At 72.5% G+C, this 115343-nt stretch carries 91 protein-coding genes and 1 pseudogene (2 of these 92 cut by a window edge); 48 read left to right on the top strand and 44 right to left on the bottom strand.

What is annotated here, in order from left to right:
• Window positions 1-68, top strand: the final stretch of a protein-coding gene (locus ACQPYD_RS20585) for a MarR family winged helix-turn-helix transcriptional regulator (RefSeq protein ID WP_433697229.1). It extends 412 nt beyond the left edge of the window; 68 of the gene's 480 nt are visible here — the last part of the coding sequence; the start codon falls outside the window, past its left edge; the stop codon is at window positions 66-68.
• A 45-nt stretch (window positions 69-113) separates the two neighbouring features.
• Here the strand turns inward: ACQPYD_RS20585 and ACQPYD_RS20580 are convergent, their stop codons facing one another.
• From ACQPYD_RS20580 to ACQPYD_RS20560, 5 genes are all read right to left on the bottom strand, one after another.
• Window positions 114-443 carry a PRC-barrel domain-containing protein gene (locus ACQPYD_RS20580; RefSeq protein WP_433697228.1) on the bottom strand — a complete coding sequence of 110 codons (330 nt, stop codon included), beginning with the start codon at window positions 441-443 and terminating at the stop codon, window positions 114-116.
• Window positions 440-826 (bottom strand): hypothetical protein, encoded by a 387-nt coding sequence (locus tag ACQPYD_RS20575; RefSeq protein WP_433697227.1) that lies wholly within the window; start codon window positions 824-826, stop codon window positions 440-442. Before ACQPYD_RS20575 ends, ACQPYD_RS20580 begins: the two co-directional genes overlap by 4 nt.
• Before the next feature lies 1 nt (window position 827).
• A complete protein-coding gene (locus ACQPYD_RS20570; RefSeq protein ID WP_433697226.1) occupies window positions 828-2057 on the bottom strand; it encodes an NRAMP family divalent metal transporter in 1230 nt (409 codons plus the stop codon).
• A complete protein-coding gene (locus ACQPYD_RS20565) occupies window positions 2054-2557 on the bottom strand; it encodes a hypothetical protein (protein WP_433697225.1) in 504 nt (167 codons plus the stop codon). The genes ACQPYD_RS20570 and ACQPYD_RS20565 overlap by 4 nt, the downstream gene beginning before the upstream one ends.
• A 248-nt stretch (window positions 2558-2805) precedes the next feature.
• Window positions 2806-3810, bottom strand: coding sequence for a MerR family transcriptional regulator (locus ACQPYD_RS20560; RefSeq protein WP_433697224.1), 1005 nt, complete (start codon window positions 3808-3810; stop codon window positions 2806-2808).
• Between the two features lie 315 nt (window positions 3811-4125).
• Here ACQPYD_RS20560 and ACQPYD_RS20555 point away from each other — a divergent pair, with 315 nt between their 5' ends.
• Entirely contained in the window at window positions 4126-4893 is a 768-nt protein-coding gene (locus tag ACQPYD_RS20555; RefSeq protein WP_433697223.1) for a DUF2306 domain-containing protein, read from the top strand.
• A gap of 89 nt (window positions 4894-4982) precedes the next feature.
• Here ACQPYD_RS20555 and ACQPYD_RS20550 read toward each other — a convergent pair whose 3' ends face one another.
• Genes ACQPYD_RS20550 through ACQPYD_RS20540 form a run of 3 tightly spaced genes read right to left on the bottom strand, consistent with a single transcriptional unit; the run spans window position 4983 to window position 9560 of the window.
• Window positions 4983-6809 (bottom strand): alkyl/aryl-sulfatase, encoded by a 1827-nt coding sequence (locus ACQPYD_RS20550; RefSeq protein ID WP_433697222.1) that lies wholly within the window; start codon window positions 6807-6809, stop codon window positions 4983-4985.
• The gene (locus tag ACQPYD_RS20545) at window positions 6806-7996 is read right to left on the bottom strand and encodes an acyl-CoA dehydrogenase family protein (protein ID WP_378554362.1); all 1191 of its coding nucleotides are present in this window, start codon (window positions 7994-7996) and stop codon (window positions 6806-6808) included. The genes ACQPYD_RS20550 and ACQPYD_RS20545 overlap by 4 nt, the downstream gene beginning before the upstream one ends.
• Before the next feature lie 7 nt (window positions 7997-8003).
• The gene (locus ACQPYD_RS20540; RefSeq protein WP_433697221.1) at window positions 8004-9560 is read right to left on the bottom strand and encodes a class I adenylate-forming enzyme family protein; all 1557 of its coding nucleotides are present in this window, start codon (window positions 9558-9560) and stop codon (window positions 8004-8006) included.
• Window positions 9561-9652: 92 nt separating this feature from the next.
• Between ACQPYD_RS20540 and ACQPYD_RS20535 the strand changes: the two genes are divergently transcribed.
• Complete coding sequence (locus tag ACQPYD_RS20535) at window positions 9653-10252, top strand: TetR/AcrR family transcriptional regulator (RefSeq protein WP_433697220.1); 600 nt, start codon at window positions 9653-9655, stop codon at window positions 10250-10252.
• Window positions 10253-10342: 90 nt separating this feature from the next.
• A complete protein-coding gene (locus tag ACQPYD_RS20530; protein ID WP_433697219.1) occupies window positions 10343-11701 on the top strand; it encodes an MFS transporter in 1359 nt (452 codons plus the stop codon).
• A gap of 96 nt (window positions 11702-11797) precedes the next feature.
• On the opposite strand, the gene ACQPYD_RS20525 is transcribed toward ACQPYD_RS20530, so the two are convergent.
• Window positions 11798-12085, bottom strand: a complete 288-nt coding sequence (locus ACQPYD_RS20525; protein ID WP_433697218.1) for a MerR family transcriptional regulator — start codon at window positions 12083-12085, stop codon at window positions 11798-11800.
• Between the two features lie 160 nt (window positions 12086-12245).
• On the opposite strand from ACQPYD_RS20525, the gene ACQPYD_RS20520 reads away from it, so the two are divergent.
• The 3 genes from ACQPYD_RS20520 to ACQPYD_RS20510 all read left to right on the top strand — a co-directional run bounded on the left by ACQPYD_RS20520 (window position 12246) and on the right by ACQPYD_RS20510 (window position 13961).
• Entirely contained in the window at window positions 12246-12674 is a 429-nt protein-coding gene (locus ACQPYD_RS20520; RefSeq protein ID WP_433697217.1) for an Hsp20/alpha crystallin family protein, read from the top strand.
• Between the two features lie 78 nt (window positions 12675-12752).
• Window positions 12753-13076 carry a hypothetical protein gene (locus tag ACQPYD_RS20515; protein ID WP_433697216.1) on the top strand — a complete coding sequence of 108 codons (324 nt, stop codon included), beginning with the start codon at window positions 12753-12755 and terminating at the stop codon, window positions 13074-13076.
• A 612-nt stretch (window positions 13077-13688) separates the two neighbouring features.
• A complete protein-coding gene (locus ACQPYD_RS20510) occupies window positions 13689-13961 on the top strand; it encodes a MerR family transcriptional regulator (protein WP_267950419.1) in 273 nt (90 codons plus the stop codon).
• Window positions 13962-14038: 77 nt separating this feature from the next.
• Here the strand turns inward: ACQPYD_RS20510 and ACQPYD_RS20505 are convergent, their stop codons facing one another.
• Both ACQPYD_RS20505 and ACQPYD_RS20500 read right to left on the bottom strand, forming a co-directional pair.
• Window positions 14039-15439: a GH1 family beta-glucosidase gene (locus ACQPYD_RS20505; RefSeq protein WP_433697215.1), complete on the bottom strand. Its 1401-nt coding sequence runs from the start codon at window positions 15437-15439 to the stop codon at window positions 14039-14041.
• Between the two features lie 66 nt (window positions 15440-15505).
• The gene (locus ACQPYD_RS20500) at window positions 15506-16462 is read right to left on the bottom strand and encodes a D-2-hydroxyacid dehydrogenase (RefSeq protein WP_433697214.1); all 957 of its coding nucleotides are present in this window, start codon (window positions 16460-16462) and stop codon (window positions 15506-15508) included.
• A gap of 79 nt (window positions 16463-16541) precedes the next feature.
• On the opposite strand from ACQPYD_RS20500, the gene ACQPYD_RS20495 reads away from it, so the two are divergent.
• The 8 genes from ACQPYD_RS20495 to ACQPYD_RS20460 all read left to right on the top strand — a co-directional run bounded on the left by ACQPYD_RS20495 (window position 16542) and on the right by ACQPYD_RS20460 (window position 26679).
• The gene (locus ACQPYD_RS20495; protein ID WP_433697213.1) at window positions 16542-17303 is read left to right on the top strand and encodes a FadR/GntR family transcriptional regulator; all 762 of its coding nucleotides are present in this window, start codon (window positions 16542-16544) and stop codon (window positions 17301-17303) included.
• A 103-nt stretch (window positions 17304-17406) separates the two neighbouring features.
• Window positions 17407-18237, top strand: coding sequence for a hydroxypyruvate isomerase family protein (locus ACQPYD_RS20490; protein WP_352985790.1), 831 nt, complete (start codon window positions 17407-17409; stop codon window positions 18235-18237).
• Window positions 18238-18319: 82 nt separating this feature from the next.
• A complete protein-coding gene (locus ACQPYD_RS20485; protein ID WP_433697212.1) occupies window positions 18320-19219 on the top strand; it encodes a 2-hydroxy-3-oxopropionate reductase in 900 nt (299 codons plus the stop codon).
• A 141-nt stretch (window positions 19220-19360) separates the two neighbouring features.
• A complete protein-coding gene (locus ACQPYD_RS20480; RefSeq protein ID WP_433697211.1) occupies window positions 19361-21487 on the top strand; it encodes a family 10 glycosylhydrolase in 2127 nt (708 codons plus the stop codon).
• On the top strand, window positions 21484-23481 hold the full coding sequence (locus tag ACQPYD_RS20475) for an alpha-amylase family protein (protein WP_433697210.1): 1998 nt from the start codon (window positions 21484-21486) through the stop codon (window positions 23479-23481). Before ACQPYD_RS20480 ends, ACQPYD_RS20475 begins: the two co-directional genes overlap by 4 nt.
• A gap of 130 nt (window positions 23482-23611) precedes the next feature.
• Entirely contained in the window at window positions 23612-24895 is a 1284-nt protein-coding gene (locus ACQPYD_RS20470) for an ABC transporter substrate-binding protein (RefSeq protein ID WP_433697209.1), read from the top strand.
• Window positions 24896-24898: 3 nt separating this feature from the next.
• Window positions 24899-25804, top strand: coding sequence for a carbohydrate ABC transporter permease (locus ACQPYD_RS20465; protein ID WP_344180906.1), 906 nt, complete (start codon window positions 24899-24901; stop codon window positions 25802-25804).
• Complete coding sequence (locus ACQPYD_RS20460; RefSeq protein WP_352985780.1) at window positions 25804-26679, top strand: carbohydrate ABC transporter permease; 876 nt, start codon at window positions 25804-25806, stop codon at window positions 26677-26679. The genes ACQPYD_RS20465 and ACQPYD_RS20460 overlap by 1 nt, the downstream gene beginning before the upstream one ends.
• A 51-nt stretch (window positions 26680-26730) precedes the next feature.
• Here the strand turns inward: ACQPYD_RS20460 and ACQPYD_RS20455 are convergent, their stop codons facing one another.
• Complete coding sequence (locus tag ACQPYD_RS20455) at window positions 26731-27429, bottom strand: GntR family transcriptional regulator (protein ID WP_433697208.1); 699 nt, start codon at window positions 27427-27429, stop codon at window positions 26731-26733.
• A 339-nt stretch (window positions 27430-27768) separates the two neighbouring features.
• Here ACQPYD_RS20455 and ACQPYD_RS20450 point away from each other — a divergent pair, with 339 nt between their 5' ends.
• From ACQPYD_RS20450 to ACQPYD_RS20440, 3 genes are all read left to right on the top strand, one after another.
• On the top strand, window positions 27769-28695 hold the full coding sequence (locus tag ACQPYD_RS20450; protein ID WP_433697207.1) for a cation diffusion facilitator family transporter: 927 nt from the start codon (window positions 27769-27771) through the stop codon (window positions 28693-28695).
• 195 nt (window positions 28696-28890) lie between these two features.
• On the top strand, window positions 28891-29673 hold the full coding sequence (locus ACQPYD_RS20445; protein ID WP_433697206.1) for an SDR family NAD(P)-dependent oxidoreductase: 783 nt from the start codon (window positions 28891-28893) through the stop codon (window positions 29671-29673).
• A gap of 126 nt (window positions 29674-29799) precedes the next feature.
• Complete coding sequence (locus tag ACQPYD_RS20440; RefSeq protein WP_433697205.1) at window positions 29800-30810, top strand: STM4015 family protein; 1011 nt, start codon at window positions 29800-29802, stop codon at window positions 30808-30810.
• An 81-nt stretch (window positions 30811-30891) separates the two neighbouring features.
• On the opposite strand, the gene ACQPYD_RS20435 is transcribed toward ACQPYD_RS20440, so the two are convergent.
• Entirely contained in the window at window positions 30892-33711 is a 2820-nt protein-coding gene (locus ACQPYD_RS20435; protein ID WP_433697204.1) for a helix-turn-helix transcriptional regulator, read from the bottom strand.
• A 184-nt stretch (window positions 33712-33895) separates the two neighbouring features.
• On the opposite strand from ACQPYD_RS20435, the gene ACQPYD_RS20430 reads away from it, so the two are divergent.
• The 3 genes from ACQPYD_RS20430 (at window position 33896) to ACQPYD_RS20420 (ending at window position 36806) form a co-directional block, all read left to right on the top strand.
• Window positions 33896-34810 carry an MBL fold metallo-hydrolase gene (locus tag ACQPYD_RS20430; RefSeq protein WP_433697203.1) on the top strand — a complete coding sequence of 305 codons (915 nt, stop codon included), beginning with the start codon at window positions 33896-33898 and terminating at the stop codon, window positions 34808-34810.
• A 21-nt stretch (window positions 34811-34831) separates the two neighbouring features.
• Window positions 34832-36328 carry a carboxylesterase/lipase family protein gene (locus tag ACQPYD_RS20425; protein ID WP_433697202.1) on the top strand — a complete coding sequence of 499 codons (1497 nt, stop codon included), beginning with the start codon at window positions 34832-34834 and terminating at the stop codon, window positions 36326-36328.
• Between the two features lie 274 nt (window positions 36329-36602).
• Complete coding sequence (locus ACQPYD_RS20420; RefSeq protein WP_433697201.1) at window positions 36603-36806, top strand: hypothetical protein; 204 nt, start codon at window positions 36603-36605, stop codon at window positions 36804-36806.
• A gap of 63 nt (window positions 36807-36869) precedes the next feature.
• On the opposite strand, the gene ACQPYD_RS20415 is transcribed toward ACQPYD_RS20420, so the two are convergent.
• The gene (locus tag ACQPYD_RS20415) at window positions 36870-37493 is read right to left on the bottom strand and encodes an isochorismatase family protein (RefSeq protein ID WP_433697200.1); all 624 of its coding nucleotides are present in this window, start codon (window positions 37491-37493) and stop codon (window positions 36870-36872) included.
• Between the two features lie 154 nt (window positions 37494-37647).
• On the opposite strand from ACQPYD_RS20415, the gene ACQPYD_RS20410 reads away from it, so the two are divergent.
• The gene (locus ACQPYD_RS20410; RefSeq protein WP_433697199.1) at window positions 37648-38601 is read left to right on the top strand and encodes a GlxA family transcriptional regulator; all 954 of its coding nucleotides are present in this window, start codon (window positions 37648-37650) and stop codon (window positions 38599-38601) included.
• Window positions 38602-38725: 124 nt separating this feature from the next.
• Complete coding sequence (locus ACQPYD_RS20405) at window positions 38726-39181, top strand: HIT family protein (protein ID WP_433697198.1); 456 nt, start codon at window positions 38726-38728, stop codon at window positions 39179-39181.
• Window positions 39182-39263: 82 nt separating this feature from the next.
• Here the strand turns inward: ACQPYD_RS20405 and ACQPYD_RS20400 are convergent, their stop codons facing one another.
• Both ACQPYD_RS20400 and ACQPYD_RS20395 read right to left on the bottom strand, forming a co-directional pair.
• The gene (locus ACQPYD_RS20400) at window positions 39264-39389 is read right to left on the bottom strand and encodes a hypothetical protein (protein ID WP_433697197.1); all 126 of its coding nucleotides are present in this window, start codon (window positions 39387-39389) and stop codon (window positions 39264-39266) included.
• Between the two features lie 300 nt (window positions 39390-39689).
• The gene (locus ACQPYD_RS20395) at window positions 39690-40397 is read right to left on the bottom strand and encodes an HAD-IA family hydrolase (protein ID WP_433697196.1); all 708 of its coding nucleotides are present in this window, start codon (window positions 40395-40397) and stop codon (window positions 39690-39692) included.
• A gap of 469 nt (window positions 40398-40866) precedes the next feature.
• Here ACQPYD_RS20395 and ACQPYD_RS20390 point away from each other — a divergent pair, with 469 nt between their 5' ends.
• A complete protein-coding gene (locus ACQPYD_RS20390) occupies window positions 40867-42054 on the top strand; it encodes a helix-turn-helix domain-containing protein (protein WP_433697195.1) in 1188 nt (395 codons plus the stop codon).
• Here ACQPYD_RS20390 and ACQPYD_RS20385 read toward each other — a convergent pair.
• The 4 genes from ACQPYD_RS20385 to ACQPYD_RS20370 all read right to left on the bottom strand — a co-directional run bounded on the left by ACQPYD_RS20385 (window position 41991) and on the right by ACQPYD_RS20370 (window position 46144).
• Window positions 41991-42977 (bottom strand): helix-turn-helix domain-containing protein, encoded by a 987-nt coding sequence (locus tag ACQPYD_RS20385; protein WP_433697194.1) that lies wholly within the window; start codon window positions 42975-42977, stop codon window positions 41991-41993. The two genes, ACQPYD_RS20390 and ACQPYD_RS20385, sit on opposite strands and share 64 nt — an antisense overlap.
• A gap of 233 nt (window positions 42978-43210) precedes the next feature.
• A complete protein-coding gene (locus ACQPYD_RS20380) occupies window positions 43211-44119 on the bottom strand; it encodes a hypothetical protein (protein WP_433697193.1) in 909 nt (302 codons plus the stop codon).
• A gap of 74 nt (window positions 44120-44193) precedes the next feature.
• Window positions 44194-44604 carry a peptidase inhibitor family I36 protein gene (locus ACQPYD_RS20375; RefSeq protein ID WP_433697192.1) on the bottom strand — a complete coding sequence of 137 codons (411 nt, stop codon included), beginning with the start codon at window positions 44602-44604 and terminating at the stop codon, window positions 44194-44196.
• Between the two features lie 523 nt (window positions 44605-45127).
• Entirely contained in the window at window positions 45128-46144 is a 1017-nt protein-coding gene (locus ACQPYD_RS20370) for an arabinan endo-1,5-alpha-L-arabinosidase (RefSeq protein ID WP_433697191.1), read from the bottom strand.
• A 623-nt stretch (window positions 46145-46767) separates the two neighbouring features.
• Between ACQPYD_RS20370 and ACQPYD_RS20365 the strand changes: the two genes are divergently transcribed.
• Entirely contained in the window at window positions 46768-47328 is a 561-nt protein-coding gene (locus ACQPYD_RS20365) for an NUDIX hydrolase (protein ID WP_433697190.1), read from the top strand.
• A gap of 58 nt (window positions 47329-47386) precedes the next feature.
• Here ACQPYD_RS20365 and ACQPYD_RS20360 read toward each other — a convergent pair whose 3' ends face one another.
• Complete coding sequence (locus ACQPYD_RS20360) at window positions 47387-48064, bottom strand: NUDIX domain-containing protein (protein ID WP_433697189.1); 678 nt, start codon at window positions 48062-48064, stop codon at window positions 47387-47389.
• A gap of 264 nt (window positions 48065-48328) precedes the next feature.
• Between ACQPYD_RS20360 and ACQPYD_RS20355 the strand changes: the two genes are divergently transcribed.
• The 3 genes from ACQPYD_RS20355 (at window position 48329) to trpD (ending at window position 51029) form a co-directional block, all read left to right on the top strand.
• On the top strand, window positions 48329-49087 hold the full coding sequence (locus tag ACQPYD_RS20355) for a DeoR/GlpR family DNA-binding transcription regulator (protein ID WP_433697188.1): 759 nt from the start codon (window positions 48329-48331) through the stop codon (window positions 49085-49087).
• A 195-nt stretch (window positions 49088-49282) separates the two neighbouring features.
• Window positions 49283-49786, top strand: a complete 504-nt coding sequence (locus tag ACQPYD_RS20350) for an NUDIX hydrolase (protein WP_433697187.1) — start codon at window positions 49283-49285, stop codon at window positions 49784-49786.
• 199 nt (window positions 49787-49985) lie between these two features.
• The gene (gene trpD, locus ACQPYD_RS20345) at window positions 49986-51029 is read left to right on the top strand and encodes an anthranilate phosphoribosyltransferase (protein ID WP_433697186.1); all 1044 of its coding nucleotides are present in this window, start codon (window positions 49986-49988) and stop codon (window positions 51027-51029) included.
• Window positions 51030-51035: 6 nt separating this feature from the next.
• On the opposite strand, the gene ACQPYD_RS20340 is transcribed toward trpD, so the two are convergent.
• On the bottom strand, window positions 51036-52175 hold the full coding sequence (locus tag ACQPYD_RS20340; RefSeq protein WP_433697185.1) for a DNA-binding protein: 1140 nt from the start codon (window positions 52173-52175) through the stop codon (window positions 51036-51038).
• A gap of 161 nt (window positions 52176-52336) precedes the next feature.
• Between ACQPYD_RS20340 and fxlM the strand changes: the two genes are divergently transcribed.
• On the top strand, window positions 52337-53611 hold the full coding sequence (fxlM, locus tag ACQPYD_RS20335) for a methyltransferase, FxLD system (protein WP_433697184.1): 1275 nt from the start codon (window positions 52337-52339) through the stop codon (window positions 53609-53611).
• Between the two features lie 18 nt (window positions 53612-53629).
• On the opposite strand, the gene ACQPYD_RS20330 is transcribed toward fxlM, so the two are convergent.
• The 3 genes and pseudogenes from ACQPYD_RS20330 to ACQPYD_RS20320 all read right to left on the bottom strand — a co-directional run bounded on the left by ACQPYD_RS20330 (window position 53630) and on the right by ACQPYD_RS20320 (window position 55404).
• A complete protein-coding gene (locus ACQPYD_RS20330) occupies window positions 53630-54181 on the bottom strand; it encodes a kinase (RefSeq protein ID WP_433697183.1) in 552 nt (183 codons plus the stop codon).
• Between the two features lie 46 nt (window positions 54182-54227).
• Window positions 54228-54563: pseudogene (locus tag ACQPYD_RS20325) on the bottom strand (RNA polymerase subunit sigma-24); the annotation flags it as partial.
• 85 nt (window positions 54564-54648) lie between these two features.
• On the bottom strand, window positions 54649-55404 hold the full coding sequence (locus ACQPYD_RS20320; RefSeq protein WP_433697182.1) for an ROK family protein: 756 nt from the start codon (window positions 55402-55404) through the stop codon (window positions 54649-54651).
• A gap of 65 nt (window positions 55405-55469) precedes the next feature.
• Between ACQPYD_RS20320 and ACQPYD_RS20315 the strand changes: the two genes are divergently transcribed.
• Both ACQPYD_RS20315 and ACQPYD_RS20310 read left to right on the top strand, forming a co-directional pair.
• On the top strand, window positions 55470-55976 hold the full coding sequence (locus tag ACQPYD_RS20315) for an HAD-IA family hydrolase (protein ID WP_433697181.1): 507 nt from the start codon (window positions 55470-55472) through the stop codon (window positions 55974-55976).
• Window positions 55966-57159, top strand: coding sequence for an MFS transporter (locus ACQPYD_RS20310; RefSeq protein WP_433697180.1), 1194 nt, complete (start codon window positions 55966-55968; stop codon window positions 57157-57159). The genes ACQPYD_RS20315 and ACQPYD_RS20310 overlap by 11 nt, the downstream gene beginning before the upstream one ends.
• Window positions 57160-57201: 42 nt before the next feature.
• Here the strand turns inward: ACQPYD_RS20310 and ACQPYD_RS20305 are convergent, their stop codons facing one another.
• From ACQPYD_RS20305 to ACQPYD_RS20265, 9 genes are all read right to left on the bottom strand, one after another.
• On the bottom strand, window positions 57202-58080 hold the full coding sequence (locus ACQPYD_RS20305) for an alpha/beta fold hydrolase (RefSeq protein WP_433697179.1): 879 nt from the start codon (window positions 58078-58080) through the stop codon (window positions 57202-57204).
• A 42-nt stretch (window positions 58081-58122) separates the two neighbouring features.
• Complete coding sequence (locus tag ACQPYD_RS20300) at window positions 58123-59421, bottom strand: hypothetical protein (RefSeq protein ID WP_433697178.1); 1299 nt, start codon at window positions 59419-59421, stop codon at window positions 58123-58125.
• A gap of 101 nt (window positions 59422-59522) precedes the next feature.
• A complete protein-coding gene (locus ACQPYD_RS20295; RefSeq protein WP_433697177.1) occupies window positions 59523-60101 on the bottom strand; it encodes a TetR/AcrR family transcriptional regulator in 579 nt (192 codons plus the stop codon).
• Window positions 60102-60433: 332 nt separating this feature from the next.
• The gene (locus ACQPYD_RS20290) at window positions 60434-60661 is read right to left on the bottom strand and encodes a hypothetical protein (RefSeq protein ID WP_433697176.1); all 228 of its coding nucleotides are present in this window, start codon (window positions 60659-60661) and stop codon (window positions 60434-60436) included.
• 434 nt (window positions 60662-61095) lie between these two features.
• Window positions 61096-61953 carry a SigB/SigF/SigG family RNA polymerase sigma factor gene (locus ACQPYD_RS20285; RefSeq protein WP_433697175.1) on the bottom strand — a complete coding sequence of 286 codons (858 nt, stop codon included), beginning with the start codon at window positions 61951-61953 and terminating at the stop codon, window positions 61096-61098.
• Window positions 61954-62544: 591 nt separating this feature from the next.
• The gene (locus ACQPYD_RS20280) at window positions 62545-63189 is read right to left on the bottom strand and encodes a vitamin K epoxide reductase family protein (protein ID WP_433697174.1); all 645 of its coding nucleotides are present in this window, start codon (window positions 63187-63189) and stop codon (window positions 62545-62547) included.
• The gene (locus tag ACQPYD_RS20275) at window positions 63186-63875 is read right to left on the bottom strand and encodes a DsbA family protein (RefSeq protein ID WP_433697173.1); all 690 of its coding nucleotides are present in this window, start codon (window positions 63873-63875) and stop codon (window positions 63186-63188) included. Before ACQPYD_RS20275 ends, ACQPYD_RS20280 begins: the two co-directional genes overlap by 4 nt.
• 126 nt (window positions 63876-64001) lie before the next feature.
• On the bottom strand, window positions 64002-64391 hold the full coding sequence (locus tag ACQPYD_RS20270; RefSeq protein WP_433697172.1) for a hypothetical protein: 390 nt from the start codon (window positions 64389-64391) through the stop codon (window positions 64002-64004).
• Window positions 64392-64558: 167 nt separating this feature from the next.
• A complete protein-coding gene (locus ACQPYD_RS20265; RefSeq protein WP_433697171.1) occupies window positions 64559-65608 on the bottom strand; it encodes a zinc-binding dehydrogenase in 1050 nt (349 codons plus the stop codon).
• A gap of 100 nt (window positions 65609-65708) precedes the next feature.
• Between ACQPYD_RS20265 and ACQPYD_RS20260 the strand changes: the two genes are divergently transcribed.
• Window positions 65709-66284 (top strand): TetR/AcrR family transcriptional regulator, encoded by a 576-nt coding sequence (locus ACQPYD_RS20260; RefSeq protein ID WP_433697170.1) that lies wholly within the window; start codon window positions 65709-65711, stop codon window positions 66282-66284.
• 195 nt (window positions 66285-66479) lie between these two features.
• Here ACQPYD_RS20260 and ACQPYD_RS20255 read toward each other — a convergent pair whose 3' ends face one another.
• From ACQPYD_RS20255 to ACQPYD_RS20210, 10 genes are all read right to left on the bottom strand, one after another.
• Entirely contained in the window at window positions 66480-68084 is a 1605-nt protein-coding gene (locus tag ACQPYD_RS20255; protein WP_433697169.1) for a BCCT family transporter, read from the bottom strand.
• 602 nt (window positions 68085-68686) lie between these two features.
• Window positions 68687-69976, bottom strand: coding sequence for a condensation domain-containing protein (locus ACQPYD_RS20250; protein ID WP_433697168.1), 1290 nt, complete (start codon window positions 69974-69976; stop codon window positions 68687-68689).
• The gene (locus ACQPYD_RS20245) at window positions 69973-71046 is read right to left on the bottom strand and encodes a hypothetical protein (protein ID WP_433697167.1); all 1074 of its coding nucleotides are present in this window, start codon (window positions 71044-71046) and stop codon (window positions 69973-69975) included. Before ACQPYD_RS20245 ends, ACQPYD_RS20250 begins: the two co-directional genes overlap by 4 nt.
• Window positions 71043-72056 (bottom strand): phosphotransferase family protein, encoded by a 1014-nt coding sequence (locus ACQPYD_RS20240; protein WP_433697166.1) that lies wholly within the window; start codon window positions 72054-72056, stop codon window positions 71043-71045. The genes ACQPYD_RS20245 and ACQPYD_RS20240 overlap by 4 nt, the downstream gene beginning before the upstream one ends.
• Complete coding sequence (locus ACQPYD_RS20235; RefSeq protein ID WP_433697165.1) at window positions 72053-73054, bottom strand: Gfo/Idh/MocA family protein; 1002 nt, start codon at window positions 73052-73054, stop codon at window positions 72053-72055. The genes ACQPYD_RS20240 and ACQPYD_RS20235 overlap by 4 nt, the downstream gene beginning before the upstream one ends.
• Window positions 73044-74339 (bottom strand): hypothetical protein, encoded by a 1296-nt coding sequence (locus ACQPYD_RS20230; RefSeq protein ID WP_433697164.1) that lies wholly within the window; start codon window positions 74337-74339, stop codon window positions 73044-73046. Before ACQPYD_RS20230 ends, ACQPYD_RS20235 begins: the two co-directional genes overlap by 11 nt.
• Window positions 74336-74596: an acyl carrier protein gene (locus tag ACQPYD_RS20225; RefSeq protein WP_433697163.1), complete on the bottom strand. Its 261-nt coding sequence runs from the start codon at window positions 74594-74596 to the stop codon at window positions 74336-74338. The genes ACQPYD_RS20230 and ACQPYD_RS20225 overlap by 4 nt, the downstream gene beginning before the upstream one ends.
• A 3-nt stretch (window positions 74597-74599) precedes the next feature.
• Window positions 74600-75775, bottom strand: coding sequence for a radical SAM protein (locus ACQPYD_RS20220; protein ID WP_433697162.1), 1176 nt, complete (start codon window positions 75773-75775; stop codon window positions 74600-74602).
• 46 nt (window positions 75776-75821) lie between these two features.
• Entirely contained in the window at window positions 75822-77087 is a 1266-nt protein-coding gene (locus ACQPYD_RS20215) for an MFS transporter (RefSeq protein ID WP_433697161.1), read from the bottom strand.
• Window positions 77088-77188: 101 nt separating this feature from the next.
• Window positions 77189-77581, bottom strand: coding sequence for a peptidase inhibitor family I36 protein (locus tag ACQPYD_RS20210; RefSeq protein ID WP_433697160.1), 393 nt, complete (start codon window positions 77579-77581; stop codon window positions 77189-77191).
• A 730-nt stretch (window positions 77582-78311) separates the two neighbouring features.
• On the opposite strand from ACQPYD_RS20210, the gene ACQPYD_RS20205 reads away from it, so the two are divergent.
• From ACQPYD_RS20205 to ACQPYD_RS20130, 16 genes are all read left to right on the top strand, one after another.
• Window positions 78312-83336 carry an SDR family NAD(P)-dependent oxidoreductase gene (locus ACQPYD_RS20205; protein WP_433697159.1) on the top strand — a complete coding sequence of 1675 codons (5025 nt, stop codon included), beginning with the start codon at window positions 78312-78314 and terminating at the stop codon, window positions 83334-83336.
• Window positions 83333-92365, top strand: a complete 9033-nt coding sequence (locus ACQPYD_RS20200) for an SDR family NAD(P)-dependent oxidoreductase (RefSeq protein WP_433697158.1) — start codon at window positions 83333-83335, stop codon at window positions 92363-92365. The genes ACQPYD_RS20205 and ACQPYD_RS20200 overlap by 4 nt, the downstream gene beginning before the upstream one ends.
• The gene (locus ACQPYD_RS20195) at window positions 92362-96246 is read left to right on the top strand and encodes an SDR family NAD(P)-dependent oxidoreductase (protein WP_433697157.1); all 3885 of its coding nucleotides are present in this window, start codon (window positions 92362-92364) and stop codon (window positions 96244-96246) included. The genes ACQPYD_RS20200 and ACQPYD_RS20195 overlap by 4 nt, the downstream gene beginning before the upstream one ends.
• Before the next feature lie 25 nt (window positions 96247-96271).
• The gene (locus ACQPYD_RS20190) at window positions 96272-97129 is read left to right on the top strand and encodes a 3-hydroxyacyl-CoA dehydrogenase family protein (protein WP_433697156.1); all 858 of its coding nucleotides are present in this window, start codon (window positions 96272-96274) and stop codon (window positions 97127-97129) included.
• A 37-nt stretch (window positions 97130-97166) separates the two neighbouring features.
• Window positions 97167-97412, top strand: a complete 246-nt coding sequence (locus ACQPYD_RS20185; RefSeq protein ID WP_433697155.1) for an acyl carrier protein — start codon at window positions 97167-97169, stop codon at window positions 97410-97412.
• A 9-nt stretch (window positions 97413-97421) separates the two neighbouring features.
• Window positions 97422-98573 carry an acyl-CoA dehydrogenase family protein gene (locus tag ACQPYD_RS20180; protein WP_433697154.1) on the top strand — a complete coding sequence of 384 codons (1152 nt, stop codon included), beginning with the start codon at window positions 97422-97424 and terminating at the stop codon, window positions 98571-98573.
• Entirely contained in the window at window positions 98566-99618 is a 1053-nt protein-coding gene (locus ACQPYD_RS20175) for an HAD-IIIC family phosphatase (protein ID WP_433697153.1), read from the top strand. Before ACQPYD_RS20180 ends, ACQPYD_RS20175 begins: the two co-directional genes overlap by 8 nt.
• A gap of 76 nt (window positions 99619-99694) precedes the next feature.
• Complete coding sequence (locus tag ACQPYD_RS20170; RefSeq protein ID WP_433697152.1) at window positions 99695-100390, top strand: thioesterase II family protein; 696 nt, start codon at window positions 99695-99697, stop codon at window positions 100388-100390.
• Between the two features lie 118 nt (window positions 100391-100508).
• The gene (locus ACQPYD_RS20165; RefSeq protein WP_433697151.1) at window positions 100509-100781 is read left to right on the top strand and encodes a phosphopantetheine-binding protein; all 273 of its coding nucleotides are present in this window, start codon (window positions 100509-100511) and stop codon (window positions 100779-100781) included.
• A gap of 4 nt (window positions 100782-100785) precedes the next feature.
• Window positions 100786-102270, top strand: a complete 1485-nt coding sequence (locus ACQPYD_RS20160) for a class I adenylate-forming enzyme family protein (protein ID WP_433697150.1) — start codon at window positions 100786-100788, stop codon at window positions 102268-102270.
• Between the two features lie 129 nt (window positions 102271-102399).
• Window positions 102400-104181 carry a fatty acyl-AMP ligase gene (locus ACQPYD_RS20155; RefSeq protein ID WP_433697149.1) on the top strand — a complete coding sequence of 594 codons (1782 nt, stop codon included), beginning with the start codon at window positions 102400-102402 and terminating at the stop codon, window positions 104179-104181.
• Between the two features lie 49 nt (window positions 104182-104230).
• Window positions 104231-108979 (top strand): SDR family NAD(P)-dependent oxidoreductase, encoded by a 4749-nt coding sequence (locus tag ACQPYD_RS20150; protein WP_433697148.1) that lies wholly within the window; start codon window positions 104231-104233, stop codon window positions 108977-108979.
• Entirely contained in the window at window positions 108980-110887 is a 1908-nt protein-coding gene (locus ACQPYD_RS20145; RefSeq protein WP_433697147.1) for a condensation domain-containing protein, read from the top strand.
• A gap of 1214 nt (window positions 110888-112101) precedes the next feature.
• Window positions 112102-113391, top strand: coding sequence for an alanine racemase (locus ACQPYD_RS20140; protein ID WP_433697146.1), 1290 nt, complete (start codon window positions 112102-112104; stop codon window positions 113389-113391).
• Window positions 113392-113398: 7 nt separating this feature from the next.
• Complete coding sequence (locus ACQPYD_RS20135) at window positions 113399-114829, top strand: condensation domain-containing protein (RefSeq protein ID WP_433697145.1); 1431 nt, start codon at window positions 113399-113401, stop codon at window positions 114827-114829.
• A gap of 79 nt (window positions 114830-114908) precedes the next feature.
• On the top strand, window positions 114909-115343 hold the 5' portion of the coding sequence (locus tag ACQPYD_RS20130) for an AfsR/SARP family transcriptional regulator (RefSeq protein WP_433697144.1). 339 nt of this gene lie beyond the right edge of the window; the window shows 435 of its 774 coding nt (coding positions 1-435); its start codon is at window positions 114909-114911; the stop codon falls past the right edge of the window.

Here is a 115343-nt window from a genome sequence, read left to right as displayed (position 1 = left end):
GGTTGCTGGCCCGGCTGCTGGAGCACCACGACCGGAGGGGCGGCGCCTCCGGGGAGGCACGGCGCTGACCGGGGCCCGTCCCTCTCCGGAGGAGCGCGGTGCCGCGGCGCCGGTCAGGGCCGGCCGCGCCACCCGCGGGGCAGGGCCCCGCGCTCCACCGCGATCTCGACCCCGTCCTCCTCCACGGCCACGACGTCCTCCCACCGGACGTAGCGCTCGTGGCGCCGCAACCACCCCAGCAGATGCCGCCAGGGGGTGGGCGCCTCCAGGGAGTCCCCGAACCCGAAGCGTCCGGCGAGCGCGGAACGCCCCGCCACCAGTCCCAGGACGGTGTACGCGCCCCCGCTGTGCCGGACGACGATGTCCTGGACCGAACCCGCGTCCTTCCCGTCGCAGTCGACGATCCGCAGCCCCAGGAGCGCGCCCGCGCGCAGCCGCTTCATCGCCGCCCCCCGGGGATGCGGCCGATGAGGTGGCGCGCCACCCACGCCTCCAGGGGGCGCATCCCCGGCGGGGCGTCCGTGGACAGCACCGTGGTGGGGGCGAACTCCTCGACGTCGGTGAGCGGGATCCGGGTGGGCGCCTCCTCCGGCGGGCGCATCCGCTCCAGGACCGCCTCCCAGAACCGGCCGAACCGCCCGGCGATCCGTCCGCCGAGGGAGGCCGCGTCGATGATCAGGGCCGTCATGGCCGGCGCCTCCCCCTCCCGCCAGGTGAACTCCACGTCGTCGACCTTGCCCAGGTTCTCGCCCCCGCGGTCGACCACCTGGCGGTCCAGGACGGTGAACCCGACCCGGAAGATCGTCCCGTCCGCCTCGTCGGACATCTCACTGCCCCGCTTTCGTGTAGAGCATGAGGGGGATGGCGGCCACCGACACCACGCACAGCAGCACCAGGTAGACCGAGGCCAGGACGTTGGTGAAGCGCGAGTTGACCTGGTCGCCGAGGTAGCCGCGGTCGTTGGCGACGACGAGGATCGGCAGGTAGGTCAGGGGCAGGGCCGCGGCCGAGAAGACCAGGCTGTACTCGGTGACGGTGATGGGATCGACCCCGGTGAGGATGAAGAGGGTGCCGCCCAGCAGGCTCACCATGATGACGAGGTGGAAGTAGGGGGCGCTCGCCGGCGGCAGTGTCTTCCCCCAGTGCCAGCCGAAGTACTGGGCGACGCCGTAGCCCGCGGCCAGGCCCGACTCCAGGGCGGCGCCGAAGGTGGCGGCGAAGAACCCGAGGATCACCACGATCAGTCCCAGCCTGCCCAGGGTCGAGACGACGGGGAGCGCGACCTGTCCCAGGTCGGACACCTGGACCCCGGCGGGCATGAGCAGGACGGCGGCGCAGCCCATGATGGCGAGGGACAGCAGCCCTCCCAGGGGGAGGCCGAAGAAGACGTTGAGGCGCGCGGTGGCCAGATCCTCGGAAGTCCACTTCTCCTCGACCCCGCCCGAGGAGAAGAAGAGGACGGTGTACGGGGTCATCGCGGCCCCGAACAGGGTGATGGCGTAGTACCACCACACGGCCGCCCCCTCGTTCGGGGGCGGGGAGAAGGACACCGCCTCCGTGAGGAGGGCCCCCAGGTCCGGGCCCATCCTCCACAGGGCCACACCGAACACGACGAGGGCCAGGCCCAGGAGGCCGTAGGTCTTCTCCATGTACTCGAAGGGCAGCCGCCACAGCACGATCCAGACGAGGAACCCGACGACCGGGACCCACAGCAGGTAGTGGATGCCGCTGGCGAGCTCCAGGGCCAGCGCGATACCCCCCATCTGCGCGGACAGGGTGAGCAGGGTGATGAGGTAGGAGGCCAGGAGGTTGGCGAGGCCGACTCTGGCGCCGAGCCGTTCGCGCACCAGGTCGAAGGTCCCGCGACCGGTGGCGGTGACCACGCGGGCGGACATCTCGGTGAACACCATCAGCCCGACCACGCCGACGGGGACGACCCAGGCCAGGGTCATCCCGAAGCGGGAGCCGACCACGGAGTTGGCGACCAGGTCGCCGATGTCCAGGAAACCGCCGATGGCGGTGAGCAGGCCCAGGGTGAAGGCCGCCAGCCACCTCACGAGAGGGCCTCCTCGAGGTCGGAGAGCCCGGCCGAAACGGTCAGGAGGGTCTGCCCGGCGGCCTCGACCGCGGCGCTGTCGTCCCTGTTCAGGGCGATGCGCAGGTCGGCGAGCGCGTTCACCGCGGTGTCGCAGAGGGGGGAGAGCTCCGCCCGCAGGGCGTCGGACCCGGCGGTGGGCGGCTGGCGCGTCCCGAAGGTGTCGGCGATCGAGCGGGCGGCGTCCTCGGAGTCCTCGGCGGTGGTCTCCGCGTAGGGGGAGAACGCCCTGTCGCCCCGGTGGATCTCGACGAGCAGGACGCCCGTCCCCACGGCCGAGAGGAGGTCCGTGACGGTCTGCTCGGCGGCGTCCCGGTAGGAGCCGGCGGTCGGGGTCGGGGCCGTGCAGCCGGCGGCCAGGGACAGGAGGACCGCCATCAGGGCCAGGACGGGGGCGGTGGGCCGCGCCGGGAACCGGCCGGTGCGACCGGGCTCCTGAGAGGGCGAACGGGGCTGGAGCACTCCACGACCATAGCCATCGGTGACGAGAGAATCACCCAGCGCGATGAGTGGGGCGTGTCGGGGCGGGGGCACGGCGCCCCGGGGCGGTTCCGCTCCCGCGGCCCCCGGCCCTGCGCTCCGGCCGCCCGCCGGGGGGCGCGGACGGGACCGGGGAGGGAGCCGCCGTCCGCGGCCCCGCGCGGGCGGTGTGCCGTTCCCCGGCGCACCGCCCGCGCGTCACCCGTCCGGGGCGGGCGCACGGGGTCCCCTCAGGCGCCGTCGTCCGGGGCGCGCATGGCCTCGGCCATCCACTCGTAGGGCGGCGTCTCCTCGGGCGGGTGCTCGTTGATCACCGCCACCAGGGACATGTACCGGCCGTGGGTGTCGTCGTAGACGGGGTCCTCGGAGGCGGCGTCCTCCTCGGCGACCTGGCGCTCGATGTCGGGGAGCAGCCGATAGGAGTCGGCCATCCGGTTGCGAATTTCGGGGGTGAGCTCGATGCCGGACACCCCCGCGGCCCCCTCCATGAAGCGCGTGATGGCGTTCTGCGCCCAGGGGGACCGGGGGGACTCGCCGGCGCGGTGGGCGGCCATGACCTCCTCGATGCGGGAGAGCCCGTCTCCGTAGATGAAGTCCTGGAACGGCGCGCTCGCGATGTCCCTGCCCACGTCCGTGGAGTAGGTGTCGTGCAGGTAGGCGCGGACCGCGTCGCGGAACTCCGGGTCCCGCACCAGGTCGGCCAGTTCGATCCACGCCTCCAGCTGGGCGGCCGTGGGGTCGGCCGGCAGGATCGGCCGCATCGCGCGCAGCCGGTCGACGAAGCCGTCGGGGACGTCGAGGCCCTCGCCGACGTCGTTCCAGAAGTCGTCGACGACCTGTTCGCGTTCCTCGTCGGTCATCGAGACGAGCTTGTGCATCAGGTCGGCCTGCGTGGTCGTGCCGCCCTGTCTGATCAGGGTCCGCAGCACCGCCCTCCTGGCCCGCAGGGTGCGCTCCTGGCGCTCGACGATCTCCAGGTGGGTGGTGAGCAGGCCGTGCAGGGTCGTGCCCCCTTCGAGCAGGCGGCGGATCTCGTCCAGGTCGGTGTCCAGTTCGCGCAGGGTGCGGACGAGTTCCAGGCGGGCGATGGTGTCGACGTCGTACAGGCGGTGGCCCGCCCCGGACAGGTGGGTGGGCTCGACGATCCCGGCGTCGGCGTAGAAGCGGACGGCGCTGACGCTCAGGCCGCTGCGGCGTGCGGCGTCTCCGATGGGGTACAGCTCGTTGTCGTTCATGGGAGCCACTGTGGTACCTCGAGCCGCTTGAGATGCAAGCCCCCGGGGCGCCCGGATCCGCGCGGAGGCGACGGAGGGGAGGGCTTCGCGTACGGGACACCCGGTCCGGTCGACCGCCTCAGGGTCGGGTCCCGCTCCGTGGCCGCCCGCCGACGGGCCGGGAGGGAACTGGGTGGTTCTCACCGACGCGAACGACCGCACGGGGACGCGACTGTGTCTGTGACACGCCCTGTGCCCCGGCGGGCGCCGTTCCGGCGCCGGATCCCGCCCCGACGCGGCCGGGGCACCTTCCTTCCGTCCTCAGTGGAGATGCCTGTGAACGACCTGACGAAATCGACCCGCCGCCGCTGGTGGTGGACGCTCTGGGCCCTGCTGGCCGTGTCGGCCGCCGCCGTCGCCCTCTACTCGGCGGAGCCCTACGCGGTCGGGGACGTGGAGCGCAACAGGATCCCGCTCGACCCCGGGGTCGCCTCCCACTACCTCTCCATCGCCGTGCACGCGATCCCCAGCTCCCTGGCGCTGCTCATCGGGCCGTTCCAGTTCCTCACCCGGCTCCGCGTCCGGTACCCGCGTGCGCACCGCGTCGCCGGCCGGGTCTACATGGTCTGCGTGGTGCTGGGGTCGATGGCGGCCCTGTTCGCCGCAGCCTTCTCCGTCAGCGGCTTCTCGGTGCAGGTCGCCTTCTTCATCCTGACGGCGGCCTGGCTCTACACGCTCGTCCAGGCCTTCCGGACCATCCGCCGTGGGGAGGTTCGGCTGCACCGGGTCTGGATGATCCGCAACTACGCGCTCACCTTCGCCTCCGTGAGCCTGCGGATCTACCTCGGTCTGGGGCTGGCGCTCCAGGCGAACTACTTCCCGTCCCTGACCTTCGACGACGTCTACCACGCGAGCGCGTGGGCGTCCTTCCTGGTGAACGTCCTCGTGGCGGAGTACTTCATCGTCCAGCGCGTGCTGAGGCCCGCGGCCCGCCGACAGGGGGCCGCGGGGGCCGCCCCCGCGTCGGCGGGGGACGGCCGCCGAGTCCCCGTGGACGCGGTCGGGCCGGCCGGGAGCGGTTCCGGGGCACGGGACCGTACCTGAGGCCGGCGCCCCTCCCCGTGCGCTCGCGGCCGTGCCGCCCCGGGCGGCCACGGCCCGGGGCGGCGGCGGGGCTCCGGGCCCTCGCCCCTTCAGGGCCGCACCACGGCGAAGCCGGGGTCGGGCGTCTCCAGGACGCCGAACAGCGAGCGGAGCACCCCGAGGTCCCCCTCGTGCCCGACGCCCCGGAGGTCCCGGCGGGTGATGACGCCGACCAGCTGCTGCCTCGTCATGGTGAGCGCCAGGCGCGCTCGCGGGTCGGGGGAGCGGTCCCGGTGGTGCACGAGCACCCCGTTGGCGAGGCGCAGGTGCCACACCGCGTCCTGGTCGACCAGGTGCAGGTCCAGGCGCAGGTCGAGGTCCCATGCCGCGGGGCCGTCGACCCGGACGGCGAGGGAGTCGAGCAGCTGGTCGACGCCGAGGGCCGCCAGTAGGCGGCCCCCGCCCGGCCGGCGGGCCGGGCGGGGGCCGCGGACGAGCTCCTGGGCTCCGGTGAGGTAGTAGTTGCGCCACGTCGCGTTCTCGCAGGCGTGGCCGAGCGAGGTGTAGACGTCGGCCAGCCGCCGCCGCGCCCCCTCGTGGTCCGGCTCGGCGAAGACCGCGTGGTTGAGCAGGGTGGCGGCGAAGCGCAGGTCGCCCTCGCCGACGAGGTCGTCCGCGCGCGCGAGGGTCCCGCCGATGCCGCCGAGCAGGTCCACCCAGCGCCTCGACTCCTCGACCGGCGGGTGTTCCCACAGGTGGGCGGGGTTTCCGTCGAACCAGCCGAGGTAGCGCTGGTAGACGCCCTTGACGTTGTGGCTCAGCGACCCGTAGTAGCCGCGGTTGGCCCATTGCCGGTCCAGGGCGGGAGGGAGCGTGAGCTCCTCCGCGATCTCCCGGGGGGTGAGGCCCCGGTTGATCAGGCGCACCGTCTGGTCGTGCAGGTAGGCGTAGAGGTCGCGCTGCCCGGTCAGGAACCCCTCGATCCGGTCCGCGCCCCAGGTCGGCCAGTGGTGGGTGGCGAAGGCGACGTCGGTGCGGTGGCAGAAGAGCTGGACGGCCTCGGTGAGGTAGCGGGCCCACTGGTGCGCGTCGCGGACCTGGGCTCCCCGCAGGGTGATGATGTTGTGCATGGTGTGCACGGCGTTCTCGGCCAGGCACAGCGCCCGGCGCTGGGGGAAGTACATGTTCATCTCCGCCGGCGCCTCCGTCCCCGGCGTGAGTTGGAATTCGATGTGCACCCCGTCGACCACGCGGTCCTGGCCGGTCCGGGTGATCGACTCCGTGGGCTCGGCCAGGCCGATCGTGCCGGCGGACAGGCGCTGTCCCAGGCCGCACCCCAGGTGGCCGGCGGGGGAGGTCTCGAGCGCGGTGCCGTACATGAACCCCGACCTCCGGGCCATCGCGGGTCCGGCGTAGACGTTCTCGGAGACCGCGTGTTCCAGGAACCCCTCGGGCGCGAGCACCGGGACGCCGGGCGCGGCGTCCGCGAGGACACCGTCCACGCCTCCGAAGTGGTCGGCGTGCGGGTGGGTGAGGACGACGCCGGTGACCGGGCGGTCGCCGCGGTGGGACCGGTAGAGCGCCAGCGCCGCGGCGGCGGTCTCGGCCGAGGTCAGCGTGTCGATGACGACGACGCCGGTATCGCCCTCGACCAGGGTCATGTTGGCCAGGTCGAGGCCCCTGACCTGGTAGATCCCCTCGGTCACCCGGAACAGGCCGTGCATGGACGCCAGGCGGCTCTGCCGCCACAGGCTCGGGTTCGCGGTGTCGGGCGCCGGCCCGTCCAGGAACGCGTACGCGTCGGCGTCGTACACCACGCGGCCGGCGGCGTCGGTGACGAGGGCCGGCTCGAGCGTCGCCACGAAGCCGCGCCCGGCGTCGCGCAGGTCCTGCCCGTCCTCGGGGGGAAGGCCCCCGTCCGGCTTCGCGGCGGTCATGTCGCGCCCCCCGCGGCCCTGACCATCTCGCGGACGATGCCGTTGCGCTGGATCTCGGAGGCGCCGGTCAGCACGCGGAACATGCGCAACTGCCGCCAGATCACCTCCACCGGGGCGCCGCGCACCATACCGGCCTTGCCGTGCATCTGCACCGCCCGGTCCGCTATGGCGAACGCGCGCTCGGCCACGAACAGCTTGCACATGAAGGACTCCACCCGGGGCCGCTCCCCCGCGTCGAGCAGGGCGAGGGCGTCGTAGGTCATCGAACGGGCCGCGTAGTAGTCGGTGGCCATGTCGGCGAGTGTGTGCTGGATCGCCTGCTTCTCCAGGAGGAGCCCGCCGGAGACGCTGCGCCCGGCGGCGAAGTCGAAGGCGAGGCCGATCGCCCGCCGTGCCGCGCCGAGGGCGGTGGGGCAGTGGAGCAGGCGGTTCGCGGTGACCCGCCCGAGGCTGATCCGCATCCCCTGCCCCTCCTCGCCGAGCAGGTTCTCGGCGGGTACGAAGCAGTCGTCGAGGACGACGTCGCTCTCGATGTTCTGCCCCGACAGGGGTACCTGCCCCGGGCTCACGCGGCAGCCGGGGGAGTCCAGGTCGACGAGGAACGCGGAGTAGGACTCCTCGGAGCCGGCCATGCGGGCGACCAGGATCGAGAAGTCCGCGAAGGTGCCGCCGGTGCTGAACACCTTGTGCCCGGTGATCCGGTAGCCGCCCGGCACCGGGGTCGCGGTGGTGCGCATGCGGCGTACGTCGGAGCCCGCGTCGTCCTCGGTCATGGAGAAGCAGCACGCCCGCTGCGCCCTGACGACCGGCAGCAGGTACTTCTCCCTCTGGTACTCGGTGGCGTGCTCGAAGATCGCGCCGATCCGCAGGGGCCCGCCCATGTCGCCGAGCACGCTCGTGGCCAGCACGCGCCCGGAGGCGCCGACCTCCTCCTTGAGCGCCGCCAGCTCCGTGTAGGACAGTGCCCGGCCGCCGAGGTCCTCGGGGAGGTGGATGCCGTAGAAGCCCAGCTCCCGGCTGCGCCGCCACACCGGTTCCAGCTGGGAGCGGTGCAGCGGGGTCTCGGGCGCCAGCCCGAGGTCGTCCTCGTAGGCGGCGAGCTCTCCGGACAGGTAGTCCCGGAGTCCGCCGACCAGCGCGTCGAGGCGCGGGTTGTCGTGGTACGTCGGCTGAAGCATGAAGGCCATGGGTCGCTCATCCCACCTGTCGCTCGGAGCCGGCCCATTCGCGCCGCCGGAGCGCGCGCCGGTCGATCTTGCCGTTGCGGTTGCGCGGGATCCGCTCGGCGAACTCGACGATGCGGGGGAGCTTGACCCGGGACAGCCGGGTCGCGCAGAACTCGCGCAGCTCGTCCCCGGTGGCGGCGGCGCCCGGCCGGAGCGTCACGAACGCCTTGACGGTCTCCCCCCACCGTTCGTCGGGGACGCCCACGACACAGGTCTCGAAGACCGCGGGGTGCTCGTAGAGGGCGGCCTCCACCTCGGTGCAGTACACGTTGTAGCCCCCGGAGATGATCATGTCCTTCTCGCGGTCCACGATGAACAGGTAGCCGTCCCGGCGGAAGAAGCCGAGGTCCCCGGTGCGCACCCACCCGTCGCGGAACGTCTCGGCGGTGGCCTCCTCGGCATGGAAGTACTCCCGGACGCAGTCGGGGCCTCGGGCCAGGATCTGCCCGACCTCGCCGGCGGGGAGCGTGTTCCCCCCGTCGTCGACGACGCGGACCTCCGTGTCGAAGACCGGGCGCCCGCAGGAGAGCAGCAGCTCGGGGTCGGACTCGATGCCCCGCAGCACGTCCTCGGAGGTGAGGAAGGTGATCGCGCTCGTGGTCTCGCCCTGCCCGTAGCCCTGGTTGACCACGGGGCCGAACAGCTCGACGGCGTCGCGGAGGCGGGCCGGGCTGACGGGGGCGCCGCCGATCGTGACGCTGCTCAGGCGGGACAGGTCCCGGCTGCGCGCGGTGGGCGAGGCCAGGACCATGTTGAGCATGACCGGCACCAGGAAGGTGTGGGTGACGCGCTCGCGCTCCAGGACGTCGAGGTAGGCCTCGGTGTCGAAGGCCGGGAGCACCACGACGGCGGCTCCGCGGAAGAAGCAGCCGAGGATCCCCATCCCGCTCGCGTGGGTGATCGGCCCGGGGGCGAGGTAGACCGACCCCGGGCCGGTGGAGCCCTGCGGGTTCATCGCCAGCTTGCGCATGTTGGACAGCCTGTTGCCGACCGTCTGGACCGCGGCCTTGAGCGTGCCCGTGGAGCCCGAGGTGAAGTTCAGTACCGCAGGGCTGTCCTCGTCGAGGTCGACGGCCACCGGCCCGGGGTCGCCCTCGGCGAGGAGGGCGGCGTAGCCCAGGGCGTCGCCGGCGTCTCCGTCGAGGACGACCACGAGACAGTCGGGGGCACGGGAGTCGACGATCGCGCGCACGGTCGGGAGGTTGGCCGCGTCAACGAGGACCAGCCGCACCCGGGCGTCCAGGAGGACGTGCTCGATCTCGGCCGCCGCCAGTCGGGTGCTGACCGGCACCCGGAGGCACCCCGCCTTGCAGAGCGCCATCTCCGCGACGACCAGCTCCCCGCGGTTGCCGGACAGGGTGGCGACCGCCGTGCCGGGCGTGCAGCCGCGCGCGAGCAGGGCGGAGGCCAGCCGGTTGGCCTCCTGTTCGAGGGCGAGGTAGCTCCAGCGCCGGTCCCCGGACACCAGGGCCTCCGCCTCCGGCCAGTGGCACGCGCTGCGGGTGAGGTAGCTGCCAAGGTTCACGGTCCCTCCAGAGGTCTTCGAGCGAACACCGAGATACTAGACACGATGTCCAGGAAGTGTCCAGGGGTGTCGGGCGTTGCTAGAAAGACCCCATGACAAACGAGGATCGGCGCACACTCCGCACCCGGGCCGCACTGCGGGCGGCGTTCGTCTCCCGGGTGCTCGCCGACGGGTACTCCGGGGTCAGGGTGGAGCACATCGCGGCGGCGGCCGATGTCGGGAGGGCGACGTTCTACACGCACTTCCGCGACAAGGAGGCGCTCTACGACCACGTGGTCGAGGTCGTCCTGGGCGAACTGCGGGAGCGGATGGCCCCCGTCGACCGGGAGGGCGTCGGGTTCACCGGGTGGCCGGTGGCCGAACTCTTCCGCCACGCGGCCGAGCAGCCGGACCTCTACCGCCTGATCCTGCGGGGGGAGGGCGACGGCCGCGGGCTGCGGGCCCTGGTCGAGGCGTGGACCGAGGCGGCCCACGACATCTTCGCGGAGCGGGCCAGGGCCCACCGCATCCGCCCCCGCGTCGACCTGCGGGTCGTCGCCCGGGCCTGGGTCGGCGAGCAGGTCTCGGTGCTCCTGTGGTGGCTGGAGTCGCCGGCGCCGCGCCCGGACGTGGAGCAGGTCGTGGAGACGCTGGTCGAGCTGTCCCGGCGCGGGCGCTACTGGGCGACGGGCTTCGACTCGATTTCCGACTAGGGGGTTGTGTGGCGCCGGTCACCCACCTTATGTTCTGGACACCTCGAACGTTATTGGTCGCTGTGTCCAGGAAATGAGAGGGTGGGTCCCTTGCCGTCACACCGAAGGCTCCTCCACGAGTACCCCACGGGCGCCCGGCGACGGCTGCTGGTGGCCGTCGTCGTCCTGGCGCTGTTCATCTCCGCCTACGAGGGGCAGCTCGCGCCGGTCCTGCCCCTGCTGCTGGCCGACCTCGGCATGTCCCTGGGCGCCTACGGGCAGATCACCGCCGTGTCGCTGCTGTTCGGGGCTGTGTCCGGCTACCTGGGCGGTGAGCTGGTCGACCGCGTCGGCCGGGTCCGCGTGGTGGTGCCGCTCATGTTCTTGTCCGCGGCGGCGTGCCTGTTCATGGCGCTGTCGCAGTCGGTCGCCCACTTCACCGCCGCGCGCATCCTGCTCGCGTTCGTCGAGGGTATGGCGGTGGCCGGCACCCAGCCGCTGATCCGGGACTTCACGCCCCGGATGGGCAGGGCCCAGGCCTTCGCCTTCTGGAGCTGGGGGCCCGTAGGGGCGAACTTCTTCGCGGCGGCCGTCGCCGCGCTGACACTCGACCTGTTCGACCACTCCTGGCGCTCGCAGATCTTCCTGATGTCGGGCGCGGCCTTCGTCGGGGCGACGATCGTCGCCCTCACCCTGCGCGACCTGGCTCCGGAGCTGCGGCGCACCATCCGCATCACCGAGCGGACGACCGGCGTGAGCGGGGCGCCGGCGGGTGGGAGCCGTCTGCGGCCGCTCCTGCGCCGCCGCGTCGTCTGGGCGCACGTGGCCGCGATGTCGCTGCTCTACGTGCTGCTCGCCACCATGAACGCCTACGGCCAGACCATGCTGGTCGACCACTTCGCCATGACGGTGCGCACGGCGTCGGCGATCGTGATGTCGTTCTGGGCGGGAAACCTGGCGGCCGGCCTGGTCTTCTCCCGGCTCTCCGACAGGACGCAGAGCCGCAAGCCGTTCCTCGTCGGCGGGGCACTGGCGGCGACGCTGCTGCTCGGGGCGCTCGTCCTCACGATGGGCGCGGGCGCGTCCGCCTCGCGGTTCCTCCTCGTCGTGCTGCTGACCGGTGTCGGGATCTCCCTCGGCGCCGTCCTCGGGCCGTGGATGGCCAGCTTCTCGGAGTACACCGAGGAGGTGCACCCGGACGTCCAGGGGCTGGCCTTCGGCCTCAACCACTTCGTCAGCCGGTTGTTCATCCTCGCGGCGGTACTGCTGGCGCCGGCGGTGGCCGCGGCCGGCGGCTGGCAGGTGTGGATGGCCGTCACCCTGGTGACGACCGCCGCCTTCGCGATCGTCGCCACGCAGGTCCAGGGCAGTGTGCGGCGTGCTCCCCGCCCACCGGCGGCGGAGGGGGCCGGTGCGGCGGCCCCGGCCTCCGGCGAGCCCGGGAGCCTGCGGGGGGCGTCCGGCTCGTAGGGGGCGGTGACGGGCCGGCGCGGAAGGCGTGCGCCGGAGAGGGGGAGGGGCGCCGACGCGGGCCGGCCGCGGCGGCGGGGCCGGGGGCGGGCGCCCTCACCCGTCCCCGGGAGGGCCGTCGCGCAGGCGGGTGTTCTCCTCCTCCAGCTCCAGGATCCGACCGATCCCCGTCAGGTTCACCCCCTGTGCCGCCAGTTCGACGACCCGTCTCAGCCGGGCGATGTCGTCGTCGCTGTACATGCGCGTGCCGCCCTCGGTGCGCGCCGGGGCGACCAGGCCCCGCTCCTCGTAGGAGCGCAGGCTCGGCGGTGCGACCCCCGCCAACCTGGCGGCCACGGAGATCGTGTACAGGCCGCGTGCGGTACCCGGCCGCGGTTCTGCCATCAGCACGTCCTTCCTCGCCGAGCCATCGGTGCGCCCTCCGACCCTACCTCCGGACTTGAGAAAACCTTTATCGGACACGATTGTTTATCTCCCGCGTCCTGAGGTATAAAACCTGCGTCACCTCGCATCAGGTTTTCTAGTAGGGACAGAGGAGGTTTCCATGATGCTGATGCGTACCGACCCCTTCCGGGACATCGACCGCCTCACGCAGCGGATCCTGGGGGAGGCGTCACGACCGGCCACCATGCCGATCGACGCCTACCGCGAGGGCGACGATTTCGTCGTCTGCTTCGACCTGCCGGGGGTGCGCGCCGACTCCATCGACCTGGAGGTCGAGCGCAACGTGCTCACCGTGACCGCCGAGCGCCCCGACGCCGTGCGCGACCGCGAGGCGGTGGTGGTCGCCGAACGCCCTTCCGGCACCTTCTCGCGACAGCTGTTCCTCGGCGAGACGCTGCGGACCGACGCCATCCGGGCCGACTACGCCGACGGTGTCCTGACCCTGCGCATCCCGGTGGCCGAGCAGGCCAAGCCGCGCAAGATCAGCGTCGGCCAGGGCGACGGCCGGCCTCGCGGCATCGACGCCTGAACCCCCGGCGGCCCGGCTCGGGCCGGGCCGCCCCCTGAGCAGTGTCCGTTCCCCTCTTCTCAGGAAGCAGTGAACCGAATGCCTTCCACACTCCGCAGGACGCGCGCGATGGCCGAGCACATCCAGCGCCACGACCACCGAGAGTCGACCCACCTGGCGTGCGTCCGCTTCTTCCGCGCGCTCCGGGCCTACGAGTCCGCCTGGGGGAGCACGCCAGGACGGCTCCGCCGGGCGCTGGAGGACCTCAGGGGCGCCACCGCCGACCTCACCGGCGACCCCGGGGCCTTCCGGCGCGCGTTCCGGGACCCCCGCCACCGAGGCGCGCCGCACAGCCTCGACGAACCGCTGGCCGAGCAGCTGCGGGCGTTCCTGGAGGCCCCGGCCCACGCGGGGGCGGGCTGAGGCGTCGGCTCCAGAAAACCTGCCCACAGGGCGAGCCAAAATCTCCATCGGCCAGAGTAGACATGCACCGGGACCGCTGATACATTTCCTGTCGTAGCCACAGGGATCCACGGGGTGGACCACCGGAAACGCCGGTGGAGAGCAGGATCGGCGTCCCGCCGACACGGGAGGCGCCGGGGTAGTGGGGAAGGACGCGGTAGGGCTCGACCGGTACGGAGACGTCGGACAGTGCCGGGGGCCGGTAGGACCGCAGTGGCAGTACCGGCGCCCCCGTATACAGGGCGCCGCAGCAGGAGTGAAGTGCACGCAGTGAGATCGAGAGGAGTAGATGCCATCGAGGATCGCCCGGGTGTGGGTTGTTCCGCTCGGGTACCGCAGGCCCCGGTTCGGAAGAAGGTGGTCCACGGTCACACAACCGCGATCCCCGCGTTCCCGTTCCAGTTCGACATCGGGAAGCGGAAGACCGGCAGCAGCCGGTAGATGGTATTGAACTCTCGGACCCCAGCGCCGTTCGGCGCTGGGGTCCTCGGCGTGCGATGAGGAGAGAAAGAGAAACGCTTGACCAGTTCCGGAACCAACCGGTTCGACGATGACGACTACCCCGCCTACACCATGGGCCGCGCCGCGGAGATGATCGGTACCACGCCGGCCTTCCTGCGCGCTCTGGGTGAGGCCCGCCTGATCGAGCCCCTGCGCTCGGCGGGCGGACACCGCCGCTACTCCCGCTACCAGCTCAGGATCGCCTCCCGCGCCCGCGAACTCGTGGACGAGGGCACCCCGATCGAAGCCGCCTGCAGGATCATCATCCTGGAGGACCAGCTGGAGGAGGCGCAGCGGATCAACGAGGAACTCCGCACCTCCGGAGGCGGGCCGCGGACCGACTGAGCGGTCGCCGACCCGGAGGCCCCGGGACGGCACGGACTCACAGGACCGCTCCTGGGAGCCCGTCCCGCCCCGTGGCCTCACCCCGTACGGCGCTCCCGGTGCGCCCGCACCATCTGCCGATACCAGTGGTAGCTGTCCTTGGGCGTGCGTGCCAGCGTCTCGTAGTCGACCGACACGATGCCGAACCTGCGGTCGTACCCGTAGGCCCACTCGAAGTTGTCGAGCAGGGACCAGACGAAATATCCCCGCACGTCGACTCCGGCCGCGACGGCGTCGGCGAGGGCCGCCAGGTGGTCCCGCAGGTAGGCGACCCGGTCCTCGTCGTGCACGCGTCCGTCCGCCGCGGGCACGTCCGGCTCCGCCGAGCCGTTCTCGGTGATGTAGACCGGGGGCAGCTCCGGATACCGGCGGTGCAGGTCGAGCAGGAGGTCGGTGAAGGACTCCGGGACCACGGGCCACCCCATGGTCGTGTGGCGCACCCCCTCGACCGGGACCTGTTCCACCCCGATGTCGACTGCCGTGCGCGCGGCGGCGTCGGGCAGGGGCGCATGGCGCACCCGCACGGGGCGGTAGTAGTTCAGTCCGACGAAGTCCAGCGGCTGCGCGATGGTCGCCGCGTCCTCGGGGGACCGGTAGCTCCCGTCGGCCATGGACCCCCAGGTGGCCGTCTCGTTCCGGGGGTAGTGTCCGCGCAGCAGCGGATCCAGCCACACCCGGTTGTGCAGCGTCTCGGCGCGGTCCACGGCCTCCGCGTCCTCGGGCGAGTCCGTGGCGGGGATGAAGCGGTCCGGGTTGAGGGTGATGCCGACCTCCGCCGCGCGACCGTGCCGTGCCGCGGAGGCACGCAGTTCCCGTGCCGCGAGACCGTGGGCCAGCAGCAGGTGGTGCGCGGCGGCCAGGGCGGGTGTGCCCTCCCGGGTCCCCGGGGCGTGGCGGCCCACCGCGTGGCCGACGAACGCCGAGCAGTGCGGCTCGTTCAGGGTGATCCAGCGCTGCACCCGGTCGCCCAGCCGGTCCGCCACCGCCCGCGCGTACTCGGCGAAGCGCTCGGCTGTGGCGCGCACGCGCCAGCCCCCCTCGTCCTCCAGCGCCTGCGGGAGGTCCCAGTGGTAGAGGGTGGCCACGGGCTCGATACCGGCCTCGCGCACGGCGTCGACGAGGCGGTCGTAGAAGGCCAGTCCCTCGGGGTTGACCGCTCCCTTCCCGGTCGGCACGACCCGGGGCCAGGCGATCGAGAACCGGTAGGCGTCCACTCCCAGCTCCCGGAGGAGTGCCACGTCCTCCGGGTACCGGTGGTAGTGGTCGCAGGCGACGTCACCGCTCTCGCCGCGGGCGACGCGGCCGGGCGTCCGGCAGTAGGTGTCCCAGATGGACGGGCCGCGCCCGCCCACGTCGGCGGCGCCCTCGATCTGGTAGGCCGCCGTCGCGGCCCCGAAGACGAAGCCGGGCGGGAGGGCGGGCAGCTCTGGCGTGGTCATGGTGTGTCTCCGATGGCTGTGTGCGTGGAGCGGCGTCATGGCCGGGGGTGGGGGAGAGGGGCGGGGTCAGTAGCCGGCGGACTTGTCGACGACGTTCGCCAGCGGCCGGCCCTGGACGTGGCGCTCCAGGTTGTCGACGAAGATGTCCACCCCGCGGCGCCGCGTCGCGGCGGTCGTCGCTCCGTTGTGCGGGGTGACGACGACGTTGGGAAGGTCCCAGAAGGGGCTGGCCTCCGGGAGCGGCTCCTCGGCGTGGGCGTCGAGTCCGGCCCCGGCGATCCATCCCTCGGTGAGGGCCCGCAGCAGGGCCCGGTCGTCCACGATCCCGCCGCGCGAGACCACGACGAGGAACGCGGACCCCTTCATCGCCCTGAGCTCGGCCTCGCCGACCAGGTGCTCGGTGGCCGGAGTGTCGGGGGCCGTGACCACCACGAAGTCGGACTCGCCCAGCATCCGGTGCAGGTCCCGCGGGGCGAAGACGGCGTCCACGCCGGGGGAGGGCCGGTCGGTTCGCCGCCGTACCCCCACCACCCGCATGTGGAAGGCCGCGGCCTTGGCGGCCAGGTCGAGACCGGAGCGCCCCAGGCCGATGATCCCGCAGGTGAGGCCGTTGAGCTCGCCGTGCTCGAAGCGCTCCCATCGACGGTCGGCCTGGGCCCGGGCCCATCGGGCGGCGTCGCGGTTCAACATCAGCATCAGCATCATCGCGTGTTCGGCCAGGGGTATCGCGCCGTTGCCCGCGGAGGAGGTGAGGGTCGCCGGGTGCCCGCCCATCCCGCCCGCGAGGTCGGCGTTGACGCCCGCCGCCCAGCTGTGGACCCAGCGCACGGCGGACGCCGCTGCCAGTTCCTCCCCGCTGAGGGTCCCGGCGACGACGGTCGCCGAGGCCAGGAGGTCGGGGCGCTCCCCTGGCCTTTCCACGAACTCCACCGGGGCGCCCGCCGCGGCCGCGCGGATCCGCGCCTTCTCACCGGGATCGAACCGCCCGCTCACGAGTACTGGTCCGTACTCGGGCACGCACATCACGTCCTTCGCTCGCTCTGGTAATTTTGGCCGAGATTGGTCCGACCGGTCCGGTGAGTATAGGGAAGGTGTGTGTCAGATGCCACAGGAGGGGCGTCCGGTCTTCCGGGCCGTGGAGCGGTCCAAGGTCTACTCCTCGGTCGCCGACCAGATCCTCGCCGGGGTGCGGTCGGGTGCTTTTCCCCCCGGATCACCGCTGCCCTCCGAGCGCGTGCTGGCCGAGACGTTCGAGGTCGGACGCGGTTCGGTGCGCGAGGCCATCCGCGTCCTGGAGCACGCGGGGGTGCTCGACGTGCGGGTGGGCAGCGGTACCTACGTGGTGGGCGACGGGGGTTCCGAGGCGAACGTCCTGCGGGCCCGCGCCGCGGTCGCCGGGGAGCACAGCCCGTTGGACCTCATCGTCGCCAGGGCCTCGCTCGAACCGGTGTGCGCCGAGCACGCGGCGACCGCGCGGACCTCCAACGACCTGCGGGTGCTGGAGGACCTGGTGCTCGAGCAGGAGCGCGTGGTGCGCGCGGGGGAGGACCCGTCCGCGGTCGACGCCGACTTCCACCTGGCGGTGGCGGCGGCCTCGCACAACAGCGTGCTCCTCGCCCTGGAGCAGACCCTGGTCGGGCTCATGCGCGAGCGCATGTGGAGCGAGCTCAAGGACCGCTCCCGCCGCAGGGAGAACCAGGCGGAGCACTACCTCGAACACCACCGGCAGGTCCTGCGCGCCATCGAACGGCGCGACCACCGCCGGGCGCGGCAGCTGATGGCCGTGCACATGAGCGAGATCGAGACGGGTCTGCTGGGCGAGCTGGGCTCCTCGCGGGACGAGGGGCGTGCGGAGCGCCCCTGAGCGCTTGACACGGCGTGCGGTGCCCGCTTAGCTTCGCCATCGGTCAGGTGGTCGGACCAGTTGCCCCGGTCCGGCCCGTAACGACGCCCGAGGGGAAAGCACCGTGCGGACACCGCGCTACGCCGTGAACTGTTCCATCATGATGAAGGACCGGCCGCCCGAGCAGAGGCTCGAGGCGGTCCGGGAGGCCGGCTTCGAGGCGGTCGAGTTCTGGTGGCCCTTCGCCGGGCCGACGCCTCCGGAGCACGAGGTCGAGGGCTTCGTCGACACCGTCCGCGCTTCGGGACTGAGCCTGGTCGGACTCAACCTCTACGCCGGTGACATGCCCGGCGGCGACCGGGGCGTGGTCTCCTGGCCCGACCACGCCGACGAACTGCGGGCCCACACGGCGGTGGTGCGCCGTATCGCGGAGGCCCTGGGCTGCCGGTCGTTCAACGCCCTGTACGGCAACCGCCGCACCGACGTCCCCGACGACGAGCAGGACGCCGCCGCCGTCCGCGCCCTGGGGGAGGCCGCGGGCGCGCTCGCCGAGATCGGTGGCACGATCCTCGTCGAGCCGGTCAGCGGAGCCCCGGACTACCCGCTGCTCACGGCGGACGAGGCGGTGGCGGTGATCGACCGTGTCGGCGAGGAGACGGGCGCGGACAATCTCGGCCTCCTCCTGGATGTGTACCACCTGGCCGTCAACGGCGACGACGTCCCGGCCGCCCTCGCCCGCCACCGGGACCGGGTGAGCCATGTCCAGCTGGCCGACGCGCCCGGCAGGGGCGCCCCCGGGACGGGCGGGCTCCCGTTGGGCGACTGGGTGCTCGACCTCGCCGGCGGCGGTTACGGCGGATGGGTCGCCCTGGAGCACGCGGGCGGGGGACCCTCCCCCTTCGCCTGGACGCGCTCCTGCGACCTGCCCGGTCTCCCCGGGGGCACTGAGGCGTGAGGACCGGCCCCGGCCGGAGCACAGCATTCCGGTGGGCCGGACGGCTCGCCGGCACCGACGAAACGACCCAGGAGCTTGTGCAGTGAGTGTACGAACGATCGCGTTCATCGGCCTCGGCGTCATGGGAGCCCCCATGGCGGCCAACCTCGTCCGCGCCGGATTCGACGTGGTGGGGTACAACCGCAGCGCCGGGAAGAGGGAGGCGCTGGTGGACGCCGGCGGGCGCGCCGCGCCCTCGGTGGCCGAGGCGGTGGCGGGGGCCGACGCCGTCGTCACGATGCTGCCCGACTCGCCGGACGTGGAAGCCGTGGTCCTTGGCGAGGACGGGGCACTGGCGCACATGCGGCCCGGTGCGCTGCTCATCGACATGAGCACCATCCGGCCCGACGTGGCCCGTTCCCTGGCGGAGGCGGGGGAGGCCAGGGGGGTGCCGGTCCTGGACGCGCCCGTCAGCGGGGGAGAGCAGGGGGCCGTCGAGGCGAAGCTCTCGATCATGGTCGGGGGCGAGCCGGAGGCCTTCGCCCTGGCGGAGCCCGTGCTGGACGCGCTCGGCGCGACGGTGGTCCACGTCGGGGCGGCCGGAGCCGGCCAGACCGTCAAGGCCTCCAACCAGCTGATCGTCGCGGGGGTGATCGAACTCGTCTCCGAGGCGCTGGTCTTCCTCGACGCGCACGGCGTCGACCGGGAGCGCGCGGTGCGCGTGCTCGCGGGCGGACTGGCGGGGAGCACGGTCCTGGACCGCAAGGCCGCGTCGATGCTCGCGCGCGACTTCGCACCGGGGTTCAGGGTCGACCTGCACCACAAGGACCTGGGGATCGTGACGGCCGCGGCGCGCGAGGCCGGTGTGGCGATCCCCCTCGGAGCGCTGACGGCGACCCTGATGGGTGCGCTGAGCGCCCAGGGCCACGGATCTCTCGACCACTCCGCCCTGTTGTTGCAGGTGGAGAAGTTGTCCGGGCGTGAGGCGGAGGCCTCCGCCTGATCCGTCCACCCTCTCGAGCACATTGTCAGTCTTGAAATCTTGACTGACAATGTGCCTATACTGGCTGCCGCCGTCGCGGAGCACCACCGGCGCGGAAGACGCCGGGCCCGCGGCGGCCACGCCGACGAGAGGACCAGCCACATGGCACAGGATGTGACGGAGAGCGGGCCCCGGACCGCGGCCGGCGCGCCACGCACGTCCGACTGGCATCTGGGCGCGACACGGTGGACACAGCTCACGCTGACGGAGAACGACCCCGGACGCTTCGACCCCGGCTTCTGGATCGACGTCATGCGCGAGACCAGGTCCAACGCGGCCTGCATCAGCGCCGGCGGCTACGTCGCGTTCTACCCGACCGACATCCCGTACCACTACCGCAGCGCCCACCTCGGTGACACCGACCCCTTCGGCACCCTCGTCGACGGGGCCCGCAGCCTCGACATGCACGTCATGGCGCGGGTGGACCCCCACGCCGTCCACGCCGACGCCGCACGCGCGCACCCCGAGTGGCTGGCGCGCACCGCCGACGGTCGGCCGGTGGAGCACTGGGGCTACCCCGACATCTGGCTGACCTGTCCGTTCGGTCCCTACAACCGCGAGTTCATCACCGAGGTGGCCCGGGAGATCGTCACCCGGTACGACGTGGACGCCGTGTTCGCCAACCGCTGGCAGGGCCACGGCATCTCCTACAGCGAAGCGGCACTGCGCAGCTTCCGCGACGAGACCGGGTTCGACCTGCCGCGCCGCGAGGGCGACTCCTCCGACCCCGCCTGGCGCGCGTACGTGGTGTGGCGCCGGCGCAAGCTGAGCGAACTGGTGAGCCTGTGGGACCGGGCCGTGCGCGACATCCGTCCGCACGCCCGGTTCATCCCCAACCTGGGGAGCATCGCCGCCCGCGACCTCGACCGCGACATGCTGGCCAGGCACTTCCCCTTCTTCCTCATCGACAAGCAGGGCCGCTCCGGGGTCGAGGCGCCCTGGTCGGCCGGCCGCAACGGCAAGCGGAGCAGGGCGGTGTTCCGGGACAGGCCGGTCGGCCTCATCACCTCCATCGGCCCGGAGGACCACCAGCACCGCTGGAAGGACTCGGTGTCGCCGGGCGCCGAGACCACCGTGTGGATCGTCGACGGCTTCGCCCAGGGGGCCTTCCCCTGGTTCACCAAGTTCAACGGCATGGTCCCCGACCGCCGCTGGGTACGGCCCGTCGCCGACGCCTTCGCGCTCCACGAGCTGCTCGAGCCCGAACTGGCGGCCCGTGCGGTCACGGCGGACGTGGCTCTCCTGGAGACGGGCTCGGGCCCCGCGGGGACCGGGACGCGCGCCCACGAGGACGGCTTCTACCACGCCCTGGTGGAGGCCCGCATCCCCTTCGAGATCGTCGCGGAGCCGAACCTGACGGTGGAGGAGCTCCACCGGTTCAAGGTGCTCGTCCTCCCCGACGCGGAGCGGCTGAGCCAGGAGCAGTGCCGGACCGTCCAGGCGTTCGCCGAGTCCGGGGGGAGCGTCGTCGCCGCCCACAGGTCCTCCCTGGACGACGAGTACGGCACCCCCCGCGCCAACTTCGGACTCGCCGACGTCTTCGGCGCCGACCTGAGCATGCCCGTGCGCGGCCCCGTGAAGAACAACTACATCGCGCTCACCGGGGACCACCCCACCAACGCCGGGTTCGACGGCGCGGAGCGCATCATCGGAGGGACCGAGCTCGTCGGGGTGACCGCCCGCGCCGGGACCGAGGTGCCCTTCCGCTTCGTGCCCGACTACCCCGACCTGCCGATGGAGGAGGTCTATCCGAGGGAGGAGCCCGGCAGCCCCGCACTCATCGCCCGGGAGCTCCCCGGCGGAGGGCGCTCGGTCTACGTCCCCTTCAACCTCGGGGCCCTGTTCTGGGAGGCGCTCCAGCCCGACCACGGAACCCTCGTCGCCAACGCCGTCCGCTGGGCACTCGGCGCACCGGAGCGGGTCCGGGTGAGGGGGCGCGGCCTGGTCGACCTCGCGGTGTGGGAGAACCCCGAGTCGGTCGCCGTGGTCATCGTGAACCTCACCAACCCCATGGCACTCAAGGGGCCCATGCGGGAGATCCTCCCGCTCCCTCCGCAGGAGGTCTCGATCGCCCTGCCCGAGGGCGCGGTCGGTGCGCGCGCCCGGCTCCTCGTCGCGGGCGCCGATGTCCCGGTCCGCCTCCGGGAGGGCCGCGCCGAGGTCGCCGTCGACACCGCGGACCTCCTGGAGACCGTCCTGTTCACCTGGATCGGGGGTGAGGGGGCATGACGGGACACGACCTCTGGTGGCAGCGGCCGTTCCAGATGTTCCAGACGAACCTGAGGGAGATCGACGCCGGCCTGGACGTCGGCAGGGTCCTCGACTACCTGGAGGGGTTCGGCGCGAGCGCCTGGCTCCTCAGCGTCGGCGGCATCGTCTCCAACCACCCCACGGACCTGGACTTCCAGACCCGCAACCCCGCGCTGGCCGAACGCCCGTCCGGCGACCTGGTCGGCGACGCGGTGGCGGCCGCGGGGGAGCGGGGGATACGTGTCCTGGCCCGGATGGACTTCTCCAAGGTCGACCACCGCCGCGCCGAACGCCACCCGGAGTGGTGCTTCACCGGCGCCGACGGCGCACAGCAGGTGTACAACGGCCTGACCAGTGTGTGTCCGAGCGGGGACTACTACCAGCACCGCCTCTTCGACGTGGTCGACGAGGTGCTGGACCGGTACGCCGTCGACGGTTTCTTCTTCAACTGGATGTCGTTCAACGAGGTCGACTACAGCGGGGTCCACCGGGGCACCTGCCACTGCCTCCCCTGCCGGCGGGCCTTCGCCGACTTCGCCCCCGGTACCGATCTGCCCGCAGGGCCGCACTCCCCGACCTACCCCGTGTGGAAGAGGTTCACGGCGACCGTGCTCGACGAGCTGACCGCCCGCGTGCGCGCCCACGTCAGCGCGCGCCGCCCGGAGGCGCCGCTCATTCTCGGGGATCGCGCCGACATCGTCTTCCACGAGGCCAACAACGCCGTCGGCCGTCCCCTGTGGCACCACCGGACCGCCGAACACGTCAGCGCGGCCAGGACGTACCGGCCGCGTGTTCCGGTGCTCACCAACGCCGTGGGCTTCGTCGACATGCCCTACCGCCTGGCAGGGGAGGAGCCCCACCACTTCGCCCAGTACCTGGTCCAGGCCGTCTCTCGCGGCGCCAACCCCTCCACCTACATCATGGGCACCCCCGACGACGTCACCTACGAGTGCCTCGGCGTAGCCGGCGAGATGACCCGTTTCCACCGCGACCACGGCGAGGTCTACCGCGACCTCGCACCGGCCGCCCGCGCCCTCCTGGTGCGGCCGGATCCGCTGAAGCTCTCCCCCGCGCGGTTGGAGGAGGCCACGCACGAGTTCCGGGGACTGTACACGGCGCTCCTCGAAAGGCACATCCCGTTCGACGTCCTGCCGGAGCCGCGCCTTCCGGACGTGGGCGACCAGGGCCGCCTGGGCGATTACGGCCTGGTCGTCCTCCCCGACCTCGGGCCGCTGGAACCCGAGGGGGTCGGGGCCCTGGACCGCTTCGTCGCCGGAGGGGGAGGCGTGCTCGCCACGGGCGGGAGCGGGTTCGAGGGAGACGCCTTCCAGTTGGAGGGGTCCCCCGTGCTGCGCCGGACAGCCGTCCGGGACACCGTCGAGTCCGTGCGCTCGCTCCATGTGCGCCGTCCCGGCCGGGAGGACGCGCGGCGCGGGGGCGACCTCCCCGTTCTGGGCGCCTTCCACGTGGTCGAGCCCCTGCCGGACGCGCAGACGGACCTGCCGATGCTGTCCCGCGCCCCCTACGGCCCTCCCGAGAAGTGCCACGGCCACTTGGAGCTCGACCTGCCCGGAGCACTGTGGCGCGACCACGGACGGGGCCGGATCGCCGTTCTGCCCTGGACGCCGGGCCGCGCGTACCGGCAGGCGGGCCTGAGCGGGCACAGGGACGTGTTCGTCGAAACGGCGCTGCGCACGGCGAGGGGGCCCGTCCAGGTCGACACCGACCTCCCCGAGCAGGTCGAGGTGGTCCTGGGCGCCTCGGCGGCGGGGGGAGTGGTCCACCTCATCAACCACTCGGGCGACGTGCCCCAGGGGTTCCGGACGCCCCTGCCGGTGGAGGGACGCCGTCTGAGGGTGCCGTGGTGGCCGGAGCAGCCGTCGTTCGCCCTGCGTGCCGACACCGGACTGGCAGGGGACGGCGAGGTCGTACTGCCCCGTATCGACCTCTTCGAGGTGCTGGTCAGGCCCTGACCCATCAAGGCCCGGTAACATTGTAAAACAAGTATTCATGAATTATTGACAGACCAGATCCGGGTCGGAAACATGTCCTATGAGGCTGCACACGCACCTGTGTGACTTCCCCCGCAGCGAAGGGAATGTGATGAGAGACTTCGATCGGCGCGCTTTTCTCGCGTTGACCGGCCTGGGCGCGATGGGGGCGTCCACGCTCCTGTCCGGCTGCGGCGGCAGCGGTTCCGGTTCCGCGCTCCGCTACGCCTGGTGGGGGAACACCGTCCGCCAGCAGACCTACACCCGGGCACTGGAGGAGTTCCAGGAGGCCAACCCCGAGATCACGGTCGATCCGGAGTTCGCGGAGTACACCGCCTTCCAGGAGCGCATGACCACGCAGATGGCGGCCCGCAACGTCGCCGACATCTTCTGGATCGCCTCCCCCCAGGTCATGACGTACGAGGCGAACGGGCTGTACCGCAGGCTCGACGACATCCCCACCCTGGACCTGTCCGACTACGGCGACGAGGACATCGCGTCCTTCTCCCTGGGCGGCGAGCTCGTCACCATGCCCCACGGCGTCTTCGTCCCCGTCGTCCGCCACAACGAGACCTTCCTGGAGGAGGAGGGGGCGGAGATGCCGGGGGAGGACTGGACGTGGGACGACCTCGCCGAGTTCCTCGTGGACTACAGCGCCAACAACGCGGCGGGCCGCAAGGGGGCGAGCTACACCCCCGACCAGGACATGGGCTTCGAGGCCTGGCTGCGCCAGCGCGACCAGGACCTGTGGACCGAGGACGGCGACGTCGGCTTCGACGCCGAGGCGCTCGGCGACTGGTTCGAGTGGTGGCGCAAGCTCCTCGACGAGGGGGCGGTCCTGAGCCTGGGCGAGCAGGAGGGCATGCAGCCCGACTTCTCCACGGTCGGGGACAGCGTCCTGCTCAACTTCGGCAGCTCCAACCACATCATCGACGAAGCCACGATGTTCCCCGACTGGAAGTACCGGCTCCGGTCCGTGCCGGTCGTCGACGGCGCTGCCGACGGCCACCGCTTCCTCTACTACCCCCGCCTGGCCGTCTACCAGGGCATCGACGACGACAAGGTCGAGGCGGCCGGGCGGCTCATCGACTTCAGCGTCAACAACGCGGACTTCCTGCGGACCGTGGGCCTCACCATGGGGGCTCCCCCCAACCCCCGCGTCCTCGCCGAGTCCTACGAGTTCGCCTCGGAGGACGAGACGGAGATGCTGACCGTGGTGGAGGCGGAGCGGGCCGAGGAGCAGCGGCCGCGGTACGAGGCTCCCCCCGGGACGGGCACCTGGCGGGAGGCGCTGTCCAGGGCGTCGGAGAACGTCGCCCTGGGCAACGGCGCCGTCTCGGAGGTGGCGGAGTCGCTCATCGACGAGATCCGGTCCGGCATCGACCAGGGGGCGTAGGGCGTGGCCCCCTCAGTGAAGCGCCGTCCCGCCGCCAGGCAGCAGGGGCGTGCCGCCTACGTCTTCCTCACCCCCTGGCTGCTGGGCCTGTGCCTGGTGACGGCCGTCCCGCTCGGAGCCTCCCTCTACCTGGCCTTCACCGACTACAACATCCTCAGCACACCGAACTTCACCGGGCTCGCCAACTTCGAGCGCATGTTCGGCGACGAGCGGTTCTGGGCCTCCACGTCCGTCACCGCGCGGTACGTGCTCGTCTCGGTCCCGCTCCAGCTGATGTTCGCGCTCCTCCTCGCGGTCCTGCTGGACCGCGGGGTACGGGGGCTCGCGTTCTACCGCGGCGCCTTCTACCTTCCCTCGCTCCTGGGGGCGAGCGTCGCGATCGCCGTCCTCTGGCGGGAGGTGTTCGGACACCACGGCCTGGTCAACGACTTCCTCGCGCTGATCGGGATCGAGGGGCAGAGCTGGCTCCAGAACCCGTCCACGGCGCTCTCGACCCTCATCGTGCTCAACGTGTGGACCTTCGGATCGCCGATGGTCATCTTCCTGGCCGGCCTGCGGCAGATCCCCGAGGAGTACTACGAGGCGGCCCGCGTGGACGGGGCCTCGCGGGTGCGGCAGTTCTGGCACATCACCGTCCCGATCCTCACGCCGATCATCTTCTTCAACCTCATCCTGCAGACCATCGGCGCCTTCCAGACCTTCACCCAGGCACACGTGATCAGCGGCGGTACCGGCGGCCCGGTCGACTCCACCCTCTTCTACACGCTCTACGTCTACCAACAGGGCTTCAAGGCCTTCGACATGGGCTACGCCTCCGCGCTGGCCTGGGTCCTGCTGCTGGTCATCGGCGCCGTGACCGCGGTCCACTTCTTCCTGTCCAAGTACTGGGTCTTCTACGGAGACGACTGATGATCGACGCCGCACCGGTCGCGGGCGCACGCGGCCCCCGGAGCCGCCGACGCACGCGGAGCGCCATGCTCAAGCACGGCGCCCTGCTGCTCTTCCTGATCGTGATGATCTACCCGCTGGTCTGGATGATCGTCAGCGCCTTCAAGCCCGCGCACCTCATCCTGACCGAACCGGGGCTCGTCCCCACCGAGGTCACCTTCGAGAACTTCCGGGAGGGCTGGCACGCCCTCAACCGCCCCTTCTCGGTGTTCTTCCTCAACTCCCTCGTCGTGACCGTGGGATCGATCCTCGGCAACCTCTTCTCCTGCTCACTCGCGGCCTACGCGCTCGCCAGGCTGGAGTTCAGGTCGCGCCGCCTCTTCTTCGGGATCACTCTCGTCTCGGTCATGCTGCCGATGCACGTGCTGATCATCCCGCAGTACATCTTCTTCGCCCAGCTGGGATGGGTGGACACCTACCTGCCGCTGCTGATCCCCAAGCTGCTCGCAACCGACGCGTTCTTCATCTTCCTGATGGTGCAGTTCATCAGGGGCATCCCGCGCGACCTCGACCGCGCCGCGGCGATCGACGGGGCGGGCCCCTTCCGGATCTTCTGGCACGTGGTCTTCCCGCTCATGCGCCCGGCCCTGGTGACGACGACCATCTTCACGTTCATCTGGACGTGGAACGACTTCTTCACGCCGCTCATCTACCTGACGTCGACGGACATGTACACCGTGCCGGTCGCGCTCAGCGCGATGGTGAGCTCGGAGAGCCAGCAGGGGATCGGGATGCTGTTCGCGATGTCCCTGGTCTCCCTGCTGCCGGTCATCCTGTTCTTCGTCTTCGCGCAGCGCTACCTGATCCGCGGCATGGTCACCAGCGGCCTCAAGTAGGAGGGACGGAAGGGCCGGTCCGGCGCGCCCGGGCCGGCTCCGTCCCGTCGGCTACTGCTCGCCCCCGGCCCCGGCCGCCTCCCGCGCACCGGTCTCCAGCCCTGCCAGGAGGCGGTCGCGCGCGTGGTCGAGGTGCTCGGACAGGCGCAGGCGCGCCGCGTCGGGGTCCCGGGCCTCGATGCCGGCGAGGATGGTGGCGTGCTCGTGGGCCACGGTGGAGCCCTGCGTGGCCCGGTGCGCCTGGAAGCGGCCCATGGTCAGGTGCACCTCCCCCATGATCAGCTCGTGCATCCGGCTCAGCCGCTCACTGCCGGCGCCGGACACCAGCGCGGTGTGGAAGGCGATGTCCGCGTCGACCTGCCGCTCGAAGTTGCCGTCCCGGGCCGCGGCCTCGATGAGCACCTGGGCCTCCGCCGCCTCGGCGGGAACCGCCCCCTCGGCCGCCAGCACGGTGACCGCCGCGCTCTCGACGGTGCCCCGGCTGAAGAAGAGGTCGTGGATCTCGTCCGCGTGGAAGTCGGGGACGACCGCCGTCTTGTGGGCGGAACGGCGGAGCAGGCCGAGCACCGTGAGCCGTTCGAGGCACGCCTTGGCGGTCGGGCGCGCTACGTCGTACTCACTGGCGATGCGGTGCTCGGTGAGCTTCTCACCGGCGGCGATCTCTCCGTTGACGATGCGGCGACGCAGTGATTGGTAGAGCGCGTCGGTCAGGGACGAGGGTGCGAGGGTGAAGTTGGCCTGTCGATTCACGTACTCATCGTGCCACAGCCGAGTCCCTGACACATACATCTGTAAGACCAGTACACCAGTAGAACAGCTGGTCGCGGCCCCGAGGATGTGCGTGTGACCCCCCGCACAGTTCCGTGCCTTCCCGGCCGGTCCCGTACCCCGGCCGCATCCGCCCCGGAGGACCGTGAGCCGGGCCGGGGAGAGCCCGGTCCGACACGGCAGCGGGGTGCTTGCACGTGCACCGCCCGCCACGGAACCTGGGAAGGTCCGGGGCAGGCCCCGGACACCGCGCCCCGGGAGGCCGGCGGTGCGACCGCCGCGGCCCGGCCGGCGGTCCGCAGCTGACGAGGAGGCGACGCGGTGAGCACCGAGGACAGCACGAAGGCCGTGATCATGGCGCTGGCGGCCAATCTCGGGATCGCCGTGACCAAGTTCGTGGCCTATCTCCTGACGGCGTCCTCGGCCATGCTCGCGGAGTCGGTGCACTCGGTGGCCGACTCCGGAAACCAGATCCTGCTGCTCATCGGCGGACGGCGGGCGGTGCGCACCGCCACGCCGGAGCACCCCTTCGGCTTCGGCCACGAGCGCTACGTCTACGCCTTCCTCGTGGCGATCGTGCTGTTCACCCTCGGCGGGCTGTTCGCCCTGTACGAGGCATGGGAGAAGATCCGCGACCCCCACCCGATCACCTCCTGGCAGTGGGTGCCCATCGTGGTGCTGCTGGTGGCCGCCGTCATGGAGGCGACCGCGCTGCGCACCGCGCTGCGCCAGTCCAGGTCGGCGCGCGCCCGGGTGGGGTGGTTCGGGTTCATCCGCCGCACCAAGTCCCCCGAGCTGCCGGTGATCCTGCTGGAGGACACCGGCGCCCTCATCGGCCTGGCCTTCGCCCTGGTCGGGGTCGGTCTGACCCTGATCACCGGCAACGGCGTCTGGGACGGCCTGGGCTCGGGGGCCATCGGCCTGCTGCTCGTGGTGTTCGCCGTGCTCCTGGCCGTGGAGGTCAAGAGCCTGCTCATCGGGGAGTCCGCCAGCGAGGAGAACATCCGCCTCATCCGCGGGGCCATCCTGGACTGCGCGGACATCGACGCCGTCATCCACATGCGCACGATGCACCTGGGGCCCGAGGAGCTGCTGGTCGCGGCCAAGGTCGCCGTGGACGCCGAGGACGACGCCCGACGGGTCACACGCGCGATCGACGAGGCCGAGCGCAGGATCCGCGAGGCCGTGCCCATCGCCAAGATCATCTACATCGAACCCGACCTGCTGCGCCCCCGCTCCCCGGGCTGAGGCGGCCGCGGAGCCCCCGGAGGCGGGGTCCGCGGGGCCGCGCCCGGACAAACGGGTTGCGGCTGCGGGCAGGTGGGGCAACCCTGGGCGTACCGGCCCCCGCAGCGGGTCGGGCCGCGGCCGGGACGCGGGACGCGGGGTGCGGGCGCGCCGGCCCCCGCACCGGCCGACCGACGAACCACCGAAGGGGCAACGATGATCGACACCCGCCTCGCCGGACAGACCGTCCTGGTCACCGGCGGATCCGGGAACATCGGCGCGGCGATCAGCCGCGCGTTCGCCGCCCAGGGGGCGCGCGTGGCTGTCCACCACCTCGACCGCGAACCTCCGGCGCCGGCCGGGGCCGAGTGGGCCCACGTCACCCCCGCCGCGGGGACGGCGGACGAGCTCGCGGAGGAACTCGGCAACGGCTCCTTCGCCGTCGGCGCCGACCTGTCCGAGCCGGACGGGCCCGTCCGGCTCGTGCGCGAGGTCGCGGACCGGGCCGGTCCGGTCAACGTGCTGGTCAACAACGCCGCCCACTGCGAGACGCCGGACACCGTCGACACCCTGACCCACGCGTCCCTGGAGCGCCACTACCGGGTGAACGCCGTCGCCCCCGCGGTCCTCACCGCCGAGGCGGCACGGCTGCGCCGCGGGGACGAGCCGCTGTGCATCGTCAACATCACCACCGACGCCGCGCGGGCCTTCCCCGGCCAGACCGGCTACGGGACGTCCAAGGGCGCGCTGGAGGCGCTGACCAGGTCCACCGCGCTGGACCTGGCGGCGCGCGGCATCCGGGTGAACGCCGTCGCCCCGGGCCCCGTCCAGACCGGCTGGATGGACGAGGACCTCGTCGCCCGGGCGGGGGAGGCCGTGCCGATGGGCAGGGTCGGGGAGCCGGACGACATCGCCGACGCCGTGGTCTACCTGGCCTCCCATCAAGCCCGGTGGGTCACCGGGCAGGTCCTGCAGGTCGCCGGGGGACACGCGCTGTGACCGTGGCGGGGGGAGGCGCGCCTTCGGCCGCCCCGCACCGGAAGGCTCCCGAACCCCCGTCTGTCCCCCGGAACTGCTAGGCATGGGGGACATTTCACCCCCTTGAAGCCTGAGAAGAGAACCCCCATGTCCGACCTCACCGAGTTCGCGGGCCTGCCCGTGGTCGAGTTCCCCGCCAGAGGCACATGGGAGGAGCGGCTCGCCCGCATTTGGGAGCAGGGCGGCGACCCGCACGACCCCGCCGCCACGGCCTGGCGGCTGCGGACCAGCGCGGGCACGCGGAGGCCTCCCGAGGACGAGTGCGCCGACTACCTCGCCCGGTTCCTGTCCGAGGTGGACGCAGAGCACCTGACGGCACTGGTCGTCGGCGAATGGTCCTATGCCAATGAGGGAGGCCTGTACCAGGCCGCGGACCTGCTGGTCGAGCACGCCGACGCGCTGCCGAACCTGCGCTCGGTCTTCTTCGGCGACATCACCTTCGACGAGTGCGAGCTCTCCTGGATCTCCCAGCCCGACCTGGCGCCGCTCGTGGCCGCCTTCCCCCGGCTGGAGGCGCTGACCGTGAAGGGCGCCGACGGCATGGGGGGCCGGCTCGGGCTGCACGTGCCCGCGCACGCCTCGCTGCGTTCCCTCACCCTGCAGAGCGGTGGCCTGCCCGGCAGGGTCGTGCGCGAGGTGGCGTCCTCGGGGCTGCCCGCGCTGGAGCACCTGGAGCTGTGGCTGGGGATGGAGGACTACGGGGGCAGCACCTCCCCGCAGGACCTGGCGCCGGTGCTCTCGGGAGAGGCGTTCCCCCGTCTGCGGTACCTGGGGGTGCGCAACGCCGAGAAGTGGGCCGAGTGGGTCCCGGTGCTCGCGGAGGCCCCCGTCCTCGCGGGCCTGGAGGTCCTCGACCTGTCCCTGGGCATCCTCACGGACAAGGGCGCACAGGAGCTCGTCGACCGGGCCGGGGCCTTCTCCGGTCTGCGCCGGCTCGACCTGCACCACCACTTCCTGGGCGAGGAGACGGTGGAGCGGGTGAGGGCCGCGTTCGCCGGATCCGGGGTCGAGCTCGACCTGGAGGCCGGGAGGGACGACGATGACGAGGAGTACGACGAGGACGAGGAGCCCTACTACTACACCGCGGCGTCCGAGTAGCCGGAACGCCCACGGCCGGGGCCGGGCCGACCGCCGGCGGCCCCGGCCGGGCGCGGTTCCCCGCGCCCCCACATCCCGCCGCTACCCGGTGGCGGGGCTCCGGCGGTCCCGGTGTCCGACCGCCGCGGGCGCGCCCCCGACGAGGTCGCGCAGCTGGGACCGGGCGGTGACGCCCAGCTTGGGGAAGCTGCGGTACAGGTGCGAGCCCACCGTGCGCGGGGAGAGGAAGAGCTTCTCACCGATCTCGCGGTTGGTCAGCCCCCGGGAGGCGAGCCTGACGATCTGCTGCTGTTGCGGGCTGAGTTCGGCGAGCGCGTCCGGGGCGGCGTCCACGACGTCGAGGCCGGCGGCGCGCGCCTCGGCCCGGGCGCGCTCGATCCACGGCCGTGCGCCCAGACGGCGGAAGACCTCCAGGGCCTCGGCGAGCGGCGCCCGGGCCTCCGCGATGCGCCGTCGGCGCCGCAGCCGTTCGGCGAGGTCGAGCAGGGTCTGCGCCCGCTCGAAGGGCCAGTGCTCCAGGACCGGGTCCGCCAGGGCCGCCCGCAGGTGCGGTTCGGCGTCCTCGGGGTCCGCCAGCAAACCCCGGGCCCGGTCGATCAGCGCGCGCAGACGGGGTGAGGCGCCCTTCGCGAGCAGGTGTGCGCAATGCTCGACGATCGCGGCGGCCTCCTCGCGGTGACCGCTGCGCACGGCGGCCGCGGCCAGGTCGGCGAGGGCCGGGTGGGAGGCGTGGTAGTGCACCGGCCCGCCGTCCGCGGTGAAGACCGCGCGGAGGTGGCCGTAGGCGGTCCCGTACGCGCCTTCGACGGCAGCCGCGGCCCCGAGCGCACGGCGTGCGTAGACGCCGACCGAGCGGCTTTCCAGCGGGTCCACCAGGGCGAGCGCCTCCTCGGCCCGGCCGCGGGCCGCGACCGCGTCACCCCGGTGGGCCAGCACGACGGCGTCCACGGCGGCCGCGCAGGCCACGGCGTGGTCGAGGCCGACCAGCCGGCCGACCGCCGTGGTGCGGGCGCAGGCCTCCCGGGCCTGGTCCCACCTCCCCCGGTCCACATAGGCCCAGGCGACGGCGCCGCCCAGCCCCTCCGGCAGCGTTCCCCGCACCTGCCAGCGGTCGAACGCCTCGTCGAAGGCGCGGACGGCCCGCGGGGTCTCGTCCAGGAGCCACGCCATGATCCCGACGGCGGTGAGCCGCTCCGGCCGGTCCCGCGCCTCGGCGGCCAGCCGCGGGAGCAGGGGGAGGACCTCGTCCCTGGCGGCGGAGGGGGCCGACACGGTCCTCACCCAGGTGCGCAGGAAGACGTCCGCGGCCCCCTCGGGAAGGCGCCCCAGGAGGTCGTGGAGGCGGTGGTGCTGGGCGTCCTCCCCGGAGTAGAAGCGCACCACGGCGGCCTCGGCGAGAAGGTCCAGGGCGGCGGCGGGCCGGGAGGCCGCCGAGCCCCCGGCGGCGTCGGCCAGCCGGGAGAAGACCGCGGTGTGGCGCCCGGTCAGGACCGCCAGCCGTCCGGCCTGCACGGCGACGGACGCCAGCAGCGACGCGTCGTCCGTGCGCGCGCGTGCCGCGGCGGCCAGTTCCTCGACCCGGGCGAGGTCCCCGGTGAACACGGCCGCCGAAGCGGCCCCGACCAGCAGTCGGGCGCCGTCCTCGCGCCGCGGCGCCAGCTCCGCGGCGCGCTGGAGGGCCTCGGCCGCCGCCGCGTGGCCGCCGCGCCGGCGGGCCCGGTCGGCGGTCCGCTCCAGCTCCGCCGACACGGCCGCGTCCGGGCGCGTGCAGGCGGCGGCCAGGTGCCAGGCGCGCCGGTCCGGTTCGTCCCGCAGCAGTCCGGCGAGCGCGAGGTGGGCCTCGCGCCGTGCCTCCGGGGGCGCGGCGTGGTACACGGCGGACCGCACGAGCGGGTGGCCGAACCGGGGGACCGGGCCGGTCCGCCGGACGAGCCCGGCCTCCTCCGCGGGCGGCCAGACGGCGTCCCCGGCGCCGGGCAGCCCGGCCGCGGCGGCGACGTCGGAGTCGGAGCTGTCCATGGCGGCCAGGAGCAGCAGGGCCCGCCCCGTCGCAGCGGGAAGGCCGTCCAGGCGCGCGGCGAAGACCCGCTCCAGGCGGCCGGTGAGCGGGAGCGGGCCCGCGTCGGTCGGCCCCGCGGCCGTGTCGCGGGCTGCGGCCGACCTCGCCAGTTCCACCAGCGCCAGCGGGTTGCCGGCGGCCTGTTCGGTGATCCGCGCCCTGGTGCGTCCGGTGGGAGCCGTTGGCTGCAGGTCCAGGAGCCGGCCGGCCGCGGCGCCGTCGAGCGGGCCCAGGGTGAGCGTGGGCACGTGGCGGTCGAACCCCGGGAGGCGGTGGCCCTCGCGGGCCGCGACCAGCACGGTGACCGGTTCCCCCGCCAGCCGCCTGGTGGCGAAGGCCAGGGCGTCCAGGGAGGCGCGGTCGAACCACTGCGCGTCGTCCAGTGCCACGAGCACGGGCTGCCGCTCGCCCATGGCCGACAGCAGGCCCAGGACGGCGATCCCGAGCAGGAGGGGGTCGGGCGCGCCCTCGCGAGCGACGGCGGGTCCCGCGCCGAAGGCCTCCCGCAGCGCGGCGCGCTGCCCGTCCGGCAGTGCGTCGACCTCGTCGTGCAACGGCCGCAGCAGCTGGTGCAGGGAGGAGAACGCCAGCCCGGACTCCGACTCGCTCCCCGCGGCGCGCAGCACGCGCGCGCCGTCGGCTCCGGCCCGCCGCGCCGCGCGGTCCAGGAGCGCGCTCTTGCCCGTGCCCGCGTCCCCGAGCAGCACCACCACCGGGTCCGCCGCCCCCGGCTCCACCGCACGCAGGAGGCGTGCCCACTCCGCTTCCCGGCCGACGAGCGGCCCCCCGGCCTCCGGCTCCGGCCCGGCGGCCGCGCCGACGCCGCCTGTGTGCTCACCCACGGAAGTCCCCCGCAAACATGGCTCTTCGACCCGGTGCCGTCCTGCCCCGGCCCAGGCAGGCTACAAGCCGCCCGGCCCCGTGCCCGGAAGGGCCCTGCGCAGGTGCAGTCACGTGACGGATACCGGACCCGCCCGGGCCGCCCGTACGGTTCCCCAGAACCCGCCGAACGCACGAGGACGCCCCATGGAACAGATCACGCTCGGAAACGTCACCATCGACCGTGTCCGGGAATACTACGGAACCGTCGACATGACGACCGACGCCTTCTTCCCGGAAACCCCGAAGGAGGCATGGAACGACGGCGCCTCCTGGCTGGACCCGCATTTCCTGGATTCCGGGACCAATACCGTGAATTCCGCGATCCAGACCTGGCTTCTGCGCAGCGAGGGCAGGACCATCCTCGTCGACACCGGTGTGGGCAACCACAAGGAGCGCCCGTACTCGCCGGTCTGGAGCCGCCTCGAAACAGACTTCCTCGCCAATCTCGCGCGCGCCGGCGTCGAGCCCGAGGACGTGGACATCGTGATCAACACGCACCTGCACGTCGACCACGTCGGCTGGAACACCTACCTGGACGGGCGGAACTGGGTCCCCACGTTTCCCAACGCCACCTATCTCATGCCCAAGGAGGACTTCGACTTCTGGAACCCCGAGAACGGCCACGAGCCGAACCTCGGCCGGGGCAACCAGAACGTCTTCGAGGACAGCGTGGCCCCGGTCCACCGGGCCGGCCGGACGCTGCTGTGGGAGAACAGCCACCGGATCGACGCCGGCCTGCGCCTGGAGGCGGCTCCCGGGCACACCCCCGGCTCCTCCGTGCTGACCCTCACCTCCGGAACGGACCGCGCGGTGTTCGTCGGCGACATGCTGCACAGCCCGGTCCAGATCCTCGAACCCGACTCCAACAGCTGCTTCTGCGAGGACCCCGCGGGCGCCCGCGCCACCCGCCGCAAGGTCCTGGGCTGGGCGGCCGACAACAACGCGCTCGTCATCCCCGCGCACCTGGGCGGCCACGGCGCCGCCGAGGTGTCGCGCGCGGGGGACAAGTTCGCCATCAAGGGCTGGGCCCCCTTCGCCCCGTACACCGAGCAGGGCTGAGGCCCGCGGAAAGGCATCACCATGAACCACCCCACCGGACCCGTCGTCACCACCGCCCGGGGCGCGGTCCGCGGCCTGCGCCGGGGCGACACCGACGCCTACCTGAACATCCCCTACGCGGCGCCGCCCCGCGGCGCCGGCCGCTTCGCCCCGCCCCGGCCGCACGAACCCTGGGACGGCGTCCGGGACGCCACCGCGCCGGGCCCCAACGCGCCCCAGGCCGAGCGCAGGCTCGGCAACGTGGACATGTCCCCCTACTTCGGAACCGGCTGGAGCCGGGGCGAGGACTACCTCACCGTCAACGTCTGGACGCCCGCCGGAGGCGGCGACGGCCTGCCCGTCATGGTGTTCGTCCACGGCGGCGGGTTCGTCGCCGGCTCGACGCGGTCCGCGCTCTACGACGGCTCGGCCTTCGCCCGCGACGGCGTCGTCCTCGTCACCCTCAACTACCGGCTCGGCATCGCCGGGTTCCTGGACCTTCCGGGGGCGCCCGCCAACCGCGGCCTGCTCGACGTCGTCGCCGCGCTGCGCTGGGTCCGCGAGAACATCGCCGCCTTCGGCGGCGACCCGCGCAACGTCACCCTCTTCGGCCAGTCGGCCGGGGCGACCGTCGTCGGCGGCGTCCTCGCCTCCCCCGAGGCCGTGGGCCTCCTGCGCCGGGCGATCGTCCAGAGCGGCAGCGGCCTGGGCGCGTTCACGCCCGAGCAGGCCGCCCGCGTCACCGAGGCGGCTGCACGGGACCTGGGGGTCGAGCCCCACGCCGACGCCTTCGCCGGCCTCTCCGACGACCGCCTGGTGCAGACGTCCTCCCGGCTCTCGGGCATCGACCTGCGGACCGGGACGCACCGCGACCCTCTGATCGGGCTCAGCCCCTTCAGCCTGGTCCTCGACACCCAGCCCGCCGCGTCCCTCGCCGCCGGTCCCGGCGCCGACGCCGACCTGCTCATCGGGACCAACACCGAGGAGGGCAACCTCTACCTGGTCCCCGTGGACCGGTACTCCGCCTCGACCGCCGAGGACGTCGACGGCGCCGCGGCGCTCTCCCACCCGGACCCCGCCCGCCTCGTCGCGGCCTACCGCACGTCACGCCCCCGGGCGTCCTTCGGCGAGCTCCGCTCCGCGATCATGGGCGACGCGCTGTTCGGTGCGGGCACCCGGGCCCTGGCCGACGCCCATGCCGCCCTGCCGCGGCCCGCCACCTACGGCTACGAGTTCGCCTGGCGCTCCCGCGCCCTGGACGGAGAGCTCGGCGCCGCCCACGGGGTGGAGCTGCCCTTCGTCTTCGACCTGGCCCACCTCTCCCGGTTGCGGGGTCCGGCCGCACTGCTCGGCCCCGAGGAGCCGCCCGCCCGTCTCGCAGCGCGCATGCACGGGGCCTGGGTCCGGTTCGCCGGGACCGGCGACCCCGGATGGGACCGGTACGACGACGGGGACCGGGTCACCATGCGCATCGACGCCGAGTGGTCCCGTGTGGAGGCCCCCCGCGGTCGGGAGCTGGAGGCCTGGACGACCGTGTGACGTGCCGTCCCACCGGTTCCGTCCGCCCGCCCGCCGGGGGGACGGAACCGGTGGGGCCGCCGCGCCCGCCGGGGCCGGGGCGGATCGGGGGCCTGCCGTGCCGTGGACGGAGCCGGGACGTGTCGGTCCCGCCTTCCCTCGCGGGGCGGACGGGGTGACATGTACCCTTCCACCCGAGTGCGTCGGCCCCCTGCCCCAGGAGCGCGCACGGACCGTTCGCCCCCCGCGCGTGAGAGGTGGCCGGGCCTCCTCTCACTCACCCCGAAAGATGAGAATGACCGAGGAAACCCGCTCCGAGAAAAGCGCCGGCCTGCCCTACTTCCACATGGTGCTGGTCGGCGTCCTGTTCCTGCTCGTCATGCTGATCAAGTTCGAGGACCCGGTGCCCGAGTTGCCGACGTCCCTGAGGATCGCCCTCAGCGTGGCGCTCGCCGTGAGCGTCTTCCTTCTGGGCAACAGGAGCCTGAAGAAGGACTGACCTCCCGGGCAGGGCCGTCGGCCACCGGTAGGGACCCCTGGGGCCTTCGCCGGCCGGCGGGTGTCACCGGTCCCGGCCGGCGGCGGCCGACTCGACGAGGTTGCTCTTGGGCAGCCCGGCTCCGGAGGCCACGGCCCGCGCCCACTCGTCGGTCGTCGCCACGGCGGCGAAGTTCGAGTTGAGCATCGCCATCAGGGTCTCGTGCACGGTCTTCGCGCGAACCGAACCGGCCGCGTTGGCGATGTCGACGGCGCCGGTCGCGTCGGAGAGCACCTCCGCCCGGAGCCCGCGGGCCTCCGCCTCCACGGAGGAGGCGAGGATGCAGTTGTTCGTCATGTATCCCACCAGCGTGACGGTGTCGATGCCCCGGTCGCGCAGCCAGTCCTCCAGGTCGGTGCCGGCGAACACCGAACCGTGCTGCTTGACCAGGGGCTTCCACGCGTCGCTGCGGCGCTCCTCGACGGCGGGGTGGAGCTCGTAGGTCGGCAGCGTCGGGTTGAACACGGGGGAGTGGTCCCCGGCCGAGTGCTGGACCACGACCACCGGGATCCCGGCTCCGGCGGCGGCGTCGATCGCGTTCGCGACCTTCAGCACGGACTCCTCACGCGGCGGGTACTGAATCGGCAGCAGGCCGGTGAAGTACTCCTGCTGGACGTCGACGACCACCAGTGCACGTGACTGCGCCATGGGTTCCTCCTCGGGTCGGTGGCGGCGCCCCTGGCCACCGCGGGCATCCTCGCCCGCGTGCGGCGCCGCTGGAACAAGCCTGGCGAACGCGGCGAACGGCCACCAGTGGCACGAGTGCAATCCTTCGATGCATTCGTGCCATAGTGTGGGGAGCATGCGGATCGCGGTCTATGCGTTCGACGACGTCACGATGTTCCACCTGTCCACGCCGACCCTCGTCTTCGACGAAGTCGCCCGGCAGGGGTGCGCCGACTGGTCGTCGACGTTGTTCTCCGAGGCGAGGGGTCGTGTGCGCACGGCGGAGGGGTACCAGCTCGGCGGGCTCGCGGACCTCACCGCCCTCGAGGACGCCGACGCGGTGGTGATCCCCTCGTGGCACACGGACTTCCGAAGGCCGAGCCCGGCCCTGGGCGCCGCGCTACGCCGCGCGCACGAGCGGGGAGCGACCGTGGTCGGCCTCTGCCTGGGGTCGATCGCCGTGGCGGACGCCGGGCTGCTGGACGGGCGGGCTGCGGTCACGCACTGGAAGGCGTTCGAGACCTTTCGCACGCGGCACCCGGGTGTCGCCCTGGACAAGACGGTGCTGTACATCGACCACGGTGACGTCCTCACCTCCGCCGGCACCGCCGCGGGCCTGGACGCCTGCCTCCACCTGGTCCGCACCCGACTCGGATCGCACACCGCAGGCCAGGTCGCCAAGGAACTCGTCGTGGCCCCCCACCGCGGCGGTGGCCAGGCGCAGTACATCGACGGCCCCCGCCCTTCGCGGACCACCGCAGAACCGATCTCCCGGGTCCTCGAATGGGCGCTCGAACACCTCGCCGAACCGATCGACGTCGACACCCTCGCCGGCGTCGCCCGTATGAGCAGGCGCACCTTCATCCGCGCCTTCACCGCCACCAACGGCACGACCCCGGCCGCCTGGCTCCGTGAACAACGCCTCAACGAGGCCCGCCGTCTCCTGGAGACCACCGACCTGCCGATCGAGCAGGCCGCCGCCAGGTGCGGACTGCGCAACGCGGCCACGTTCCGGAAGCACTTCCGGACCTCCTTCGGGATGACGCCCTCGGAGTACCGCCGCGACTACAGCACCCGGCACGGAGACTGACCCGGCCGGCCGGGAACGCGGGGCCGTGCCCCCTGGGTCCGTTCGCCCCCGCCGCTATCGTGGCGACCGGACCAGAGCCGATCGAGGCTGCCTCAGAAGGACGCGACGGAGACCCTGACACACGATGACCGACCCGTACGATCCCCAGAACGTCTTCGCGAAGATCATCCGCGGCGAGGCCCCCGCCTACACGATCCATGAGGACGACGAGGTCCTCGCCTTCCTCGACGTGTTCCCCCAGTCCTACGGTCACGCCCTCGTGATCCCGAAGACCGGGCAGCCCCGGACCCTCCTGGACGCCACGCCTGCACAACTCGCCACGCTCATCCAGAAGGTGCAGCGGGTCGCGCGGGCGGTCGCCGACGAGCTCGAACCCGACGGCATCCAGATCATCCAGTTCAACGAGGCCGCTGCCGGGCAGACCGTGTTCCATCTGCACTTCCACGTCATCCCCCGGTACGAGGGCGAGACCCTCGAACTCCACGCCGCCGTCCGGGCGGACGACAGCCGGCTCGCGGTGCTCCAGCGGCGGCTACGGGACCGGCTGGACGCGGGACCGCAGGCTCCGTCCGCCTCCTGAGCGGCTCGGGCCTCCTCGCACGCGTGACGCCGGTGCGGCGTGGCACGCGTGCGAGGGGGGCACCGCTGGTGGAGGGGCCGGGTCAGCTGGCGAAGTGGTCGCCCGCCACGACGCCGCTGGCGTGGTGGTCGTCGGCGTGCGCGGGGGCTCCGAGCACGAGGGCGGTGACGGCGGCGAGGGCCGCGGTGGCGATCAGTCGGCGGATCATGTGTGTCTCCCGGGAGAGGTCAACAGGTCCCTTCGAGCATGGCAAGCCGCCCCGGAACTGTCGTTGGCCCCGAGTCGCCGTTTTCTTGATCCTCGGTCGACTGTTCCGGGCCGGGGCCGGCGGAGGGGGAGGCGCCCTCCTCGCCGGAACGGTCCCGGAGGCCGCCGAACCGGGTCCGAGGGTGTCGGGAGGAGGCCGGCCCGGGCCCCGCCGTCCCGCTCCTGGTCGCGGTCCCCTCATCCGACCCGGGCCGGGCCGGTGCGGCGAGGCCAGGACGCCCCGTGCGAGTCGGCGAAACCCTCAGACCGCTCCCGGGCTCCGCGTGGAGACCTCCGCCGCCCCCTCCCGGCCCACCCCGTCCGCTTCCCGGAGGGGGAGGCCCAACAGTGCGGCGACCCTGGCGGCGAGGTCCGGCCCGCCGTCGGCGTGGACCGTCGTGATGCCCAGCTCCCGGGCCGGAGGCAGGTTGTCGGGGTTGTCGTCCACGAACACGCACGCGCCGCCGTCCAGGCCCAGGCGCTCCAACGTGCGCCGGTAGATCTCGGAGTCGGGCTTGGCGACCCCCTCGACCTCCGACAGCACCGTCACGTCGAACAGCCCGTTCACCCCGAGCGCCTCGTAGGGGTCGTACGGGTCCAGACCGAAGCTGTTGGACAGCAGGGCGACCTTCAGCCCCGCACGGCGGGCGGTGCGGGCCAGGGCGATCATGGCGGCGTCGGCACCGACCCCGGCCCAGGCCCGTCCCATGAGGTCCTCGTGCTCGGCGACGCCCAGCAGCGCCGCGGTGCGCCGGTTCCACTCGCGCTGGGAGAGCCGGCCGGCCTCCAGGTCCAGGTAGAGCCGACGGCCCTCGGGGTGATGGGTCAGCGTCGTCCCCCACGCACGGGGATGCAGTCCCTGGGCCACGCACCAGCCCTGCACGGACGCGCGCACGTTCGCGGTGAGCACGCCGACGAAGTCCAGGACGAGCCCCCGGTAGGGGCCGGAAGGGGGAGGGGAGGAGGACACGGTTCACCTTCGCTGTCGGTACGGCGGGGGACGGACGGACACGGGCCTGTGGCAGTGGGGGCCGGGCTTCCGGGACCTGCCGCCGCTTCGGTGCGGGGTGCCCGTCCTCGCCGTCCGGCTCGCGGCGGCCCGAGCGGTACCTCCTCACGCGTGTCCTCGGAGGACAGTAGCCCGCCGGGCGACGTGGGGCCCGGGCGATGACCGGACCCGGTCATTCCCGGCATTCCAGGTTCCCCGGCGCCGGGGTGGTCGGCCACGCAGCCGCGGAACCCTCCGCTGCCGGACGGCCCGCACCGTGAGCAGGCTCCGCGTCGACCGGTCCGCCGGCCGTCCCGGGCGTTCGCGCCCGCAGGGCGGCCCGGGGCGACGTGCGGTGAAGGTCCGCTGAAAGCACCGTCGGTGACCCTGGTGGTACGTGGAGCCACCGGCTGACGGGGCCGGTGGCGGAGCCGAGCGAAGGACGGACACGTTGATCGAGTCGGAGTTCAACACCGACGAACTGCCCGCCGCGGACCGCTTCGAGGCGTGGCGCCGGATCATGGCCGCGGCCCCGACCCCCATGGATGCCACGAGCGACCGGATCGCGGACTTCCGGGTCCACCAGCGGGACCTGCACCTGGAGGACGCACGCGTGTGGAAGATGGGGTTCCGGGCCCTGACAGCGCGCAGGACGGCACGGTTGATCCGGATCTCCGACCCGGAGGCGTACAACATCTGCCTGGTGCGGAGCGGCACGATGGAACGCGACTGGGACCGGAGCAGGGCCGCGTACGGCCCCGACGAGATCCACGTGAACGACTCCTCCACGCCGTACGACATCCAGGCGCCGGGCGACAAGGGGCTCGTCGTGAGCGCGGGCGTCGACATCCCCAAGCGCCTGCTGACCCTGCCCCGGAGCAGGGCCGACCGGGTCACCGGGCTCCGGCTCTCGGGACGGGAGGGGTTCGGAGCCCTGCTCACCGGCTTCGTCCACCAGCTGACCGAGAACCCCGGGACCTACTCCCCGGGCGACGATCCCCGACTGGCGCTGATCCTGGGCGACCTCGTGTCGGCCCTGTTCGCGCACACCCTGGAGGCTGAGGACACCCTGGTCCCGGAGAGCCGCGGCCGGAGCCTGCTGCTGCGCATCCGGGCCTTCGTCCTGGAGAACCTCCACGACCCGCGGCTGACACCTGCGGCGATCGCCGCCGCGCACCACATCTCCACCAGCTACCTGCACCGGCTCTTCCAGGAGGGCGACACCACCGTCGCCGCCTGGATCCGGGAGCAGCGCCTGGAACGCGCCTGCCGGGACCTGGCCGATCCAGCCCTGGCGGCGGTCCCGATCCACAGCATCGCGGCGCGCTGGGGTTTCGACCACGCCGCCGCGTTCAGCCGTACCTTCCGAGCCGCCTACGGGATCCCCCCGCGTGACTACCGGTCGCAGGCGAGATCCAGCCGGAGCGGCGGGTCCGCGACGGAGGGCGGGCGTCCCGGCACGGCGCCTCCGCCCCACGGCCCGGAGGGGACGGAGCTGCCGGGCACGGCACCGGCCGCCCGGCTTCACGTGGTGGACCACCCGGCCCGGGAACAGCGGGAGGGGCTCGGGAGGGGTCAGCGGGGCCGGGGCCGTGCCGTGCGGCGTGCGCCACGGGTGTCGCGGGGAGAGGCCCCGTAGCTCTCACGGTAGGCCCGGCTGAAGACGGACGCGCTGGAGAACCCCCACTTCTCGGCGATGCGGTGGATCGGCACCGTGTCAAGGTCCGGGTTCTCCAGGTCGGCACGGGCGTTCGCCAGGCGCTGTCCGCGGATCCACGCGCCGACGCTGGTGCCCTCGTCGCCGAAGAGCCGGTGCAGGTAGGTGACCGAGATGTGGTGGGCCCGGGCCACGGTGCGCGGTGTCAGGGACGGGTCTCCCAGCCTGCTCCTGATGAAGTTCCTGGCGCTCATGCGCAGGGTTCTCGCCCGGCTCTCGGGAGGGAGCCGGTCCTCCGCCTCCAACGCGTGGGCGAACAGGCCCGAGACGAGGTCGCACACGACGGTGGAGAGGTGGTCGCCGTCCGAGGGGCGGTAGGAGGCGCTGTCCTGTGCCAGCTGGGAGAGGAACCGGCGCAGGAGGGCGCCGTAGCCGTCGGCTGCGGAGAGCTTGGCGCCCACCAGGGGCTCCACACTGCGCCCGGGGAACGCCAGTCTCCTCTTGGGGATCTCGAGGCCGATGCCCACCTGTCGGGGGAGCCCTGCCGCGGCCCGGATCCGGAAGGGGACCGAGGTGTCGACCACGTTGATCTCGTTCCCGCGGACGTCGCTGGAGCGGCCCTCGGACTCCACCTCGAGCCGACCGGTGGTCACGATGCTCAGGTGGTAGCACTCGGGGTCCGAGGCCCGGATGAGCCGCGGGACCCTCTCGAAGGTCACCGGCTGGAAGGCCGTCGGCCACACCATGACGTCGGCCAGCTCCATCATGTGCTGGTAGGCGAGGAAGTCGTCGGTGCGGTCGCTGGTGAGGCGGACGGGGACGTGGGTCATGCCGATGCAGTCCTGCCAGTAGCCGAACCGGTCAGCGGGGGGAAGGTCCCGTGTGCGGAACACTTTCTCGATCACAGGGAGATGTCCTGGGTCTCACGGATTCTGCTTTCGAGGAATGGTACGTCGGCTCGACGAACGGCCGTCAAGGATTTCTTCCACCGAATGCCGTGAAGGGAAATCACCTTTCACACCGGGCCGTTACCGCCCCTCGGTCAGCCTTCGGGAACGGAAGCGCACGGTGTTCCCGGAAAAGGGCTCCCGCTGTCCCGGGGACGCGTGTTCCGGCGTTGCCGGTGTGGCGTCCGGGACTACGGGCCGAAAACGGCGTCCGAGGGGCGCTGCGATTGCCGGTCCGCCTGCGCGACGGCGGGCCCGTGCCGGGCGATCACACTGCGGGCGGCGTCGAGCTCGGCCTCCCTCGCCCGCGCGAATCCGGCGAAGTCCTTCGGGTGGGAGTCGATGACTTCTCGCTGGATCCCCTCCTCCACCGCGGACCACACCTCCACGAGACCGGTCTCGTCCTTGCAGCGCACGTCCGTGCGGGCCGCGGTGATCTCGCGGTCCGAGGGCTCCTCGATCTCTGCCCAGGCGGGGTCGCCGTTGGCATCGAGCGGATCCGCGTAGTCGAACCCCTCCGCGCGCATGCACGTGCTCCACCCACCGATGACACGCACCACCTCGGGGTGCTCCCGGGAGGCTTCGAAGGTCTGGCCGATGTAGCCGTTCAGCAGGGCAGTGTCCGTCGCCGGGACGTCCCGGCGGAGAGTCTCGCGAGCCTCGGCCAGACATCCGCCCTCCCCGTCCTCTCCGTACGCGGCGGTCCACCGGTCGCGGGGCAGGGCCTCCCTGGCCTGCCACACCAGGTCCCGGGCGCGCTGGTCCTCGGCGGGAGGCGGCGGATGGTAGCCGTGGCGTTCGGCGAGCTCGGGCTCGACCAGCCCGTAGCGCTTGCGGTTGAGCGGGTCGGTGTCCTCCTCGGGAGGGGGCGGCAGGGGCTCCCACGGCAGGCCGGCGTCGCGCATGCAGCCGCCGACGAGTAGGTCCTCCGCGTACTGGACCGCCAGCAGGTCGGGTCTGGAGAGGCTGTACTCGTCCAGGGGAACCCACAAGTCGGCGACCTGTTCTCCCACTCGCGGGGCGTGCTGTTCCGCGGGGGCGGTGGAGCACCCCACGGCGGCGAGGAGCGCTCCCGCCCACAGGACGGGGGAAATCCGCATGGTGGCCCTGGCCCTTCTCGAACGGAAGGGGTGCGGCGCCGAGACCGGCACCGCACCCCGGCAGCGTCGTTCTCCTAGTTCACGAACCTGACGGAGCTCGCCCGGTTGTCGAAGTTGGACGGGTTGTTCGAGTTGTTGCTCAGATCCTTGTCCTCGGAGTGGCCGCGGGCGGTGTAGGGGGTGCCGCCGTAGTTCGCGGAGGGGTACATGAGCGCCCGCATGGAGCCCCTGTTCTGGAAGGAGCTGATGTTGTCGTTGATGGTCGCACCGCTCCCGCTCCACGTGTTGTTGGAGAAGTTGCTGTCGTTCGCGGTCAGATGGGCCCGACGGCCCCCGAAGTCGTCGTGCTCGTAGACATAGAGGGAGCGGAGTGCCTGGGTTCCCACGTCGGTGGTCTGGGCGGCCGTCGCGGGTGCCCCCATGCCCAGTGCCCCGGCGAAGCCGAGTGCCGCGAGCGTCGCCGCCAGACCGAATGTGCGCTGCATGTCGATTCCCCTGTTTCTCAGCCGCCCTGTGGGGCGGGAACGCCTTCACCCGTGGCCCGGGTGCGGAGGGACGTGCTCCTGGGAGGGACGGGGGCCACCGGCCCGGAGGACCGGTCGGCGCCCGGGCCGCCGGAGCGGAGGACCTGCTCCCACGCCCCGAACCCCCAGGGGCTCGCCGAGCGGACGTCCGTGTGTCAGGCGCCCTGTGGGCCCGGCGTCCGGCTCTCTTCAACGATCGCGCTTGCGCCGCCCGCTGTCATTGACGCAGGATCCACGGTTCCTTGACGTTCCCTCCACCCGTGCTGTCGCGGGACCGCGCCCCGGCGTTCCGGCGGAGCGTTCCGAGCGCACGCGGGCGGCGCCCCGGTGCTCCGATGGCGGCACGCCCGGGCTCGTGCGTACTCCGTAGGCCTGCCGTCCACCCGCAGGCCATGCCCGGTCCCGGATGCGCACGGACCCGGCGCGCGTGCGCCGGGTCCGCCCGGTGCGGGGTTCGCGGGGGCCGGCCCCCGCGAGGACCGGATCAGTGCACGTAGGGCCATCCGGAGGAGTCCCAGCCGAGCCAGTTCAGGCCCAGCAGCGCCGTGCCGTTGTCGTCGTAGTAGTGGTAGGCCAGGATGTCGCTGTCGGTGTCGGCGAAGACGTCCTGGTGTCCGGGTCCGTGGACGCTGCCGTGGCCGGACAGGACCTCCGTGCCCCCGCCCGCGAGCATGGCGGTGCCGTTGCGGTCGACATAGGGGCCGGTGATGCTGCTGGAACGGCCGACCATGATCCGGTAGGTGCTCGCGGCCCCCTGGCAGCACGTGTCGAAGGAGACGAACAGGTAGTACCGGCCGCCGCGGTAGAAGATGGTCGGGGCCTCGATGGCGCCCCCGCCGCGTCCGGCGATCGAGTGCAGGGTGCCGTCGTGGCGCTTGCCGGTCGCCGGGTCGATGCGCACCATCTTGAGCCCCGACCAGAACGAGCCGAACGCCATCCACCAGCGCCCCTGGGCGTCCACCTGCAGGTGGGGGTCGATGGCGTTGAAGTCGTCGGAGGTGGACGACTCCACGACCAGGCCCTCGTTGTTCCAGGTCCCGGAGTTCCCGCTGGTGCTGGTCGCCAGGAAGATCGCCGACCGGTTGGAGCCGAAGGTCGAGGCGGAGTAGTAGAGGTGGTAGCGCCCGTCGGCGTAGGACAGGTGCGGGGCCCACAGGTTGCGGTCGCCGCCCGTGTAGGGGGTGGTCCACGGTGCGCCCGAGGGGAAGACCACGCCGGCGTTGCTGAAGGCGGTCCGGTCGGTCGAGGTCTTCAGGCCCACGCCGTGGGCGGTGTGGGCGACCAGGTAGCCGCCGCCGGGCCGCTTGACGAAGGACGGGTCGTGCACCCTGACGTCGCCGGTCACGAGGCCGGGGCCGGGGTAGTCGGCGGCCGCGGCGTGCCGGGGGAGGGCCGCGTCGGCGATGCCCGGGACCGCCGCCAGCGCTCCCGCGGCCAGGGCGGCGCCCAGCATTCTGCGGCGGGAGGGGAAGGGGGAAGGGGTGAGCGGGTTTTCCTTCATGGGGGGAGACTCCTCGGTGTCGGTGCCTGTCCTGGCCGACATGGGTGGAGGGGGTCGACGCCGCCGCCCGCCCGCGCCGCGGCGGAGCCGTGCCCGCCACAGGTCGCGGAGGGGGACGGCTGCCCGGGCGCAGGGGTGGAGCCCGGTGAGCCGGGGATGTGAGCGCTAACAATGCGGGCGGCGAAAGCGTTGTGCACGGGGGTCCGTCAGTGGGGGCGGGAGGCGGGGTACCGCCGGACACCGCGCACCCCGATCCGGCTTCGCCGTCCCGGTCCCGTGGTTCACCGGGCAGGAGGCGGCGGTTCGGTGGGGGCGCCGGTGGATGTGGTTCGCTGTTACGAACACGCTTCGTAATTGTTCGGTCATCGTAAGATGGCGCCCCTGCAGCGTCAACCCTCCTTCGCGCACCGCCCTGGGCGGCCGGTCCGTGGTCTGTGCGCCGCGCGCGGGCCGGTCCCCTCCCGCCCGGGGGCGGGCAGCGGCCCGGCCGCCCGCGCGGTCTCCCGGAGGCCGAGGACGTGGGCGCCCCCGGCCCTTCCCGGCGAAACGTGTGTACCGACCAGGTGCGACTCGTAGACTGCGGACACCCCTGGCGAACCGCGCGCAATCTCCGGAGCCGACCGGTGACGATCACCGACGCACTCATCTCGACCACGCTGGCCGCCTATCTCGGGCAGCGCCCCGACGAGGCCGGGGCGCTCGCCGAACCGGTGCGGTTGCTGCGCCGGGGCAGGGATTTCGCCTCGCGCCGCACCTTCCCCCTGCACGTGACCGTGGGCGCGCTCCTGGTCCACCGGGAGGCCGGGATCCTGCTCGTCCGCCACCGGGCGTACGGGCTGCTGCTGCAACCCGGAGGACACCTCGAACCCGGGGACACCGCCCTGGCCGAGGCGGCCCTGCGTGAACTGGTGGAGGAGACCGGTGTCGACGCCGACGCGGTGTCCCTCTCCTCGCGGGAACCGGCCTACGTCGAGTTCGGCCGGGTCCCGGCACGGCCGGACAAGGACGAGCCGGACCACTGCCACCTCGACTTCGGCTACGTGTTCACGACCGCCAGTGCCGAGATCGGGCGCGTCCAGGAGTCCGAGGTCACCGGTGCGGACTGGTACCCCCTCCCGCTGGCCGAACGTCTCGTCGGGCCCCGCGTCGCACGTGCTGCGGGTCCGTCGGTCCGGGCCGGCTGACGGAGCCTCCGGTACGCCCCCGGCCCCGCCCCGGCGCCGTCGGCCGGGGTCGGCGTGGTCAGCGGGTGCCCGTCGCGGGGGCGAAGGGGCCGTCCAGGGCTCCCCATTGCAGGAGCAGGATGGTCTTGCCGTCGATGATGCGCCCGTCGCGGGTCATGGCGAGCGCCTCGGCGAACGGCAGCTCGAGGACCTCGATGTCCTCGCCGTCCTCCTCGAGTCCGCCGCCGGGCCCGGTCCGGTCCGCAGGGGTGTAGGGGGCGGCGAAGAAATGGAGGCGTTCGGTGACGGAACCGGGGCTCATGTAGGCGTCGAAGACGTGGGTGAGCGGGCCGAGGGCGACGCCGAGTTCCTCGGCGCCCTCGCGCCGGATGGCGGCGGGCGGGTCGTCCGAGTCGAGCAGCCCTGCGGCCGCTTCGACGAGCATGCCGTCGGGGTGGTCGTTGACGTAGGCGGGGTAGCGGAACTGGCGGGTGAGCAGGACGCGACCGCGTCCGATGTCGTAGGGCAGGATGACGGCGCCGTTGCCGCGGTCGTAGGTCTCGCGCTGCTGGGTTTCCCGGCGTCCGTCGCGGCGGCGGTAGTCGAAGGTGGTGCGGCGCAGGACGTGCCAGCCCTGGGAGGTGAGCTCGACGTCGCGGACCACGACGTCGGGATTCCGGTCCAGGTCGCGTCCGGCCCGGTCGAGGCCGGTGCGGCCGCGATGGTCCGGGACGTCGACGCCGGGGCGGGGCGTCACGCGGTCTTCCGCGGAGCGCGCCGGGGGATCCCTGCCGCATCGAGGTGGACGGGCGGGGCAATCCGTTCTCCGGTCACGGGGAGGCGGTCGGAGGCGGGGCCCTGCCCTGCGGTGGGCTCGGGGTGGACGGGCCCGACGGCCGTGGTCTGTGGATCGACGCCGGTTCCGGAGCGGCAGGGCCCGGCGGCCGGGATGCGTAGGGGCTTGTCGGTCATGAGTCGCTATACTACATGCAGAAACGTGCAGAAATAGGAGAGAGTGTGCATGCTGGCTGCTGAACGACGCGACCACCTGCTCGAACTGCTCGCGAGGGAGGGCAAGGTCGTCGCCAAGGACGTCGCCACCCGATTGGGGATATCCGAGGACAGCGTGCGGCGCGACCTGCGCGATCTCGCCGCCGAGGGACGGTGTCAGCGGGTCTACGGCGGGGCCCTGCCCGTCTCGCCGGCGGTGGTGGACTATGCCGCCCGGCAGACCGTGGCCCCTGACGGCAAGCGGAAGGTCGCCGCGGTGGCCGCCGGGCTCGTACGGCCCGGCGCCGCGCTGATTCTCGACGGCGGCACCACCGCCCTCGCCGTCGCCCGTGCACTCCCGCAGGACCTCGCCTGCACCGTGATCACCCACAGCCCGACGATCGCCTCCGCCCTGCTCGACCATCCCCGGGCCGACCTCTTCCTGCTCGGCGGCCGCGTATTCAAGCACTCGGCGGTCACCTGCGGTGCCGCCGCCGTCGAGGCGGCACAGAACGTCTCCGCCGACCTCTGCCTGCTCGGCGTCACCGGAGTGCACCCCGAGGCGGGACTCACCACCGCAGACGCGGAGGAGGCCGCCATGAAGCGCGCTTTGGCGGCGCGGGCCGCGGACACCTACGTTCTCGCCTCCTCCGAGAAGATCGGCACGGCTTCACGGTTCCGCGTCCTGCCGTGGGAGAAGGTCAGCGGACTGATCACCGACGCCGACCCCCATGACGCGGTCGTCGAACAGCTCAAGGCTCTCGGCGTGGAGATCCTGGCGGCCGGCTGACCACCGCCGACCGCACACGGCGTGTGGACCTGTCGACATGCCGTCCGGAGCATCGACCCGCCACGGGGATCGACGTGCCCGCTGCCAGGATCCGGAGGTCACTCCGCGACGCTCCCGGCCCCGCGTGCCGCCGGAGTCACGGGCAATATTCGGGAACGGCCGGACCGGCGGGCCGAAGCCCTCTAAAGTTCTCCCATGAACAGCCCGGACGAGGTGTCCCTGACCTGGCACTCCGACGAGCGACCGCCTGCTGACCTGCCTGTTCGACAGGTCTACGGATGGGTGCTCGACGCCCGCGCCCGCGTGGTGCTCCTGCGCGACCTCGGCAGATGGAGCCTGCCGGGGGGAAAGCCCGAACCCCGCGACGGCGGCGACCTGGCCGCGACGCTGCGCCGGGAGGTGTGGGAAGAGGTCCAGGTCACCCTGGCCGACCCGGTCTATCTCGGCTACCAGAGCGTGCACGGGCCCGGTGAGCCCTTCGCGCAGGTGAGAATGGCCGCCCGCCTGCACCGCCTGGCCGAGCGCGCGCCCGACCCCGACCCCGACAAGAACCGGGTCCACGAACGCCACCTGCTCCCTCTGGACAAGGCCTTGGAGCTGCTCGACTGGGGGCCCTCGGTCCTTCCCCAGGTCGCGCACCTGGCCCGCGTGGCGGCCGAACGCTGGGTGCTCGACCTCGGCGCCAGCCCCGTGGCGTGAGCAGGTCGCGTGCCCGAGGGCGGCGGCGTCCACCGAGGACCCGCGCAGGGGAGGTGCTGCCCGTGAGCGTCACGGGCCGCCGCCTCCCGGCGGGGCACGCGCACGCGGTGCTCCCGACGGCTTCCCCGAACCGCCGGTGGGCCGGGGGCCTGGACGGTGACCGTGCTCGGGGAAGAACGCACGCCCCGAGGAGTATTCCGTGAGCCGATCCTGGCCGGAGCTGTTGTCCGCGCTGCTGCGCGGACAGGACCTGGGCGCGGCCGACACCCGGTGGGCGATGGGCCGGGTCATGGACGGGGCGGCCGACCCCGTCGAGCTGGCCGGGTTCCTGGTCGCGCTCCGGGCGAAGGGCGAGTCCGCCGCCGAGATGGCGGGCCTGCTCGACGCCCTCATGGAACGCGTCGTGCCCCTGCCGGTGGACGGCACCGCGGTCGTCGACATCGTCGGCACCGGCGGCGACGGGGCCCACACCGTGAACGTGTCCACCATGGCCGCGATCGTGCTCGCCGCGACCGGTGTCCGCGTGGTCAAGCACGGCGGCCGGTCGGTCTCCTCCCGGTCGGGTTCCGCGGACGTGCTCGAAGCGCTGGGCATCCCGTTGGACCTGGGTCCCGAACAGGTCGCCCGGTGCGTCGACGAGGTCGGCATCGGGTTCACCTTCGCCCCCGTCTTCCACCGGGGCCTGCACCACGCGGCCCCGGTGCGCAGAAGACTGGGGGTGCCCACGGCCGTCAACCACCTGGCCCCGCTCACCAACCCGGCCCTCCCCTCTACCTCCCTGGTGGGGTGCTCCGACACCCGCCTGGCCCCCGTGCTGGCCCGGGTCCTGGCCGACCGGGGCGCCACCGCCCTGGTGGTGCGCGGTGACGACGGGGTGGACGAGATCACCACCGCGGCGACCACCCGGGTGTGGGCGGTCGCCGACGGCCGGGTGGAGCGGATGCGGCTGGACACGGCCGGGCACGGACTGGCCCGCTGCGGCCCCGATGCCCTGCGGGGAGGGGACGCCGTCTTCAACGCCGGTGTGGTGCGGCGTGTCCTGGAGGGGGAGCGGGGGCCGGTCCGGGACGTCGTCCTGGCCAACGCCGCCGGCGCCCTGGCCGCCCGCCGGGGGTGGGCGCACGGTCTGGACGCGGCGTTCGCCGACGCCCTGGCGACGGTCGCCCCGGCCGTGGACTCCGGCGCCGCCCGCACGCTGTTGCGGGACTGGGTCGACCTGGCCCGATTCCTGGCCGTGTCGTAGAGACCTCTACCGCGCCGCGGCGACCGCCACCCGCATCAGCTCCCGGAACGGTGCGGGCGCCGAGGCTTCTGCGCCCAGGCGCGCGGTGCGGGCCAGCAGGGCGTCGACGCGTCCTGAACGAACCCGTCCCACCAGGGGGACCACCGCTGTGGTCAGTACCTCCCGGGCGGCCGTCCATGCCCTCAGGCGTACCAGGGCGTCCAGTTGGTGGACCGCGTGGATCAGCGGCCCCCGCGGGTTGTGGGGCGGACAGTGCTCCCGAGCCGACGCGAACAGCTCCTGCGCCCTGTCCCACCGGCCGTCGTCGACGTGGATCATGGCCTCGTGGCAGGTCAGCTCACTGTCGACGATCCACCATGTCCAGTGCGGGTCGCGGTCGCCGGCACCCTCCCGTAAGCGGGAGCGGGCCCGGCGCAGAGTGGCCAGGGCACGGACCGGTGTGTTGCTCTGCCCCTGGGCCCGTGCCAGACGCAGCTCGAACAGGCAGGCCAGCCGAGGGGAGAGCTTCTGGTCCAGGACGTGCTCGCACACCTGGTGCGCCTGGGAGGGCCGGTGTTCGTGGGCGTCGTGCATCGCGAGCTGGGCCAGGGCGAACAGCTCGCCGCCACGGTCACCGCCCGCCCGCGCGGTCACGACCGAAGCGCTGGTCAACCTACGGGCCAGCACGTGTTCATCGGCGTCGAAGGCCAGCCACCCGGCCACCTGCAACGCCTCCGCGGCGGCCGAGACCACGTCCGGTGAGGCGCCGGACCCGGCAGCGGTGCGGGCGGTGCGCGCCGCGCGCACCGCTGCGGGGACCAGGTCCGTTCCGTCCGGGGTCCCGTCCAGGGACACCAGGTGGGCGCTGGTCGCCCGGATACGATCCGCCTCGACGCGCTTCGCCCGTGCGCCGACGGCCAGATCCTCCGGATGCACGTCCAACACCCGGGCCAGCAGCAACAGGTAGTGCTCACCGGGCCCGTACCGGCCCGCCTCCCAGTCGCGGACGCGCCGTACCAGGCTCCGGGGGGTCTCGGCGGCTCCCAGGCCGGCCGCGTACGCCGTCTCCTGGGCCAGACGCAGCGGGTCCCACCCGCGGACGGTGCGGACGGTGCGGGCGGTGCGCAGGTTCCGCGACCACACCGGGTGTTCCGATGAAGAGTCCATGACGTCATCGTCCCCACCGAGCGCGCCGACCACCCGGCCCTTGGGCGTCGACCGGAACCGGACAGGGGCAGGGGACGGGCACGCACGCGAGCTCCCGGACGCCACGCGCGCAAGATCGCCAAAACCCCGTGCGCGGGATCACCGCTGGTTAGCCTGCCGGTGTGACGACCTCCGACACCTCCGCCCCCGTCCCGGATGCCCCAGCCCCGGACGCCGACCGCGCCGACGAGATGCGCGAGCGGTTGATCACCCGGCTGCGAGCCGTCAAGGCCCTGCGCACCGAGCCGGTGCTCCGTGCGGTCCGCACCGTGCCACGCCACCTGTTCGCCCCCGAATTCCCACTGGGGGAGGTGTACGACCTGACGACGGTGCTGCGCACCCGCTTCACCGACGACGGAGCCGCGACCAGCTCCGTCTCGGCGACCTGGGTGCAGACCCTGATGCTGGAGCGCGCCGCCATCCGGCCCGGCATGCGGGTCCTGGAAGTGGGCAGCGGCGGCTACAACGCCGCGCTCATCGCCGAGATCGTCGGTCCCACCGGGGCGGTGACCTCCATCGACATCGACCCCGCGGTCATCGACCGCGCCCGAACCCACCTGACCCGGGCCGGATACGCGGACCGGGTGAAGCTGGTCGTCGGCGACGCCGAACACGGCTGCTCCGACGGTGCTCCCTACGATCGGATCATCGTCACCGTCGCCGCCACCGACTTGCCCCCGGCCTGGACCCGACAGCTCGTCGAGGGCGGACGGCTCGTACTCCCGCTGGGGGTGAGGGGCTTCCAGCGCATCTACGCCTTCACCCGCCACGGCCGACTGCTCCTGGGCGAGACCGGCAACCACGCGGGGTTCGTTCCCATGCAGGGCCTGGGCGCTCCCGCCTCCGCCACCGTGCCGGTCACCGACACGGTCGGACTGACCACCGACGCCGACCCCGTGCCCGCGCCGGAGAACCTGCCCGGGGTGTTCGCCCTGCCCGTATACGAACGGTCCACCGGGGTCCGCATCGGCCGTACGGAGCCCTTCAGCACCCTGCAGATGTGGATGGCGACCGGACTGCCCCACTTCGCCACCCTGACCGGCACCGCCGACGACTTCCCCCACAAGCCCATGACCCGCGACCTGACCCCGGCGATGTGGGACGGCGCCTCCCTCGCCTACTTGCTGTCTCCGGCCGTGCCTCAGGACCCCTCCCTGTGCGAGTTCGTCGCCTGCGGTCACGGGCCCGGCGCCGCCGACATGGTCGCCCTCCTGGTCGACCGCGCCCGCGGGTGGGAGCGCGGGCACCGCGGCGGGCCCGGGCCCCGGTTCCTGGCCCACCCGGCCCTTCCATCCGCCGACGGGGTGGTCCGCACCCGCCACACCCGTCTGCTGGCCCTGTGGGACCAGACGGAGGAGAACCACGGCCTGGACTGGCCCGGCGACCCCGGCCCGTGATCCCCGCCGGAGCGAGTGTCAACTTCGGGACACCGGACCGTCCCCACCCGCCGGCCGCCCCTCCCCGAGACCGCTCTCGGCGAGGATCCGGTCCAGGCTCTGCCGGAGGGTGCTGTGCTCGCCGATCACCGCCTCCGTCCCGCCGGGCAGCAGGTCGTGCGGGCGCCACCAGGCACGCATCTCGAACTCGGCAGCCGTGGGCCTGGTCGCGTGCCGCCGCAGCGTGGTGGCGAAGGGAACGTCGAGGTAGTAGCAGCGCGAGAGCCCCCGGTGCTCGTCGACCAGGCGGGTGAGCACGGGCCCGTAGCGGTCGGCGTACAGGATCCCCTCGACCACCACGTGGAAGCCCGCGTCCAGGGCGTGGCGGGCCATCAGGTCGACGAGCCCGATGGAGGCCGCCCCGGGGACGTCCTTCTCCCGCAGGACGGTGCGGCGCACGTAGTCCTGCTCGATGAGCGCCACACCGCGACCGTGTGCCGCGCGCAGACCGCGGGCGATCGTGCTCTTGCCCGAGCCCGAGTTGCCCCGGATCACCACCAGGCGTGTGTGCTCGCTTCCCGTGGGGGCCATGACCGTGACCCTACCGACCGCTCGTCGCGTCCGGTCCGGCCCGCCCTCAGCCTCCCCCTCGGGCGTTGAGCCCGGCGGCCCGGCGGGTGAGGTGGTCGCGTTCGGCGAGGTTGGGCGCCTTGAGGGCGGCCTCGGCGTACAGTCGCGCGGCTGTCTCCGTGTCGCCGTCGCGCTCGTGGAGGTGGGCGGCCACCGCGCGGTGGCGGGGCAGCGATTCGTCCAGCTCCGCGAGCGCCGCCGGGCCGGCGCGCGGACCGTCGGCCTCGCCCACGGCCACCGCGCGGTTGAGCCGCACGACCGGGCTGTCGGTCAGCTGTACGAGTTCGTCGTACCACTCGACGATCTGCACCCAGTCGGTCTCCTCCGCGGTGGGCGCCTCGGCCGGCTCCGCCTCCGCCACGCGCCCCCGCCCTCCCGGGGGAGGGAGCGGCCGCGCGTGGCGGGTTCCGGGCGGCGGAGCCCGCGCCTCAGGCTCCCGGCAGGACGTTCTCCAGCGCGTGGGCGGGGTCGCGCAGAAGGGGCTCGAAGACGAACTCGGCGGCGCCCAGCAGCACCGGCAGGGGCGTGGACGCCGCCTCGAACCGGGTCCCCTGGAGCCGGGCGACGATGGAGTCCTGGAGGTGGGAGCGGAGTTCGGCCCCGGCGAGCTCCAGGTAGCCGCTGAGGAGCCCGGAGAACACGACCACCTCCGGGCTCAGGATGTTGACCAGGCTCACCAGGCCCGTCCCCAGGCGGTTGGCGACGTCCTGGACGGCCCGCTGGGCCTTCCGGTCCCCGTCCCGTGCCCGGCGGACGACCTCCTCGGGTGTCGTGGCGCCGGGACCGCCGTCGCCGGCCAGGGACGCGACCAGCGCGCGTCCGTCGCAGTACAGCTCCAGGCACCCGCGCTGGCCGCACGGGCACCGGGGGCCGTAGGGGTCGAGGGCGAGGTGTCCGGCCTCGAACGCGTGCCGGAGCCCTATCGGCGATCCCGGCTCGGACACGATCGCCGCGCCGATGCCGACGTGTTCGCAGTGCAGCGCCAACATCGTGGTGGCTCCCCGGCCCGCCCCCCTGTGGAGTTCGGCCATCGCGGTGAGCGCGGCGTCGTTGTGGACGGTGACGGCGAGTCCGGCGGGGAGGAGCTCCTCCAGCAGCCCGGCGAGGGGGAGGTCCTCCCAGTGGAGGTAGAGCGAGGACAGGATCGCGAGCCCGCCCGCGTCCACCACCCCCGCGACGCCCACGGCGAGGCCGAGGCAGTCCCCACCTGAAGGACTGGGCGGAGAGCCACGGGCTGGACCCCCGGCAGGTGATCGAGGCCTCGCCCGGAAGGACGAACGCCGAGCTCGTCGCCGAGGTCGCACCCCACCTGGACGCCGTCGCCGAGGCCCGCAGGATGGTCGAGCGCGAGGTCGAGGACACCGGCGGGATCACCGCGTGCGCCGGCGCCGCCGAGCTCGTCGCGAGCCTGCCCCGCGGTTCCTGGGCGATCGTGACCTCCGGGCACCGGCCCGTGGCGCTCGCCAGGCTCAGGGCCTCCGGCCTTCCGGTCCCCGAGGTCCTCGTCACGGCCGACGACGTCCGCGTCGGCAAACCCGCCCCGGAGGGGTACCTCGCCGCCGCCCGCAGGCTCGGCGTCCAGGCGTACGAGTGCCTGGTGATCGAGGACTCCGCCGCGGGCCTGCTGGCAGCCGAGGCCGGCGGGATCAGGGCCATCGCCGTCACGGACGGGAAGGGCGGGCCCCACGCGCCCCGCGACCACTCCGTGAGCTCCCTCGCGACGCTCGGGATCGACGTGGCCGCCCATGGCGGCTGAGGGCCCCGCCCGCGGAACACCGGTCGTCCGGTCCGAATGGGCGGCGATCTTCCTGCTGTTCCTGCTCCTCGGCCTCGTCACCGCTGCGCCGGGGGCCGCCCTGCCGAGCCTGCGCCACGCGTACGGCCTCTCCGACCAGGGGGGAGGATGGCTGGTGAGCGCCTACAAACTGGGAGCCCTGGCCGCGATCCTGGTATGCGGTTTCGGCAACCGCTACTTCTCCCGGAAGACCGCGCTCCGCGCGCTCCTCGTCCTCTTCGCGGCCGGCGCCGTCGTCATGGGGGTGGCGCAGGCCTGGTTCCTGTTCTACGCGGCCACCGTCGTGGCGGGCGCCGGCTACGGAGGGCTGGTCCTCTACCTCAACTCGATCGTCGCCCAGCGCACCGACGAGAAGAGCTTCCTCATGCTCAACCTCATCAATGCCGTGTTCGGCGTCGGGGCGATCATCGGGCCGCTGGCCGTGAGCGCCGCGGGCGGGTACGTCAACCTCGTCTTCCTGGCGGCCGGCGTCCTCGCCCCCCTGGTGGTCAAGGTCGGCAACCTCACGCACGCGTCCCCAGCCCGGGCGCGGAGGACACCGAACCCGTTCAAGCCGCTCAACCCGCTCGTCCTCGCCTTCGTCTTCCTGGGCCTCTTCTACGCGGGGATGGAGACCGGCGTCGGCGCCTGGGAGGCGACCCATCTCAGCCGGGTGGGCTACAGCGCGTCCGCCGCGGAGCTGCTCTCCTCCCTGTTCTGGGTCGGCCTGTGCGTGGGCAGGTTCGTCATCCCCCTGGTCACGCGGACCCGGTCGCCGTACGGGATCACCGGTTTCTCGCTGGTCGCCGCCACCGCCTCACTGCTGGTGGCCGCGAGCCCGGATCTGGCGCCCGCCGCCTACGCGGCCTGCGGGTTCTTCCTCGCGCCGGTCCTCCCCGCGATCCTGAAGTGGATCGCGGAGACCGTCGAGGACAACCAGACGGCCAACTCCCTCATGTTCACCTCGTCCATGGTGGGGAGCGTCCTGCTCCCCGGCTTCATCGTCGCGGCCGACGACCTTCCGGCGCCGAGCGCGATCCCGTTCTCCATGGCCCTGATCGGGGTGCTGGCGATGGCGACGGCCCTCCTCGTCCCCGTGGTCGCCCGGAGGGCCGGTGCGCCCGGGGCCGGTGGCCGCGCCGAACCGAGTCGGCGAAAGGAGTGAGGGACCGCGGAGCCGACACGGCCGGTCGTCGGCCGGGCTTGATCACACGTGCGCGCCCAGGAACGGAAGGACGACATCGGCCATGTCGTCGGGTACTTCCTCCGCCAGATCGTGGCCGGCGTCGAAGACGTGTCCGGTGACGTCGTGGGCCATGAGCCGCATCTGGGACTCGTTGCGATCGCCGATGAACGCGGACCCGCCGAGAGCCAGGACCGGGATGTCCAGTTTCTTCTGTGCGGCCTGCCGGTTCTGTTCGGCGTCGACGAGCATCGCCCGGTAGATCGAGAGCATCGCACGGATGCCGCCGGGCATGGAGTAGCAGCGCACGTATTCCTCGACCGCGTCGGGGGTGGCGGTGTCGGGGTGGCTGCGCTCGGACTTGATCATGTAGGTGATCAGCTCGCGCTCGTGCCCGCTGATCAGCATCTCCGGCACGTCGGGCTGGAAGTAGAAGCCCAGGTGCCACAGGTGCATGCCGCTGGAGACGTTCTCGGGCGTGAGCGCGGTGTGGTCCTCGAAGCCGAATCCGGGGAACAGGGCCTCGGCGAACACGAGAGCGGTGACGCGGTCGCGGTGGCGCGCGGCGAGCTGGTAGCCGATCACCGCGCCCCAGTCCTCTCCCGCCACCGCGTATGTCTCGTGTCCGAGGTGGGCCATCAGTCCGGCGATGTCGTCGCCCATCGTCGCGGAGTCGTAGCCGTCCGCCGGGCGGGCGGAGTCGCCGAGACCGCGCAGGTCGGGCACGACGACGGTGTGGTGGGGCGTCAGCTTCGGGACGAGGTGGCGCCAGTGGTAGCCCGTCTTGGGCACGCCGTGCAGCAGCACCACCGCGGGGCCGGTCCCGGCCGTCCGGTAGTGCAGACTCGTTCCGTTGACGGCGGCACGGCCGGTGCGGAGGTGCGTTCCGTCGTGGTCGAACATCAAGTTCTTCTCCTTCTCTGTGTGTACTGCGAGGTGCGGGTGTCAGCGGGTCCGGGGAGAGCCGGTGAGGACCACCAGGCGGCCCGGGCCGGCGTCGGCCCCGGTTCCCCGGGTAGCGGAGCCGCCGACCGGTCGCAGGGTGACGTTCTCCGGGTAGAGCCGGCCGAGCAGTGCCAGGAGGACGAGGTCGTTCTGCCCGGCGGCGTCCAGGGTCGTCTCGCCCGCTCGCGTCCACACCAGTCCCGGTGCGCTCAGCGCGGACCACACGGCCGTGGCGCGGGTCCCGGTGCCGGGGTGCGCGTCGCCCGCCCCGGGGTCCGGCCGGTGGGCGTAGCGGTGGCCGCGCAGGGCCTGGCCGAGATCGACGCGGACGGTGGCGCCGCCGCCGGTGACCTCGATGCGGGCCGTGCGGGTCCCGTCGACGGGCAGCCCGGTGGCGGTGCGTGCGGTGAGCGGCCCCGGCGCGGGGTCTGAGGGCGGCAGGTCCTCGACGGGGGTGCGGGGCGCGGCGTAGTAGTCCTGCTCCTCGGCGACGTATGTGACGGGTCCGTCGGCGGCGGGGGAGGAGCGCCAGGTCAGCAGGTGCCGGGGCGCGGTCAGGGGCGGACGGTCGAGAACGGCGGGCAGGGCGGTGCCGCCGCCCGCCTCGAAGCCGTAGCCGGCGGGGCCGCCGGTACCGGTGACGGCATGGCGGGCGAAGGCCACGATGCTGGAGTGCCTGATCCGACGGACCAGCAGTTCGGTGAGGAAGGCGTCGCGGGCCGGTTCGGTGTGCCGCAGCCCGGACGGGGTGGTCAGGAGCGGCACGTCCTGCCAGTTGGTGAAGGGCAGGAGGGCGTCGCGGAGCAGGACGACCTGGTGCAGCCACTCGTTGTAGAGCTGCATGGCGACGGGCCCGCCGCGCGGGCCGCGGAGCAGGAGGTCGGCTGCGGGAGCGGTGAGCAGGTGGCCGTAGCAGTGGCTGCGCACGACCAGCGGTCCGGCGGGCAGCGGTACCGGGTCGGTGAGCAGCCTCTCCAGGGACGCGGCGGCCCAGGAGGCCAGCTCCCGGCCGATCGTCTCGGCCTGGGCGCCCAGTTCGCGTACTGCCGAGGCGCTGTCCGGGCCGACGACCAGCGGCAGGGAGGCCTCCCGGGTGCCGAGGGCGAGCGTCGCACGGATCTGGGACTCCAGGACCGGGCGGTCGGCTGCGGTGAGGCGGCCGGCGTCGATGACGCCCTGCAGCAGCGGTTCGGCGGCGGCTAGGAGGTCGCGGGCGGTCAGGGCGGCGCCGTCCGCGGGAAAGGTGTTCCAGCGGCTGCCGCCGAGAGGGGGCGTGCTCCGGGTGGGGGCAGGGGACATGGGTCCTCCTCGGTTGTCGGTGGCGCGGGATCGGCGGCCGCGCGCTCGCGGCCTCCGGCGCCTTTCTTGATCGTCCGATACAGATTCAAGGCATGAAGCAGTCAGTCGAGGGAGGCCAGCGCGACCTCCACGAGGGGCTCGAGGGCGCCGGCGTCCGGCGTGACCTTGGCGGAGACCAGCAGTCCGTTGAGGAAGGTGATGAGGAAGGCGGCGAGGGTGTGCGGGTCGTGCCGCGCCGAGATCTCGCCCCGCTCCGCCGCGGCCGCCAGCACCTCGGCCAGCGCCTCCCGGCTCGCGTCCTGCACGTCCCGCACGATGCGCCGGACGGACGGCTCCTCCGGCAGGCGCTCGCAGGCGGCGTTGACCATCAGGCAGCCCCTGCCGTCGTGCTCCACGGCGATGCGCACCCGTTCCGCCAGCAGCCCCCGGACCGCCGAGCGGACGTCCGCCCCCTCCTCCAGGCTGCGCAGGGCGGCCGCCGCGAGGGTGGAGCGGTAGTGCTCCAGTGCTGCCCGGTACAGGCCGTGCTTGTCGCCGAACGCGGCGTACAGGGACCCCTGTCCCACCCCCAGGTGCTGGGTCAGGTCGCGTACCGAGGTCGCCTCGTAGCCGCGCGTCCAGAACAGCTCCATGGCGCGGCCCACGGCCGCCTCGGTGTCGAACTCACGGGTTCTTGCCATGGCCCCACCGTAACCTATCTGGATCGCACGTTCAAGAAAAGGGTCGGGGGTCCGTCCCGCAAGTGCGGCGCGGCGTGGGCGGCCCCGCGGTCGTGTCCGGGGCCCGGCCTGCCCTGACGACTGTCCCGACCGGTGATCGACGGGCCGGTACCCGTGGAGCCCGGAAAGGGGGTCGGGCACCTCGGGCCGCGAGTCACGTGCCCGGCTCCGCGGAACCCGGCGACCGCCCGGCGCTCCAGGTCGACCGGCGCCGGAGCGCAGAAGAGGGGAGGGCGCCCCCGGTCGGGCCCGGGGACGCCCTCCCCTGTCCGGGTGCGGCCGTGGGCGAAGGCTCAGCCGTTCTCCTTGGTGAGGCGTTCGACGAGCAACCTCTTGCCCTGGTCGCCGGCCTTCTGGTTGTTCTCCTGGATCCTCCGGAACCAGCGGGCGAGCTCCTCGTCGCCCTGGCGCTCGGCGTCCTCGATGTAGCCGTCCAGGCGCCACACGTTCTCCAGCGACTGGTGCACGGCCCAGACCAGGTTGTAGTTCTTGTCCTTGAGCGGGCTCTCCGGCTCGGCCATGACAACCTCCTCGGTCTCGCGGTTTCTTCGGCCGGGACTCCACTGCCCTGACCCGCCGGGAGGTACACACCGCCGTGCGCGACGACGGCGGAGCCCCGCCCCCGCCCCGCTCCGGTGAGTACAGGACCCGGGCGCGGCTGCGGAAACCCCCTCGAAGACGGAGCCGATGACGGGTGGCAGCCGTCGGCGCAGGGCGCGGAGGAAACGGCTGCCGCCGGGCGGAGGCATGGCCTGGCGGCAGCCGGACGGCGGCCCCGGAACCGCGCCGGGCCGGTTCCCGTCGTGATGGCGCCGTTTCCACGCCGACGGGGCCGGAGGCGACCGCAGGATTTCCCGGCGTGTGTCTCCCGTCGGGGGAGGCGTGTCCTGTACGGCGGTGCCTCCAGGCCGGGAGACGCGGGCGCCGTGGGCCCCGCCTCTTCCCGTGGCGGCCCTCAGGCGGCCGTGTCCATGCCCAGGTCCTTGCGCAGCTGGTCCAGGGTCGCGCGAAGGAGGCGGGAGATGTGCATCTGGGAGTAGCCCAGCCGTTCGGCGATCTCGGTCTGGGTGTGGTCGTGGAAGTAGCGCAGCATGAGGATGTGGCGTTCGCGCTCGGGAAGGCGTGCCAGGGCAGGTTTGAGGGCCTCTCGGTCGACCACCAGGTCCAAGAGGTGGTCCTCGCAGCCCAGGTGCTCCTCCAGGGAGGGCGTGGCCTCCCCGTCGGACTCGGAGCCGTCGGGCGCGTCCAGTGACAGGGACCGGTAGAGGTCGGAGATCTGGCGGACCTCGTCCAGCTGCTCGCGGGTCATGCCGAGCTTGTGCCCGAGTTCGTCGCCGGTGGGCGTGCGTCCCAGTTCCTGGGTCATCTCCTGCCGGGCCTGGTGCAGGCGGATCCGGTTCTCCTGGGCCGACCTGGGCACCCGTACGGCCCAGGTGTGGTCGCGGAAGTGGCGCTTGACCTCGCCGGACGCGGTCGGCATCAGGTAGCCCAGAAAGGGCACGCCCCGTGCGGGGTCGAAGCCGCGGATGGCCTTGCACAGGCCCACCATCGCCGTCTGGTACAGGTCCTCCACCGGTTCCCCGCGCCCTCCGTAGCGGTGCGCGATCCGCTTCATGGCCGGCGCGTAGTGGGACACGACCCGCTCCCTGAGCGCGCACGCCCGGGGGTCGTCCTCGTCGAGGGCCTTGAGCTGTCGCAGGAGGGCTTCGCCCGGGTCCTGCTCGCCCGGTCCCGGTCGGCGCGGCGCCGGGATCAGGGGTCTGCTGTCGGAGGAGGAGCTGGCTGGAAGCGCGTCGGTGTCGGTGACGGACAAGAGGGACCCCCCGAAAGTTCGCCTTGTATGTCACTGCCGCGACGGCAGGGCACGGCATTCGAGTGCCGTCTCCATCCTTCCCTCAGGAATGGGACTAAAATGTATAGAGGTAACTTTTAGTGTTTAATTGCCATAAATAAGACATTTGACGCAGGAGTAATGGGGCGGGAGGTCGACGAGCCCGAGGCGCTCCCCCAGGCCTGCGAGGGCACGTCGACGGCCTCCCGCTCCCGGCGACGGCGTCGCGCGCCGTCCCTCATCCCCTGCCACGAGAACCACGGCTCAAACACGCCCCTTCCGACACACGGCGAGAAACCGTTCCGCTCCGGCGGGGGAGGGACTGTGCGCCCACGCGGGGCGGATCCGGTCGCCGGAGCGTCGAACAGTTCCACGGGTGCCTCCGGACGACGGCAGCCCCCGGCCACGCGGCCGAGGGCTGCGACGGGACACTTCCGGCGCGTCACGCCCGGGAGGGCGCCGGGGGCGCCGGTCCCCGGGGGTGCTCCCGGCGTCCCGGCGTGTGGTCGCCGCGGTGGTCTCCCGGTTCGCCCCGGGCCCGGCCCCGGCGCCTCCCGAGGCGGGCGCAGACGCTCAGAGGAGCATCGACCAGTAGGCCCGGAACGCCTGGCCGACCGCGCCGACCACCACCAGCGCCCACACGGTGAGCACGACGGTGTGGTTGCGGGCCAGCAGACCGACCGGGCCGGCGAGCCACCGGGGCGTCGGCAGGTGCCCGGAGCGCACGTTGTGCAGGGTGACGTACCAGAAGACCGGGATCGTCACCGCCCACACGACCATGCAGTAGGGGCACAGCGCGCCGATGCGGTACAGGCTCTGGAAGATCAGCCAGTGCACGAGAACGGCGCCGGCCAGCACGCCCGCCTGGAGGCCGAGCCAGAACCAGGGCCGGAACCGCGCCCCCGCCAACAGCGCGGCGCCGACGGTGGTGACCACGGCGAAACAGGCCACGCCGATGATCGGGTTCGGGATGCCGAACGCTTCGGCCTGCGGGGTGGCCATGACGGTGCCGCAGGAGAGCACCGGATCGAGGCTGCACGCGGGCACGTGCCCGGGGTCGGCCAGCACCCGGATCTTCTCCACCAGCAGAGCCGTCGACGCGAGGAGTCCGACGGCGCCGCCCACGGCGAGCAGCCAGGGCAGGGCCAGGCTGATGACGGGTACCGCCGCACCGGGCGGAGGGGTCGCGGAGGGGCGGGACGGGGCGGGTGCGCTCATCCCTCCAGCTCCGCGTCGATCATGGCCGAGAGCGCCTCGTAGCCGGGCATGCTCGGGGTGGGACGGCCGTTGACGAAGATGGTCGGGGTGCCCCGTACGCCGAGCGCGACGCCGTCCTCGAAGTCGGACCGCACGCGCTCCAGCGTGGCCGGGTCCTCCACGGTCTCGGTGAACTCGTCCGTGTCCAGGCCCAGCTCCTCGGCGAAGCCGACGAACACCTCGGACTGGGACTCCCGGGATTCGCCCCACTCGGCCTGGGTCTCGTACATCCGGACGTACATCTCCTCCAGCGCGCCCTGCTGGGCGGCGGCCTCCACGGCCGCGGCGGCGGGCTCGGAGTTGGTGTGACCGGGCATGGGGAAGTAGCGGATGACCGTGTTGATCCGCCCGTCGTAGTCCTCGCGGATCCGCTCCATCACCGGGAACTGGGCGCGGCAGGCCTCGCACTCGAAGTCGAGGAACTCCACGACCGTCACCGGGGAGTCCTCCACCCGGTCGAGGTAGCGGCTGTCCTCCCGCACCAGGAGCCCGGCGGGCGCGGTGGGCGTGCCCTCCGGACCGGCGGGGCCGCCCCGGGCGGTCGGGGCGGTCGGGGCGCCGCCGCGGTCGTGGAGGACGAGGAGGAGGCCGAGGCCGATGACGGCGACCATGATCAGGCCGAGGGTGATGCCGAGGTTCTTGCTCATGCGGTTGTCCTGGGGTTGCGGGGGCGCGTCGGAGCGCGCCCGGGAGACGGTCACGTGAAGGGGCCGCGCGGGGCGCGGCAGGCCTCCTCCGCGCGGGGCGCGCGGAGGGGGTGGGGTGACCGTGTTCTAGACCCGTTGGACGCAGAGCAGCGTCAGAAGCCCGTACCCGTGGGGGGCGTGGGGCGTGCGGCCGGCGGGGCGCGCCGCCGGGCCCGGTCGCGGGGCCGCCAGGAGCGCGCAGACCAGGATGGCGCCGAGGGCGAGGAGGAACAGGGGCGGCGCGGTGGGCAGCCCGTGTCCCTCCGTCGCCTCGCACGGGTGCGTGGCCTGCGCGGCCGGGTCCTCGGACGCGGACCCCCGGGTCTGCTCCGGGCAGTCGGCGGCGGCTGCGGCGGACGCGGGCTGGGCGATCGGCCCCGTGCTGTGGCACAGGGCGCAGACGAAGCACATGACCACGAGGGCGATCAACGGCACCGCGAGGATGCGGTGCCGCCGCGTCGAGGTGTGCCGGTCCATGACAGGGACTCTAGCGGTGGTGCCGGCGGGGCGCCGGGCGGATGCCCGACAAGGCCCGTCCGGGCGGGTCCCGGCGGGCGCGGGGGGTGCCCGCACGGACGGCCGGGGGCCTTCGCGGCCCCGCGCGGGTTCCCGGCGGGCGCCCGCCGCCTCGGGCGGGCGGCCCCTCAGGGGTGCAGGACGATCTTTCCCACGTGCCCCCGGCGGGCGAGTTCCTCCTGGGCGCGGGCGGCCTGGTCCAGCGGGAACGCCGCGGCGATCACGGGTCGGATCGCGGCCCGGCGGGCCAGGTCCATGAGGAGGGCGAAGTGCGTGGGCGTGTGCATGGCCGAGCCGATCAGCTGCGCGTTGTGCAGGTAGAGGCGGCGCACGTCGAAGGACGCGCCGTACCCGCCGAGCGCCCCGGCGACGACCCACCGGCCGCCCTCGCGCAGGAGCGGGAGCCCCTCGTTCAGCAGGTCCCCGGCGACCACGTCGAGTGCGACGTCGATGCCCTCCGGGACGGCGGCGCGGACCTGCCCGACGACGTCCCGGGCGCGGTCGACGACCTCGTGCGCGCCCGCCTCGCGCACCGCGTCGATCTTGGACCCGCTGCTGACGGCGACCACCCTCGCGCCGCGCGCCCGGGCGATCTGGATCAGCGCGAGACCGACGCCGCCGGAGGCCCCCGACACCAGGACGGTCTCCCCCTCCCGCATCCGGCCCCGCTCGATCATGCCCAGGGCCGTGCCGTAGGCGGTCGGCAGCGCCGCGAGCTGGTCGTCCGTGAGCGGGGACTCCGTCACGTCGTGGGCCTGCTCCGCCGGTGCGGTCACGTACTCGGCGTAGCCCCCGTCGCGCTCGCTCCCCATCAGGCCGACCGGGTTCGCGTCCGGCTCCCCGGTGTCGTAGATCGCCGGATCGACGACCACCCGGCGGCCGACGAGGGCCTCGTCCACGCCGGCGCCCGCCGCCGCGACCCGGCCGGCCACGTCGGCCCCCTGGATGCGCGGGAAGCCGATCGGGCCCCGCCAGCCCGACAGCGCCTCCGGGTTCCCCGGGCGGCCGTAGGCGCCCTCCCGGGTCCACAGGTCGGTGTTGTTCAGCGCCACCGAGCCGACCCGGACCAGCACCTCTCCCTCCTGCGGGGCGGGCACGGCCACCTCCGTCAGCTCGAGGACCTCCGGTCCTCCGTGCTCCGCGATCCGTACCGCGCGCATGGTCTCGGACACGTCCATCGTCTGAACCTCCTCGTGGGTATACCGATCGGTGAACTTCTGCCACGGTACACCGATCTGTAAACTGCTGTCACGGCGTACCGAACAGAGAGGGTGCCCGATGCAGGAAGCACAGCCCATGTCACCGGCGGGCCGCCGTATCGCGGCGGCGGCCGAGGAGCTGTTCTACAACCGCGGGATCACGGCGGTCGGGGTGGACCTGATCGCCGAGCGCTCGGGTGTGACCAAGCGGACCCTGTACAACCAGTTCGGCTCGAAGGACCGCCTCGTGGCGGTCTACCTCGCAGAACGCGACCGGCGCTGGCGCTCCCTCGTCCGCGCCGCCGTCGACGCCTGCGAGGACCCCCTCGAAGCCGTCACGGCGCCCTTCGAGGCCCTGCGGACCTGGAGCGGGGCCAACGCGCGCGGATGCGCGTTCATCAACGCGCTGGCCGAGCTCCCCGACCCCGCGCATCCCGCGCACCGCATCGCCGCGGACCAGAAGCTGTGGCTGCTGCGCCTGTTCGGGGAACTCGCCGCCGCGGCCGGCCGCCCGGACCCCGCCGCCCTCGCCACCCGGCTGCTCGTGCTGCACGAGGGAGCCCTCGCCGTCCAGCCGCTCCCGATCGACGCCCTGGCGCAGACCGCCGACCTCGCGCGAGCCCTGGTCCGGTCCGGCGCGCCGCCCGGCCGGTGACGGTGCCGGGCCTCCGGCGATCGGGCCCGCGGGGGCAGGCGTGCGCAGGGCGGCGGACGCCGTATCGGAGTACCCGCCCGCTCCGGGGGTGTGCCGCCGTGCGGTCGCGGTGTCCCCCCGGCCGGGAACGGGCCACGGGCGGCGGGTCGGGCCCGCGGGGGAGGGGCGACCCCTTCCCCGCGGGCCCGGGACCGGTCAGGCCACCGGCTCCTCGGCGCGCTCCCGGACGGCGCCGTCCCCGTCCTCGCCCGTGGGGCGGCCCGGGGCGACGATGCCCTGCTCGACCGCCATCTCGCGCAGCAGCGGGTGCGTGGTCCACAGCGTCGGCAGCATGACCAGGCCCACGGGGACCGCGGTCACCACGATGAAGGACTGCAGGGCCTGGATGCCGCCGTCCCCCACCAGGAGCAGCGCGACCGCGGCCAGGCCCATGCCCACGCACCAGAACGCGCGGACCAGGCCCGAGGGCTCGCCCGCGTGCATGCTGGAGACCGAGATGGCGTAGGACATCGAGTCGAGCGTGGAGGCCAGGAAGATCAGCGCCACGAGCACCATCAGCACGCCCAGCGCCCCCGTCAGCGGGAGCGCCTGCAGGATGGCCAGCGCCGCGGCGGGCAGGCCGTCCTCGTTGTAGGGGCCCGTGATCGTTCCGGGCGAGCGCTGCTCCAGCCAGATGCCGGTCCCGCCCAGGGCGGTGAACCAGCCCATGGTCACCACCGAGGGCACCACCGTCGCGCCGACGTAGATGTCGCGCACGGTGCGGCCCCGCGAGATGCGGGCGAAGAAGACCGCCATCATGGGCCCGAAGCCCAGGAACCAGCCGAAGAAGAACAGCGTCCAGTACCCGAGCCACTGCTCGTCGCCGCCGTACAGGGCCATCGGCAGGAACTCCTGCGCGTGCACGACGCTCGCCTGCACGAACAGGTCCAGGACGAAGGGCAGGGAGGCCATGCCGACGATGGCGGCGATGAGGGCCAGGGCCACCCAGACGTTGGCCCGGCTCAGCAGCTGGATGCCCTTGTGCAGGCCGCTCAGCACCGACACCGCGGCCACGGCGGTCAGGCCCAGGATGATCAGGGCCTGGACGGGATAGGTGTCGGGCAGCCCGAACAACCGGCTGCAGATGTAGGAGATCTGCAGGCCCAGGAAGCCGATGGGCCCCACGGTCCCGGCGATCACGGCGATCACGCAGCTGATGTCGGCGACCGCGCCGATCCAGTGCGTGCGCACCCGCTCGCCCATGAGCGGCCACAGCAGGGTGCGCGGGCGCAGGGGCATGCCCTTCTCCACCCCGCGCATCATGACCAGGGTGGCCAGCGCGCCGCCGATCGCCCAGCCGATGAAGCCCCAGTGGACGAAGCTCTGCGCCAGCGCGTAGGCCGCGCCCTCCGGCCCGCCCGACAGGTCGGCGTACTGCGGGGGCGGGGAGGCGTAGTGGGCGATGGGCTCGGCCGCCGCCCAGAACACCCCTCCCGCGGCCAGCAGGGTGGTGACGATCATCGCGATCCAGGTGAACCTGCCGAACTCCGGCGAGGAGGTCCCGCCCATGCGGACCCTGCCGTAGCGGGAGAAGGCCAGGATCGTCATCACGACGAAGGTGGCCAGCATCAGGAGCTGCCAGTAGGCGCCGAACCAGCGCGCGGACCAGACGAAGGCCGCGTCGACGACGGCCCCCACCGCACCGGGGGAGGCCAGGGACGCGGTGACGAAGACGACCATGAAGACGCTGGTCACGCCCATGACCCAGGGATCGGAACGTCTGCCTCGCGCGGACGCGCGTGAGCGCAGAGTGGAGAACATGGAGTAGAGGAAGCCCCTCGAATGGAAGCACCGGCCGGGACACGCCGCGGCCGGCATCTGAAGGCCCGTGGCTGCGCGCGCGGAGGCCGCCGGGAACGACGCCCGGTCTCACTGCCGGCGCAAGAGGTGCTGCACGGGGCCGGCGGGGGGCCGAGAACGGTCCCGCCGGGTCGTCGACGGGCACGGGCGGAAGGGGACGAGGGGAAGACCCCGGGGCCCGTGCCCGCCGGCGCGACGACGACTGTCCACATTACCGCAGGCCCCGGTATCGGCCCGTGTGAGGGCGGACACGGTCGACGCGCCTCCGGCTCTCCTCCACCAGGAGGAGCCGGCCCGCCGGCCTCGGCGACACCTGCGTACGGGCAGTGCCCGGGACGCTTGTGGCGCGCGTCCTGTGTCCGACCGCAGGCTGATACCCGTCCGGTCCGGGAGGCGCCGGGGCGCTTCGCCCTCACGGACCTCGGAGGGGCACACCGACCCTTCGTCCGGCGGCGACCGCTCCTGGCGGGAGCCGTGGAAGCGGGCGGTGAGCGGTCCGGCCCCCCGGTGGAGCCCCCGACCTGTCGGCGGCCGGGCCGGGAGGAAGCGCTCCTGTCCCTGGCCTAGGACCTGTCGGCGGTCGCCGTCCCGGACGGTGCGGTGCGGGCGGCGGAGTCGATCACCTCGCCCAGAGCCCGGCGGACCTCACGTGTGAGGGGGGCGGTCCAGCCCCTGCCGTCCGCGCTGAAGTGGGCGACGAGGGCGCCGGTGGACGCCGGACGGGCACGGATGCCCAGGTGGCGGGCGAGCCCCGTGTCGCGGCTCCCTGCCGCGTCGACCACGTGCCCCTTCACGGGGCCGAAGGCGAGCTCGCGTGGCCGCGGCAGCGGGAGGTACTCGAAGAACGGGACGATGTTCTCCGGGTCCTCGAAGGCCGGGTTCATCGACCTGACCGCCTCGGTGGGGAGGAGGGAGTGCCGCCGGCTGCCGAGCACGCCGTCCCGGACGGCGCCCGCATAGGCCTCCGACAGGCCCTCGGTCGGCCTCGGCACCGGGATGTATGCGGGCACCATGCACGGCCCCAGAGGCATCTCTCCGCGGGGCCGGTCGCGTCTGGCGAACATGGTGCTGAAGACCAGGTGGTCGCCGTCGCCCACGTGCGGGTCCATCGCGCAGGCGAGCGCGGCCAGAAGGACGACGAACAGCGTGCCTCGGTAGGTCCTGGCCAGCCGTTCGGCAGCGGCCCTCAGGTCGGGCGCGAGGAATTCCTCCCGGAACGCGAAGGGCTCACTCTCAGGACCGGGCCGCACGGAGGCGAACCGGGCGCGACCGACCGCGGAGGACCACCAGCGCTCGGCCGCGTCCCGGTCAGATCCGGACCGTCTCAGCTCCTCCACCGCGTACTCCCGGTACTGGGCGGGAGCGGGGGGTACGTCGGCGCCGCCGAGCGCTGCCGTGTACAAGGCGGCGAGCTCGCCCAGGACTCCCCACAGCGTCGTCGGGTCGGAGACCAGGTGGTGGAGGTGGAGCGAGAACACGTGCGCCTCCGGCCCCCGGCGCGCCAGCCTGGCACTGAGAGGGGAGCGTTCCTGCCGGACGGGGGCGTGGGACCACCCCTCGGCCGCCAGGACATCGTCCTCGTCGACGAGCTCGATCGCGCTCGTGCTGTCGGAACGGACCACTTGGAGGGGCTCGGACCCCCGGTCGACCACCAGGCGGGTGCGCAGCAGTTCATGCCGGCGTACGAGTTCCCGGAAGGCGCTCGTCAGGGTCGGGACGCACAGCGGCCCCGCGAACTCGAGCACGGCGTTCACCGAGAAGTACACCCCCGTTCCGGTGCCGGGTCTGCGCTTCTCGCTCGCGAGGACGTAGCGCTGCCATATCGAGGCGGGCCAGACGGTCTCCGTCGTCATACGGCGCCCTCCCCGGTCCTCCCGGTCAGGATCCCGGAGTAGTCGGGGACGTTCGCCGTGGCGTCCAGGAGCCGGAGGTGGGCCTCGTGGAGCTCGTCGACGGCAAAGCCGTTCCCCTCCCACCTCTCGAACGGGATGCCGAACCCCTTCCCCTCCCACAGCTCGGCGTTGCGGCGCTCATGGTCGCCGAAGGGTTTCAGGAAGACCACCGGCGTCGCCGACCACAGTGAATCGAGCAGGGTTCCGCCGCCGGGTTTGCTCACGGTCGCGATGGCGGCCCCGGCCAGGTCGAAGGAGCTGTGGTGGTCGGCCCCGCGGGTGTAGCGGATCGGTCGCCCCGGGCGCACACGCCCGAGAGGCGGGTAGCCGTCGTCCAGCCATGGATGCCAGTCGGGATCCACCATGTGATAGCGCACACGGGGGGCGTCGAGCACGTCCTGTGCCTCGTAGGCGATCACGTCCAGCGCGAAGCCGAGGGCGCTCAGCCTGCGGGCCTGTTCACGGTACGTCCCCATGCCCCAGCCGCCGCCGTGGACCAGGAGCCGCTGTTCCCTCTCGGACCAGGCGGGGGCAGGCTCCCTGCTGACCGGGATGCTGCACGGGATCGTGCCGTTCTCCGCGTCGGCGAGTCGGACGTGGGTGACGTCGAGGCCGGAGGTGTCCGCTCGGCGGAGCGACGGCGACGGCACCGAGTCGACGTGGCAGACGTGTACCCGGGGCGGTCGGTCGCACCGTGCGGCGTACCGTGCCACGATCGGGAGCCAGAACCCGGAGAAGACGACGAGCGTGTGGACACCTCCTCCCCGCCACGACCGGAACAGCTCCTCGACGGCCTCCTCCTCCACGGCCTTCGACGGGTCCGCCGCGATGCCCCGGCCTGCCAGGGCGACACGGAAGTCCCGGTGGAAGGCCCATTTCATCTTCTCGGTCGTAACACGCTTCTGCTCGGGAAGCAGCCGTTCCAGCACGGTGACTCGAATGTCGCCGCCCTGCTCCCGCACACGGCGGGCGAGTAGAAGTCCGGGCACGTGCACTCCCAGCGCGACACCGGAGGTGAGGACCTCGATCATCGGTCGTCCTCTCCCACCCCGTCGAAGAGTGTCTCCAGACTCGCGAGAAGCTCCCGCCGCACGTGGCCCGCCACGGACTCGTGCTCCGGTCCGGACCCACCGCGGGGCACCGCTTCGACCAGCATGATCAGGTACAGGTAGCACCGGTACAGCGCGAGACGGCCCCGGGAACGGGGGTCCAGGTCGGCCGTACCGCCCGCGGCCCGGTACCCCCTGAGAAAGGCCCGGTCATCGGCGATGTCGCCGAACAGGGCCAGCGACACCATGTCGGCCAGCGGATCCCCCCAGAAGGCGCGCTCACCGTCCACCAGCCCGGTGATCCTCGGACGGGGCCCGGTGTCGTCCACGAGGATGTTGCCTCCCCACAGGTCGAAGTGGACCAGGGCCGGGGTGTGGACGTCGTCCAGCAGGTGAGCCCGGGCGTGTACCAGTTCCCTGATACGGCCGGCGGGGGCCGGCAGGGGTGCGGCGTAGCGGCGGGCATCCGCCAGTACCGAGTCGACCATGGACAGGAAGGCGGAACGCCAGTCCGGGGCCAGCCCTGCCTGCGGGTAGCCGAAGGCGTCCCCGGTGATTCCGTGCAGGTCCGCCACCAGGCCGCCCAGCTCGGTGCGCAGCCCGTCCCAGTCGCTCTTGCCGGTGTGCCGGCGGCGTGAGTACAGGGTCTGCCCCGGAAGGTGCGTCATGAGCAGGAGGTCGCCGGCGACCGCCTGCCGGTCGAAGTCCGCATGCACCACCTCGGGAACGGGCAGGAGGCCGGCCGTGGTGCTGTAGAAGAGCTCCTCCGTGCGCGTCAGCCCGTACTCGTAGTTCATCCTCGGGGCGGACGGATGCGGCGCGACCTTCAGGACCAGGTCGGGTCCGCCCGTCAGGCGTACCCGGTAGGTGCTGTTGAAGGTCCCCTCCGCCAGCTCCTCGTGGGTGTCCAGCCGCTCGGGGTCGATCCCCGCCGCGGTGAGCACGGCCCGCACTCCCGCGCGGTCCACCGCGATCCGATCCTCCGGTCTCACTGTGCCTCCTCTGTCCGGTTCTTGCAGACGGCGTCCCGGTGGATCGCCGCCATCGTCTCGATCCGCCGAGCGGCGGCGGCGAGATCGAGGCCGGGCGCGCAGTGCCCCGTCAAGAGGGCTCCGCGAATCGTGTCGAACTGGTGGTCGTAGTACGCCACGGGGGCGAACGAGCGGATCTCCGTGGACCCGTCGGAGTGCCGGATAGCCAGATTCATCGGCAGGGCCCCCGCGACCGGCCGGAGGAAACCGCGTACTCGCACGGTGGCGCCGGTGAAGGCGAACTCGTGCTCGGCCACGTGCCGGTCGCCGAAGCCGCAGTCCAGTTCCGCGCGGACGCCGTTCGGCCAGCTGAGCCGCGCGTGGAAGGAGGTGTCGGCTCCGTCCCCGTTCTGCGACCCGATGCGGCCGTTCCTCCCGGAGCAGTCCAGGCCCGCCGTGGCCTGGACGGCCTGCAACCAGTATCCGGCGCTGTCGTGGAAGGCTCCGCCGCCGAGTTCCGGCCTCAGCCGGTAGTTCCCCGGCCCCGGTACGGAGAAGGAGATCCCGGTGCGGATGGACCGCAAAGGCCCGTAGGCGCGCTCGGCGATCATCCCGTGCACCACGGCCTGCCACGGATGCCCCGCAGTCGGCACCGCCTCGACGACCTGTACGCCGTTCGCCTCGGCCGCCCGGCGGACATCCGCCAGTTCACCGGGGAACAGGCACAGCGGTTTCTCCACCACGACGTCCTTGCCCGCCTCGGCGGCCCGTACCGTCCATGCCGCGTGGGCGCCGCTGTGCAGGGAGATGTACACGGTGTTGACGTCCGGGTCGGCGATCAGCTCCGCGTAGTCGTCGTGGACCAGCGGGATGCGGTTGCGGGAGGCGTACGCCGCCGCACGGTCGCGGTCGCTCGCCGCCACCGCACGCACGGTCGTGTCCCCGTGTCGACGGCTGGGCCCGATCACCGCCCGTTCGGCGATCCGGGTCGCCCCGATCAACCCGATGTCAAGCCGCACCGGTGACACCGCCCCACGGCGTCATGCCCGCCGCCTCGGCGGCTTCCACCGTTCGCGCTCGCATGGGCTCCACCTCGTCCGGCGGGCAGAGCAGGGCGCAGTACACCCGTCCTCTGGGAGGAGCGAGCACGCTGCCGCCCAGCACGAGCACGCCCGGGCGGGCGCCTCCCCCGTACAACACTCCGGTTCGGTGCAGGCCCTCGACGAGATCGCGGACGCCGCGGTTCGGGGGCACCCCCAGGTCGAGTTGCCACAGCCAGCAGCGCAGACCGCGCTCGGCGGCACGCGAGTCGAGGGCGAGCGCGACCAGCCCGAGTGAACGGCGCGCGTTGATCTCCAGGAGCGGGATCAGCGTCCCGTCCGCGAGCAGCATGGAATCCACCCCGACCGGACCCCAGTAGCCGGCACGGGCCAGGGCGCCGGCCACGGCCTCCAGCACCTCCGGGTAGCCCTCTTCCTCCAGCCGGGCGCCGAGGCCGTCGGAGGGCGGTCCCGAGCCGATGTGGCGAAACCCCCGGTTGACGCTCGTCCGGACCCCGAGCAGTTCCCATGTGCCGTCACGAGCGACGCGCAGGTGGGCTGAGAAGTCGCGGTACCGGTCGTAGCGCTCCTGCACCACGAGTTCAACACGTCTTCCCCGGGCCGTCTGCCGGTCCAGGGTGCGTCGGACCGCCTTGAGGACGCGTGGTGAGGACACCTCCAGCGCCCCCTTCCCGGAGACGCCGTAAGGATCCTTCACCACCGCATCGTGGCCGAGTCCGGCGACCGCCTCGTCGAGTTCGTCCGTCGAACGCACCACACGGCCCGCCCCGGGCAGGCCGAGCTCCTGCACGAGCGCGTTCGACCACGACTTGGAGTTGACCCGGGCCACGACGTCCGTCGCGGGCATTCCTCCGCCCAGGCCGAGCCTGTCGGCCAGGAACCGGGTCTCCTCACGTACCGCCCAGGGCTCCAGGGCGACATATCCGCCCAGTAGCTCCGAGACGTCGGGCGCCTCCGCCAGAACCTGTTCCACGGGCCGGTCGACCGCCGCCTCGACCCGGTGGTGCGCGAAGCCGACGCCGAGGGCGGAGTACCCGTCGCGGACGCCGGTCGCCATCGGGTGGCGGGTGACGAGCAGGTCGTCCGGTCCGCAGAACGCCGCGAGCAGCTCGTTCATGGTCTCCACGGCCCGCTCGGCATGCGGGTCCCGGAGCGCGGCGCCCGGCAGCTCGGCGAGGTCCGACGGTCGCCACGACCGCTCGGCGTCGAAGGTGCCGAGGTGGATGCCCCCGCCGCCCCTCACCGGGCGCCCACCGACTTCACCTCTGCCACGAAGGCGGTGAACTGCCGTACCGAACGCAGGTCGTCGAGCTCCAGGTTCTCGTAGTCGAGTTCGATGTCGAAAGCGTCTTCGATGCCCAGCAGGAACGAGATCATCTGCAGGGAGTCCAGTCCGTGCTCCTCCACGAGATCGCTCTCGGGGTCGATGCCGTCCGCGGTGAGGCCGTTCGACAGCACGTCCGCGAGCACGGCACTGATGCGGGCTTCGTCGTCGTTCATGTCTCATGCTCCGTTGAGGTAGAGAAGGATGCACTTCGAGCAGACGGGCATCATGCCGCTGGCTGCCAGGGTCTTCCTGACCTCGCGGAACGAGGAGCTGTGCCACAGCTCGGCCACGCCGGTCCGGTACAGGTTGCCCACGACGAACTCCGGGAAGAACTTGCAGGAGCTCACGTTGCCGTCGGCGTGCACCTCCAGCCGGTTCGACACCGCGAGGCAGGTGCTGCGCTTCTGGGCCGGGCGCGAGGTGCCGAGGAGGAAGGCCTCGACCTCCTCCTCTTCCAGCTGGGGCTGGTACCGGATGCGGGCCCGCCACTGCCGTTCGGTCAGACGGCGCATCGAGTCGCGCAACACCGGGAACTGCTCGGGAGGGAGCCGGTAGGTGTAGGAGTGCCAGGTCGGCTTCCGTGTCCCCGTGTCGGGGTTCAGCCAGGAGAACGACTCCTCGTAGAGCCGGTCCATGGCCTCGGCCACCTCAGGGCTGATGTACCACGGGAACTGGAAGTAGACCGTGTTGACTCCCAACTCCTCGGCCCACTCCATGAACTCGTACATCTTGCCGACCGTGGTGTGGGAGACCATGCAGGACAGCGAGACCTCGCCGTGGAACCTCTTCTCCCGCTTGAGGTCGAGCATCGTTCGGATGTTGTCCACGGTGCGCCGGAAGGTGCCCTTTCCGCGCAGCGCCTCATGCTCCTCTTCGAGGCCGTCCAGGCTGACGAGGAGGTTGAGGTTCTCACCGATGCGGAGCAGGTCGTCCAGTTTCCGTTTGAACAGCAGCCCGTTGGTGCACATGTTGACCGTGCGGGGATAGCGCTCCAGCAGGTCGACCACCTCGCCGAAGCGGCTGTGCATGAGCGGCTCCCCGCCCCACAGGAAGAGCTTGGACCGCCGCCCGGCGGTGGTGCGCAGCACGTCCTCGATGATGCCGACGTCCAGTTCCGTCTTCTGCTTCTGCGGGCTGAAGTCGCGGAAGAACCCCTGTTCGTTCCATTGGTAGCAGTGGACGCAGCGGAGGTTGCACCGGTAGGTGAGCTGGAGGCTCACCTCTTGTGGCAGCGGCGCCGCGTACGCCGGATCGGCCCGCCTCCCGGCGCGCGCCTCCGAGCGAATCGCCACCGTGTGCTTGATGTCGGCGAATTCCTTGGCGTTCAGTTTTCTCGTGGTCCTCGGATGCATGGTGTCGTCCCTCGATCCGTGTCGTTCCTGCGTGGTGTCCCGCGCGTCAGTCGGCGGGTGCCGACCCCACCTCCGCCGTCGTCGACAGGTCGTCCCCGATGTGCCGGTCGATCCCGCGCAGCAGCAGGACCGCGGTGCTCGCGCAAGCCCCGCCGGCCATGAGCACGGCCACGAGCCCCTCGGCGGTTCCGAGCAGGTCGCCCGCCACCGCAGCCGCGGCCCCGCCGGTCAGCGCCCCCAGGGGGAGGGCCGTGGCGGGGATCGTCCGGGCGGTCGCGTGCACCGTGCTCTGCCACTCGGGCGGGGTCAGCCTCTGCCGCAGGCTGGTGCTCAGGACGCCCCAGACGGGCAGCCAGATCGAAGAACACACCCTGATCACCGCGAAGACGACGACGGGCGCCGCCACCAGGCACAGCGGGACAGCGATCCAGGACGCCCCCTCCAGCCCCGACAGCAACAGCGTGCGGCGCACACCGATCCTTCGGGCGATGCGGTGCGCCGACATCGCCCCGGCCAGGCCCCCGAGAGCGCCGACCGCCAACAGCAGCCCCACCGCCGTGCCGGACATCCCGAGCACCCGGTACGCGAACAGCAGCAGCACCACGTCGACGGCGCCCATCCCGAAACCGCGCAGCGCGGAGGCGCACACGAGCCGGCGCAGCGCCTCGTGGCGCCAGACGAAGCCGAGCCCGTGGCGCATCCGCCCGGCGACCGGTTCCGGGCGGTGCCCGGGCCGCGGCGGCGGCTCGACCGTGCGGACACGGGTCCTTCCGAAGGCCGACAGCAGGAACGGAACCGCGTTGACGGCCACCGAGGTCGCCGGTCCGACGATGTCGACGACTGCTCCGGCCACGGCGGGGCCGATCAGCTTGGACATGCTGTCGGAACTCTGCAGCCGGGAGTTCGCGGCGAACAGCGCTCCGGGTTCGACGAGGGAGGGCAGGTAGGACTGGGCGCTGATGTCGACGAACACCATGGCCGCGCCGGCGAGTGCCGTCGCGGCGACGAGCTGGGCGAAGCCCACCTCACCGAGGAGAGCCACCGCCACGACGCCGGTGAACGCGCCGAAGCGGACGAGTTCACCGAGGATCATGACGAGCCGCCGCCGTACGTGCGCCAGGACGGCTCCGGCGAACATGCCCAGCACCGGGAAGGCCAGCCAGCCCGTGGCGGTCAGGAGCCCGACCTGGGCGCTGGACGCGTCGACCACGAGGATCGCGACGGTGGGGACGGCGAAACCGGTGAGCCGGTCGCCGGTGAAGCTCATCGTCTGGCTGAACCAGAACCAGCGGAAGTCCTGGGACAGCCGCATCGTTCCATGCGGGACCGCTCGGCGAATGATGGACACCCGTCTCCCCGGAGTCTGGTTGAGAGCGCTCCCACAGCGTCGGTACGGTAAGCGTGGTGACGGGCTCAGGACACGAAGACGCTGTTCGGGCTGAAGGAGAGGTCCGGGGTCGGGCCGGTGGGCACCTCCATCGGCTGGCCGGTGCAGTCATCGCTCTGGAACATCGCGTTGGAGCCCGCGCTGGTGTTGAGGGCCGAGTAGGCGCGACCACCCCACCCGTGCTCCACCAGGTCGACGCAGACCCCCTGCCCGGGGGGCCACGGGACGACGGTGAAGCGTTCGCCGCCGAAGCCGGTTTCCTCGAACAGGCAGAGGGTGTGGGAGAAGGGGCAGGCGTCATCGGCGGCGTACCGGGTCTCGGCCTGAGCCGTGACCGGTCCCAGCAAGAGGCTCAGGGCCGCCGCACCGGTCGCGAGAGCGCCCAACCGCCACTGCCAGGGCTTCGAATCGTTTTTCATGATCTTCCTTCCGTTCGGTTTTGCCACAGGGATGTCAGGGCGATGCGGACCTGTGGGCGAACACAACGCAATACGACGATCGGTCTGCTTCCGGGCGGACTCCCCGGGGAATGCTCATGGGAACTGATATCGCCTACGCCAGTGAGGGCACGGGGGCGGAGTTCCCTTGCAGCATGGGAACGCAGTTCTGTCGATAGGCCCTTTGTCTGCCCGAGGCGGACCGGCCGCAACGGAGTTTGCCATACGAGGGAAGCAGAATCCAGGGCGGTGTGTCGGTTTTTTGAATAATGCCGCGAACTCTGGCCGGCAGGGGGTGCAGGGCCACATCCGGTCATGCGATGATCCGAAGATCATTGTTGAAAGTGCAGGTCAGAAGCCGTTCTTCTCTGCTCTGGGGATGGAAGGGCCGTTTCTCGACGTCTTCCTTCGGGTTCTTTCGGGCGGCGCCGGCGTCCCGAGGTCCTCGGGATCTTGCCCGCGGAAGCTCTTTTCTGCTATTGGACTCCGGGTGTGATGGCGGCGTCCGACCGTTCGGGTGACGGTGCCGGTTGTTCCCGGGTTCGCCGTTCGTGGGATTTCTGCCTGTCGGAAGCCGACGGATGGACCCCATCAGCGCCGTGAATGGGTTTGGAAAGGGGGCTGTTAGTGCGGCCGTCTAACTTGGCCTCATCGCTCGAGAGTCCGATGGCGGACCTGGTGCGCCGAAATGGTGTCGTGGAAAGGGGGATCGTTGACCGGAGCCGAGGAGGTCGAGCGGTGGATCGTCGGTCGTCTGGCCGATGTCACCGGCCGTGCCGTGGAGGACATCGATCCCGGCGAGACCTTCGCCGCTCATGGCATCGCGTCCGTGGAACTCGTCGCGATGCTTGCCGACCTGGGAGAGAGGATCGGTGTCACGGTCGACGAGACGATGGCCTACAGGTGGCCGACCCCCGCCCGGTTCGCAGTGGGGCTGACGTGTCCCGACGGGGCCGGCGGGCCTTCCCCGTCCGCGGTGGTCCCCGGTGACGGGACCGACGACCCCATCGTGGTCGTGGGGATGGCGTGCAGGTTCCCGGGGGGTGCGGACACTCCCCGGGCGTACTGGAGGAACCTGGTCGAGGGCGTCGACGCCGTCACCGAGATCCCGGACGCGCGCTGGGGCGGTCCTCCCGACTTCGTCCCCGACCGACCCACGTCCGGCCGCTACTCGTACACGCGCCGTGCGGCGTTCATCGACGACGTGGCGGGATTCGACGCCGGGCTGTTCGGGCTCTCCCCCCAGGAGGCCCTGCGCACCGACCCCCAGCACCGCCTGCTCATGGAGGTCGTGTGGGAGGCGCTGGAGAACGCCGGTATGCGGCCGGACGGCCTCGCCGGCGGGCGCACCGGTGTCTTCGCCGGTCTGATGGACTCCGGCCAGTACACCCGCCTGGGGCGTGAACGGCACGGAACTGAGGTCGCAGCCGACCCCTACATCGGTCTCGGGAGCTCACCCAGCATCGCCGCCGGACGCATCGCGCACCGCCTGGACCTGCGGGGCCCGGCCGTCACGGTGGACACGGCCTGTTCCTCGTCCCTGGTCGCCCTCCACTACGCCGCACAGAGCCTGCGCCGCGGCGAGAGCGACACCGCCGTCGTGGCCGCGGCATCGCTCATCCTGCACCCGGACGCGTTCGTGCAGGGGTGCGCGATGTCGATGCTGGCCCGCGACGGCCGCTGCAAGACCTTCGACGCCGACGCTGACGGCTTCGCCATGGGGGAAGGGGGAGGCGCGGTCGTCCTCGAGCGGATGTCCGACGCTCTCCGCCGGGGCCACCGCATCCGCAGTGTCCTACTCGGTTCGGCCGTGAACTCCGACGGCCGCAGCAACGGGTTGACCGCGCCCAACCCCGTGGCCCAGACGGCGGTGATCCGTGACGCCCTCGCGGACGCCGGGATCTCCTCGCAGGAGGTCGCCTTCGTCGAGGCCCACGGGTCCGGTACCGCTCTGGGCGACGAGATCGAGCTCACCGCGCTGCGAGAGGCGTACGGCGAGGGGCGCGGCGACGCACCGCTGTGGGTCGGCGCCGTCAAGACACAGGTCGGCCACCTGCTCGCCGCTGCGGGGATGGCGGGTCTGATCAAGACGGTGCTCGCCCTGGAGCACGGCGTGCTGCCGCCGAACCTGCACCTCGACACGCCCAACGGCGCGGTCGACCCCGACGGTCCGGTCCGGCCGGTGCCGGGCCGCCTGGACCTGCCGGGCTCCGCGAGGACCGCCGGGACCAGCTCCTTCGGCTGGTCCGGGACGAACGCCCACGTCCTCCTGAGGGCCCCCGCAGCCGACGTGGCGGGCCGGGCCGCTGACACGCGGTCCGAACGCGCGCCGTCGTCCGGTCCGGGGCTCCTGATGCTGTCGGCGGCCACCTCCGAGGCGCTGTCGGAGCAGGCCGCGGGACTCGCCGCACACCTGGTCGGGGCGTCCGGAGAGGCTCTCGAGGACGTTGCCATGACCCTCGACGAGGGGCGTGCGCGGCTCGCGGCCCGTCGCGCCCTGGTGGCGGCGGACATCGAGGACGCCGTGGGCCTGCTCAGCGCCGAGCCCTTCACCTCGGGATACGTGCTTCCGCAGGCGGGTCACCGCTCGCGGGTGGCGTACCTGCTCCCCGGTACCGGCGACCACTACCCCGCCATGGGCCGGAGCCTGTACGAGACGGAACCGGTCTTCGCGGACGCTGTGGACCGGTGCCTCGAGGTGCTCCAGGGCGAGGGGGTCGACCTCGAACCGCTGCTGTTCGCCGACCCGGCCCGAGAGGGGGCCGGCGACGTGTTCGGCCGGATCACGGCCGCGCGTTCGGCCGTACCGGGGGAGAGGGACCCGATCTCCCGCGCGGGGCTGTCCCACCCGTTCGTGTTCACCGTTGAGACGGCCCTGGCCGCCCTGCTCGAGGACCGCGGTGTCCGCCCGTCCGCGCTGCTCGGCTACAGCCTCGGCGAATACACTGCGGCCTGCCTCGCCGGAGTCTTCACCGTGGACGACGCGCTGCGCATCGTCGTGCGCCGGGCCCGCCTCATCGAATCCGTGCCCCGCGGCGCCATGCTCGCCGTCGCGGCGTCGCCGAACGACCTGGACGGCGTGCTCGCCGCCGCGTGCGGCCCCTTGGCGGTCGCCGCCTTCAACGGTTCCGCGATGACCGTGCTCTCCGGTACCCCCGAGGCGGTCGGAGAGGCCGAACGGCGGTTGGCCGGCGACGGTGTGACCGCCATGCGAGTGCGCAGTGACCACGCGTTCCACTCCTCGCTGCTCGACCCCGTCCGCACCGAACTGGCAGAGGCCGTGGCCGCGGTGCCCCGTTCGGCGCCCGGCGTGCCGATCGTCTCCAACGTCACCGGTACATGGCTGACGGAGGAGGAGGCGAGGAGCCCGCACTACTGGGCGGACCACCTCACCCGGCCGGTGCGCTACGCCCAGGGCGCGGCCGAGCTGCTGAACCGTGCCGACGTGCTGGTCGAGGTCGGCCCCGGCAGTGTCCTGGGCACGCTGATCCGGCAGGGCGGCGCCCTCGGACCGGAGAAGACCGTCATCGGCACTCTGGGGACTCCCGGGGAACGCGGCGCCCCTCCCACCGGCCCCGGAGCGGGGGAGAGGGACTCACTCCTGCGCGCCCTCGGCCACCTGTGGGAGCGCGGGGCGGCGGAACCCGGGCACGGGGGCGCCGGAGAGTTCGCCGATCTGCCGACCTATCCGTTCCAGCGTTCGAGGTACTGGCCGGAGCCGGCCGGCGGCACCGCGGCCGGGGACGCGGAACCGGAGTCTCCCGGGCCGGTCACGTACGCCCCCGGGTGGACGCGCGAGGACGCCCGCCCCGCTCGGGACACCCCGACCGGCCCCGGCCGCGGAAGGTTCCTGGTCCTGGCGGATCCCGGCGGTGTAGGGGCACGGCTCGCCGGGGAACTGAGCTCTCCGGGGACAACGGTGCTGACGGTTCACCCCGGGCGGGCCTACGCCAGGGAGGGGGACCGGTGCACCATCGACCCGGCCGACGCCGAGCACTACGGCAGGCTCGTGGCGGAGCTGGGGGCAGGGCCGGGGCCACTGAGCGTCGTCCACCTGTGGAGTCTGAAGGGGCGGGCACTGCTGGAGGCGACCGCGGAGGGCGCCGACGAGGTGCTCGACGAGGCGATCCGGTACGGCTTCGACTCCCTCCTGCTGCTCTCCCAGGCCCTGGGCGCACGCACAGCTGCGCACGGCCTTCGCCTCCTGACCGTGTCTGCGGGCTGTGCCGAGGTCGTCGGCGGCGAGGTCACCGCGCCCGAACGGGCCCTGGTGCACGGATTCGGACGCTCCTTCACCCATGAGTACCGGGGAGCGCGCTGGTCCGGCCTGGACATCGACACCGAGGCCGATGCCTCGGAAAGCGCCCGCGAAGTACTCCGGGAACTGCAGATGCTGGACCGGGGCGACCACCCGTCCGGTCCGGGCGCGCTGGCGGCCCGGCGGCACGGGTACCGGTGGACCCGGTCCTGGCGTCCTCTGCCCGGGACCGCGCGGTCGCTGCCCGCACCGGCTGCCCTGAAGTGGCGCTCGGACGGTGCCTATCTCATCACCGGGGGCACCCGCGGGCTCGGACTCGCCCTCGCGGGCGAACTCGCTCACAGAGGCGTACGGCGGCTGGCCCTGCTGGGCCGGGGCCCGCTGCCCGCGGTCGAGGACCTGGCCGAAGCCGCTCGCGCGGACGGGCGTCTCGCGCCGACAGCCCGGGGAGTCGCCGAGATCACCGCGCTCGGGGCGGAGGTGGTGCTGGTCAGCGCTGACACGGGCGAACCGGAGCAGCTGCGCGAGGCGATACGCGAGGTCCGCCGGCGCCTCGGAGGGCTTCACGGCATCGTCCACGCCGCGGGGCTCCCCAGCGGGGGCCTGATCCAGGGCAAGACTCCGGCGCTGTCCCGATCCGTGCTCGCGCCCAAGGTCGCCGCGCTCGGACCGTTCCTGGAACTCGCGGGACCGCAGGCGGCGGACGAACGGCTCGAGCTGTTGCTCTTCTACTCGTCGGTGGTCGGTGAGGTCGGCGGGCCGGGGGAGAGCGACTACGGCGCGGCCAATACGGTGCTCGACGCCTTCGCCGCCGCGGTCGACGATCCCGCCGGAACCCGCGTGTGCTCGGTGCTGTGGGGGCCCTGGCGGCACGACGCCTGGCAGGCGGAGGCGCTGGCGCACACACCGGAACTCGCCCGCGCGGTGCGCGACTACCGTGCGCGGCACGGTATCGGCGAGGCCGAGGGCAGTGCCCTGGCCGCCGCTCTGGCCCTGGAGGGCAGATCCACGGTGATGGCCGTGGGAGAGCCCTTGGAGTCGCTCTGCGAACGGTGGACGACGTTGAGCGCGCCCCCTGGGGGCGAGGCCGCCGAGCAGGCTCGGGGACGGGCCGGAAGGCATCCCCGCCCGCAGCTGCGCCAGCCCTACGTCGGGCCGCGCGATGAGACGGAGCGGCGAGTGGCGCACGTGTGGAGCGCGTTCCTCGGTATCGGCCGGATCGGCGTGCACGATCCGTTCTTCGACCTGGGCGGCAACTCCCTGGTCGGTATGAGCATCATGCGGGCGCTCGAGGAGGAGTTCCGGGTGGGCATGCCGCCGGCCGTGCTTTTCGAGCACCCGACCGTCGCCGAGCTCGCGGCGCGCCTCGGCGGCGGTTCGGCGGACACAGGGCCCATCGCGACCCGGGAGCGCGGAAGGCGCAGACGGCAGGCGCGCGTGGGCGACAGCGGCAAGCGAAGAAGAGGGCAGGCGACGTGACCGACGAGACCAACGGCCTTGCGGGGACCGACATAGCGATCGTGGGGATGTCGGGCCGCTTTCCCGGTGCCGCCGGCACCGGTGAACTGTGGGACCTGCTCGTCCGGGGCCGCAGCGGCATCACCCGGTTCACCGACGACGAGCTGCGCGACGCCGGCGTGCCGGAGCGGCTGATCGCCGACCCGGCGTATGTGGGGGCCGGTGCGGTGCTCGACGGCATCGACCTGTTCGACCCGGGCTTCTTCGGCCTGGCGGGGAAGGAGGCCCAGCTGCTCGACCCCCAGCAGCGCCTCTTCCTGGAGTGCTCGTGGGAGGCGCTGGAGGACGCCGGGTGCGCCCCGACGCGTTTCGAGGGCCTGATCGGCGTCTTCGGCGGGACCGCGTGGAGCACCTATCTCACCAACAACCTGCTGCCCAACCAGGCCCTGGTCTCCTCGACCGGTGAGCTCACGGTCGGGCTGGCCAACGAGAAGGACTCACTGACCACCCGGGTCTCCCACGTCCTCGGTCTGGAGGGGCCCTCCCTGGGGATCCAGAGCTACTGTTCCACCTCGCTCGTCGCCGTGGCCACCGCCGCCGCCAGCCTGGCAGGTGAGGAGTGCGACCTCGCCCTGGCCGGCGGCGCCTCCGTGCAGGTGCCCCACAGGGTCGGCTACCTGTACCAGGAGGGCGGGATGACCTCTCCGGACGGGCGGTGCGCCGCGTTCGACGAGTCCGCGCTCGGCACACCGGTGGGCAGCGGTGTCGCGGTCGTGGCGCTGCGCCGACTGGAGGACGCGGTGCGCGACGGCGACAGGGTGTACTCCGTGATCCGCGGCTGGGCGGTCAACAACGACGCGGGGCGCAAGGCCGGTTTCACCGCGCCGGGCGTCGGCGGTCAAGCCGCGGTCGTGGCCGAGGCCCTGGCGAGCGCGGGCCTGGCCGCCGCCGACATCGACTACGTCGAGGCGCACGGCACCGGTACGGCGCTGGGGGACGCCGCCGAGCTCGCGGCACTGCAGAAGGTGTTCGACGGGCAGACCTGCCTCATCGGTTCGGTCAAGACCAACGTCGGCCACCTCGACCGGGCCGCGGGGGCGACAGGGCTCGTGAAGGCCTCGCTGAGCCTGTTCCACGAGACGATCCCCGCCACCCTCAACTTCCGCGAGCCCAACCGCCAGCTCTCCCTGGGCGGAGCCGATCTTCACGTGGTCACCGAGCAGCGGGCATGGGCCCGGAGCGACCGTCCGCGCAGGGCCGGGGTCAGCGCCTTCGGTATAGGCGGCACCAATGCCCACGTGGTGTTGGAGGAAGCCCCGCGGGCCGAGCGGGAATCGGCAGGTGGAACGGGTGTGGAAATCCTCGTCTGGTCCGGGCGCAGCGCTCGGGCGGCCGACCGCCTCACCTCGGACCTGGCCGGCCGGCTCGCGGACGACCCCGCCGAGGGCCTGCTCGGCGACGCCGCCTTCACCCTGCAGCTCGGCCGGGACGTTTTCGAGCACCGCAGATTCCTCGTCGCCGACGCGGAGGCCGGCGCCGCCGCCGAGGCCCTGCGGACCGGACAGGGCGTGGTCGCACATCGAGAGCCGCGCACCGACCGGCCGCTCTGGTTGGTGGTCCCCGACCGGTACGAGGACCTGCGCTGGGCCGAGTCGATGTACGCCGAGGAACCGCGCTTCCGCGAAGCGGTCGACGCCTGCACGGCAGAGGGCGCCGACCTCACCGGCGGAGCCGTCCCGAACCTGGCCGCGGGCCGGCCGCAGATCGGCTCGTTCGTCGCCTCGTACGGGATGGCACGGTGGCTGCAGGACTCGGGGGCGGAGGCCGGCGCCGTCGTCGGGCACGGAACCGGGGCGTTCGTCGCCGCCTGCCTGGCGGGCGTTCTCCCACTGCGGGACGCGCTCACAGCGGTGCGGGCCACAGCGGACCGGGGGGACCCCGTCGAGCTGGCGGACCGGTTGCGCGACCGGGTCTCCTCCGGCACGCCCGGCATCGCACTGCTGTCCGGTGCGACCGGTGAGCCGGTCGGCGGGACGGGCCCGATCGACCCCTCGGAGCTGGCACGGCTGCTGACCGCAGAAGGCTTCGGGGCAGCGGAGGCCCTGGTCCGCGCCGGGGACGCCGCCGTGGTCGAACTCGGCGGGGGAGCCCTGACCGGCGCGATCGAGCGTGCGGACGGTCCGGTCCTCACCCTGACCGAAGACGCGGCCACCGTGCGGAGGACGGCGTACGCCCTGCTCGGCCGTCTGTGGAGCACAGGTGTGCCCGTGGACTGGTCGCGGTTGCAGCAGGGGCGTCCGCTGCGCAAGGTCGGCCTGCCGGGACACCCGCTCGACCGGGGCCGCTACTGGATCGACCCGCTCGCCCCTGCCACCGGGCCCGGTGGGGGACAGGACGTCCCTGCCGCCGTCCCGGCGCCGCCCGGGACCGGGACGGCGGCGGCAGGGGAACCGTTTCTCACCGCTCCGGTGTGGGAGCCGGAGCCGGGACCGGAGCCCGAGCCGTGGGGCACACCGCCGTCGGTGCTCCTCTTCACCGACGGCGGCCCCCTCGGCCGGGAGGTACGCGGTGGTCTGACCGGGCTCGGCGCCGAGGTGACCGAGGTCGGGGGCGGCGACCGGCTCCACCTTTCCGGTGGAGGGTGCACGGTCGATCCGGCACGCCGCGACCACTACACGGCCCTGGTCCGGTGGGCCGGGGAGAGGGCCGGGGACAGACCTGTCTGGGCCGTCCACCTCTGGGCCGCCCAGGAGCACGGCCCGGCACGGGCCGCCGCAGCCGGGGCCGCCGGCGTCGCGGCTCTCGCCGCCGCTCTGGGGGACTCCCGGCTGGAGGGCCCGCGCCTGCTGGTCGGCACCCGTCACGCCTGGGCGGTGTCCCGGGGCGAGGCCCCCCGGCCGGAACAGGCGGCGCTCGCACCGCTGTGCCTGGTCGCGGCCCAGGAGTACCCGGGACTGCTGTGCCGTGCGGTGGATCTCGGGAGCTCCGACGCCGGAGCGGCGGAGGCGCTGCTGGACGAGTTGCGCAGGCCCTCCGGCGAACCCGCGGTCGCGAACCGCGACGGACTGCGGTTCGTGGTCCGGCACGCCCCGGTCCCGGCCCCTGAGGAGGAGCGCCCCGGTATCCGTGCCGGAGGGACCTATCTGATCACCGGGGGCCTGGGAGACGTCGGACCCGTCGTCTCGGCCCACCTGGCCGAGCTCGGCGCGGGGCGTGTGGTTCTCACGAGCAGGAGCGGCCGGAGCGGCGCCGTGCCGTCGGCACTGCGAGTTCTGGCCGACGCCGGGACCGTGGTGGAGACCGTGGTCGCGGACGTCGCCGACGCCGCGCGCATGGGCGAGGTGGTGACGGACCTGGTCCGCAGGTATGGGCGGATCGACGGTGTCGTGCATGCCGCCGGAGTGACCACACCGGACGCCTTCCCCACGCTGGGCCACATGGACGAGGGGGCCGCGGCGCGTCACTTCGCCCCCAAGCTGGAGGGCGCGCGGGTCCTCCGCACCGTGCTCGCGGAGCTCCCACGGGACAAGGCTCCGGACTTCTGCCTGTTGTTCTCGTCGGTCTCCGCGGTGCTCGGCGGTATCGGGTTCGCCGCATACGCCTCGGCGAACGCGGCCATGGCCGCGTTCGCCCAGGCGGTCGGCACCACGGAGGGCGGCACGCGCTGGCAAGCGGTCCTCTGGGACACGTGGGCGCCGACCGCGACCCGTCTCGCGGACGAGACGGGAACCGCCTTCACCGCCTACGCGATGACCGCGGAACAGAGCGGGAACTCACTCGACCGCGCGCTCGCGTCGACGTCGTCCGTGCTGGTGGCGACGGCCGCCGACCCGGCCCTGCGCCTCGCCGGACGGTCCCCCGAGCCGCCGCCCGCCCCGGTCGCGGGGGCGGGACGCTTTCCCCGCCCCGAGCTCGCCCAGCCCTTCGTCTCGCCCGCGCCGGGGGCGGAGAGCCGGCTCGCCGGGATCTGGGCCGAACAGCTCGGGCTGGAGCGGGTCGGCGTCCGGGACAACTTCTTCGACCTCGGCGGAAACTCGCTCCTGGGACTGCACCTGCTGACGACCGTCGGCCGCGAGTTCGGCGTCAGGCTGCCCGCGGTGGCGCTGTTCGAGGCCCCCACGGTGCGGAGCCTGACCGCGCTCCTACAGGAAACCTCCGGGGCGCGAACGGAGCCCTCCCCCGTCGGAGGGCCTTCCGAGGGCCACGGGGCCTCCGGAGCGGTCGACCCGGGAGCCCGTGCCGCGTCCGGGACGGCGGCTCCGCTCCGCGACGAGGCCCCGCCGGCGGCCGCCGGCCCGCGCACGGCGGAGACGGCGGACGACCGACGCGTCGCGATCATCGGCATGTCGGGGCTGTTCCCGGGGGCGTCCAACGTCGCCGACTTCTGGCGGAACCTGGTGGACGGCCGGGAGTCGATCAGCTTCTTCACACCGGAGGAACTCGCGGAGGAAGGGGTGGATCCCGAGCTGGCCGCACGGTCGGACTACGTCAGGGCCAGGCCCGTCCTCGAAGGCATCGCCGACTTCGACGCGGGGTTCTTCGGCTTCAGCCCCCGCACGGCGGAGCTGACCGACCCGCAGCAGCGGAAGTTCCTCGAGGTGTGCTGGGAGGCCCTCGAGGACTCCGGGTACGGAGCACCGGACGGGCGCGGCAGGGTCGGTGTCTTCGGCGGCACCAACATGAGCACGTACTTCCTTCACTCCCGCCAGTACGACCTGCTCGCCACGGGCGAGATCAACGACTACGAGGCAGTGATGGGCAACGACAAGGACGCCCTCACCACCACCGTCTCCTACACGTTCGACCTCACCGGGCCCAGTACGGCGGTGCAGACGTTCTGCTCCACCTCGCTGGTCGCCGTCCACCTGGCCTGTCGCAGCCTGCTCGCGGGCGAATGCGGGATGGCTCTGGCCGGCGGGGTCTCGATCCGGGTGCCGCACAAGGTCGGCCATGTCTACCAGGAGGGGGGCATGGCCTCTCCGGACGGCCATGTGCGCGCCTTCGACACGCGTGCGCGCGGAAGCATGTTCGGTGACGGCGCCGCCGTGGTGGTGCTCAAACGGCTCTCCGACGCCCTGCGGGACGGCGACAACGTATGGGCCGTCATCCGGGGTTCGGCGATGAACAACGACGGCGCGATGAAGGTCGGCTACACGGCCCCCAGCGTCACCGGGCAGGCCGCCGTCATCCGTGACGCGCTGGCCGACGCGGGTGTCGACCCCCGGGAGGTCGGCTACGTCGAGGCACACGGCACCGGTACCCCGTTGGGCGACCCGATCGAGGTCGCCGCTCTGAACCGGGCCTTCGGCCCCGGTGCTGAGCGCGGTTCGTGCGCCCTCGGGTCGGTGAAGACCAACGTCGGCCACCTCGACCGCGCCGCCGGGGTCACCGGGCTGATCAAGGCCGCCATGGCGGTGCGGAGCGGGACGCTGCCCAAACAGCTCCACTTCACCGATCCCAATCCCGAGATCGACTTCGGGGCCGGCCCCTTCTACGTGCAGACCGAGACGACCGCGTTCCCCGGCGACGTCGGCCGCCCCCGCATCGCAGGCGTCAACTCCCTCGGCATGGGCGGGACCAACGTGCACGTCGTGGTCGAGCAACCGCCCCCGTCCGCCCTGCCCGCCCCTCCCGGGGGGAAGCGCCGCTACCACGTGCTGCCGCTGTCGGCCCGTGACGGGGAGGCCGTCCGACAGGCGTGCCGGCGGCTCGGCGCACGGCTCCTCACGGAGGACGCGCCGCCACTCGCCGATACGGCGTACACGCTCCAGGTCGGACGCGCGGTCTTCGACCACCGCCGAGCGCTGGTCGCGGGCTCGGTGGAAGAGGCGGCCGATGCGCTCTCCGAACGTCCGGGGGCCTCCGGGGCGATGGCTCGCACCGATGCCACACGTGGGCGACGGACCGCGTTCATGTTCGCCGGGGTCGGTGAGCAGTACCCGGGGATCGTCGCCGAGCTCTACCGCCGCGAGCCGGTCTTCCGCCGGGTCCTCGACGAGTGCGCGGAGGTGGTCCGCGAACGGGTCCCCGACCTCGACGTCGTCGGCCTGCTCACCGGAGCCCGTGCCGGACGCCACGACCTCGCCTCGCTCATGGGCCGAGGGGACGGCGCGGGGCCCGGGGAACAGCGGGTCGAGCAGATGCGCCGGACGGACATCGCCCAGCCGCTGGTCTTCGCGGCCGAGTACGCCACGGCCCGCACCCTCATGTCGTGGGGCGTCACGCCCGACCTGATGATCGGCTACAGCCTCGGTGAGTACGTGGCGGCCTGCCTCGCCGGCGTCTTCTCGCTGCGTGACGCCTTGCGCCTGGTGACCCACCGGGCAGAGCTGATCTCGGAACTGCCGGCCGGGGCGATGCTCGTCGTCCCGCTGACGGCGGAGCGGCTCCGCGAACGGTTCGGCCACCTGGGGGACGCCGGGTTGGACCTGGCCGTGGCCAACAGCTCCGACAGCGTCGTCGCCGGTTCGCGGGCCGCCGTTCAGGAGCTGGCGGCCCGGCTGGCCGCGGCGGGGGTCGCCAGCCGAGAACTCGACACCACGCACGCCTTCCACTCCAGGCACCTGGAGCCGCTGCGCGAGGTGCTCACGGGCTGGATCTCGGAGAACGTGACGCTGGGACCGCCCACGACGCCCTACCTTTCCAACGTCACCGGCGGCCCCGTCACCGCGGAGCTGGTCGCCGACCCGGCCTACTGGGCCCGCCACATGTGCGAGACCGTCCGCTTCGCCGACGGTCTCCGGGAGATCATCGACCGGGACGACCTCGCCGTCGTGGAGATCGGGCCGGGGCAGTCGCTCGGCGCCATGCTCCGCGGGGCCGAATGCCCCCGCGACCGGTGGCCGCTCATCGTCGCCACGCTGCCGGCCGCGCACGACCCGCGTTCCGACGACCTCACGATGGCGGACTGCCTGGCCCGGCTCTGGCTGGCCGGCGTGGACGTCGACTGGCGGGCCCTGCACCTCCAGCAGGAGGACGGACGCCCCCCGCGCCGGGTACCCCTGCCCACCTATCCCTTCCAGCGCCGGAGGTTCTGGCTCGACCCCCTCCCGGGGGACCGGCCGCGGAACTCCGGGGAGGGCACTCCCCGGCAGGAGGACGACGGCGTCTTCGCCGAGGTCACCGCCCTGCCACGGCTCCCCGAAGGCGACTGGCTGCACACGCAGGCGTGGCGGCGGCTGCCACCGCTCGCCGGCCGTACCGGGGCACCGGGGACCTGGCTCGTACTCACCGGCCCCGGAGCGGCCGACGCGCTCGCAGCGTCGGTGCGCGAGGCGGTCGTCCGCGCCGGCGGCGAAACGGTCGCTGTGCACGCGGGCCCGACCTATGCGGAGGACGGCGACGGGTTCCGTATCCGTCCCGGGTCCCTCGAGGACACCGGTCGGCTGCTGCACGAGCTGCGTTCGCGGGGCGTGCGGCCGGACCGTGTGCTCCACCTGTGGACACTGGCCGACACACCGGTGGAGGCGGAGCACATCGGGCTCGGGTTCGAGACGCTCACCGCGCTGGCGCGCGCCGCCGGGGAGGCGGGATGGGAGGACTGGTCGCTGGACGTGGTCGCCCGGGGCACCCAGTCGGTCCTTCCGGATGACGTGCCCCTGCCGGCGAGGGCCACCGTCATCGGCCCGGTGCGGGTGATCCCGCTGGAGTTCCCCGGGGTGAGGACCCGGCTGATCGACGCCTCCGACGCCGCGGACCCGGGGGTTCTCACCGAGGTGCTGTCCTGCGGGACCGACCGGGTCGTCGCGATCCGGCACGGTGCGCGCTGGACCTCGGACCACGTCCGGCTGCCGCAGCCGACCGGGGGCGAAGGCCTGCTGCGGGAAGAGGGCGTGTACCTCGTCACCGGTGGTCTGGGCGGCATCGGCCTCGCCATGGCGGAGGAGCTGGTGCTCGGACACCGGGCGCGCCTGGTCCTCGTCGGCCGTACCGGGCTGCCGCCGCGGGAGGACTGGGACGCGATAGCCGCGGGCGAGGTCCCGGCGGACGAGGAGGTCCGGCGCCGGGTCGCCGCGGTGAACTCCCTGGTCCGCGCCGGAGCCGAGATCGAGGTCCTCGCCGGGGACGTGAGCGACGGGCGCGACATGGAGAAGGCCGTCGGCCTCGCCCTGGAACGGTTCGGCGCTCTGCACGGCGTGTTCCATGCCGCGGGTGTGCCCGGTATCGGCCTGATGCAGCTGAAGGATCCCGCCGACTTCGGCCGTGCGCTGGAGCCCAAGGTGGCCGGCACCGAGGCCCTGGAAGCCGCACTGCGCACCGGGAAGGAGGACGAGATCGGGCTCGACTTCCTGGTCCTGTTCTCCTCGATCACCTCGTTCACCGGCGGCGGCCCCGGCCAGGTCGACTACTGCGCGGCCAACGCCTATCTCGACGCGTACGCACACGCCCGCTCGGCCACCGGCCGGCGCACGGTCGCCATCGGCTGGGGCGAGTGGCGGTGGAACGCATGGTCCGCGGGCCTCGACGGCTACGACGAGCCGCTGCGCGACTTCTTCAAGCGGCACCGGGAGCGTTTCGGTATCGGGTTCGACGAGGGGTGGAGGGCGCTGGGACGCGCCCTGGCCTCCGGGCTGGCGCACGTCACGGTGTCCCCCCAGGACTTCGCGGCCGTTGTCCGGCTGAGCGGTGACTTCGACGTCGACACCGTCCGACCGCCTGCGGGCGGCCCGTCCGGGACACGGCACCCCCGTCCGGACCTGACCACCGCCTACACAGAGCCGCAGACGCCGACCGAGCGGGCCGTCGCCGACGCGTGGGCCGGGATGCTGGGCCTGGAACGCGTCGGCACCGCTGACAACTTCTTCGAACTCGGCGGCAACTCGCTGATCGGGGTGGACCTGATCAGGCGACTGCGGACGGACCTGGGCCTGGCCGAGCTGCCGCCCCACGTGCTCTATGAAACGCCCACGGTGCAGGAGCTGGCCCGGTTCGCCGACGCCCTCCTCCACGGGGACGACCGTCCCGGTGCAGAGGGGCGGGGCCAGGACCGGGCCGACCGGCGGCGCACGGCTCTGAAGGACGGCGTGGCCCGACGAAGGAGAATGCGATGAACCAGTCGAACGACACCGACACCGGGGCCGCAGTGGCCGTCATCGGAATGTCCGGGCGCTTTCCGGGGGCCGCCGACGTCGACGGTTTCTGGGGCGCGCTGCGTGCGGGCCGCCCCGGTCTGCGGCCGGCGACCGACGAGGAGCTGGGGCGGGCGGGGGCCGGGGAGGAACGGCTCTCCGACCCGAGGTACGTGCGGGTCACGGCACCCGTCGAGGACGTGGGGCTGTTCGACGCCTCGTTCTTCGGGCTGACGCCGGGGGAGGCCGAGGCCACGGACCCCCAGTACCGGCTGTTCCTCGAATGCTGCTGGGAGGCTCTGGAGTCCTCCGGGTACAGACCGGACCGGATGCCGGGGGCGACCGGTGTCTTCGGAGGGTGCGGCTTCAGCCACTACCTGCAGCAGAACCTGCTCACCCGCCCCGACCTGGTGGACTCGCTGGGCAAGCTCCAGTTCGCCGCCGGCAACGACCGGGACGCGCTCACCACGATGGTGTCCTACAAGCTCGGCCTCCGGGGTCCCAGCCTCGGGGTGCAGACCTTCTGCTCCACCTCGCTGTCGGCGGTGCACCTGGCGGTGCAGAGCCTGCTGACCTACGAGAGCGACGTCGCGCTGGCCGGCGGAGCCTCCATCGACCTTCCGCAGCCCTCCGGTTATCTCTACGAGGAGGGCGGGATCCTCTCGCCGGACGGGATCGTGCGCAGTTTCGACGCCGCGGCGAACGGCACCGTGGTCGCGAACGCCGTGGGCGTGGTCGCGCTCAAGCGCCTCGACGACGCCCTGGACGACGGCGACCGCGTCCACGCCGTCGTCCTGGCATCGGCCATGAACAACGACGGCCGCGGCAAGGTCGGCTACTCCGCGCCGGGGACGACGGGCCAGGCAGCGGTCATCGAGGACGCGATCCGCCTGTCCGGGGTGGCCCCGTCCGACATCGGCTACGTCGAGTGCCACGCCACCGGCACCATGCTCGGCGACTCGGTCGAGCTCTCGGCGATGCGGAGGGCCTTCGGATCGATCGAACAGGAGAACCCGGCCCCGGGGCCCCGGCCTGTGACGGTGCTCGGCTCGCTCAAACCGACCCACGGCCACATGGACCGTGCTTCGGGCGTGGCCGGACTCATTCGCGCCTGCCTCAGCCTGAGCCACGGCGTGCTGCCGGGAACGCCGAACTACACCACCCCCAACACGGCCCTGGCCGAGGCGGGCGGCCGGTTCGAGGTGTTGACCGAGCAGCGGCCCTGGCCGCGCGACGGACGGCCCCGCCACGCCGGTGTGAGCTCGTTCGGCCTCGGCGGCACCAACGTCCACCTCGTCCTCCGCGAACCCCCCGAACCGACGGTCCGGCCCACCCGAGGCGGACCCCACCTGCTGGCCTGGTCGGCCCGGGACGAGGAATCGCTGGCCGAGGTCGCGCGTCGGCTGCACGACCACCTGGCGGCCCGCCCCGGCCTCGACCTCGGCGATGTCGCGTACACGCTCCAGCAGTCCCGAACGGGCTTCGCGTCGCGCGCCCACGTGGTGTGCGCCGACCACGACGACGCCCTGGCAGCCCTGGCCGACCCGGCGCGCTGGTCCACCGGAACCGCCTCCCATGACAACCCGCCGGTCCGGCTGCGCTCTTCGGACACCGGCGCCGAGCGTGGCTGGAAGGAGCTCTCGGACGTGTTCCCCCGCCTCGGACCGGCCAGGGGCCCCGAGCACCTGATCCGCATGATGGCCGAGGCCGGGGCCCGTTTCACGGCCCCTGCCGGGGTCGAGCCGTGGCTCGAGGAGCTCGTCGGCCCGGCGGACGCCGACCCGAAGGCGGCGGACGGCCCGTCCCTGGCCGCCGCGCCTCCTGAGGAGGGCGCCGCCGAGTGGCTGCTGCACCGTCTCGGCGACCTGTGGATGTCCGGGGTGGACTGGGACTGGTCCGTGTTCTCCGACGGCGAACGCCGTCGCGTGGCACTGCCCACCTATCCCTTCCGCCGACAGCGCTACTGGATCGAACCGGGCGCCCCGGCCTCCCCCGGGGAGGGGAACGGGCCCGGAACGGACGCGTCCCGCAAGGCCGACCCCGCCGACTGGTTCTACCAGCCCGTCTGGCGACACCGCCCACTCTTCGCCGGGGCCGACCCGGAGGCGTTGCGCGAGCGGGGACCGTGGCTGGTGCGAAGCGACGGGCCCCTCGGCGAGGCTGTGGCCGCCCGTCTCCGGGCGGTGGGCGCCCGGGCGTGGTCCGTGCGCTCGGGGGAATCCTACGGCGGGTCGCCCGAAGAGGGCTTCACCGTGCGGGTCGACGACCGGGCCGACTACGAGAAGGTGTTCGACGCGATCGGCGGGCGGCCCCGGACGGTCCTCTTCGACGCGGGGACGGGACGGCCCGTACCGGAGCCCGGCAGCGCGGCGGAGCGCGCCGAGGCCTTCGACCAGGAGCAGCGGCACGGCTTCCACGGCGCCAGGGCGCTGGCCGCGGTGCTTCTGAGCCGCCCCTCCGGCGATCCCCCGCGGACGGTCCTGCTCAGCCGCCATGCGCAGCACGTGGTCGGGGAGGACCTGCTGCGCCCCGGGTACGCCACGCTGGGGTCGCTGGCCATGGTGCTCAACCAGGAGCACGCCGGCGCCACCTGCCTTCACCTGGACCTGGACCTGCCCTACGGGGACCGGCCCTCCGACCGGGCGGTGGACGACCTGCTCGCCGAGGTCTGCCACGGAGCCGATCTGCAGGTGGCCCTTCGGGACGGCGGACGCTGGGTCTGCGACTACGAACCGCTGAAGGTGCCCGCCAACCCCCCCGGCGGGGCGCTGCCCGGCCTGCCCCGGGGGGCGGTCGTGCTCATCACCGGAGGGCTGGGCGAAGTCGGCTTCGCGATCGCGGAGCACCTGGTCCGCACCGTCGACGCACGTCTGGTCCTGACCACGGCGTCGACGCTGCCGCCCCGAGAGGAGTGGAAGGACCTGTTGAGCCGTGCCGACGGCTCCGAGCGCGTACGGCGCTGCCTCCGGCACGTGCTCGCGCTGGAACGGGCCGGCGGGCAGGTACTGGCCCTGGGGGCCGACGCTGCCGATCCGGAGCGTATGCGCGAGGTCGTGGCGCTGGCCGAGGCCCGGTTCGGCCGTGTGGACGCGGTCGTGCACGGCGCCGGGGTCTCCCACCGGGACCACTTCGACACGGCCGTCGCCATGACCGGCGCCCAGGCCGCGGCGCACTTCGGACCGAAGGTGCACGGCTTCCTGGCACTGCAGGAGGCGCTGGGGGGCCGGGCGCCGTACCGGGTGACGCTCTCCTCGCTCGCGGCGGTCCTGGGAGGTCTGGGGTTCGCGGCCTACGCCGGCGCCAACGCGGCACTGGACGCGTACGCGCTCCGGGAGCGGCTGGCCGGGCGGGGGCGGTGGCTGTCGGTGGACTGGGAGACGTGGCGCACCCGCGCCGAGGCACACGTCGCGCCGGGCACCACGGTCGCCGACTACGCGATGTCCGTCGCCGAGGGCGTGGAGGTCTTCGACCGGGCTTGGTCGTTGGTGCCGAGAACCGGGCGGCTGGTCGTGTCCAGCGGATCGCTCGCGGCGCGGCGGGTCCAGTGGACGACCCCGGAGCAAGCCCCTCCGAGCCGCACCAGCACCCCCCGCCACCCCCGCCCCGAGCTGACGACGCCCTTCGCTCCTCCGACGACCGCCTTGCAGAAGCGGTTGGCGCACGTGTGGAGCGATGTCCTCGGTGTCGAGGACATCGGGCTGGACGACGTCTTCTTCGAGCTCGGAGGCCATTCGCTGCTCGCCACCCAGCTCACCAACCAAGTGCAGCAGGAACTCGGAGCCCCCGTCTCGGTGATGGCCGTGCTCCACTTCCCGACCCTGCGCCAGTACGCGGCCGAGCTCGCCCCCGTGGCCGGCCCCTGACCCCCTCCTACCCGAGAGAAGAAGCATGACCATGAACGTCATCGGCGTCGCCGGAGCAGGTGTGATGGGCGTCGGAGTCGCCCAGAACCTGGCACAGACCGGTCACCGGGTCGTCCTCGTCGACAAGGACCGGAAGGTACTCTCCACCGCACTCCAGACCATCGAGAAGCAGACCCGGATGAGCCGACTGCTCGGCGGCCCTGCCCTGGACGCCGAGGAGGTCCTCGGAAGGATCGCCTCCGCCGAGGACCCGGAGGCGCTCGTGGAGGCCGACCTCGTGATCGAGAACATCACGGAGGACTGGGAGCTCAAGCGGGACCTCTACCGGCGGATGGATCGGATCTGCAAGCCGGACACGGTCTTCGTCGCCAACACCTCCGCTCTGCCGATCACCCGTATCGCCTCGGTGACGGGCCGGCCCGAGAGGGTCATCGGCGTCCACTTCATGAACCCTGTGCCGATGAAACCGGTTGTCGAACTCATCCCGGGACACCACACCTCCGAGGAGACGGTGCGGCGCACCCGCGAACTCCTGACCGCGATGGGAAAGAAGGCCGTCGACGTCAAGGACGCCTGCGGGTTCGTCTCCAACCGGGTGCTGATGCTGACCGTGAACGAGGCAGCCTTCCTGGTGCACGAGGGCGTCGCCTCCGTCGAATCCGTGGACGAGGTGTTCCGCGGCTGCTTCGGCCACCCCATGGGCCCGCTGGAGACCGCCGACCTCATCGGGGTCGACACCATCCTCTACAGCGTCGAGGTCCTGTACGAGCACTATGCCGACAGCAAGTACCGGCCGTGCCCGCTGCTCAAGGAGATGACCGCCGCGGGCCTGCACGGACGCAAGTCCGGGCGCGGCTTCTACAACTACGGAAACCCCGCCTGACGTTCACCCCCCGACCCGTCGAACAGAAGAGGGACCCATGTCCGACAACGACTCCAAGACCATCGCCGACTTCATCCGCCAGCGCTATCCCCAGGTGGACTTCGCCCACGACGAGGACATCTTCTCGCTCGGTTTCGTGAACTCGCTCTTCGCCATGGAGCTCGTGATGTTCGTGGAGCAGACGTTCGGCTTCACGGTTCCCACCGAGGAGCTCCGCATCGACAACTTCCGCACCATCGATTCGATCACCGCGCTGGTCCACCGCCAGACGACCGCCGCCTGAGGGGGCACAGTGTCCACTGCACTCGACGCCCCCGACCGCCTTCCGGCAGCGGGCCGCACCGCTGCACGGGACTTCGCGCGGACCCACGTGGAACCGCGGGCCGGGCGGTTCGACCAGGACGAGCACATCCCGGACGAGCTCCTCGACAGGATCGCCGACGCGGGCCTGTGGGCCCCCTTCGTGCCGGCCGTGTACGGCGGCCAGGGCGCCTCGATGGTGGCCTTGGGGCATATCCACGAGGAGATGGGCCGCGCCTGCTCCTCGGTGCGCAGCCTGCTGACCGTGCACGGCATGGTCACCTGGGCCGTGCTGCGGTTCGGCAGCCCGGCCCAGAAGGAGAGATGGCTGCCGCAGCTGGCGTCGGGCGCGGTGCTCGGCGCGTTCTGCCTCTCCGAGCCGGGGTCCGGCAGCGATGCTGCGGGGCTGGCCGCCCGGGCGGCCCGGACCCTGCAGGGCTGGGTCATCGACGGCGTCAAGACATGGATCACCGGTGGCCGGCGGGCGGACCTGTTCCTCGTCTTCGCCCGGACCGACAGCGGTATCGGCGCCTTCCTGGTCCCGCGCGGGACCGCGGGGGTCACGGTCACCCCCATCCGCGGCATGCTCGGTACCCGCGGCAGCATGATCGCCGAGGTCCGTCTGGACGGCGCCCGGGTGGACCCGGACATGCTGGTCGGCCCGGACGGCTTCGCCTCCGGCATGGTCATGACAGGTGTGCTCGACCTGGGCCGCTACAGCGTCGCGGCCGGTTCGGTGGGCATCCTGCAGGCCTGTCTCGACGCCTGTGCCCGGCACACCGCGCAGCGCGAGGTGGGCTCCGGTCCTCTCAAGGACCTACAGCTCATACGGGCGAAGCTGTCCGACATGGTCACCGACACCCGGGCCGCACGCCTTCTCTGCGAGGAGGCCGGGCGGCTCAAGGACAAGGGCGACGAGGCCACTCTCATGGCGACATGGGTCGCCAAGTACTTCGCGTCCACCGCGGCCGCCAGGCACGCCTCCGAGGCGGTGCAGGTCCACGGCGCCCTGGGGTGCAGCCCCGGCCACCCGGTGGAACGGCTGTACCGCGACGCCAAGGTCATGGAAATCATCGAGGGCAGCAACGAGATCCAGCGGATCACGATCGCTGAGGACGCATACCGGGAGACCTCTCATGAATGACGAACTGGTCGAGGAGAAACGCCGCGGCAGGGTCAAGTGCGTGGTCTGGGACCTCGACCACACCCTGTGGGACGGCGTCCTGCTCGAGGACGGCGCGGTCAAGGTGAAGGGCGAGATCGCCGAGGCCATCCACAGGCTCGACGGCCTGGGAGTCCTCCACTCGATCGCCAGCAAGAACGACCGCGAGGCCGCCTGGGAGCAGATCGAACAGGCCGGTCTGGCGGACATGTTCCTCTACCCGCAGATCGGCTGGAACGCCAAGTCGCATTCGGTCAGGCAGATCGCCAAGAAGCTCAACATCGGGATCGACGCCATCGCCTTCGTCGACGATCAGGAGTTCGAGCGCGCCGAGGTGTCCGACTCGTGTCCGGAGGCGATCGTCCTCGATCCGGCCGAGTTGGCCGGGGCGCTGGAGACCCCGGAGTTCCGGCCGCGCTTCGTCACCGGCGAATCGCGCCGACGCCGCGAGATGTACCGCAGCCAGATCGTTCGCGACGACGAGGAGGAGGGCTTCGTCGGCACCAGCGAGGAGTTCCTCTCCCAGCTCGGCCTGGTCGTGCAGATCAGGCCCGCCTCCCGCGACGACCTCCAGCGCGCCGAAGAACTGACCGTGCGGACCAACCAGCTCAACTCCACCGGCCGTGTCTACTCCTACGACGAGTTGGACGGGCTGAGGGAGTCCGACGGCCACCTGCTCTACGTGGTCGCCCTCGACGACAAGTTCGGGTCCTACGGCAAGATCGGCCTGGTTCTCATCGAGACCTCGCCGGAGGCGTGGAACCTGCGTCTGCTGCTCATGTCGTGTCGGGTGATGTCCCGCGGGGTCGGCACGATCGTGCTCAACCACCTCCTCCACCGGGCCCGTGAGGCGGGTGTCGAACTGCGCGCGGACCTGGTCGAGACCGGACGCAACAGGATGATGCAGATCGCCTACGCGTTCTCCGGGTTCCGCGAGATCGACCGGCAGGGGAAGCAGGTCACGCTGCGGGCCGACCTCGAGGAGATCGCGCCGCTGCCCTCCCACGTCCGACTGATCACGGACTGAACCGGAAGGCGTGAGAGTGTCCACACGAGCCGTTCCCGACCGCTGGCTTCCCTATCCGGGGGCCGACGGAGCACGCATGACACTGCTGTGCCTGCCGCACGCGGGAGCCGGTGCCTCGGTGTACCGGAACTGGGGCGCCGGGCTGCCGGGCTGGATCAGTGCGGCCCCGGTGCAGCTGCCGGGCAGGGAGACCCGCTTCAGGGACCCCCTCCGCCACGACTGCCAGGAACTGGTGGCGGACCTGGCGAAGGAGGTCGCACCGACCCTGGCAGGTCCGTACGCGGTGTTCGGCCACAGCCTCGGCGCGCTGCTGGCCTACGAACTGGTGCGGGAGCTGGGCCGGCTGGGGAGTCCGCCACCCGTGCGCCTGTTCGTGTCCGGACGCAGAGCCCCGCAGCAGCCGGAGAGCCCGGCCAGGGGACCCGACACCGGCCTCGACGGCCTGGCCCGCTTCCTCCGCCTGCTCGGCGGCACCCCCGACGAACTGCTCGCGGACCGCAGGGCGCTCGCCCTGGTGGAGCCGATGCTGCGGGCCGACTTCGCGGTCAACGAAAACTACCGCTACGTCTCCCACGCCCCCCTCGACGTTCCGATCACCGCGTTCGCGGCCTCCGCCGATGTCCGTGCCTCCGTCGCCGACGTCACCGCCTGGGGGGCCCGTACCAGCGCCGGTTTCCGGCTGCACACGCTGCACGGCGGCCACTTCGCCGTCCTGGGGGAAGCCGCACGGGTGCACGGTCTGATCGCGGAGGAGCTCGCCCCGTGGACCTGAACCCGCCGTACCGGTCCGGCCCCCGCAACCGCCGCGTGCGGTCGCGGACCGTGTTCCCCGGGCCCCCGAGGCCCCGGCCGGAGTCCGCATCGAAGAACACCCCTGTGATGGAGGGCAAATGACCGACGACCCTGAGACGTTCGAGCGGTACGCCGCCGTCCTGCGTCCTCTGCTGCCGTACCTGGGGGACGAGCCGGTGGACCGCGGGATGTCGCTGACCGATCTGGGGCTGGACTCCTTCGGTATCGTCCAGGCCCTGGTGGAGCTCGAGGCGGAGTTCGGTGTCGAGTTCCCCGACGACCGCCTCACCGCTGAGACGTTCGCCTCGGTGGGCTCGCTGTGGGAGGCGCTGGCCTCCCTGGCGGAGGCGGGACGCGCCGATGCCCGGTGAGCCGATGAACCGTGCCGCCGGCGGGGAGGCCGCCACCGCGGTGCACGACCTGCTCGACTCGGCGGCGGCCCTCCGGCCCCGGGCCCCGGCCGTGCGCGACGACGACGGTGTCTGGGACTACGCCCAGTTGCGGGAACGGAGCCTGCGCGCAGCCTCCTGGCTGCGTCTTCGCGGAGTCTCCGCCGGCGACAGGGTGGTGGTGCGCCTGCCCAACGCCCGGCCCCTGGTCGCCCTCCTGTACGCGGCCTCGCGTGTGGGAGCGGTGCTCGTGCCCGTGCCGCTGCGCGCCGGGAGCCGTTCGTTGAGCGCGATCCTCGCCGATGCGGAGCCCGCGATCATGGTCGACGCCGAGGTCGCGGAAGTGTGCGTGGCCGGTGCGGTGCCGGTGTACCCGCCGGCGGTGATGGCCGAGGAGGCCGCCGTCGGCGACATGTGGCCGGAGCGGCCGACGGCCGGCCGACTGGCGTTCATCCTCTACACCTCCGGCAGCACGGGGGCTCCGAAGGGAGTGATGTGCTCGCATCCGGCGGTGCTGTTCGTGGTCGACGCGATCGTCCGCCGGCTGGGGTACACCGCCGACGACCGGGTGCTGTGCCGCATCCCGCTCTCCTTCGACTACGGCCTGTACCAGATCCTGCTGTGCGCCGCCGTCGGCGCGGAGCTGCAGCTGACCTCGGACACCGACGCCGCACTGCTCCGCCGCATGGCGGACTGGCGGGCGACCGTGGTGCCCGTCGTCCCCACTCTCGCCGCCGGCCTCGTCCTCCTGGCCAGGCGCCGCCGGGCGGACACGGCCGTCCGGCTGTTCACCAACACGGGGGCCGCGCTGCCGGAGGCGCAGAGAGCAGCTCTGCGCAGGGCATTCCCCGGTGCGTCCATCGCCCTCATGTACGGCATGACGGAGTGCAAGCGCATCTCCATCCTGGAACCGGACGCCGACCTGGAGGTCGGGGACTCCGTCGGACGGCCGCTCGACGGCACTTCGATCACCGTCATCGACGACCAGGGGCGCGAGGTCGACCCAGGACACCACGGGCAGTTCGTGGTGCGCGGCCCACACCTCATGGACGGGTACTGGCGCAGTCCGGAACTGACGGCCGCCCGCTACCGGCGCACACGTGACGGCGAGGTCGTGTTGTACACCGGTGACTACGGGTCGGTCGACGAACACGGCCACCTGTACCTGACCGGTCGCCGCGACTCCATCTTCAAGCGGCGCGACGTCCGGGTCAGCACCACGGAGATCGAATCGGCCGCGCTCGAAGCCCCCGGCGTGCACATGGCGGTCGCCCTGCCGCCCCGGGCCGAGCGCGACCTGGAACTCGTCGTCACCGGCGACTGCGATCCCGACGAGGTGCTGCGGCGGCTGCGCGAATGGCTGGAGCCCGCCAAGGTCCCCGCCCGCTGCACCCGGCTGGCCGACCTGCCCCTCACCGCGCACGGTAAGACGGACCGAGCCGGTCTCGAGGCGATGCTGGATGAGCGGTGAGACGGACAGCCGGCCGCCCCCGCGGAAGCGGGGGCGGTGCCGCCTCCGGTCGCAGAACCGCACCACGCCCGCACCCCCTCGTTTCCGTTGCGCTGTGACGGCAACCCCACCGCCAACGAGGAGAGACCTATGACCTCGAGTTTCGCCCATCACGTCCACGACGTGCTCAAGCGCCATGCAGACCGGCACCACTACACGTGGGTCCGTGACACCGCCGCCGGAGTGGTCGAGGAGCGCGTCGCCTTCGGCGAGATCGACGAGCGGGCCGCGCAGGTGGCCGACGGCCTGACCCGGCGCCTGGAGACCGGGAGCCGGGTGCTGCTGGTCTACGCCTCGGGCATGGACTTCCTGCCCGCCTTCCTGGGGAGCCTGTACGCAGGCATGGTGCCGGTGCCGGCGCCGCTGCCCAGGGACGGACGTGCCATGGAGCGCATCTCCGGCATCGTGGCCGACGCCGAAGCGCGCCTGGTACTCACCTCGCAGGAGAGTGTGTCGGGCGTGGCCCGGCTGCTGCAGGAGGACGGCCGGTTCGGCGCGCTCGACTGCGCCGCCACCGACGCCGCCCCCCTGGGGGACGCCGCCCGCTGGCGGATGCCGGAGGCCCCCGGCTCCGAGACGGTGGCGTTCCTCCAGTACACCTCGGGCTCCACCAGCGAGCCCAAGGGAGTGGTCGTCACCCACGGCAACCTGCTGGCCAACGAGGAGGCCCTCAGCGCCGGCCTGGCGCTGAACGAGGGTTCGGTCATGGCCAGCTGGCTGCCGCACTTCCACGACATGGGACTGATGGGCGGACTGCTCATCCCCGCGTTCGTCGGCGGGGACTGCGTGCTGATGAGCCCCACCCATTTCCTCAGACGCCCGGTGCACTGGCTCCAGATGATGAGTCGGCACCGGGCCGACGCCACCTTCGCGCCGAACTTCGCCTACGACCTGTGCCTGAAGAGGGTCACCGAGGAACAGATCCGCGAACTGGACCTGAGTGCGCTGCGCGCATGCGTCAACGGGGCGGAGCCGGTCCGGGCCCGGACGGTGGCGGACTTCACCGAGCGCTTCTCGGCGGCGGGACTGCGTGCGGACGCGATGAAGCCGGGGTTCGGCCTCGCCGAGGCGACGCTCGTCGCCACCTTGACCCCGCCCGGTCGCGCGGCGGGCTCATGCGTGGTCAGCCGGGAGGAACTGGCCCGCGGCCGGGCACTCCCGTCCACCGGGGAGGGCGGGGTGCCGCTGATCAGCAGCGGGAGAGCGGTGATCGAACAGGTCCTGACCGTGGATCCGCGCACCCGCGAGGAACTGCCCGAGGCCCGCGTCGGTGAGATCTGGGCGCGGGGAGCGAGCATCGCGCGGGGGTACTGGAACAAGCCCCACGACACGGGCGAGACGTTCGACGCGTACACCGCTGAGGGGGCCGGCCCGTTTCTGCGCACCGGAGACCTGGGCTTCCTGATCGACGGGGAGCTCTACGTCACCGGGCGGAGCAAGGACACGGTCATCATCAACGGCCGGAACATCTACCCCCAGGACATCGAACAGGTGGCTGAGGCGGTGCATCCGGCGCTGGCCGGCCGGGTGGGCGCCGCCTTCGGCACCGGCACCGGGCCCGAGCACGTGGTGATCGTCCAAGAGGTCCGGGCCCCCAGGCTGCGGGACGTGTCCCTGCGGGATCTCGCGCTCCGGATCCGTGAGGCGATCGTCCGCACGTTCGATGTCACGATGCCCAGCGTGGTGCTGATCTCTTCCGGTATCCCGCGCACCACCAGCGGCAAGATCCGCCGCCGTGCCTGCCGGGACGCGTTCATGTCCCAACAGCTCGCACCGCTGCACCAGGAGCTGGCGCCCGACGTGCGAGCCCTGCTGGAGGAATCGGCGCCGTCCCCTGCAGCGGACCGCAGGACAGCGCCCCAGCCTTCGTGACGAGGACGGCGTCACCGGCAACCGAGACCCTTCGAAGGTGGAGAAGACCATGGAAGCCACAGGCTCCGCTGACCACGTACGGGACACCGACATCGCGATCATCGGTATGTCCGGCCGGTTCCCCGGCGCCTCCGATGTGGAGGCGTTCTGGAGCAACATCGCCTCCGGCACCGAGTCGATCCGCCGGTTCGACCGGGACGAACTGCTCGCCGCCGGCGTGCCCCCGGAGCACGCCGACGACCCCGCGTACGTGGCGGCCCGTCCTGTACTGGACGATGTGCGCGGCTTCGACGCGCCGTTCTTCAAGTTCAGCCCCCGGGACGCCACGGTCGCCGACCCGCAGCAGCGCTTGTTCCTCGAATGCGCCTGGGAGGCGCTGGAGTCGGCCGGGTACCCCGACCCACAGGACGGCGGAGCCAGGGTCGGCGTCTTCGCCGGCGCCAACCTGAGCACCTACATGCTGGAACGCCAGGGCCGCTTCCAAAGCGACCTCGCCGCCAACTCCTTCGAGGTCGTCACGGGCAATGACAAGGACGCGTTGGCGACCATGGTGTCGTACAAGCTGAACCTGACCGGCCCCAGCGTGTCGGTCCAGACGTTCTGCTCGACGTCGCTGGTCGGCGTGCACCTCGCCTGCCAGGCCCTGCGCAGCGGGGACTGCGAGATGGCCCTGGCCGGCGGCGTGTCGGTCCGGGTGCCGGACACCGTGGGCCACCTGTACGCCCCGGGAGGCCAGGAGTCGCCCGACGGGCACGTGCGAACCTTCGACGCAGAGGGCCGCGGGAGCATGTTCGGCGACGGGGCTGCGGCCGTCCTGCTCAAGCCCGCACGGGCCGCGCTCGCGGACCGTGACACGGTGCTGGCGCTCGTCCGCGGCTCGACGGTCAACAACGACGGAACGATGAAGTTCGGCTTCACCGCTCCCAGCATGGCCGGTCAGACCGCCGCGGTGAAGGGCGCCCTGGAGAACGCGGGCGTGCGGCCCGGGGACATCAGCTACGTCGAGGCCCACGGCACCGCCACCGAGCTCGGGGACCCCATCGAGGTCGCGGCACTGACCCAGGCGTTCGGCGGAGCCGCCGGGGGGCGCAGCTGCGTCCTGGGGTCGGTCAAGACCAACGTCGGCCACCTCGACCGGGCCTCCGGCGTCACCGCGCTGATCAAGGTGGTGATGGCGCTGAGGGAGGAGGTCATCCCCCCGACACTGCACTTTCGCACCCCCAACCCGAAGATCGACTTCGAGGGCGGCCCCTTCCGGGTCAGCGCCGATCCCGTCCCGTGGCCCCGGGAGCCCGGGAGACCGCGTATCGCAGGCGTCAACAACCTGGGGATGGGCGGTACCAACGCCCATGCGGTCGTGCAGGAGCCCCCGGCCGAGGCGGTGCGCCCCGACGGTGAACGCCGCCACCACGTGCTGCCCGTGTCGGCGCGTTCGCAGGCCGCCCTGGAGGAGGCCTGCGCCAGACTGGCCCGCCACCTCGACGACAGGCTGCCCCGCCTGGACGACACGGCCTTCACCCTCCAGGTCGGACGCCGGGTGTTCGACCACCGCCGTGTCCTGGTCGCCTCGTCGACAGGCCAGGCGGCCGCCCTCCTGCGCGGTGAGGGGACCGGTGCTCCGGTCCGCACCCGCCAGGAAACCTGGCGGACCCGGCCCGTCACCTTCCTCATCGCGGGTGTCGGCGAACAGTTCCCCGGTATGGTCGCGGACCTCTACGCGACGGAGCCGGTCTTCCGGAAGCACGTCGACGAGTGCTGCGCCCACCTCGACACCGCACTCGCCTCGGACGTCCGCGCCCTGCTGACGGAGCCCCGGAACCCGGTGGACCCCGACGCCGCGCTGCGCGGGTCCGAGAGCGGCGGGGACCCGCGTGCGGCCCTTCTGCGCCGCACCGACGTGGCCCAGCCCGCTGTCTTCGTCGCCGGGTATGCGCTGGCCTCCACACTCATGCACTGGGGGGTCGTACCGGGTGCGATGGTCGGCTACAGCGTCGGCGAGTACGTGGCCGCGTGCCTGTCCGGGGTGTTGTCCCTCCCGGACGCCGTCCGGCTGGTGGCACACCGGGCACGTCTGATCGCGACCCTGCCCGCGGGCGGCATGCTCGCGGTCGGCACGGCCGAGTCCGCGTTGCGAGCCCTGGTCCCGGACCTCGCGGACCGGGGCGTCGACCTCGCCGCCGACAACGGGGACCAGGTGGTCCTCGCCGGCTCCGCGGAGGCGCTCGCGGAAGTGTCCGAGGAACTCACGGGGCGGGGGGTGCCGTGCCGGGACCTGGGGACCACCCACGCCTTCCACTCCCGCATGCTCGACGGCGCCGGGGAGCAGCTCACCGCCTGGATCTCCGAGTCGGTGACGCTCAATCCGCCGACACTGCCGTACTGGTCCAACGTCACCGGCGGCACGGCCACCGCGGCACAGGTCACCGACCCGGGCTACTGGGCGGAGCACATGTGCTCCACGGTGCGTTTCGCGGACGCCGTGGAGGCGGCTCTGGGGGACCCCGACAGCGCCTTCGTCGAGGTCGGCCCCGGCCAGTCACTGGCCACCATGGTGCGCGCCCACAGGGCCTGCGGACAGGAGCGCTGGCCCCACATCGTGTCGACCCTGCCCGCGCGGGTGCAGGACAAGCCCGACGACCAGTCGCTCGCGGAGGCGCTCGGCCAGCTCTGGCTGGCCGGCGCGGAGGTCGACTGGTCCGCCTACCACGGGTGTGCCGGCGCCGAGGCGGAGGGGCGTGCCGCACTCCCGCACCGGGTGCCGCTGCCGACGTATCCGTTCGAGCGCCAGTCGTTCTGGCTGGAGGTCCCGCCCGAGGACACCGGGGCTGCCGTGACGGGCCCGGCCTCCCTCAAGCAGGAGGTGGAGGCGATGCCGCTGCTGCCCGAGGAGGACTGGCTGTACCAGCCGACCTGGCGGCAGACCGCGCCTCGGCGGCCCGCGCGGACCGAGGCCGGCTGGCTGCTGCTGACCGTGCCCGGCGCCGCAGCGGCCACGGCTGCCCTCATCACCTCCCTGGACGCCTCGGGCGCCCCCTACGTACTGGTCGAGCCCGGTACGGAGTTCGCGGAGAGGAACGGCGTCCGCACCATCCGCCCCGGCGCTCCCGAAGACGCCCGGGCCCTGCTCGGTGAGCTCAACACGGCCGGAGGCCTGCCGACCAGGGTCGTGCACCTGTGGCACCTGGACGACGCCGACGACGAACGCGCACACGGGGACCCGGCCGAGCGGACTGTGCGCCACGGCCTGCACACCCTCGTCGGGCTCGCCCAGGCCTACGGCGACCTCGGGGTCGCATGGCAGTGCGACGTGGTGACCGCCGGCTCGCAGCGCGTACTCCCCTCCGACGCGGCGCACATGCGGCCCGAGCAGGCTACTTCCGTCGGTGCCTGTCGTCTTCTGCCGATCGAGTATCCGGGGACCGTGGCCCGGTTGATCGATATCGGTCCCCGGACCGGCGACGTGGCCCCCCAGCTCGTCGGTGAGCTGCTGGGGCAAGCGACCGACCGGGTCGTTGCGCTGCGCGAGGGCCGGCGTTGGGTCCCGACCTATGACACCTTCCCGCGCGGGACCGGGTCCCCCGAGACTCCCGGGCTGCTCCGCGGCGGTGTCTACCTCATCACGGGCGGGCTCGGAGCCGTCGGCCTGGCGATGGCGCAGCAGCTGGCCGACGAGTACGCGCCCACCCTGATCCTGCTCGGGAGGACCCCTCTGCCGCCCCGCGTCCTGTGGCCGGCCGTGCTCGGCAAGGAGGACGCCGACCCCGCCATGCGACGCCGCATGGAGGACGTGCTCGACCTGGAGAACCGGGGCGCGGAGGTGGTGGTCCTCAGCGGCGACATCACCGATCCCACGGTGGCGCGCCAGGCCGTCGACCTGGCCAAGCAGCACCACGGGCGGCTCGACGGGGTCCTGCACGCCGCCGGTGTGCCCAGCACCGGGCTCACCCAGTTCAAGGACACCGGCGGCATCGACCGCGTGCTCGCGCCCAAGGTGGCGGGTACTCGCGCCCTCATGCGGGAGCTGGTCGGCGAGGACGTCGGGTTCGTGGTGCTCTTCTCCTCGGTCGCCGCTGTCACCGGCGGTGGCGCGGGGCAGCTGGACTACTGTGCCGCCAACGCCTACCTCGACGCGTACGCCTGCTCCGAACCGCTCCCCGGTACCCGGGTCGTGTCGATCGGCTGGAGCGAGTGGGTGTGGAATCCGTGGTCGGACGGCCTCGACGGGTACACCGACGAGGTGCGGGAGTTCTTCGTCCGGCAGAGAGAGGCCTTCGGCATCGACCGGGAGCACGGCTGGCGTGCGATGGTCGACGTCCTGCGCAGCGGTGAACCGCACCTGGCCGTCTCCACCCAGGACCTCAACACGATCCTCGACCAGACCCGGCGGTTCACCCTCAAGGACTTGCACGAGGCATCCCAGCCGGTCGGCAGCGGGAGCATGAGCTACCCCCGCCCCGACCTCTCCGTTCCCTACGTCGCGCCCCGTTCCGAGGCCGAATCCGCCATCGCGGCCGTCTGGCAGGAGCTGCTGGGGCTGAGAGAGGTGGGGGTGGAGGACAACTTCTTCGAGCTCGGAGGCAACTCGCTCATCGGGGTCAGCGCGGTGGCCGAGATACGCGCCTCCCTGGACCTGGACCGTCTCGCGCCCAACGCCATCGTCCAGGCGCCCACGGTCGCCGCGCTCGCCGCGCTGGTCGACGCCTCCACCGCGCCCACGGGGGAGGCCGGGGACGGGGACGTCGACCGGCAGGCCCGGGCCGACCGCCGCAAGCAGAACTTCAAGGCCAGGAGGCGCTGAGTGGCCGCGACGAGCCCGACGGCGTCCGATGCGCCGCTGACCCGGAGCCAGCGCTACATCTGGATCGGCCACCACGGACTTCCGGAGGGAAGCCGTCACGAGTTCAACATCGTCATGTCCTACACGCCGCCGCAGGGGTCGAGCGTCGAGAGCCTCACAGCCGCCCTGGAGCATCTGTCGGGCCGGCACCAGGCGCTGCGCACCACCTTTCCCGCCGACGGCCCTTACGGAGCCTCGCAGAGGGTGCGGCCTCCCGGCCCACCCTCCGTCGTCGTGCACCGGACGGAGCTGCCCGCGACGTCCGAGGCCGTGTCCGCCTTTGCCCGGGCGGACTTCGAGCTGGAGAACGACCTGCCGATGAGGGCATGTGTGGTCACCACCGGGGGACGGCCGCGCCGACTGCTCGTGGTGGTGCACCACATCGCGGTCGACGACTGGAGCCTGGGCCTGATGACCCGGGAGTTCGAGGAGATCCACCGGTCGATGCTCAACGGTTCCGTGCCCGCCTTGGCCCCTGTCGGTCGACGTCCACTGGAGCTCGCCCACTGGCAGCAGACGGAGCAGGGACGTGAACGCAACGCCGCCGCCCTGGCCTACTGGGGCGAACAGCTGCGTTCCGCTCCGCCCGACGTCTTCGACCGGCGTCGGGGCGAAAGGCCCGGCGCGGGGTCGTACAGTGCCTCGCTGACGTCTCCCCGGGCGGCGGCCGCCGCCCGGGAGCTCGCCGCACGCCACGGCGTATGGCCCTCGGACGTGTACGGAGCGGTGTTCGCCGCGGTTCTGTCCGCGTACACCGGGCACCGGACGGTCCCGGTGCGCAACTACTTCGGCAACCGTGAGGCCGAGTGGCAGAAGCACCTCCTCGCGTGCCTTCTCCAACCCGTGCCGATGAGCCTGGAGCTCGTGGAGGGGGACGCCTTCGACACGGTCGTGAAGCGGTGGGGCCGCCGGTTCGAGCTCTCCCGTGAGCACGCGGACGCGGCCTACGACGAAGTGCTCGAGCTCACCTCGCGGGTCGGACGCCTGCGCCGGACACCAGTGCGTGTGGGGGCCGTCGTGAACTACCTCGGCCGGCATTCCTCTGCCCACGGAGCCAGGCGCGCCATGTTCACGCGCAACCCGGAGCCCAGGGCCTGGGCCCACCTGGACGAGGACGCCTACTTCCGGGTGTACGACCACCAGGACGCCGCGGTGCTCGCGCTCAACGCGACGGCCGAGGTCATGGGGGAGGAGGACGTGGAGGCACTGCTCCGGGGCATCGACGCGTTGCTCGACTCGCTCGTCGGCGCTCCTGGGGACGCGGCGCTGGACGGGGTCCTGGAAGGAGTGCTGTCGGGTGCGACGCCGACCGGTTCGGCCGGTGCCGCTCCCGACGGCCTCGACCGGCTCGCGCGTTGCCTCGAGGAGGTCCCCGGCGTGATCGGGGCGCACGTGGTCGCGGGTGAGCACGGCAGCGGGCCCGTGGCTCACGTCGCAGGAGCCGTCGCCCCGGAGTTCCTGCGCGCCCACGTTCTCGACCGGGCCCACGGGGTCGGCGGTCTGGTCTGCCCCGGCCTCTTCGTGGTGTGCGCGGAGCCTCCCGCGGACCCCTCGTCCGTCCGGAACTGGGAAGAGCGGTCGACCACGGCATCCGGGGAGGGCCGCGGGGTCGGTCTCGACCAGGCGGATGGACGCGAATGCGCCCTGGCAGCGGCGGTCATGTCCGCCAACTCCCTGCCCGGGGTGGATCTGGACGACGACTACGTCGCGGTCGGCGGCCGTGTGGCGCGGATACCGCACCTGCGCCGACTGCTGGAACAGCAGGGCTGGGACCCGCCGACGCTGACGGCGCTCTCGAGCATCAGGCCGCTGCGCCTGCTCGCCGGGCGCATGCGCCCCCTCGTTCCCGAGGCGGCCGACCCGGAATGAGGCCCCTGTCCCGGAGCGGGAACTCATGCGATTCGGTGGTCGGCGCGCTCGGCGGACATGCGGACGGGAAGTGCTTCAGGAGGCTCGGGCGCGTGCATTCTCCCGGCGTTCCCCGGCAGGTGCGGTCTTTCCGGCTGCCGCCCCGCGCCCGCAGGCCGGCTGCCGACGCCGCGCGGGCCGGTCCGTCCCCTCCTTTTGCCGCCCCCCTGCCCGCCCCGCGTTCGCTACTTGCCGGTGCGACCCTATGTCAACCCGGTTTTCCGAATGGATATGTCCACATTCGGACAGGCTTATCTCCTGGGTACTCCGTTCGGTGTAATATATGGCCGGAGTGGGGGTAGGCGTTTCATTTCGGGCTGTAGCAATCGCCTGGCGGTGATGCACCTCCCGGGGCTGGGTCGCCGTTCCCCTTCATGGGAGGCCTTCGGGAGTGCACCTCACCCGACCCGCGGCAATGACTAAAAGTAAATGCTTCCGCACGCTTTGCTTCCAGGGTTTTCGTGCCTGTTTCTCCTGAATTCTGGCAGGGGAAACTCGTTAAATCGGGATGCGATGGGAGTGCTTGTCAGCCTTGTGGGGGCCGTGCTATGCTGCGCGGGATATCCGGAAAACTCAAGCTTTCTCATGGGAGCGCTTCCACGGGAAGGGGCATTGCCTCCCCCGGGAGGAATCGTCGGTGGCCCGCGGGATGTCCGTGGAGTGGTCGGATATACCTTGGAGCTCCTTTATTCCTGGCGTACTCCTCTGTGTGCCCGGAAACCATTGACTGTGACGCAGAGTTGTTCGTGTTGGAGGTTGTGGCATTGCCATGGTGAACACTGCTGGTGGTGCGAATTTCGCGGTCCCCGACTTCGTGGAGCGGGGCCGACTCCACAAATGCGGAATGAATCTTCCGGTGGCCCCGCCACTCGGACCGGTGGGGGCCGGCGGACGGTCGTCGCCGACGGCGGGTTCCCGGACCCTCCCGGATCGGGCGAACCCCTGTGCCGCGGAGCCGGCCCTTCGCACCGGGGGACCGGCGACCGCCTGGACGCGCGCGTACCCCGTCCGAAGCAGCGCTCCCGGCCCCCTGTCCGAGGGCTGGCCGGGGTCGGACCTCCGTCGGGCGGGGCCGGTGCCGAACGACCCGGGAGCCGGAGCCGCGCCTGCCGGGTCCCGCCCCTCCACCGACGCCTCTCCGGCCGTCACCGCCACCGATGAGGAGCGCACCACCCATGCCTGACATCGCAGAGCTCGTCCGCGAGTTCGGGTCCCCCCTCTACCTCTACGACCTGCGGCGCGTGCGCGAGTCCGTCGCCTCCCTGCGCCGTGCCCTCCCGCCGGGCACGCATATCTACTACTCGCTCAAGGCCAACCCGCATCCCGACATCGCGGCCGCTGCCCGTGCCGAGGGCTGTGACGCGGAGGTCACCTCCCGGAGGGAGGTCGCCGACGCCGTGATGGCCGGGTTCCCCGTCGGCGAATGCCTCTACACCGGTCCGGGAAAGAGCGAGGAGGCCATCGCCTGGGCCGTCCAGGAGGGGGTCAGGCGCTTCTCCGTGGAGTCGGAGACGGACTTCCTGCGCGTGGCGCGCACCGCGCACCGCGTTCGGGAGACCGTGCGCTGTCTCATCCGCGTCAACGGGACCGAGGCCGGCGGCGGGGTCGGTCTGCGGATGAGCGGCGGGCCCTCGCAGTTCGGTGTGGACCTCGCCGATGTCGGACGACTGGCCAGGTCCGTCCAGGAGCACCCGAACACGGAGATGGACGGCCTCCACTTCTTCCCGCTGACCAACGCCAAGGACGAGGAGTCGCTCCTGGACGAGTTCTCCCGTACGTTGCGGGCGGCGGCGGCCCTGCGTGCCGAGGGGGTGCCGATCGACCGGCTGGACATCGGCGGGGGGTTCGCCGCCCCCTTCGCGGTGCCAGGGGAGCTGCCCGAGTACGGCACCACGGCCGATCGGCTCGCCACCGCCCTGGACGAGCACATGGTCGGCTGGCGCGAGGGCGCCCCACGGATCTCCGTCGAATCGGGGCGCTACGTGGCTGCCGGCTGCGGAACCCTCGTGCTGGGGATCCTCGACGTGAAGAGGAGCCACGGACGCGCGTACGCGGTGCTGGACGGCGGGGTGAACTGCCTGGGCGGCATGTCGGCGACGGGGCGGCTCCTGCCCCTCTCCGCGGTGCCGCTGGAGGCCGCCGACAGCTCCACGGGCGGGACCGAGGCCGTGCACATGGTGGGGCCGCTGTGCACACCGGTCGACGTCCTCGGGCGCGGTGTCCCCCTCGTGGAACCGCGGGTGGGCGGACTGGTCCGTGTTCCCAATGTCGGCGCCTACGGACTGACGGCCAGCCTCCTGGCCTTCCTCGGACACCCCGCCCCCGCGGAGGTGGTCGTGGACGGCGGGCGGCTCGTGTCCGCGACGCGCCTGGAGCTGGAGCGCCGTCCGGTCGCGCCGTCCCCTCGAGGGAGCCGTGCGCCCCAGCCGGACCGGCCGGCAGTGCGGATGCGAAGTCGAGGGTGAGGCGGATATGACCACCGTACGGATGACCACGGTTCCCGTGATCGGCGAGCAGGTCCGCGAGGGCCCGGCGACATGGGGACAACGGACCACATGGCGGCACCTCCAGTGGTTCCCCGAGGACCACCGCCGCTTCAACATGCAGGAGGCCTTCGAGATCGCCCCGGGCGCCGATCTCGACGCCGTCCTCTCGGCGGTCGCCGATCTCGTGACCGGTAACGTCACGCTTCGGACGCGACTCTCGCAGGACGAGTCGGGTGCGCTCAGGCAGCGTGCCGAGGCCTCCGGAGCGCTCCCGGTCGAGATAGTGGAGACCGGGGACCGCGAGCAGGCCGACCTGCTCGCAGTGGTGGAGGGGATCAGCGAGCGGCTGCGCCTCCTCGCCTTCGATCCCGCCCTCGGCTGGCCCCTCCGCGTCGCGGTTCTGGTGCACGGGGGCCGCCCCCGGGCCCTGGTCCTCTCCCTCTCCCACGTCGCCACCGACGGTGTGAGCCTTCGTGTGCTGGTCGAACGGGCACAGGCCCTCATCGCCGACAGGGCCGCCGGCCGTGCACCCGCCCGCAGCCACCGGGAGACGGAGCTCCTCGAGATCGCCGCGTTCGAATCCGGCGAGACCGGGCGCTCCTTGTCCGACGCGGCGATCCGTCACTGGTGCCGGGCTCTGCGGGAGGCGTCGGAGCCGGTGTTCTCCGGACCTCCCCTGGAGGTGACGGGCGCCCGCTACCGGTCGAAGAGGATCAGGTCGTCCGCGCTGAACGCGGCGGTACACGTCATCGCCCGGCAGCATCGTGTGAGCACGGCGATGGTCTTCCTCGCCGGACTGTCGACGGTGCTGGCACGCCACACGGGAGGCTCCAGGGTCCTCATGAAGGTGGTGGCCAACAACCGCACCGCGGATGTCGCGCACATCGTCTGCCCCATGGCGCAGGACGGTGTCTTCGCGGCCGTCCGTCCGAGCGGCGGGCTGGACCGGACACTGCGGGATTCCTGGGGCCCGGCGATGCGCGCGCACCGCCACGCCCGCTACGACCCGGACCGGCTCGACGAGGCGATCGCCGAGATGGAGCGCGAACGCGGGCACGCCCTCGGCATCACCTGCTGTGTCAACGACCGGCGAAGGGACCAGCGGACCTCGTCCGAACTCGCGCACACCCCACGGGAGCGGCTGGAGGAGCTTCTCGGCGACACCGAGGTCGAGGACGCGGGTTCCTACGAGACCCACGACCTCCAGTTCTTCGCGCAGATCGACTCCGACGAGCGGTTCGCCGACCTGTCGGTGACGGTGGACACCCGACACATATCCCGTGACGACCTCGGCCGGATACCGCTCCTCCTGGAGTCGCTCATGGTGCGGGCCGCCCAGGAAGGGGAGCGGTCGGAGGACGGGACGCAGGAACCCCGGGCGGGTTCGTCCGTGCCGGTCCCCCGATCTCGCGGTTGACCCCTCCGTGGGTTCGCGCCCATTTCTCGGACATTTTTCAACGGCTCTAGGACACCTATCGAATCGAAGGAGGTTCGGTATGCAGTTTCTCTTGCTCGGCCCATTGGAAGTTCTGGACGACCGAGGGGACAGGATCACCCCCACCGCGCTGCGGCTCCGCATGCTGCTGACCCGTCTCTGCATGGACGCCGGTTCCGTGGTCGCCTTCGACGAACTGATGGAGGCCCTGTGGCCGGAAGGGCGCCCGCGCACGGCGCCGACCGCACTGCAGGTGAGCATTTCACGGTTGCGGAAGTACCTTGCGGCCACAGGGGCGGATCCGATGGCGGTCGGCACCATGCCGTACGGCTACTCCATAGACCTCAAGGACCACAGTCTGGACATATGGAATTTCCGGAACGTCCTGACCCAGGCCCGGCAGCAGGATCGGAGCGGTTACCTCGACAACGCCACCCTGCTGTTCCGGCAGGCACTGGACCAGTGGCGGGGCGACGCCTTTCCGGAGCTGCGCGAG

The sequence above is a fragment of the Nocardiopsis sp. CA-288880 genome, assembly GCF_050955985.1.
Classification (GTDB): Bacteria; Actinomycetota; Actinomycetes; order Streptosporangiales; family Streptosporangiaceae; genus Nocardiopsis; species Nocardiopsis tropica.
Note: the sequence above shows the minus strand (reverse complement) of the source record. Positions and strands in the feature narration are given on the sequence as shown.

What these genes read in the sequence shown, in the direction of transcription:
- ACQPYD_RS20580 (WP_433697228.1), bottom strand. Translation starts at nt 443, where the DNA reads ATGAAGCGGCTGCGCGCGGGCGCGCTCCTGGGGCTGCGGATCGTCGAC.
- ACQPYD_RS20575 (WP_433697227.1), bottom strand. Translation starts at nt 826, where the DNA reads ATGTCCGACGAGGCGGACGGGACGATCTTCCGGGTCGGGTTCACCGTC.
- ACQPYD_RS20560 (WP_433697224.1), bottom strand. Translation starts at nt 3,810, where the DNA reads ATGAACGACAACGAGCTGTACCCCATCGGAGACGCCGCACGCCGCAGC.
- ACQPYD_RS20550 (WP_433697222.1), bottom strand. Translation starts at nt 6,809, where the DNA reads ATGACCGCCGCGAAGCCGGACGGGGGCCTTCCCCCCGAGGACGGGCAG.
- ACQPYD_RS20545 (WP_378554362.1), bottom strand. Translation starts at nt 7,996, where the DNA reads ATGGCCTTCATGCTTCAGCCGACGTACCACGACAACCCGCGCCTCGAC.
- ACQPYD_RS20535 (WP_433697220.1), top strand. Translation starts at nt 9,653, where the DNA reads ATGACAAACGAGGATCGGCGCACACTCCGCACCCGGGCCGCACTGCGG.
- ACQPYD_RS20525 (WP_433697218.1), bottom strand. Translation starts at nt 12,085, where the DNA reads ATGGCAGAACCGCGGCCGGGTACCGCACGCGGCCTGTACACGATCTCC.
- ACQPYD_RS20520 (WP_433697217.1), top strand. Translation starts at nt 12,246, where the DNA reads ATGATGCTGATGCGTACCGACCCCTTCCGGGACATCGACCGCCTCACG.
- ACQPYD_RS20515 (WP_433697216.1), top strand. Translation starts at nt 12,753, where the DNA reads ATGCCTTCCACACTCCGCAGGACGCGCGCGATGGCCGAGCACATCCAG.
- ACQPYD_RS20510 (WP_267950419.1), top strand. Translation starts at nt 13,689, where the DNA reads ATGGGCCGCGCCGCGGAGATGATCGGTACCACGCCGGCCTTCCTGCGC.
- ACQPYD_RS20505 (WP_433697215.1), bottom strand. Translation starts at nt 15,439, where the DNA reads ATGACCACGCCAGAGCTGCCCGCCCTCCCGCCCGGCTTCGTCTTCGGG.
- ACQPYD_RS20500 (WP_433697214.1), bottom strand. Translation starts at nt 16,462, where the DNA reads ATGTGCGTGCCCGAGTACGGACCAGTACTCGTGAGCGGGCGGTTCGAT.
- ACQPYD_RS20495 (WP_433697213.1), top strand. Translation starts at nt 16,542, where the DNA reads ATGCCACAGGAGGGGCGTCCGGTCTTCCGGGCCGTGGAGCGGTCCAAG.
- ACQPYD_RS20480 (WP_433697211.1), top strand. Translation starts at nt 19,361, where the DNA reads ATGGCACAGGATGTGACGGAGAGCGGGCCCCGGACCGCGGCCGGCGCG.
- ACQPYD_RS20475 (WP_433697210.1), top strand. Translation starts at nt 21,484, where the DNA reads ATGACGGGACACGACCTCTGGTGGCAGCGGCCGTTCCAGATGTTCCAG.
- ACQPYD_RS20470 (WP_433697209.1), top strand. Translation starts at nt 23,612, where the DNA reads ATGAGAGACTTCGATCGGCGCGCTTTTCTCGCGTTGACCGGCCTGGGC.
- ACQPYD_RS20460 (WP_352985780.1), top strand. Translation starts at nt 25,804, where the DNA reads ATGATCGACGCCGCACCGGTCGCGGGCGCACGCGGCCCCCGGAGCCGC.
- ACQPYD_RS20445 (WP_433697206.1), top strand. Translation starts at nt 28,891, where the DNA reads ATGATCGACACCCGCCTCGCCGGACAGACCGTCCTGGTCACCGGCGGA.
- ACQPYD_RS20440 (WP_433697205.1), top strand. Translation starts at nt 29,800, where the DNA reads ATGTCCGACCTCACCGAGTTCGCGGGCCTGCCCGTGGTCGAGTTCCCC.
- ACQPYD_RS20430 (WP_433697203.1), top strand. Translation starts at nt 33,896, where the DNA reads ATGGAACAGATCACGCTCGGAAACGTCACCATCGACCGTGTCCGGGAA.
- ACQPYD_RS20425 (WP_433697202.1), top strand. Translation starts at nt 34,832, where the DNA reads ATGAACCACCCCACCGGACCCGTCGTCACCACCGCCCGGGGCGCGGTC.
- ACQPYD_RS20420 (WP_433697201.1), top strand. Translation starts at nt 36,603, where the DNA reads ATGACCGAGGAAACCCGCTCCGAGAAAAGCGCCGGCCTGCCCTACTTC.
- ACQPYD_RS20415 (WP_433697200.1), bottom strand. Translation starts at nt 37,493, where the DNA reads ATGGCGCAGTCACGTGCACTGGTGGTCGTCGACGTCCAGCAGGAGTAC.
- ACQPYD_RS20410 (WP_433697199.1), top strand. Translation starts at nt 37,648, where the DNA reads ATGCGGATCGCGGTCTATGCGTTCGACGACGTCACGATGTTCCACCTG.
- ACQPYD_RS20405 (WP_433697198.1), top strand. Translation starts at nt 38,726, where the DNA reads ATGACCGACCCGTACGATCCCCAGAACGTCTTCGCGAAGATCATCCGC.
- ACQPYD_RS20400 (WP_433697197.1), bottom strand. Translation starts at nt 39,389, where the DNA reads ATGATCCGCCGACTGATCGCCACCGCGGCCCTCGCCGCCGTCACCGCC.
- ACQPYD_RS20380 (WP_433697193.1), bottom strand. Translation starts at nt 44,119, where the DNA reads ATGCGGATTTCCCCCGTCCTGTGGGCGGGAGCGCTCCTCGCCGCCGTG.
- ACQPYD_RS20375 (WP_433697192.1), bottom strand. Translation starts at nt 44,604, where the DNA reads ATGCAGCGCACATTCGGTCTGGCGGCGACGCTCGCGGCACTCGGCTTC.
- ACQPYD_RS20370 (WP_433697191.1), bottom strand. Translation starts at nt 46,144, where the DNA reads ATGAAGGAAAACCCGCTCACCCCTTCCCCCTTCCCCTCCCGCCGCAGA.
- ACQPYD_RS20355 (WP_433697188.1), top strand. Translation starts at nt 48,329, where the DNA reads ATGCTGGCTGCTGAACGACGCGACCACCTGCTCGAACTGCTCGCGAGG.
- ACQPYD_RS20350 (WP_433697187.1), top strand. Translation starts at nt 49,283, where the DNA reads ATGAACAGCCCGGACGAGGTGTCCCTGACCTGGCACTCCGACGAGCGA.
- ACQPYD_RS20340 (WP_433697185.1), bottom strand. Translation starts at nt 52,175, where the DNA reads ATGGACTCTTCATCGGAACACCCGGTGTGGTCGCGGAACCTGCGCACC.
- ACQPYD_RS20330 (WP_433697183.1), bottom strand. Translation starts at nt 54,181, where the DNA reads ATGGCCCCCACGGGAAGCGAGCACACACGCCTGGTGGTGATCCGGGGC.
- ACQPYD_RS20310 (WP_433697180.1), top strand. Translation starts at nt 55,966, where the DNA reads ATGGCGGCTGAGGGCCCCGCCCGCGGAACACCGGTCGTCCGGTCCGAA.
- ACQPYD_RS20305 (WP_433697179.1), bottom strand. Translation starts at nt 58,080, where the DNA reads ATGTTCGACCACGACGGAACGCACCTCCGCACCGGCCGTGCCGCCGTC.
- ACQPYD_RS20300 (WP_433697178.1), bottom strand. Translation starts at nt 59,421, where the DNA reads ATGTCCCCTGCCCCCACCCGGAGCACGCCCCCTCTCGGCGGCAGCCGC.
- ACQPYD_RS20295 (WP_433697177.1), bottom strand. Translation starts at nt 60,101, where the DNA reads ATGGCAAGAACCCGTGAGTTCGACACCGAGGCGGCCGTGGGCCGCGCC.
- ACQPYD_RS20290 (WP_433697176.1), bottom strand. Translation starts at nt 60,661, where the DNA reads ATGGCCGAGCCGGAGAGCCCGCTCAAGGACAAGAACTACAACCTGGTC.
- ACQPYD_RS20280 (WP_433697174.1), bottom strand. Translation starts at nt 63,189, where the DNA reads ATGAGCGCACCCGCCCCGTCCCGCCCCTCCGCGACCCCTCCGCCCGGT.
- ACQPYD_RS20275 (WP_433697173.1), bottom strand. Translation starts at nt 63,875, where the DNA reads ATGAGCAAGAACCTCGGCATCACCCTCGGCCTGATCATGGTCGCCGTC.
- ACQPYD_RS20270 (WP_433697172.1), bottom strand. Translation starts at nt 64,391, where the DNA reads ATGGACCGGCACACCTCGACGCGGCGGCACCGCATCCTCGCGGTGCCG.
- ACQPYD_RS20265 (WP_433697171.1), bottom strand. Translation starts at nt 65,608, where the DNA reads ATGGACGTGTCCGAGACCATGCGCGCGGTACGGATCGCGGAGCACGGA.
- ACQPYD_RS20260 (WP_433697170.1), top strand. Translation starts at nt 65,709, where the DNA reads ATGCAGGAAGCACAGCCCATGTCACCGGCGGGCCGCCGTATCGCGGCG.
- ACQPYD_RS20255 (WP_433697169.1), bottom strand. Translation starts at nt 68,084, where the DNA reads ATGTTCTCCACTCTGCGCTCACGCGCGTCCGCGCGAGGCAGACGTTCC.
- ACQPYD_RS20250 (WP_433697168.1), bottom strand. Translation starts at nt 69,976, where the DNA reads ATGACGACGGAGACCGTCTGGCCCGCCTCGATATGGCAGCGCTACGTC.
- ACQPYD_RS20245 (WP_433697167.1), bottom strand. Translation starts at nt 71,046, where the DNA reads ATGATCGAGGTCCTCACCTCCGGTGTCGCGCTGGGAGTGCACGTGCCC.
- ACQPYD_RS20225 (WP_433697163.1), bottom strand. Translation starts at nt 74,596, where the DNA reads ATGAACGACGACGAAGCCCGCATCAGTGCCGTGCTCGCGGACGTGCTG.
- ACQPYD_RS20220 (WP_433697162.1), bottom strand. Translation starts at nt 75,775, where the DNA reads ATGCATCCGAGGACCACGAGAAAACTGAACGCCAAGGAATTCGCCGAC.
- ACQPYD_RS20215 (WP_433697161.1), bottom strand. Translation starts at nt 77,087, where the DNA reads ATGCGGCTGTCCCAGGACTTCCGCTGGTTCTGGTTCAGCCAGACGATG.
- ACQPYD_RS20210 (WP_433697160.1), bottom strand. Translation starts at nt 77,581, where the DNA reads ATGAAAAACGATTCGAAGCCCTGGCAGTGGCGGTTGGGCGCTCTCGCG.
- ACQPYD_RS20195 (WP_433697157.1), top strand. Translation starts at nt 92,362, where the DNA reads ATGAACCAGTCGAACGACACCGACACCGGGGCCGCAGTGGCCGTCATC.
- ACQPYD_RS20190 (WP_433697156.1), top strand. Translation starts at nt 96,272, where the DNA reads ATGACCATGAACGTCATCGGCGTCGCCGGAGCAGGTGTGATGGGCGTC.
- ACQPYD_RS20185 (WP_433697155.1), top strand. Translation starts at nt 97,167, where the DNA reads ATGTCCGACAACGACTCCAAGACCATCGCCGACTTCATCCGCCAGCGC.
- ACQPYD_RS20175 (WP_433697153.1), top strand. Translation starts at nt 98,566, where the DNA reads ATGAATGACGAACTGGTCGAGGAGAAACGCCGCGGCAGGGTCAAGTGC.
- ACQPYD_RS20170 (WP_433697152.1), top strand. Translation starts at nt 99,695, where the DNA reads ATGACACTGCTGTGCCTGCCGCACGCGGGAGCCGGTGCCTCGGTGTAC.
- ACQPYD_RS20165 (WP_433697151.1), top strand. Translation starts at nt 100,509, where the DNA reads ATGACCGACGACCCTGAGACGTTCGAGCGGTACGCCGCCGTCCTGCGT.
- ACQPYD_RS20160 (WP_433697150.1), top strand. Translation starts at nt 100,786, where the DNA reads ATGAACCGTGCCGCCGGCGGGGAGGCCGCCACCGCGGTGCACGACCTG.
- ACQPYD_RS20155 (WP_433697149.1), top strand. Translation starts at nt 102,400, where the DNA reads ATGACCTCGAGTTTCGCCCATCACGTCCACGACGTGCTCAAGCGCCAT.
- ACQPYD_RS20150 (WP_433697148.1), top strand. Translation starts at nt 104,231, where the DNA reads ATGGAAGCCACAGGCTCCGCTGACCACGTACGGGACACCGACATCGCG.
- ACQPYD_RS20140 (WP_433697146.1), top strand. Translation starts at nt 112,102, where the DNA reads ATGCCTGACATCGCAGAGCTCGTCCGCGAGTTCGGGTCCCCCCTCTAC.
- ACQPYD_RS20135 (WP_433697145.1), top strand. Translation starts at nt 113,399, where the DNA reads ATGACCACCGTACGGATGACCACGGTTCCCGTGATCGGCGAGCAGGTC.